Raw genomic sequence first — 115343 nt, forward strand, 5'->3', positions numbered from 1 at the left:
GATGCAGCTGCGATGGCGGCGATCAGGACAAGGGTGCTGAACAGCTGAATGCGGCTGGCTTCTGCCCAGAAGCCGACTGCCAAAATGAGGGCCAAAAGGATCAGTCCGAGGATAGTCAGGGCCGGGAACCCTTTCATCCGCAAGGGAAGTTCTGTTCCCTCCCGGTCCGCCCTCCTGCGGAGGATCAGCTGGGACACCAAAGCCGAACCCCACACCACCAGGCAAGTCGAACCCACCAGCTGGAAGAGGGCCGGGAGGATCTGCTCAGGGAAGAGCAGTTCCAGCACCGTGGCGGCGAAGCCGAAGGCCACCGAGACCAGAACCGCAGGCACCGGAACCCCCGCTGGCGTCAGTTTCGATAGAAAGTAGGGGGCCTCGCCGCGCTGCGACAGCGAGTAGGCCATGCGTGATGCCCCATACAAGTTGGCGTTGAGAGCGGAGAGAAGCGCAACTGCTGCCACCAGCGTGATGGCTGCACCGGCACCAGGGATGCGGGCGGCGTCGAGCACTCCCGCAAACGGCGACTGCAGGCCGGGGGAGCCAACGGGCAGGACTGCGGCGATCACCAAAACCGATCCAATGTAGAAGACCAGGATGCGCCACACCACTGTCCGGATCGCTACGCCAACGCTGTCCGCAGGGTCCTCGGTCTCGGCCGCAGCAACGCTGACGATTTCTGTTCCACCAAACGCGAAAATGACCACAAAGAGGGCGGCCGCGATGCCGCCGAGGCCCGCGGGGGCGAAGTCTGCACCGATGACGGACAAGCCGGGCGAGGGTACGTCGGGCAACAGGCCCAGAAGCAGGGCTGCGCCTATGGCCAGGAACAGGACGATTGCCGTGACTTTGAGAATGGCGAACCAGAACTCGAACTCGCCGAAATTCTTCACTCCGGCGAGATTGATGGCGGTAAAAAGCACCATGAACGCCAATGCAAGGGCCCATACGGGGATAACGGGCCACACCGAGAACAACAGTGCCGCCGCTCCAAGGGCTTCCGCGGCTATGACCACTACCAGCTGGAGCCACCAGAGCCACCCGACGGTCGCTCCCGCTGTTTTGCCCATGGCACGTTCGGTATAGACGGAGAAGGCTCCGCTGTTGGGATGTGCTGCGGCCATTTCTCCGAGAGCCCACATCACCACAATGATCAGGGTGCCGGCCACGAGGTAGGAGATCAGGACGGCAGGTCCAGCCAGCTGTATGCCCGCGCCGGAACCGAGGAACAGGCCGGCGCCGATGGCACTTCCTAGTCCCATCATGGTCAGCTGGCGCGGACGGAGGGAATGACCAAGGTGAGCGGCAGGGCGTTCATTGGCCGGGTGTTTCGAGGGAGGGCGTTCCGCGGTGGACTTCGTTGTCATGGGCGAACCTTCTTGGGGGTCGGTGGGTTTCGGGTCCTTATGGGACCTACCGAATTTACCCCCTTTCCTTCTCCGCGCGCGTGTTGCTTGAAGCTGCCGCCGAGCAGGCTATGGGCACGCCTCAGGTCTGAGGCGGGCGAACGTGTCCGGCAAAATTCGAAACATTTTGTTTTGAAGCCTTCACCCCTTACGATGAGTTCTAGTCAATGTGACTATAACTGTTCCAGTGAAGCCCGGTTCGGCCGGGAACTAATCCGGCCAGCACAGGGTGCCGTAGGGGGTGGGAATCATGTACACGAATGCAGCCAATGTCTCAGAACGCCAGGCGGCCCCACCCTCACTTGCCATTTCCACGGTGATCTTCGCCCTTCGTCCCAGTGAGCAGTCGGGCCGCCCGACTCTGTGGCTTCCGCTGGTGCGGCGCATCCGTGAGCCTTTCAAAGGACTCTGGGCCCTGCCAGGCGGCCCCCTCTCCCATGCCGAATCCCTCCAGGACGCTGCTTCGCGCAACCTTCAGGAAACCACCGGACTGGCCCCAAGATACTTAGAGCAGCTGTACGCCTTCGGAGGCCTCCACCGCTCGCCCAGTCAAAGGGTGGTGTCGATCGTCTACTGGGCGCTCGTCCAGCCCACAGAGGCCGCCCTTGCTGATGAGTCTGAAAACGTGAAGTGGTTCCGTGCCGACCGGCTGGGGGAGCTGGCCTTTGACCACAACGCCATCGTGGACTACGCGCTGTGGCGGCTGAGGAACAAGATGGCTTACGGCTCCATTGCCTATCACCTGCTTGGTGAATACTTCACGCTGGCAGAAGTGCGGGAGGTCTATGAGGCCGTCCTGGACAGGCAACTCGATCCGGCCAACTTCCGTCGGCAACTCAAATCCACCCCTGAGATTCAGGAAACCGGTGAATACCTCCAGGGCGGAAAACACCGTCCCCCACGCCTTTACCGCTTTATCGGCCACCCAGGCCTAGACCCAGATAACAGGAGCAATCATGAGCAGCGTTAACACAACCATCCAGCTCATCACCCGTGAACAGGCCGAAAAAGGAACGTTCGCGGCGGCGAAAGCCTCCACTTGCAGCCCTGCCCTGGCCAAGGGCCCCTGGGACTACGACCTCGCGGAGGCCCTGGCCGATACGCCCGCCTATGGTCCCGGTGCTTCAAGCGCCGACGTCGCACCTCGTGCCACCCCGAGGCAGGGGCAGTTGCCGGAGGAGTACAAACTGGCCAGTGACGCTGAGCTGGACGCCAGGATCCGGGCCGCCAAAGCGACTTTGGGGGAGCGGGCTGTGATCCTGGGCCACTTCTACCAGCGGGACGAAGTTATCGAATACGCCGACTTTGTGGGTGACTCCTTCCAGCTGGCCAATGCCGCCCTGACCAAGCCTGAAGCCGAAGCCATCATTTTCTGCGGCGTGCATTTCATGGCTGAGACGGCCGACATCCTCTCCAAGCCGGATCAGGCTGTGATCCTGCCCAATCTCGCCGCCGGTTGTTCAATGGCAGACATGGCTGATATCGATTCCGTGACAGAGTGCTGGGAGCAGCTGGAGGAAATCTTCGGCAGCGAGCCCGACGCCGACGGCCGTGTTCCCGTCATCCCCGTGACCTACATGAATTCTTCCGCTGCCCTCAAGGGCTTCTGTGGGGACCACGGCGGAATCGTCTGCACATCCTCTAACGCAGCCACCGTGCTGGACTGGGCATTCCAGCGCGCCCAGCGGGTTTTGTTCTTCCCGGACCAGCACCTGGGCCGCAACACTGCCAAGGCCATGGGCGTGCCCTTGGACCGGATGCCCATGTGGAACCCCCGCAAGGACCTCGGTGGTAACGACGAAACCGCCCTGCAGGACTCCCAGGTGATCCTTTGGCACGGCTTCTGCTCAGTTCACAAGCGCTTCAACGTCGGTCAGATCGAAAAAGCACGGATCGACTTTCCCGGAGTGCAGGTGATTGTGCACCCCGAATGCCCCATGGAGGTAGTCGACGCCGCCGATTCGGCCGGGTCCACGGACTTCATCCGGAAGGCCATCGCGGCCGCCACTGAGCCGACGGTCTTCGCCATCGGTACCGAAATCAACATGGTGAACAGGCTTGCCGCCGAGTACCCGCAGCACACCATCTTTTGCCTGGACCCGGTTATCTGCCCGTGTTCCACGATGTACCGGATCCACCCGGGTTACCTCGCCTGGGTCCTTGAGGGACTGGTGAACGGCGAAGTACTCAACCGGATCACAGTCGACGACGCCGTTGCAGGCCCGGCACGCTTGGCGTTGGAACGGATGCTGGCGGCCCGTCCATGAATGGGCAGGAGCCAACGCGGAACTCCGGACGGGAGCGCACGCTCGTCGTCGTTGGAAGCGGTATAGCCGGACTCTACGCTGCCCTGCTGGCCGCCGACGCGCCCCGGACCCATGGCCGCGGGACTGACGTGGTGCTCCTGACGAAAGGAACCCTTGAACAGAGCAACACCTTCTACGCGCAAGGTGGAGTTTCAGCAGTCTTGGAGCCCGGAGAAGCGGCGCCTGGTGACTCTGTTGCCGCGCACATCGCGGATACTCTCGCCGGCGGCGCGGGCCTGAACAACCCCGAAGCCGTCCGCGTGCTCTGCACTGAAGCCGTCCGTGATATCGCCGGGCTGAAGCGCTTCGGGGTGGACTTCGACTGCGATGACGCCGGACATCCTGCCCTGGGGCTGGAAGCGGCCCACTCCGCACCCCGGATCCTGCATGCCGGTGGGGACGCGACCGGCGCGGGCATCGCCAGGGGACTTATCGCCGCCGTCCTCGAGCGGGCAGTCAGCGGAAGGCTGCGGTTGGTGACGGACGCCTTCGTGACCGAACTGACGACGTCGAACGGACGCGTATCGGGGGTGAAGTACCTCCACAACGGACTGTTCACCAGCATCGAGGCCGACGCCGTGCTGCTGGCTACCGGCGGCGCCGGCCGGCTTTTTGCCCGCACGAGCAACCCGGATGTGGCCACTGCCGACGGTTTGGCCTCGGCCTGGCGTGCGGGCGCAACTGTCCGGCACCTGGAGTTCTTCCAGTTCCATCCCACCACGCTTGCAGCAACGGAGCGGCCCGGCGGTCCACCCGCGCTGCTCATCTCTGAAGCGGTGCGTGGTGAAGGCGCGGTCCTCACGGACGCGGCCGGCCACCGATTCATGCCTGATTACCACCCCGACGCCGAACTGGCCCCCCGCGATGTTGTTTCCCGCAGCATTGCCCTCCACCTGGCAAGGACCGGGGCGCCGGCGGACAGCCCGGTCTTCCTGGATGTCCGCGGCGTCGAAGCCTCCAAGGGGCGCGGATTCCTGGCGCGGCGTTTCCCGACGTTGACAGCTGCCACCCGTGCTGCCGGTTACGACTGGACGGCGGAAGTGCTGCCCGTATCCCCGGCCGCCCATTACTGGATGGGAGGCGTCGCCACAGACCTCTGGGGCCGTACCTCAATCCCGGGGCTTTACGCTGCGGGTGAGGTTGCATGCACGGGTGCCCAGGGCGCCAACCGGCTCGCCAGCAATTCCCTGCTTGAAGGCCTCGTTTTTGGCAGGCGCGCAGTCGAGGCTTATCTTGACGCTGCCGAACCGGCCCGCTTTGACACCACTGATGCCGGCTTTGCCGCGAGCGACGCCAGCGTAGACATCGAGGCTGCATCGGTGGGTTTCACTGGCTTCGAATCCGATGGCTTCAGCCGCGGTGCCTTGTCCCGTCTGATGACCCGGGCAGCCGGCGTCCTGCGTACCGGTGCTGAGCTGGATGAGGCAGCACGGCAGTTGGCGGTCTGGGCCGCAGGCTTGGTCCGGACTGATGCGCTGGCCGTACGTGATTTCGAAGACCGGAACCTGCTGCTGGCAGCACAGCTGCTCGTTGCCGGAGCGAGGTCACGCAAAGAGTCTGTTGGTGCGCACTACCGCGCCGACTCCCCACAGAACTTGCGTGGTCAGGGAGCCACCACTCTTCCGATGCAAAGGATCAGCTCATGACCTCCACTGCCCACGCCTTCACTCCGATCGATGCCGTTTCCGGTACTGGCAGCTCCGTCCAGGGGAGCCTTCCGGATGCCGCCGTCCTGAAAGTCCTTCGCTCCGCCCTGGAAGAGGACGCTCCCTATGGCGACATCACGTCCCAGACCCTCATCCCGGAGGAAGCCCGGGCAACCGCTGTGCTCAATGCCAGGGTTCCCGGCGTTCTCAGTGGAGGAAACGTGTTCGCCGGCGCGATGAGGCTCACTGATCCGGACGCCGTCGTCGAACTCCTGGTGGCTGACGGGGAGCGTTTTACCGCCGGCACTTGCCTTGCCCGGGTGACAGGCAACGCCCGGGCGGTATTGCTCGCCGAACGCGTTGCGTTGAACCTGATCCAGCGGATGAGCGCGATTGCCACCAAAACAGCAGGGTTTGTGGACCTGGTGGCCGGAACGAAGGCACGGATCACCGATACGAGGAAAACCACCCCCGGGCTTCGCGTCCTGGAGCGTTATGCGGTCCGCTGCGGCGGTGGGGCCAACCACCGCTTCAGCCTGTCCGATGCAGTGCTGGCAAAAGACAACCACCTGGCCGTAATTACCGGCGGTGATTCCCGGAAGCTGACGGATCTCCTGTGCCAAGCCAAGGCACAGCTGGGGCACACCACCCACTTTGAGGTGGAGGTGGACACCATGGAGCAGATCGAACCTGTGCTCGCGGCCGGAGTGGACACCATCATGCTGGACAACTTCAGCCCGGCCGACCTCGCCGCTGGAGTCGCTCTGGTGAACGGGCGCGCCCGGATCGAGGCGAGCGGCAACGTAACCCTGGAAACGGTGGCCGGCATCGCCGCAACAGGGGTGGACGTCATCTCCATCGGAGGGCTCACCCACACCGTAGCCGCCTTGGATCTCGGGTTGGACGTTGAGCTGGACCTCAGTCCCGGCCTCACCCCCACCTCTGGTTCCGGGGACCGCTGAACCGTCATGATTTTCCTCGACGCGGCAGCCACAACACCGGTCCGGCGGGAAGTGCTCGAAGCCATGTGGCCCTACCTGACAGGTGAATTCGGCAACCCCTCCAGCCACCATACGCTCGGTGAAGCTGCCGCCAACGCGCTCGCTGACGCAAGGGCAACCGTGGCGCGTTCCCTCGCCTGCCGTCCCGGCGAAGTAACCTTCACCTCAGGAGGTACGGAGGCCGACAACCTGGCCGTGAAAGGGATCTCCCTGGCCCGCCAGGCCGCCGACCCCCTCCACAACAGGGTAGCCATCAGCGCCATAGAGCATCCGGCAGTGGAGGAATCTGCCAGGTACCTGGAAGGGTTCCACGGGTTCGTCGTTGATGTGGTGCCTGTGAACCGGTACGGGCAGGTGACACCCGAGGCGCTCGCAGAAGTGGTGCGGCCTGAAACCGCACTGGTCAGCGTCATGTATGCGAATAACGAGATCGGCACCATTCAGCCGGTGGCTGCTTTGGCTGCCGAGGCACACAGGCATGGCGTACCGTTCCACACAGATGCGGTGCAGGCTGCAGGCTGGCTTTCCCTGGACACCAAGGCGTTGGGCGTGGATGCCCTCAGTATTTCCGGCCACAAGCTCGGTGCACCCAAGGGCAACGGGGCACTCTATCTCCGGAGCCGGACCAGGATTGAACCACTGGTCCACGGTGGAGGCCAGGAGCGTGGACGCCGCTCGGGTACCGAGAACGTTGCGGGAGCGGTGGCCCTGGCAAAAGCACTCACACTCGTTGGCACGGCTGAGCAGGGAACTGCCGAAGAGCCTGTGGCGGCCAAGGCGGCAGGGCTCCGCGATCAATTCATCAAGACCGTCCTGGAGCTCGTCCCGGGTGCCATCCTGACTGGTCATCCCCGGGAGCGGCTGCCCTCCATCGCATCGTTCTGCTTCCCGGGCACCAGCGGAGAGTCAGTCCTGCTGGAATTGGAGCGTCAAGGCGTGGTGTGCTCAAGCGGATCTGCCTGTGCCGCTGGGTCGGATGCGGCGTCCCCGGTGCTGCTCGCACTGGGGATAGAGGCAGAAGTTGCCCAAACTGCAGTGCGGTTCAGCTTCGACTCAACGGTGGGCGCCGCTGAACTGGCGGAAGCGGCGGCGGCGGTGGGCGCCGCCGTCGGGAATGTCCGTTCCCTCAGCGGCCGCTAACGTTCCCGGACACCTACTGGATTGGTGAGTTCGCCGATCCCCTCCACATGACACGTGACGGTGTCGCCGGGCTGGAGTGGTACAGATTCGGCCGGGAACCCGGTGAGGACGAGGTCGCCCGGATGCAGGGTCATAAAAGAAGTCAGGTACACCAAAATCTCGTCCACCTTCCACCCGAGGTCAGCTGAGCTCCCGGCCCCAAGCGTCCGACCGTTGTGCGTGATCCCCATGGATACCGCAGAGTCATCCAGGGAGGTGACCAGCCATGGTCCAACGGGGGTGAAGGTGTCCTGGCTCTTGGCGCTGATCCACAGCTGATCCGTTTTCTGATGGTCCCGGCTGGTCACGTCGTTGCCGATCGTGTATCCGAGTACAGCAGCGCGGGCGTTTTTGAGGGTCAGTCCGCGCGCTTTACGCCCGACGACGACTGTCAGTTCGGCTTCCGGGTCAACCTGCTCTCCTCCCTCCGGTAGTTCAATGGTGTCGCCCGGTCCTATGACGCTCGTGGCTGCCTTGTGGAACGCCTGGGGTGGAAGGGCCCGGCCCGACGGGCCCGTATTGTGGGCCATCCCCAGAACATTGGCGGGAACGCTGGGAGCCAGGAAGCGGAAGGTGTCCTCGCTGACCTCCTGGCCTGCAGTCCAACCGGTACGCGCCGGGCTTACCGCATTAGCCAATGACTCCGGAAAGGGCGAGGCAATGACGGTCCAGCGCCGCCCTTCCGCAGAGCTGAAGTCGGGACAGTCGTTGGCCACGAAGTACTGTTCGGCTGGTGGCGTTGGTGATTCCCGGACCAAGGGGCGAACGCGGGCGATGCGGCGGGATGAACCTGGAATCATCCCCACATCCTATGCTCGGCCGGCACTAGGCCAGGGCAGCGGATCCGAAGGCGACGCTGAACCTGTCGCACCAGAGCACCACCGTGTCCAATCCACTCAGGTCTGCGCCGGCAGGAATGACGTAGTTGTGGGTGCCATGGGTTGCTTTGATATGGCCGAGGTCCAGGTATTTGCCTCCCCGGTACTTGAACCAGTCACCGCCGGCGTCTAGTTCACTGAGCCAGATCTTGACATCTGGCCCATCGCTGCTGGCCAGATTCTCCAGCCGCACCAGCTGCGTCCCGTCTGCCAGCGTCAGGAGGCTGGCCGTACCGCTGGTTGGGTGCTCCTGGGATTGGAAATCGCCCCGGGCCACCACAACAGGTGCAGCTTCCGAGGCTGGGGCCCCTGCGGTCGCGGCGGACGGAGTGGGCTGCATGCTTTCCGTGGGGCCCGACGGCGAAACTGTGGTTGTGTTCGAGGGGGAGGAGGCAGCGGGTACGGCCTCAGGCAGGGCCTCATTAAGCGTGCTGCTTGTGAAGAGCCGCCAGGGTTGGAAGAGGTAGGCGCCGATCAACAGCACAGCCACCGTGCAGGGAATGAGCACAGCCAGGACTTTGCGGCGTTTGAGGAATTCCATATCTCTACGGTAGGTGCGGAGGGAATGCTCTGTCCCCGGGAAAGTCTTACCGTTTGCTGACAACCCCCGGAGAGTTTGCCTGCCGGAGAGAGTGGGGGAGAGTCCGCCGGCCTAGGAGAGCTCGCCCACGGGGATTTCCACCGCGAGGCGGTTGGACGGCCCCGCAAGCGGAGAGGCCCAGGCCTCGTTGTAAGCGCATGACGGGTTGTAGGCGAAGTTGAAGTCCAGGATGAATTCTGCCGAGGGACCAGAGCCGCGGATGCCTTGGTAGGCGCCCTTGATGGTGTCGAGGAGGTATCGCCCGGAACCGTAACTGCCGCCGCTCTGCCCGGCGGTGGCGTCGCGGAAGGGTACGAAGATGCCTCCGCCGTAGCCCTGGATCTTCCAGACTGCCAGTTGGCCCATCTCGGGAAAGTCAAAGGTCCCGAGCCGGACAAAATGCACCGGACCATCGGTGCCATTATCGACGCTCATCTCCCGGCCCGCGCCCTCTTTCGTCAGGGGGACGTTGAAGCGGTAGATGGGATCGTAATCCGCTGTCCGGAGGCCGCCAAAAACGGCCTTATCGGCGGCCGTCAGAGGTGAGGCGGGGTGCGTCCCGAACATACGGTCACGCTCTTGCCGCCAATAGGAATGCGCTTCCGCCGGGTTGTCAGCGGCAATCCGCCTGACATTGTCATAAAGGGCGAACGTCCGTAGCCGCCAGTCTGCGACGTCGACGGCGGAGATTTCTGTGATCTTGCCGCCGCCCCGATTTTCTTGCAAATTCGCCATTCCCCCAGCCTAGTCGCCTTTGGCATCCCCTCCGCGAAACGCTGCGCCGCCGACCGTCGCGGGTCCCCCCTGACCGCTACGCTGGGATGCATGACAGGGACGGGAATCTCCGCATCGCTCCGGCTAACCTCAGTGCTGCTCGTGGCGGCAGCGGCGATGGCTGGCTGCAGCAACGACGGAAAAGGCACTCCGGCGTGGACGGCCGGCGCGAGTCCCTCAGGTTCCGTATCCCAGGCCCCCACTGCAAATCCAACGGAAACCGCCGTATCCGGAACCTCAACTGCGGAGGCCACCCCGTCGGGAGGCGAGACTCCGGTGGTCGGCGCAACTGCTTCCGCCTGGAAGGTCTTCAACGATCCCGGGAAAACGGTGAGCTTTGAGCTGCCGCAGGAGTGGATTACGCAGTCCCTGCCACCCGCGGATGGTTCTCTGCCCGGTGCACTGAAAATCGAGGTGAAGGATTCCAAAGGTGCTTATCTTGCCACCCTGCAGACAGGGTTGCCCGCGGCGGCTCCGGTGGATTGCGCCGCTCCAACGGCCAAGCCCTACGTGGTTGTCAGCAGCGTTCCGGTGGAATTGCCACATGCTGACGGGGAGGGCACTATTCCGCCGCGAGTGGTATTCCGCGTCATCCAGGGGTACAAGTTCTTCGGTTCATTTGGCATCACCAACATGGTCGGCGGCGCGGACGGAAAGGCCTGCACCCTGCAGAACGTCGTCCGGGGTCCGGCAGGCAAGGGCAACTATTCCTTCGGGGATCTCACTGCGCTGAAGGCCTTCGCCACGGATGAAAAGGTGGCACCGGCGAAATCCTTTGACACCTTGGATCAGGCGGCCAAGTACGTGAACGAGGGATCTGAATTCGCCAACGTCCAGCGGATGCTAATGTCTCTGAAGATCAATAACTAGTCCCACCGTTTGCCTCTGCTTCTGGCTGGCGGTTTGAGGGCTGCTCTGCTTCCACTTCATACTCCGGAGATACATGCAACGCTCGGTCGCCGCCCGGCTCGTCTTCAAGACCACCGCCGAGACGAAAGTTGCTCTGGCTGTTGCCGTGGCCAGCAATCCAGGCTATTCCTCGGTGACAGAAACGCTGTCCGTGACAGCGGGCGGCCAGAACGTTCCGGTCACGGAACTGGCCGATGATCACGGCGGAAGGTTCCACTACTTTGAGCTTGCTGATCCCTCCGAAGTAACCGTCGACTATGCCGCCACCGTGTCCGGGCAGGCGATCCCGCAGGAGCCCACCCTTATGGATCTCATCCGCTACGTCCGGCCCAGCCGCTATGCGGAATCTGATCGCCTCCTGCCCACCGCCTACGCAGAATTCGGCGGGCTCCAGGGGGAAGAACTCCTGCACACTGTCCGGAACTGGGTATCCACCGAGCTGCGCTATATCAGTGGATCCTCGCGGGGAACCGACGGGGCAGTGGAGACCCTGCTGCACCGTAGGGGTGTCTGCAGGGACTTCGCTCATCTGGCCATTGCATTGTTGCGGTCCAAAAACGTGCCGTGCCGCCTCGCTGCCGTCTACGCTCCCGGACTGAGCCCCATGGATTTCCATGCCGTGGTGGAGGCCCATCTCAACGGGGCCTGGCACATCATTGACCCCACAGGGTTGGCACCGCGCGAGAGCATGCTCCGCATCACGGCAGGCCGGGACTCCTCCGACACAGCCTTCCTCTCTACAATCGGAGGAAGCCTCACCCTCAGGGAGCTGGGCGTCACCGCTGTGGTGGACGGAATATTGCCGGAGGAAGACCCGTCAAAGCTTGTAGTACTTCGGTAGTGCCCGTCCTGGGCGGCTAGTGCCGGGCGACGGCACCTCGGAGCTTCTCAGTAAGCCGAAGCAGCTCGCGCTGTTCAGCCGCAGTCAGCGACGGCGTCATCAGCGCCTCAATATCGCGTACATGCATCCTGCCGATCTGCTTCTGCAGATCACTTCCCGCTTCGGTGAGCTTCAGCAGGACTCCCCTGCCGTCGTCGGGAGCGGGCATACGCTCCACCAGGCCGCGCTTCTCCAGCCGCTCCACCAGCCGGCTCAGGCTGGACTGGCTCAACAGGATATGGTCGTTCAGCTCATTGAGCCGGAGCCAGCCCGAGGGACAGCGCGACAACGTGAACAGGACGTCGTATTCATTGAGGGCTATTGACTTGAAAGCAGGTCCGGACTGCAGTCGCCGCATCACGGCAACCTGGGCGCGGAAGAGAGACTCCCAGGTTTCCGCTGCAAGGCGGACCGGCGATTCGGCTGGACGGTCGGCCATCACGCCTCCTTTGCTGAGGCTGCTGCCGTCCCCGCCGTTTGAGGCAGAGCCGCGGCAGAGACGGATGATTTCTTGTCCTGTGCCGCCGGCAGGGCAGCGACCCGGGCAGCATGGGTTGGAGGCTCGGGAACGTGGGCAGGCTTAAGGGACGCATATTCCTTGCGAAGGACGGGAAGGACTTCTTCCCCGAACAGATCAAGCTGCTCCAGCACGGTTTTCAGCGGCAGGCCCGCGTGGTCAATGAGGAACAGTTGCCGCTGGTAGTCGCCAAAGAATTCCCGGAAGGTGAGGGTCTTCTCGATGACTTCCTGGGGGCTTCCAACCGTCAGCGGGGTCTGTGATGTGAAGTCTTCCAGCGACGGTCCGTGGCCGTATACCGGTGCATTGTCGAAGTATGGCCGGAATTCTTTGACGGCATCCTGGGAATTCCTGCGCATGAAGAACTGTCCGCCCAGTCCAACGATGGCCTGGTCAGCCTTCCCGTGTCCGTAGTGCTCATAACGCTCACGGTAAAGACCGATCAGCTGCTGGTAATGCTCTTTAGGCCAGAAAATGTTGTTCGCAAAGAAGCCGTCGCCATAGTAAGCCGCCACTTCCGCAATTTGCGGGCTGCGGATCGATCCGTGCCAGACGAAGGGTGCAACGCCGTCGAGAGGCCGGGGAGTGGACGTGAAGTTCTGCAGGGGCGTGCGGTGTTTACCGGACCAGTTGACAGTGTCCTCGTCCCAGAGCCGGCGCAGCAGGCTGTAGTTCTCTATCGCCAGTTCTATGCCGTCCTGGATGTTCTTGCCGAACCACGGGTACACCGGTGCCGTATTGCCTCGTCCCATCACCAGATCCACCCGGCCGTCGGCAAGGTGCTGGAGCATCGCGTAGTCTTCGGCAATCTTCACGGGATCATTGGTGGTGATCAGGGTTGTGGCCGTGGAGAGGATGATCCGCTCCGTCTGGGCTGCGATGTACGCCAGTGTGGTGGTGGGCGAGGAGGAGAAGAAGGGCCGGTTGTGGTGCTCCCCGATCGCAAAGACATCCATGCCGATCTCTTCGACCTTCTTGGCGATGGCCACTTCCGCCTTGATGCGCTCGTTCTCAGTGGGAGTACGGCCCGTGGTGGGGTCGGTAGTGATGTCGCTGACGCTGAATACGCCGATCTGCATGATGTCCCTTTCAGTTTCATGAAGTTCCGGAAAACTGATCCCAGTATACCGGATATACATGCATTTGCATCTATCGCCGGGTACAACGCAGGGAGGAAGGAATTATTCCCGGGTGGGGGCCGGGACCAGGAGTGTTAGCTCGGCTCGCCCGGAGCAGCCCGCCGTCCACTGACTTTGGCGATCTTGCCTGTCGTCCAGTCGGCGAATTCAGCATCGACATCTGCTGCCGGGGTGAAGGCGGGCCGTTGCTTCATGGCCAACAGGAGGGACTTCTTTTCGCGCCGGCCCTCCACCAGCCGGTAGAGAACCGGCACCAGGACGAGAGTCAGGGCTGTGGAAGACAGGAGCCCGCCGATGACGACGATCGCCAAGGGCTGTGAGATGAATCCGCCGCCGCCGGTAAAGCCCAATGCCATGGGCGTCAGCGCGAAGACCGTGGCCAGGGCTGTCATCAGGATCGGCCGGAGGCGTTGGCGGGCGCCATGGGTGATGGCGTCTGGCACGTTCATGCCCGGCCGGCCGTCCCGTGGTTGCCGGTACTGGTTTATGAGGTCTATCAGCACAATGGCGTTGGTGACCACAATGCCCACCAGCATCAGCATCCCGATGAGTGAAGGCAAGCCAAGGGGAATTCCGGTCAGAAGCAGGAGCGCGATAGCGCCCGTTGCTGCAAAAGGAATGGAAACGAGCAGTATCAGGGGCTGCACCAGTGATTTGAAGGTCGCGACCATGATCACGTACACAATCGCGATGGCAGCCAGCAGCGCAAGCCCCAACTGCTGGAAGGACTCGGCTTGCTGCGTCGTGGCGCCGCCGATCTCGGCAGTGACCCCTGACGGCAACTGAACGGTCTTAAGCCTGTTCTGGACCTCGCCGCTGACGGCACCAAGATTGGACCCCGACGGCGTGATGGAGACAGTCGCCGTCCGCTGCCCGCCGCTGGCGGTAATGGAGACGGGGGAGTCCACCTGCTGGACTGAAGCGATACTGCCGAGCGTCAGCCCCTTGCCGCCGGGAAGTGGGATGTTCCTGACCCCGTCAATGCTCTTGAACTGTGTGCCGAGGCCTATCTGGACAGGAAAGTCATTCGTATTGATCCGGACAGTTCCTGCCGGAATGGGACTGATGGTCGAGGCCAGGACACCGGCGACGCGTTCTTCGTTGAGTCCTGCGGCGACGGCCCTCGCCCGGTCCACCTTGACCTGTACTACGGGCTGGGTTGTGGCCAGATTGGTCACCGTCTCTGTGCTTCCCGGGACGCCTTCCATGGCCTGCACCATGGCATCGCTCGCAGTCCGCAGGTCTCCGGAGTTCGACGCCTTGAGGGTGATGTCCACGGTCGATGACGTGCCGAGGCCCCCCTGCTGGGTTGCTACGGAGATTTTTCCTGAGACGCCGGCTTCTTTCAGGCGCTCACGAACTGTTTCCTGGAGAAGGGACTGCTTAGCCTTCTCGTCGGTGACCACAGTGAACGTTGAGTTTGAGGCACCTGTGGAGAGGAGTGCAGCGAAGCCCGCCTGGGCATTGCCCGTGGTGACCTGGACATCTTTGATTCCGTCGATGTCATCCAGGACATCTTCAACCTTTGCGGCCTCGGTGCTTGCATCGGCAAGGCTTGTGCCCCCGGGAAGTTGCTGACGGATGCTCATACTGTTCTGGCCGGAGCTGCCCAGGAGGTCGGTCGCCAACAGGGGAGTCATGGCCGCCGTTGCACCCAAGACCAGCACCGCTGCGACCAGCGTTACCACTGGATGTTTCTGCGTCTTCCGGAGGACGGGCAGATAGCCCCGCTGCAGGATTGTGCGTTGCTCTGCTTCGTGGGCCTTGGCCGCAGTTTCGGCAGCGGTTCCCGGATCCGCCGCAGAGGGAGGGCCCTTGAGGAACCAGTAGGCCAGGACGGGCACGATTGTCAGGGATACGAGCAGGGAGGACAACAGGGCAATGGTGACGGTGAGGGCAAACGGGCGGAAGAGCTCGCCGGCTAATTCCCCCACAAAGGCGATGGGAAGGAAGACTGCCACAGTGGTGAGGGTCGAGGCAGTAATGGCCCCCGCGACTTCCCGGATGGCGGTGAGGATGGCAGTGACCTTCGGCTCGCCGTAGCTCAAATGACGCTTGATGTTCTCTATCACCACGATCGAGTCGTCCACCACGCGGCCGATCGCGATGGTCAAGGCCCCCAGGGTCAGGATATTCAGTGAGTATCCAGTGCCGGAGAGGCCGATGAACGTGATCAGGAGGGAGAGGGGAATAGAGACAGCTGTCACCAGCGTGGAGCGCACTGAGAGCAGGAACACCAGGATGACGGCGACGGCGAATCCGAGGCCGAGCAGCCCCTCAGTGGTCAGGTCCTTGATGGATTTTTCAATGAACGGTGCCTGATCAAAAACGGGGGTGAAGGTGGCGTTGGCACCGAGCTCCGCCTCAAGCTGGGGGAGCGCATCATTGACTGCGTGCGAGATTGCTACAGTGTCGCCGTCGGGCTTCTTGGTAACTGACAGCGCAAGGGTTTCCTTGCCGTTGGTCCGGGTGATCGAGGTCCGCGTGTCGTCTTTAATGCTGACGCCCGCCACGCTGCCGATGGTCGCAGCGTCCCTGGCACCACCAAGGGGAAGGGCCTTGATGGCATCGAGGGAATCAACAGGACTGCCGATCTGCAGGGAGAGCGACTTGCCTTGTTCCTCAATGGTTCCCGCGGGCACGAGGGCGCCGTTGTTCTTCAGAGCATCACTGATCGACTGAAGCGTGGCACCCTTGGCGGCCATGGCATCGGGCCTGGGGAGGATCTGGATGTGCTGGGTTGCTCCGCCGGTCACCTCGGCGCCCCTGACGCCGTCGATCTTCTGCAGGGCAGGAACGCTCAGCCGCAGGAGGTCGGCGTTCAGTTCGCTCAGCGACTTGTCAGAGGACACCGCCAGAAAGACAATCGGGAAATCACTGATGCTCCCCGCAATGGCCTGCGGCTCGACGTCTTCCGGCAAAGCCCGTTTGGCGTTGGAGATGGCCCGGTCAATCTGGTTCCGGGCACGGTCCAGGTTCGATCCATAGGTGAAGACAAGATTGATCTGCGATACACCACTGCGGGACGTAGCAGACGTTGATTCCAGCCCTTCGACCCCATTCAACGCCGTCTCCAAGGGGCCGCTGACCTGCTTGTCCACTACCTCCGGTGAGGCGCCGGGCATGGAGGAAATGACGGTGATCCGCGGGAACTCGATGGACGGGATGAGCTCCTGCTTCAAGGAGGACATCGTGATCACTCCGAATACCGACGCGAAGACAGTGATCAGCGCGATCAGGGCCCGGTTTGCCAGCGAGAGCTTTGCCAGCCGGAACATCTCATAATCTCCTGGTGGATTGACGGACAAAGATCGAACGCACGGCCCGCCGCATCCCCTGCCGGATCAGCTCTTCGTCGCGTTTACCGTTTCCAGTTGGAGCGCCTTGGCGGTCTCTTCTTCAAGCTGAACAGCGAGCTCGGGATTGTCGTTTAGCTTCACCCCGTACCCGGGCATCATGTCCTTGAGCTTTGACTGCCAACCCTTGAAATTCTTCGGGAAGGACTTCTGCAGGAGCTCGATCATGATGGGTACAGCAGTGGAGGCACCAGGCGATGCGCCGAGCAAGGCACCGATGGAACCGTCGCGGCCGGCGATCACTTCAGTGCCGAATTGGAGCACACCGCCCTTTTTCGGATCTTTCTTGATGATCTGAACACGCTGGCCGGCGGTGATGAGTTCCCAATCGCCGTCTTTTGCTTCCGGATAGTACTCGCGAAGGGCCTCAACCTTTTCGCCGTGGCGCTTCGCGACTTCCTTGATCAGGTAGGCGGTCAGGTCCATGTTGTCCTTGCCTACGGCAAGCATCGGGATGATGTTGTGGGGCCGGATGGAGCGGGGGAGGTCCAGGTAGGAGCCGTGTTTCAGGAAGTTGGTGGAGAAGCCCGCATAAGGGCCAAAGAGCAGGGACCGTTTGCCCTGGACGAACCGGGTGTCCAGGTGGGGCACGGACATGGGCGGTGCTCCTACCGACGCTTGTCCATAGACCTTCGCGCTGTGCCGGGCGGCCAGTTTCTCATCGGTGCAGCGGAAGAACTGCCCTGATACCGGGAACCCGCCAAACCCTTTGCTTTCCGGTATCCCCGAGGCCTGCAGCAGGTGCAGCGCACCGCCTCCGGCTCCCACAAAGACATACTTCGCGTGGATTTTTCCGTGCTCGCCGGACTTCGGGTACTTCAGGGAGAGGTCCCAGCCGCCGCCGGACGCGCGACGGATCCCGGTGACATCGTGGCCGTAGTTGATCTCCACGCCGTTGTTGCCCAGATAGGTGATCAGGTCGCGGGTCAGGGCCCCGAAGTCGACGTCGGTACCCTCCGCTGCGCGGGTGGCGGCCACACGCTGCTTGGAGTCACGGCCCTTGACGATGAGGGGAGCCCATTTGGCGATCCGGGCCTGGTCTTCGGAGTACTCCATGTTGCGGAAGAGCACATTCGGCTTCAAGGCGTTGTAACGGTTCTTCAGGAAGCCGGCATTGGCCTCGCCAATGACGAAGCTCATGTGGGGAACGGTGTTGATGAAGTTCTTCGGCGAACCGATCAGCGAGTTGGTTACCAAGTGCGACCAGAACTGGCGCGACAACTGGAACTGCTCATTGATGTGAAGGGCCTTTGAGGGGTCCACGGAGCCGTCTTTGGCTGCGGGGGTGTAGTTGAGCTCACACAGTGCGGCGTGGCCGGTGCCCGCATTGTTCCAGGGGCCGGAGCTCTCAAGCCCGGCTTCGTCCAGGCGTTCGAAAAGGGAAACTGTCCAATTCGGTTCGAGCTGCTTGATGAAGGCGCCAAGAGTGGCACTCATGATGCCGCCGCCAATCAGGACGACGTCGGCTTTTTTTGTCTTGGAAATGAAAGTCACAATCAGTCTCCGATAGCAGCGGCTCTGGCTGTCACAGAATATCCCCGGGCAGGCTACTTACTGAAATTGCCGGCGCCCGTCAAGGCTTTAGCTCGACCTTTGTGAAAACCTCATTTAAGACGGGGGAGGCGGGGTATTTGAGCACCCGGTCGGAGAGCGCCAGGGCCGAAATGGGGAACGCGATCGGCACAGCGGGGACCGACGCAGCGATCTGGTCATTGATGGTGTGATACAGATCGGTGCGCTCCGGCCCCTCGGGGAGCCCCCGTGCCCGCTCAATCTTCGAGAAGACCTGGGCGTCCTGGTAACCGAACTCACCGTTCTTTTCACCAAAGAGCGGCCCCACGAAGTTGTCAGGATCAGAGTACGAACCGTTCCAGCCGAGAAGATGCAGTGCATGGTCGCCGGGGGACTGTACTTTTTGCAGGTACCCGTCGGACCATTCGACCGGTACGGGTTTGATGTTGAACCCGACGGCTGTCAGTTCCCTGCTGATCTCCGCGTAGATCTTTTCAGGGGTTGGAAGGTAAGGCCGGGTTACGTTCAGTGGATAGTAGAACTTGAGTTGCTCGCCCTTGTAGCCGGACTTGGCCAGCAGTTCCTTGGCCTTCTCCGGATTGTATCCGAGAGTAGGCGCATCGTTGTTGAATCCGTTCAGCTTGGGTGGAACAAACTGTGCAGCTTCTGCCGTGTTATCGATGTAGAACTTCCGGATCAGCGTGTCCTTGTCCAGCGCCATTTCAATCGCCTGGCGTACCTCGAGGTTCTGGAGGATCGGTATTTCCTGGTTCATGCCGAGGTACATCACTGAGAAGGGATCGCGCTGGATGATCTGCTTGCCTTGCTTAACCAGCTGATCAAAGTTGCCCACAGTGACGGCGTCGTAGCCATCAATCTTTCCGTCCAGCAGAGCTTGCAGCCTCGCCTGCGGGTGATCGTAGGTGACAAAGTTGATGGTGCCGATCTGGCCCTTGTCCCCCCAATAATCTTTGTTGCTGACGAGAGTGACCTTGGTGTTATCCCAGCCGGCAAAACTGTAGGGGCCGGTGCCCACGGGGTGGGCGGCATACTTGGAGATTGCTGTGCCCTCGCGGGTTTGATCCAGGACGTCGGCGGTTCCTTCGGCCATCGCTTTGGGGGAGGAGATGCCGAAGGCCGGGAGGGTCAGCGCCTGGAGGAATCCAGTGAAGCGCTGGGTGAGGTCGATTCGGACGTTGTCCGGGGCAATTGCTGAGCAGCCTTTATAAATTGACAGCGAAGCCTGGTCCGAATGAGCTTCAAAGACGCCGTTGAAGGAACTCCCGGGGGCCTGCTTGCGCAAGGACGCGGGAAAGTTGAACCAGCGGTCGAAGTTGGTGCAGACCGACTTCGCATCGAAGGGGCTGCCGTCCTGGAACTTCACGCCGTTCCGGAGCTTGAAGGTGTAGCTCCTGCCGTTGTCCGTTTCGTTCCATTCGGTGGCAAGCAGGGGAGTGGGGAGCCCGGTTGTCTGGTCAACCCCGACGAGGCCCTCCAGGACTTGGCGGGTTACCCGGAAGGCTTCCACGTCTGAGACAAGTGCGGGGTCCAGCCCGAGGGGCTGGGCGGCTGTGCCGAAGGTAAAAGTGGCCGTGGGTCCGCTGGTGGCCAGCGCCGGGCTGGAGGACTGCGAAGGCGAGGGTGTGGGCACCGGTGCCCCGGTGCAGGAGACGAGCAGCAACGCCAAAAGCGCGGCGCCAATGCTTCCTCCGACGCTGCGCGGTTTACTTCTGGGCACTCGGTGATCACCTCGGGACGGCTGGGCGCTCCGCGGACTGCAGAACAGTCATTAGTCTAATTGACCGGCAGCGGCTGCCGCGGTTTCCGTCGTCGTCGCCCGTCACAAGGTGCGGTGCCTAAACGCCGTCCGATAAGCGGCACACAGCCAACAGGGTCCACACCTGGGTGCGGACCCTGTTGGCTCCTGGATGGGCCCGGGGAGTCAGCCCGGTGCCGTGGCAGGAGGCTGGTTGACTGCCGGGGATGCCGGTTACTTGGGCATCAGGACAGAGTCCACCATGTAAACGGTGGCGTTGGCGGTTTGGACTCCGCCGCAGATGACACCGGCGTCATCAACCTTCAAGGCGTCCTTGGATCCAGCCACTGTTACCGTGCCGCCCTGGACCGTGGTGTGGGTTCCCACGATTTCATCAGGCGAGATCTGACCGGGCACCACGTGATAGGTCAGGATCTTGCTTAGCAGGGCGTCGTCGGTCTTGAGGGTCTCGATGGTGGCAGCATCGATTTTCGCGAAGGCATCATCAACGGGAGCGAAAACAGTGAACTCGCTGCCGTTGAGGGTGTCCACGAGATTGACCTTTGGATTCAGCTTGCCCGAAACGGCCGCGGTGAGGGTGGTCAGGATCGGGTTGTTGGAAGCCGCGACAGCCACGGGATCAAGGGCCATCCCTGCAACCGAACCGGCGCCGTCCGGCACCTGGGCGGCGTAGCCTGCACAGCCGGCACCGACGAGGTTTGCCGCGGGATCCATCATCTTTGATTCGGTGGCTGTCGCGCTGGGTGAAGGCGCCATGCTGGAGGCGGAAGCTTCAGGAGCCGCTGAGCCGGGAGCTGTGCTGGCGGTTCCGCCGCAGGCAGTGAGGCTGAACAGGGCTGCGGCAGCAACACCTGCAACGGTGAAAGACGTGCGCTTGATGGACTGCATTTCGATTCTCCTTGATAGGGGCGATCTGTACTTGAGCCAGACCGTCTTCTGTCTGTTCTTGCCGTGAATCCGACTGGCGGACACCGTCTCTTGCTTGGTGCCTCATTGGGTATTCGGCTTTTTAAGGCCGGCGGATGGGTACAGAGGAGAATCTTTTTTTCCGTGTCCTTTTCGTTCGGGCCTGAGCCCTTAAATTGCGGGAGCCCCGGCCATAAGACCGGGGCTCCAAACATGTAACTCGCAGTGCGCAAGGGGGGACTTGAACCCCCACGCCCGAAGGCACAGGAACCTAAATCCTGCGTGTCTGCCAATTTCACCACTCGCGCTTGGCGTCGCCGTCGAGGTCTTAGCGTGAACGCTTGAAGCCCGACGGCGGATGCCAGCCTTTATTGTATCGTCCGGATCAGCTGTCCAGCTTCAAGTCACGGCGCAGCTTTGCGACATGACCCGTTGCCCTCACGTTGTATTGGGCAATTGCAACGTTGCCCTCGGGGTCGACGACGACGGTAGAACGGATGAGGCCGTCATAGGTGCGGCCATAGTTCTTTTTCTCGCCCCAGGCTGCGTAGGCCTCGGCCACCGCATGGTCCTCGTCGGACAGCAGGGGAAACTCGAGCCCCTCCTGGTCTGCGAACCGTGCGAGTTTGTTGACCGGATCCGGGGAGATGCCAAGGACCTCGTAACCGGCCGCCTGCAGGGAAGCCAGGTTGTCACGGAAATCGCAGGCCTGCTTGGTGCAGCCGGGTGTCGACGCCGCTGGATAGAAGTAGACCACGGTGCTGCGGCCGCGGTATTCGGAGAGGCTGACGTCCTTGCCCGTACTGTCTTTCAAGGTAAATTCGGGTGCTTTGGCTCCCGGTATGAGACGTTCAACCACTTTTTTCTCCTTCGAAACTTTTAGGACACTCAAGCCTAATGACCTTGGGAGTCAAGGACCGAATCGGACGCTCGCTATACTAAGTTGTATGCCTGATATGGATCGCTGGCCCACTGGGCGCCTATTGTCCACGGCGGCGCGTCTGGTCGAACACTCATGGAATGAAAAACTGGGTGCCATCGGATTGACGCACGCCGGGGTCATCGCCATGGAAGTGCTGTCCCTTAACGGCCCCATGACGCAGGCGCAACTTGCCCAACTGGTCCGGGTCCAGGCGCAAACCATGGGCAAGACACTCAGCCGGCTCGAGGCACACGGGCACATCCGCAGGGAACGCAGCACCTCTGACCGGCGCAGCCACGTAGTCACGTTGACGGATCGTGGGAGCGAGGCTGTTTCAGCGGCCGCGGACATGGAGCGTTCAGTGCTGGCATCGGCATCCATCGACCCCGATGTCCTCCGACAGGAGTTGCGCGCAGTCGTGGTGGAGCTCGCCAAACGCTTCTCGTCCCCGGAAACCAAGGCGATTGTTGCCAGTGCCGAATCCGCCATTCCTGTGGATGTTAACCAAGTTGTCTAAGCCGCCTGTCTGAGTCACGGCACGGGAAGAAGTTCCCGCGGCCGTCGATCGACGACTATGGGGGCAATCGAGGTAGAGGAGCATGAGTCAGTCTTCTGTTCCGGCTGATCCCACCGAGTTTTTTCATGGGTCGCCCCTTGGATTGGCTATCTACGAGGCTGTTGCTTCAAGCACCAACCGCCTCGGCGCTGTCCAGGTGCAGGTTTCAAAAAGTCAGATCGCTTTCCGCAGAGGGCGTGGATTCGCCTATCTTTGGCGACCGGGACATTATGTCTCCTCAACCGTTCCGGCCGTTCTGTCGCTCGTGCTTCCGCGGGAACTGGAATCACCGAGGATCAAGGAAATCGCGCATCCGTCCCCGGGGGTATGGATGCACCACTTTGAGCTGCAGGATCCGGCCGAGCTCGACGCTGAATTGAACGAGTGGCTGCGCGAGGCCTACGAGGCGGCGGAAAATGCCTGAGGACACGCAAACGGTCTGGTGACACCCAAATATGGGTGTCACCAGACCGTTTGCGCGTCCCGAGGCCGTTTGCGCGTCGGATTTTGGGGCAAAACAAAACCCCGCCTCGCTGGCCAGATGGCCTGCAGGACGGGGTTTCGGCTTGGTGCACCCCCCGGGACTCGAACCCGGAACCCATTGATTAAGAGTCAATTGCTCTGCCAGTTGAGCTAGAGGTGCAGCTGTTGTTTCGCATTTCGGGAGGCGGTTTATTTCCTCCGTTGTTCTTCGCAACGACATGAAACTCTACACGAGAATTGGCGCCGTGTGAAATCGGCGGGGACCGGTCGTGGGGGGCTACCCGGGGACGTCCAGAACCAGTATGGAATCAGGGTTCTGGTTGTTTGTGAGGGCCCACAAGGTTCCGTCCGGTGCGAGTGAAACATCCCTGATCCGCCCGTACTCCCGTGTGAAATAGCTCACCGGATCTCCGGCTTTATCGCCCATCAGCGGCACCGCCCAAACCCGCTGACCCCTCAGCGCTCCAAGGTAGGCCGTGGAGCCGATAATTTCCAGGCCGCTGGGTGATGATTCAGCAGTTGACGGCCACACCACGGCGGCATCGATAAAGCCGCTGCGGCCCGGATTTCCTGTGACGTTTGGCCAACCGTAGTTGCCCCCGGGGACCACGAGATTCAGTTCGTCGTCGACGTCGGGCCCAAATTCGCTGGCCCAGAACCGTCCCTCGCTGTCCCAGGCAAGACCTTGGACGTTACGGTGTCCGATGCTGTACACCGGGTTGTCTCCGAAGGGATTCCCTGGCGCCGGGCGGCCCTCGGGCGTCAAACGGAGGATCTTCCCGCCCAAGGCGTTGGGATTCTGCGGCTGATCGCGGCGCTGGGAGTCTCCGGTGCCAACGTAGAGGAACCCGTCTGGGCCGAACCGGATGCGCCCGCCATTGTGGGTGGAAGCCTTGGAGATTCCGGAAAAGATGATTTCCGGCGTTCCGGCCTCCAGGCCCCGCTCACCGGCTTCGTCGAGGCGAAGCCGGGCAATCCGGTTATCATCCTGGGCGGTGAAGTACACGTAGAGGTATCGATCCGAACTGAAATCGGGCGACAACGCAAGGCCCAGCAAGCCACCTTCACCACCCGGGACCACGTCCGGGACCTGCCCGATTTCCCGGCTCTGTCCATCCCGGACGCTCTTGAGGAGGGCACTGTCCCGTTCGGATATCACTGCAGTGCCGTCGGGAAGGAAAACTGTCGACCATGGCAGGTGAAGCCCGACGTCGATCTTCCGCGCCACCCGCGGTGGCTGTGCGGGAGTGGTGGCCGCTGACTCAACGGGAGTGGCCGCTGACTCTCCGGGAGTGGCGGTTGAGGCTGGCGAAGTGGCGTTGCCCGTCGGAGAGCCACCATTTCCTTCGGCGGTACAAGCGGAAACGGTGAGCGAGAGCGTCAGCAAAGCTGCTGCCATGCTGGCCACCCTCGACCTTCTGCCGGCACGGGTCACCGCTCCCTCTCTCGTGGACGGGAAGAATGCGCCCCCCGAAGGCATGTCCTTTACTCCGGGATCAGGTGGAGAAGCCGAAGGGCATCGTCAGAGCCGGGTTCGGCGTGGCGGGCGGAATCCAGCTGCCTCGGCGTGGGCTACGGATTCAAACCAGACGCCGGCTTTGGCCTCTTCGTAGGCCGGATTGGTCTCCTCAAAGTACGTCATGGTCTCTGCATCACCTTTGACGGTGTACCCCTCGGGGCCTGAACCGTCGGCAGCAGCGGCGGCTGAACCCTCACCGTATGGCTGGTCCACCGCCAAATGGCTGCTGGGTTCTGCTGTGTGGCTCAGCGAGGACTCCGTCACGGCTGAAGATTCAGCTCGCTGCCAGGTTTCCTCATCAGGATCAAAGGTGGTGTCAGGGGCTGGGGTGGCTTGGGCCGCCGATGCCTCGGTTGCGGCTGGTTCTCCCGGTGCGGCCTCTTTCTGCGCTGATTCTTCGTCTGCTGATTCTGCAGCAGCAGATTCAGCACCAGGGAGCGTGGGTGCATGCGTCCCCGTGTATTCGTGGTGGTGTTCGTCGTGGCGGTGCTCGCGGTGTTCATCCGCAGCCGGGACGGGCTGGCCAGGTGCTGACGTGCTGCCCTCTGACCACTGGGCTTCCCATTCAGCCTTGTCTGCGTCTTCTGCCTTGTCCTTTTCCATGCGGGCAGCGGACGCAGAGTGAGTTCTTGTTGGTTCGACGCCGGCGTCCCAGTCGTCTACATCTCCGCCATCGGGCGCCGCAGCTTCTGCCCAGTCAGCCTCGCTGTGGCCTGGATCGGTTGCGGGCGCTGGTTCTGCAGCCTTGGGCGCAGCAGAGGCGGCTGTGGCAGTTGGTTCTGACGGCGCAGGGTAGGCGGAGCTTCCGGAACTTTCAGTTTCTCTGGCAGGCGTTGAGGCGGAGACGGGGGCGGGCGCTGCGGCGGCTGGTTCTGGTGAGACGGGGGCTGGCGCTGCGGCAGGGGACTGGGCAGCCAACGACTCCGCTCGCTGTTCTGAAGCAGCAGTCCGGTCTGAAGCCATGGCGGAGCGTCCGCTGTTGCGGTTGAGCAGCCACCACACAACGGCCACGATGAGAATGATGACAATGACCCAGATAAGCCAATCCATAGCAAAGCCTTTCCCTCAATAACCAACGTGCCGATGCTCGACGTTACGTCCGCGTCAAGGTGACTGTCTAGGTTTGTCAACGGTGTCAACAAAGCTTCATCTCGGAAAGCCCAGGGGAAGTCATGAAGGAACCAACTGTTCCTGGAGAACTAAGACGCCTAACGTGACCAAAGCAATATTTGGGCAGCTCTCCGGCCCTCGCGTCTCAGAATGCGAGACGTTGGTCCAGAATGCGGTGGAAATATTCCCGTTTTTGGCCTTAACTCCGGGCGGCAGGTCGATAGCGCCCTCTCAGGAGCCATAGACTTTGACCCATGAGTGAGACCACCCAAACCGCGACAGAAATCAAGCCGGACATCAAGCCCCGCAGCCGGGTCGTCACCGATGGAATCCATGCCGCCCCTGCGCGCGGCATGTTCCGTGCGGTGGGTATGGGGGATGACGACTTCGCCAAACCCCAGATCGGCGTCGCGAGTTCGTGGAACGAGATCACTCCCTGCAATCTCTCCCTGAACAGGCTCGCCCAGGGCGCTAAGGAAGGCGTTCACGCTGGTGGGGGCTTCCCCATGCAGTTCGGTACCATCTCCGTTTCCGACGGAATTTCGATGGGCCACGAAGGCATGCACTTCTCCCTGGTGTCCCGCGAAGTCATCGCTGACTCCGTGGAGACCGTTATGCAGGCAGAGCGGATCGATGGCTCGGTCCTGCTGGCCGGTTGCGATAAGTCGCTGCCCGGCATGTTGATGGCCGCAGCGCGCCTGGACCTGGCCAGTGTGTTCCTTTACGCCGGTTCCATCATGCCCGGCTGGGTGAAACTTGAAGATGGCTCCGAGAAGGAAGTCACGCTCATTGATGCCTTCGAGGCCGTTGGTGCCTGCGCGGCCGGGAAGATGAGCCTCGGAGACCTCGAGCGCATTGAAAAGGCCATCTGCCCGGGCGAAGGTGCCTGCGGCGGTATGTACACGGCAAACACCATGGCCTGCATTGGCGAGGCCTTGGGAATGTCCCTGCCGGGATCCGCCGCTCCGCCGTCGGCCGACCGCCGTCGTGATGAATTTGCCCGTAAGTCTGGCGAGGCTGTGGTGAACCTGCTCCGGCTTGGCATCACTGCCCGAGACATCATGACCAAGAAGGCGTTCGAAAACGCCATCGCCGTCACCATGGCCTTCGGCGGCTCCACCAACGCCGTACTCCACTTGCTCGCGATCGCCCGGGAAGCCGAAGTAGAGCTGTCGCTCGAAGACTTCAACCGCATCGGTGACAAGATCCCGCACCTGGGAGACCTGAAGCCGTTCGGCCGCTATGTCATGACCGACGTCGATAAGATCGGCGGGGTTCCCGTCATCATGCGCGCACTGCTCGACGCCGGCCTGCTGCACGGTGACTGCCTCACCGTGACTGGGAAGACCGTTGCCGAAAACCTCGAAGCCATCAACCCGCCGGACCTGGACGGCAAGATCCTCCGCGCTCTGGACAACCCGATCCACAAGACCGGCGGCATCACCATCCTGCACGGCACCATGGCCCCCGAGGGCGCCGTTGTGAAGAGTGCCGGTTTCGATGCCGACGTTTTCGAGGGAACGGCCCGCGTCTTCGAGCGCGAGCAGGGAGCACTCGACGCACTGGACAAGGGCCAGATCCACAAGGGCGACGTCGTGGTGATCCGCTACGAAGGTCCCAAGGGCGGTCCGGGCATGCGGGAAATGCTCGCGATCACCGGGGCCATCAAGGGTGCTGGCCTGGGCAAGGATGTTTTGCTCCTGACTGACGGCCGTTTCTCGGGCGGCACCACCGGGCTCTGCATCGGGCACGTTGCACCGGAAGCAGTCGACGGCGGCCCCATCGCCTTTGTTGAGGACGGTGACCGGATCCGCGTGGACATCGCAGCCCGCAGCTTCGACCTCCTGGTTGATCCTGCCGAGCTTGAAGCACGCAAAGAGGGCTGGGCTCCGCTGCCTGCGAAGTTCACCAAGGGAGTGCTGGCCAAGTACGCAAAGCTGGTGCACAGCGCCTCTACCGGCGCATACTGCGGGTGATGCCTTCCCCTTACGGGAGGCGCTGAGCGCCTTCCGCAAGGGGCCCCTCGGCATCACCCTTATTAAGCCCTGCCGCCTACAGCGGGCCGGTGCGGTTTGATCCCTTAGGGAAGGATCAATAAGTGGACAATGATGTCCACATGGTGAGATCGTGGGAAGTCGCGTTGACACGCTTCTCACCAGAGGGAACACTGAACGCATGATCGCATTCGTTACCGACGTCGTCGTACTTACCAAGCGCGTGGCTAAATAGCCCGACTGGTAACGAACTGTCACGCGCAACCCCTCGAAGAGCCCACCAGGCTGAGGGGTTTTTTTATTGCCGCGAAGCATCATCCCGAAGTTCCACACGCTGTAACCGATAATTCAAGATCCACTAAGGAAGAGTCCGATGAGCAAAGGATCGCCGATCAGCCCCTCGCTGATGGCTACAAAGTCCGCTGGAGCCCCCAAGGCCCCAGAACGCGTCGACCGCCCCACTGAAGCGGGCGTCGACACTGCTGCAGCCGCCTCTCCTGTCCTTGGGCCGAACAACGTTGTACCCCCAACGGTGATGACCGGCTCAGAAGCTATTGTGCGTTCGCTCGAAGAACTCGGCGTCGACGATATTTTTGGTTTGCCCGGTGGCGCGATCCTGCCTACCTATGACCCTTTGATGGCTTCCGGAATGAACCACGTTCTGGTCCGTCACGAACAGGGAGCCGGCCACGCCGCGCAAGGCTATGCCATGGTTACGGGACGGGTGGGCGTCTGTATCGCCACCTCCGGCCCGGGAGCCACCAACCTCGTCACTGCCATCATGGATGCCCATATGGACTCCGTGCCTATGGTTGCCATCACCGGCCAGGTATCCAGCGGAGTCATCGGCACTGATGCCTTCCAGGAAGCCGACATCGTGGGGATCACGATGCCCATCACCAAGCATTCGTTCCTCGTAACGGATCCGAACGAGATCCCACATGTTATGGCCGCCGCTTTCCACCTGGCTTCGAGCGGTCGCCCCGGTCCGGTCCTGGTGGATGTTGCCAAGGACGCCCAGCAAGGCAAGATGACCTTTTCCTGGCCGCCCAAAATCGATCTGCCGGGTTACCGTCCCGTGGTCCGCGGACACAACAAGCAGGTCCGGGAGGCCGCAAGGCTTATTGCTGCCGCCAGCAAACCTGTCCTGTATGTGGGCGGTGGCGTCGTCAAGGCCCATGCCTCAGCGGAGCTGCTCGAACTCGCGGAACTGACCGGCGCCCCGGTGGTCACCACCCTCATGGCGCGCGGCGTTTTCCCGGATTCGCACCCCCAGCATGTTGGCATGCCCGGCATGCACGGCACGGTTTCCGCCGTGACGGCGCTCCAGCAGTCCGATCTGCTGATCACCCTCGGCGCCCGCTTTGATGACCGGGTGACCGGGATCCTGAAGACCTTCGCGCCCAACGCCAAGGTGATCCATGCCGACATCGATCCCGCTGAAATCTCCAAGAACCGGACGGCCGATGTTCCCATAGTCGGTTCAGTCAAGGAGATCATTCCGGAGCTGACAGAAGCCGTCCGCACCCAGTTCGAGGCGTCCGGAACCCCGGACCTGCAGAGCTGGTGGGCCTTCCTGAACAACCTCCGCGAAACCTATCCGCTGGGTTGGACCGAACCCGAAGACGGCCTCAGCGCACCGCAGCGCGTTATTGAGCGCATCGGCGCGTTGACCGGTCCTGAGGGCATCTACGTGGCCGGCGTCGGGCAGCACCAGATGTGGGCAGCGCAGTTCATCAAGTATGAGCGGCCCCACCAGTGGCTGAACTCCGGTGGTGCCGGCACCATGGGTTACGCAGTGCCTGCTGCAATGGGCGCCAAGGTTGGCGAACCCGACCGTGTGGTGTGGGCCATCGACGGAGACGGCTGTTTCCAGATGACCAACCAGGAACTTGCGACGTGCGCGATCAACAAGATCCCCATCAAGGTGGCCGTCATCAACAACTCCTCCCTGGGCATGGTGCGGCAGTGGCAGACACTCTTCTATGAGGGCCGCTACTCCAACACAGACCTCAACACCGGCCACGACACGGTCCGCATCCCGGACTTCGTCAAGCTGGGGGAGGCCTATGGCTGTGCTTCCTTCCGTTGCGAACGCGACGAGGATATAGACGCCACAATCCAAAAAGCGTTGGAAATCAATGACAGGCCCGTCGTCATCGACTTCGTGGTCAGCCCCAACTCCATGGTGTGGCCGATGGTCCCTGCCGGAGTAAGCAACGACCAGATCCAGGTTGCCCGCAACCTGACCCCGGAATGGGAAGAGGAGGACTGATCATGAGCCGCCACACACTGTCCGTTCTGGTCGAAGACAAGCCCGGTGTGCTGACCCGCGTGGCCAGCCTTTTTGCCCGCCGCGCCTTCAACATCAATTCCTTGGCCGTTGGCCCCACCGAAGTGCCGGGTATGTCCCGCATGACCGTTGTGGTCGACGCCGACGGTGACCTCATCGAACAGGTCACCAAACAGTTGAACAAGCTGGTCAACGTGATCAAGATTGTTGAGCTGACTTCCGAATCCTCCGTGCAGCGCGACCACATCCTGGTCAAGGTACGGGCGGATGCCGCAACCCGTTTGCAGGTGACCCACGCTGCAGATTTGTTCCGTGCTTCAGTAGTCGACGTCTCCACAGATTCAGTGGTCATTGAAGCAACCGGCCATCCCGAAAAACTGACGGCACTGCTTTCCGTGCTGGAACCTTTCGGAATCCGCGAAATTGTGCAGTCCGGCACCTTGGCCGTTGGACGGGGATCCCGCTCCATGAGTGACAGGGCCTTGCGCAGCGCTTAGGCACTGCGGAAGGCGCTCCACCACCACTGACAAGCTCCACCTACAAGCAACACCAAAGAATCCACTCAAAAGGAGACACCCAAGTGACTGAAATGTTTTACGACGACGACGCCGACCTGTCGATCATCCAGGGACGCACCGTTGCCGTTATCGGTTACGGCTCCCAGGGCCACGCCCACGCCCTCAGCCTCCGCGATTCAGGCGTTGACGTCCGCGTCGGCCTGAAGGAAGGCTCCAAGTCCCGCGCCAAGGCCGAGGCCGAGGGACTGCGCGTCCTGAACGTTGCCGACGCCGTTGCCGAAGCCGACCTGATCATGGTCCTCACCCCGGACCAGGTCCAGCGCCACGTCTACGCCGAAGACATCGCCCCGAACCTGCAGGCCGGCGACGCCCTGTTCTTCGGCCACGGCTTCAACATCCGCTACGGCTACATCAAGCCCCCGGCCGACGTCGACGTCGCCCTGGTTGCCCCCAAGGGGCCGGGCCACATCGTGCGCCGCGAATTCGAAGCCGGGCGCGGCGTTCCCGACCTGATCGCCGTGGAGCAGAATGCTTCCGGCAAGGCCAAGGAACTGGCCCTGTCCTACGCCAAGGCCATTGGCGGCACCCGTGCAGGCGTCATCGAGACCACCTTCACTGAAGAGACCGAGACGGACCTCTTCGGCGAGCAGGCTGTTCTCTGTGGCGGCGCATCACAGCTCATCCAGTACGGCTTCGAAACCCTGACTGAAGCCGGCTACAAGCCCGAGGTTGCCTACTTCGAGGTTCTGCACGAGCTCAAGCTCATCGTTGACCTCATGGTGGAAGGCGGCATCGCCAAGCAGCGTTGGAGCGTCTCCGACACCGCCGAATACGGAGACTACGTCTCCGGGCCGCGCGTCATCACCCCCGAGGTGAAGGAAAACATGAAGGCTGTCCTTGCGGATATCCAGAACGGTGCCTTCGCCAAGCGCTTCATCGACGACCAGGACGCCGGCGCTCCGGAGTTCGCAGAGCTGCGCAAGAAGGGTGAAGACCACCCGATCGAGTCCACTGGCCGTGAACTGCGGAAGCTCTTCTCCTGGATCAAGACCAGCGATGACTACACAGAGGGCTCCGTAGCCCGCTAGGCCATGCTTTTCGCATAGCCGAGGCACCGGAAAATGGCCGGGCTCACACTTCACAATGTGGGCCCGGCCTTTCTGTCGGCCTAGACTTGTTATACCCCCCGGACTGCAACGCAGAGGATCAGCCGTGTCAAAACCCGTAGTACTGCTCGCCGAAGAACTTTCGCCCGCCACAGTCGAGGCCCTGGGCCCGGACTTCGAAATCCGCCAGACCGACGGCGCCGACCGTTCCCAGCTGCTGTCTGCGATCGTCGACGTCGACGCCATCCTCGTGCGCTCAGCCACCCAGGTGGACGCCGAGGCAATCGCCGCGGCCAAGAACCTGAAGGTGATTGCCCGTGCCGGCGTCGGGCTCGATAACGTCGACATCAAAGCTGCCACCCAGGCCGGCGTAATGGTGGTCAACGCCCCGACGTCGAACATCGTTTCCGCCGCGGAACTCACCGTTGGCCACATCCTCAGCCTGGCCCGCCACATCCCGCAGGCCAGCGCCGCCCTCAAGGACGGCGAATGGAAGCGCTCCAAGTACTCGGGAATCGAACTTTTTGAGAAGAAGGTCGGCATCATCGGCCTCGGCCGGATCGGAGCGCTCGTCGCTGCCCGCCTCCAAGGCTTCGAAACCGAAATCCTCGCCTACGATCCGTACATCACCTCGGCCCGGGCAGCGCAGCTCGGCGTCAAGCTGGTCACCCTGGATGAATTGCTGGCCCACTCCGACTTCATCACCATCCACATGCCCAAGACACCCGAAACGGTCGGCATGCTGGGCGCTGACGCCTTCAAGAAGATGAAGTCAACCGCCTACGTCATCAACGTGGCACGTGGTGGCCTGATCGACGAGGAAGCACTGTACACAGCCCTGCAGGACGGCGACATCGCAGGCGCCGGCGTCGACGTCTTCGTCAAGGAGCCCAGCACCGACCTGCCGTTCTTCAAACTGGACAACGTCGTGGTCACCCCGCACCTCGGCGCATCCACTGACGAAGCACAGGAAAAAGCAGGCGTTTCCGTGGCGAAGTCGGTCAGGCTTGCCCTTGCCGGTGAGCTGGTCCCGGATGCCGTCAACGTTGCAGGTGGCATCATCGCCCCCGACGTCCGTCCCGGCATCCCCCTCATCGAAAAGCTGGGCAGGATCTTCACCGCTCTCACGCACGACTCCCTGACCCAGATCGATGTTGAGGTCGCCGGCGAAATCGCGGCGCTCGACGTCAAGGTCCTGGAGCTTGCAGCTCTCAAGGGCATTTTCGCCGACGTCGTGACCGAGCAGGTCTCCTACGTCAACGCGCCCGTTATCGCCGAACAGCGCGGCATCAACACCCGCCTGATCACCACTCCCGAAGCGGAGGACTATCGCAACGTCCTGACCCTGCGCGGCGCCCTGAGCGACGGGAGCCAGATCTCGGTGGCGGGAACGCTGACAGGACCCAAGCAGGTTGAGAAACTGGTGGGAGTCAACGGCTACGACGTCGAAATCCCCATCAGCGAGCACCTCGTAGTGGTTTCCTACGCTGACCGTCCCGGCGTGATCGGCACCATCGGGCACATCCTGGGCATGAACAACATCAACATCGGCGGCATGCAGGTCGCCCGGCAGACTGAAGGCGGCCAGGTGCTTGCGCTCCTGACCATCGACAGCTCCGTTCCGCAGCAGGTTCTTGACGCGATCAAGGCCGGCATCGGCGCCGAAATGGTGCGCGAGGTTGACCTCGAAAACTGAGGCCGCGCCTCAGGTGAACCAATAGTGACAGAGTTGTAACTTCTGGCACGTATGATTGGCCGGTCTGCTTTCTCCGATTGAGGCCCTCTTGGGATCCCAGCCGGCGGGCCGGCTAATCTTGTTCTGCACATCCGGCAGGGGACACCTTCACATCCGTTTGGAGTGAACAGTGGTGTGCGCGCACGCAATCCAGCTTTCAGGAGCCAAATGAACGCCGTCCAGAGGTTCATCAGAAGCAGAGTGCTGATGTTGACCGCGGCCATTTTGATCGTCGCCATGTGCCTGTCCGTCCTCGTCCAGGGACAGTCACAAGCGGCGCTCAACCGAACAGTCGACGAGAATTCGCGAGGACTTTACGACATCCTCGTCCAACCCAAGGCGGGTGCCGGCGGTTCACTGATGCAGCCGGATATCGCCAACGGCCAGGGCGGAATCAGTTTTGATCAACTGGACGCCCTCCGGAAGCTCTCCGGAACTTCCGTGGCCGCCCCCATCAGCCTCGTTTCCAGGGTGAGCCAAAACCTTGAGGCGCCGCGGCTGGACGCCATGGACTACCTTGGCTTCAATGCCGGACTGGTAGGCACAGCGACAGCGGCAGAGCCCGGAGGCACCGACCCCAGCAAATGGCCGGCAGCAGAGTCTGTGCTGACCGATGAGGCCAAGACCTACCGGCTGACGGCGAGTGCTGTGAGCTCGGACGGCCACTCAGAGCAGACGCTGTTCAAGTCCATGGCCGAAGGGTCACTGGGCAAGGCCAAGCTCGTTGAGGAAGAGACGCCCGGCGGAAAGAACATCCGCATTGCCGGTCCGGAGGACGAGACAGGCATCAAGTTCCCCGCCCCTGCCGGGGGCTCAGAGCACAATCTTTTCAACCTCTCGGTGTCCCTGCCCCTGGCACCCCAGGTGACCGAATCCGTCGTCGCGGTTGACCCGATCTCTGAGCGCGCACTCCTGGGAAGTGCCGGCGACTTCCTGGCGCCCCTTGAGAAGGCACCCCCGGCCGATGCCCGCAACGCGGGAGCGATTGGCCGCCACTTCGAAAGCCTCTTCACCACCGGAATCAGCATGCAGGAGCTTGAAGAAGGCCCTGATTTCCTGGGTGTAAAGCTCAAGTACTGGGCCCCGTTGATGACCCAGTACCAGCAGGCCAAGCGGAACGGCCAACTGACGGATGACTCCCAGGCCATCCCGCTGATCGTACGTTCCGGGACTTCCCTTGACCTGAAGTACTCGGTCAAGATCGAGGAAATCGACGGATCCGGCAACGTGGTGAAGGACGTCGGCACTGTCACCAGGTCACTGGACAAGGACTACCTGCCGTTCGTCTCCAAGTCTCCCTTCGCGTTGTCATGGCCTGGCTCCAAGGACTACTCGCAGCTCCTGGGCAACTCCGGCAACTTCAGCCAGGGCCTTTACAACCCGGCGCAGTGGACCACCGACTTTGCGTCGGCTCCCAAGTACACCGACGGTGACACCGCAGGCAACGGCGCGCAGGAAAAGACAGCCGTCCCCGGCGAATGGGTCACCGTAAACCGCCTCCCGGAAAAGGACGCCGCGGGCGCACCCGTCGATCAGACCCAGCGCAAACCAGTGGATGAACGTGCCTACCGGGAAAGCCTGGAGACGGGCAAGAAGCTCGCCCCTCCGCTTGCCATGGTGTACGGAACGTTCGACGCCGCCAAGGTTCAGGAAGCGGCCGGCGACGTCAACAGGCTGCCCCTGGGTGGTTACGATCCCTCACCCATGACGCTCGTAAAAGACGCCGAGGGCAAGGATGTTCCGGCAGCGCAGCTCAAGCCGTCCCTGAGCGCCACCGGTCTGGTCAGCCAGTCCGCCGGCGCTATCACCGACTACTATGGCCTTGCCGCGGCACGGGGGTACGACCAGAACGCCTCCGTCATCGATGCCGTCCGTGTCCGTGCCAAGGCGCCGGGCAGCTGGAAGCAGGCGCAGCCCGACGTCGACAAGCTTGCCGCAGAAATCCGGGACATGGGACTTGACGCGACCATTGTGGCCGGCTCCGCCCGTGAAGACGCCAACATTTTTGTTCCCGGCTACTCCAAGGATGACGCGGGCAAGGAATCCGATCTGGGCACAGTTAAGCAATCCTGGGTCCGGCAGGATGCGGCGGATGCCGTTTCCGGCTCCCTCACGGGGACCAACCTCACACTGCTGTTCCTGACGTTGTGCGGTGCCGCGTTGCTGACCGGAGCGTCCACCGTCAGCTACATCCGGCAACGCCGAACGGAAGCCGGAACGCTTCGTGCCATGGGCTGGACCCAACGCAGGATCCGTTCCTGGGTACTGGCTGAATTCGGCGTAGGAGCTGCATTGCTTGCCATCGCCGGAACTATCCTCTCGCTGGTGACCTGGAACCCTGCCACGGCCATCGTCTCGGCGTCTGTCCTGACGCTGTATCTGGCTGCCGCCTACTTCGCGGCCCGCCAGCTTCGGCACCGCGAGGAGGTGGACCAGGAGCCCCAGCACGACGAGCGGCTCATCCCTGTTGACTCGCCGCTCACTTTCGCCAACCGCCAGCTGACCACCAACAGGTTCAATACGTTGTCTTTGGCTGTGGCAGTCGGAGTGTTCGGTGCAGCGGTAGGCGGCCTGATTGCCCTGCTGATCGATATTCCCCGGGCAGCAGGTGCCAGCGCACTCAGCGGGATCGCGGCGGCAAGCATCGCGCTTCCGAGCATCATCCTTGCCCTGTCGGGTGTGGCGGTCGGGCTGTTGCTGACACTGGTGACCGGCCGATTCGAACTTCAGGCAAAACGAGAATACTTGGGGACTTTGAAGGCCATGGGGTGGAACCCGGACATGCTCGGCCAGGTCCGGTTCTTCGAAAATGCCCTGGTGGGCTCAGTGGCCCTTCCACTGGGCGTTCTTGGCGCCTTGGGGATCGGTATCCTGCTGGCCCCCTACGCTGCTTTGTGGGCCGGCCTCGCCGGACTGCTGGCTGTACTTTGCTGGATTCCAATTGCAACGAAAGTGGTCCGATGACTAACGACCTGAACTTTGACGACGATTATTCCGGAACCGACATCGGTGACGGTTCGCTCCAGACCCGCGCCAACACCATCCTGAAGGCCGAGGACCACGGCACACCCCTCGAGCTGAGCAACATCACCATCCGCTATGGCGGGCAGAAGGGCGGCGCGGAAGCCGTCAACGTCGTCGAGGGCTTCAACCTGGTCCTGCACGCCGGTGAGATGCACTGCGTTGCCGGGCGAAGCGGCTCCGGCAAGACCAGCATCCTGACCGTCGGCGCCGGCCTCACCCTGCCGACGTCGGGACGGGTCTACTGGGAAGGCCAGTCCCTGGAAAGCATGGGGGACGACGAAATCGCCGACCGCCGTCGCGCTCTGATCGGTTACGTGGATCAGGGCGGGGCACTGATTGATGGCATGAGCGCCCTGGAGAACGTGCTTCTCCCTGCCGTTCCGGACGGAGAGGTGGACCAGCGGAGGGACATGGCAAAGGACCTCCTGGACCTCGTCGGCCTCGGCAGGCGAATGCGCCACCGCCCTGCCCAGCTGTCAGGTGGCGAGCGTCAGCGTGTTGCTATCGCCCGTGCACTGATCCTCGGAACGCGTGTCCTGGTGGTGGATGAGCCGACGGCCAGCCTGGACCGTACTTCAGCCAACCGCATCATCAGCATCCTCAAGGACACAACATCGGACGGAATCGCTGTGCTGGTCGCTTCACATGACCACGAACTGGTCCGGCAGAGCGATACCCTGACCGAACTGATCTAGATTTGCAGTAGGCGCGCACACCAGCGGCCCATTGTCCCTTCGCACTAAAAGGTATTTTCCGCCAGTGACTTCCTCAGACAAGCCTCCGTACTACCTCACTACGGCCATCACGTACCCCAACGGGGTGCCGCACATCGGCCACGCCTACGAGTACATTGCCACTGACGCAATGGCCCGCTTCAAGCGGCTCGACGGCTATGACGTGATGTTCCTGACCGGCACGGATGAGCACGGCATGAAGATCGCCCAGACTGCGGAGAAGGAAGGCATCACTCCCAAGGAGCTGGTGGACAGGAACTCCGAGGTCTACAAAGGCGCGCACGCTGCACTGGGAATCTCCTACGACCGGTTCATCCGCACTACTGATGCAGACCACTACGCAGCCTCCCAGGCCATCTGGAAAAAGATGGAAGCCAACGGCGACATCTACCTCTCGAAGTACGAGGGCTGGTACTCCGTCCGCGATGAAGCGTTTTACGTCGAGGACGACACCCTGGTGAAGGACGACGGCATCCGCTATTCCCGCGAAACGGATACTGAAGTGACCTGGACGGCAGAGGAAAGCTACTTCTTCCGCCTGTCGGCCTACCAGGACAGGCTGCTGGCGCTGTACGAGGCGCAGCCGGAGTTCGGCGCACCGCAGTACCGCTTCAACGAGGTCATCAGCTTCGTCAAACGCGGCCTGGAGGATCTCTCGATCAGCCGCACCACGTTTGACTGGGGTGTCCCGGTCCCGGGGAACGACAAGCACGTGATGTACGTGTGGGTGGATGCGCTGACCAACTACCTCACCGGGGTGGGCTACCCGGATGTTGATTCGGAGTCCTTCCGCAAGTTCTGGCCTGCGGATCTGCATATGATCGGCAAGGACATCAGCCGCTTCCACGCAATTTACTGGCCCGCTTTCCTGATGAGCGCGGGGCTGGAACTGCCCAAGCGGGTCATGATCCACGGCTTCCTGAACAACAACGGTGTGAAGATGTCCAAGTCCTTGGGCAACGTCGTGGCGCCGTCCGACTTCGTGGAGCAGTACGGACTTGATCAGGTAAGGTTCTTCTTCCTCCGGGAAGTTCCCTTTGGTGCCGATGGCAGCTACAGCCACGACGCCATCGTGGGGCGCGCCAACGCTGATCTGGCCAACAACTTCGGCAACCTCGCCCAACGCTCACTCTCCATGGTGGCGAAAAACTGTGGCGGCCAGGTACCTGTTCCCGGTGAATTCACGGCCGAGGACAGGGCTTTGCTTGGCCAGACCAACGGCTTGCTCGAAGCAGCCAGGACTGCCTTTGAGAAGCAGGAATTCAGCCGTGCACTGGAGGCTATCTGGGCCGTCCTCGGGGATACCAATGCCTACTTCGCGGAGCAGGCACCGTGGGTGCTGCGGAAGACCGACGTCGAACGCATGAACACGGTCCTTTATGTCACGCTGGAGGTCCTTCGCATTGTCTCCGTTCTGGTGCAGCCGGTAATGCCGACGGCGTCCGCTGCTTTGCTGGATACCCTCGGCCAGCCGGAAGGGGAAGCGCGGCAGTTTTCCGCCATCACGACGCCGATCGTGCCCGGTACCGACCTCCCGGCCCCGGCGCCGGTGTTTCCGAAGTACGAAGAGCCCGTCGAGGGTTAGGACGCTCCTTCACCTCTCGCGGGTTTTTGACGGACGCTCCCTCACGTTTCGCGCCTTAAGGTAAACGCTCCTTCACCTCTCGCGGGTTTTTGGCGGACGCTCCCTCACGTTTCGCGCCTTTAAGGTAAACGCTCCGTCAGTTAGTGACGGAGCGTTTACCGTTTTACCGCAAGATGTGACGGAGGGTTTGCTTTTTTGCCGCGGGATGTCACGGAGCGTCCTGGGGGTCAGGTGGTGGCCAGTCCTTCCACGGGTGAGAGCCGGGCGCCCCACCGTGCCGGCGCGACCGAGGCCAGCAACCCCGCGACGATCGCAACGCCGAAGACGGCCAACAGCGGTAGCCAAGGGACTCCCAGGACACATCTGCCACACTGCCGAGGGCGGACTTGGCACCGAGCCAGCTATAGACAATCCCGAGGACTGTGCCCCCCGCTGCCACGCCGGCCACCAGCACTGCCTCGATGGCCAGCATTCCCCGAAGCTGTCCAAGCGTCAGTCCAAGGGCAGGCAGGAGTGAGTTTTCCCTGATGCGTTCCAGGACGGACAGGGACAGAGTGCTTGCGACGCCCATCAGGGCGATGACCACTGCCACGCCCAGCAGACCGGTAACCACCAACAGCAGGGCATCCATGATCTCGTTGAAGGTCACCCGTTCCGTCACCGCGCCGCTGACAGACGCTGCCGGTACCCCAGGGCTGTTGCCACGGACTGCTGGACGTCACGAACTGCATCACCCGAGTTCTCCTTATCCAACAGCAGCCACAGGGCCGCGCCCGCATCCAAAGTGCCAACAATCCTCCGATGAGGCGAAGACGGCCTTTGGGGTTTCCCCAACTGTCCGACCACCGGTTCCAGAGCGAAAGCCCACTACACCAGACATACGACGGCGATCGCTCCGGCTGCCGCTACAGGCCGGGTGCGTCGCCATGCCAAGGGGACCAGGTGGCAGCAGGACAACAAAACAGAAGCGGCCGGTCCGCGACCAGCTAAACAGGACCGAAGGCCAGAAACAGGAGCCCGGTGGCAATGAGGTCCACTTTGAACGGATTGTTCCGGACCCAGCTAGAAAGTAGGTGACGTTTATCCACTGTGAAACTCTATTTCCTTGGCTACGTCCGGGCCTCATACCGTGGTCCGAGATTTCCCCATTCCGCCCAGAGGAACGCTCCTCACGTCTCGCAGGTTTTTGGGTGACGCCCATTCACGTTTCGCGGGTTTTTGGGTGACGCCCATTCACGTTTCGCGGGTTTTTGGGTGACGCCCCTCCACTTGCGTGACAACGGTGAGGGAGGGTTTGTGTTTTGGCTGCGGAAGGTGAGGGAGGGTTTGTGTTTTGGTTGCGGACGGTGAGGGAGGGTTTGTGCTGGGTCTCCAAGTAGAAGCACGTACTGGAATTGAGTGACATGCCCCCGAACCAAGTATTCGAGGCTCCGGAGACGTCGAATTAACGCGTACCCATTACTCGGGATTATTTGGAAGCACAAATTTAGCCTGAAAAGGCAAGCGAACTGATGGCACTTTCTGGGGAGTAACTGTCACTTTTCATTTCGCTGTTTGAGGTCTCAAATAGTTTATTCATTCCTGGTCTCGAAGACGGTTACTCCGCAAAGTCTGGTCGGTTCGAATCGGATTTGGTATGGAGGGACCGAAATGAAACGAACTATTGCCACCCTGGGGGTACTGGGCCTCGGGCTGATGGGCGCCACGGTTGCCGCGAACGCTGCTCCGCCGGATAACACGAAGGATGAGAAAAAGATCAGCATCTGCCACGCCACGGGCTCAGCAGATAATCCGTATCTCTTTGAGACCATCAATCTAAACGCGCTTAGCGCCCACGTTGGTGATACCAACGATATTGTGCCGGCAAACTCCGGGGACATTATGCCAAACGGCCAGAATCTGACAGCGGCAAACATCGCGCTGCTGGCCAACAAATGCGTGAAGACAACTGCAGAACCAACCGTTGAGCCGACGGTTGAGCCGACGGTTGAGCCGACGGTTGAGCCGACGGTTGAGCCGACGGTTGAGCCGACGGTTGAGCCGACGGTTGAGCCGACAGTTGAGCCGACGGTCGAACCGACAGTTGAGCCGACAGTTGAGCCGACGGTTGAGCCGACGGTTGAACCCACAGTCGAACCGACGGTTGAGCCGACGGTTGAGCCGACGGTTGAGCCAACAGTTGAACCAACAGTGGAGGCGACGGTAACGACTACTCCAGCCGGGGCGGGCACGGGTACGACAGCGGTCGCTGATTCAGTGAAAAAGCGGGGCTACAACGTGCAGACAGCTGCCGGCGATGGCAAGACTGTCGCGGGCATCCCCACCTGGCTCACCGGACTGACCGGCCTCTTTACCACTGTGGCAGCGCTGGTGCTCTGGAGGGGCGGAGCCAGGGCCAGGGGAGCTCACAGCTAGCCAGAACGCAGCAGACAGCGACGGCGGGTGTCACGGAAAGTATTCGTGGCGCCCGCCGCTCCACTTCCGGATCACAGGAGTGACCCATGGCAAGTCAATGCAGGATTCGGCACAGTCGGAGGGCTCTTAGACGCGGACTGCTTCTGAGGGGCAGGGATATGCTCATCCTTGCCATCTGCGCCGCTGGCCTCCTGACCGCGTGGCTTGCCCATGGAACTGCCGGTGCCTATGGCCGTGACAATGGCAACGACGTTACTAGCGGCGTCCCTTCTCCAACCACCAGCGGAGCGGTAAGCACCGAGGCGAAAGAACACCCTGCCGCAATGGGAACCCCGGAAACGCCTGCATCGGCTCTCGCCCCTCCGACTTCGGACACGCCATCACCAGCGGGACCTGAGGTTGCGCCGTCGCCCGAGCAGGGCGTGGCGTCGCTTCCTGTTTCGTCTGCTCCCTTGCGCGTCAGGTATCCCAAAGCAGAGATGGACGTGGTGATCCACCCCCTGGAGCCCCATGCTGACAGCCAGAGCATCGAACCGCCTGTAACGACGGAAGGCTACTGGCTCACTCCCTTCGGTTTGCCTGGTGCAGGGTCGACCGACACTACGTATATCGTCGGTCACAGTTGGCTGGACCGGGACGCCCCCTTCAACCACTTGAGTTCGGCGGCACATGAAGGTGATGAACTAACGGTGACCACCGCAACTGGTGTTATTGCTTATCGGGTGGAGTCGGTCATTACCTATTCGAAGTCCGCGCTCAAAGACAGCCCGATCTGGGCTGTGGTGCCCAACCGCCTTGTCCTGGTCAGTTGTTATTCACAAGATCCCTGGGGCAGGAATGTTGTGGTGGTTGCTTCGCCTGCTCCTGCCATCTAGCTCCAAAAGGCACGCTTGTTCGCATTTTGAGACAACTTGACCATTATGTGGATGGCTTGGCTACCCTGAAGACATGAGCGCATCCACCATTGATCTTGCTGTCATTCCCGGCGATGGCATCGGCCCTGAGGTCATTGCCGAAGCCCTGAAGGTCCTGGAGAAAGTGGCGGCCACCGAAGGTGTCGCCATTGAGCAGACCCACTACAAACTGGGCGCGCAGCACTGGCTGGAGAGCGGCGAAACTCTTCCGGATGAGGTTCTCGAGGACCTGCGAACCCGGGACGCCATCCTTTTTGGCGCAGTGGGAGCGGCGCCCGGGGACACCCGGATCCCGTCCGGTCTTATAGAACGCGAGATGTTGCTCAAGCTGAGGTTCAGCCTCGATCACTTCGTCAACCTGCGGCCGTCCAAGCTGTATGGGGGAGTGGGGAGCCCGCTCGCCAACCCGGGAGTTGTCGATTTCGTCGTGGTCCGGGAGGGTACCGAGGGCCCTTATGTAGGAAACGGTGGCACCCTCCGTGGTGGAACGCCCCACGAGGTGGCTACTGAGGTTTCGCTGAATACAGCCCACGGAGTGGAACGGGTCGTCCGCGATGCCTTCCGCCGGGCCAGCGAGCGTCCGCGCAAGAAGGTCACCCTGGTCCACAAGCACAACGTCCTGGTGTACGCCGGTCACTTGTGGAAGCGCACCGTCGAGGCTGTCGCCCAGGAGTTCCCCGAGGTCAGCCACGATTACCTGCATGTGGATGCCGCCACGATTTTCATGGTCACCGACCCCGCCCGTTTTGATGTCATTGTGACGGATAACCTCTTTGGCGACATCCTCACCGACCTCGCGGCGGCCGTGACGGGCGGCATTGGTCTGGCAGCTTCGGGCAACCTCAATATGGAACGCACAGCGCCTTCCATGTTCGAACCCGTTCACGGCTCTGCCCCGGATATCGCTGGACAGCAAAAGGCGGACCCGACGGCGGCCATTCTGTCTGCGGCGCTGTTGCTGGACCACCTCGGCTACTCCGAGGCGGCACGGAAGGTCGAAGCGGCAGTAATTGCCGACGTCGAAAGCCGCGACGGCGGAGCCCGCAGTACCTCCGCAATCGGCGACGCGATTGCGGCCGCCCTGTAGGTCCGGCCCGTCCGGCCAGCAGGCGTAAGCTAGTTTCGAATCACCAAACCGCTGCCGTGGTCCGAGGCTGAACCACGGTCACCATCAGGCAGCCAACCGTGGAGGAAACATGACTCAGACTGCCCATGGCGTCGAATTCACCCAGCAACTTTCGGCAACCCCGAAGTCAGCTGAAGAGCGTGCAGCCATCCTGGCGAACCCAGGATTTGGCAACTTCTTTACCGACCACACCGCCGTCGTCGACTACAGCGTCGACGCCGAGGGGAAGGGCGGCTGGCACAGCCCCCGCGTGGAGGCTTACGGGCCGATTACCTTGGACCCCTCCGCCGCCGTCTTCCACTACGGCCAGGAAATCTTCGAAGGCCTTAAGGCCTATCGCCACGCAGACGGCTCCATCTGGACCTTCCGGCCTGAGGCGAATGCAGCACGCCTGAACAAGTCCGCCCGACGCCTGGCGCTCCCGGAACTTCCGGAGGAGTACTTCCTGGGAGCAATCCGCGAGCTCGTCGCAGCGGACAAGGAATGGGTACCTTCCGGCGACGGCGAAGCCCTCTACCTTCGCCCGTTCATGATCGCCACCGAAGCCTTCCTCGGAGTGCGGGCTGCCCGCGAAGTGTCGTTCAGGGTCATAGCCTCCCCGGCCGGAAACTACTTTGGCGGAGAACTCAAACCCGTCTCTATCTGGATCTCGCGTGAGTACGCACGCGCAGGCCGTGGCGGCACCGGTGACGCCAAATGCGGTGGCAACTACGCGGCGTCCCTGATCGCCCAACAGGAAGCCGAAGCCCACGGCTGCAAGCAGGTCCTCTTCCTTGACCAGTTCAATGACAATGCAGTTGAGGAACTGGGCGGCATGAACGTCTTCTTCGTTCTGAAGGACGGTTCCCTGGTGACACCGGCACTCACCGGCACCATCCTGGAAGGCATCACCCGGATGTCCGTTATCCAGGTGGCCAAGGACATGGGCCGCCAGGTCAGCGAACGCAAGATCACCCTCGACGAATGGCGTGACGGCGTGGCCTCAGGCGAGATCACCGAAGTCTTTGCCTGCGGCACAGCCGCCGTCATTACTCCGATCGGCGTTCTGAAGGACGCTACCGAATTCATCGGGTCTGAAGACGCGACGGCGGGGGAGACCACCATGGCGATCCGCGAAAAGCTGCTGGGCATCCAGACCGGGACGGTCGAGGACACGCACGGCTGGCTGACCCGGCTGGCCTAGCCGCGGCTCTCACCGCCGGGATGTAAGGGATGTAGGTACGACGGCGGGTGGCCGGCACTGCGGTAACAAAAACACAGTGCCGGGCAGCCGCCGTCGACCTTTAACCCCTGCCTGACCCGAGACTGGCCTTGGACCTCAGCGCCGGGCGGCCTTCCGGGCTGCGTTCTTCAATGCCTTACGCGAGACCGGCTTCAGAGCCTTCCGGGCCGCTTCATCCGCCAGGGCTTGGTTGCGGCGGGCGTCGATGACGTCGTTCCAGAGCGTGGTCGCAAAGACGCCGCCGTCCTGCGCGTAAACATCATAGGGGTAGTCGGCAAAGATGGACGGCGTGGTGCTGCCATTGGGCAGATCCGTCTTGTTCGCCTTGGCCACGGCATCCGCCACAGCCCAGGTCCGGGTCAGGTGCTGGGCGAGGTTCTCCTGGACGAAAATATGAACGTCGCTGGAGGCCGCGGCGCGTTCCAGGAGTTTGGCGAGATCGTCCGCGAGGTATTTGGCCGCCCATTCTTCCCGGGACTCTGAGCCTGGCGGCAGATCCTCGGCGACACCTTCCACCGCCTCGCTCCAATCGGCGGTCTCGCGGAACTTCTTCCATGTGGGGAACCAGACAATGCTGCCCGTAGCGTGGTTGTGGATGTGTTGGAGTCCGCTGTTCTTCTCTGTTGCGGCATGATCGTGGCCGGCAGCATCAGCTTCGGCGAGGAGTTCTGCAAGCGTGGTTGTGCTCATATTGGCTGGTTCCGGCTTCCTGGTGGAGATGGTCTTCACTGGAGATCAACCCGGGCCGCCGGGTGTCTATTCCGGCGCAGCGGACGGTGGCTATACCGGGGTCGATGCAAAGATGGGATGGTGACTTCAGCTTCCGGCCCCATCGTGCACCGCAGCTCTGCCCTGACGCAGTTCATCCTGGCCCCCAACCCCGGGCCAATGAGCCTGGAGGGCACCAACTCTTACATACTGCGCGCTGCCGGCAGCCCGGCCGCTATTGTGGTGGACCCCGGCCCACTGGACGAAGCCCACCTCCAGGCTCTTGCCGGGACCGGCGGCGTGGAACTCATCCTTGTCACCCACCGTCACGCTGACCACACGGCCGGCTCGGCCCGGCTGCATGAGTTGACGGGTGCCCCCGTGCGTGCTGCCGGCCCCGCCCACTGCCATGGCGGCGGCCTCCCGCTGCAGGATGGCGATACGGTGACGGCAGCCGGGCTGACAGTCCGGGTCCTGGCGACCCCCGGCCACACTTCGGACTCTGTCTGCTTCCACCTCCCCGACGACGGCCCGCACGGCTCTGTCCTGACCGGCGACACCATCCTGGGCCGTGGCACCACCATGCTGGACTATCCCGACGGGAGACTTGGGGATTATCTGAAGTCGCTGGACCGGCTTGAGGCGTTTGGGGGCGCCACCGTCCTGCCTGCGCACGGTCCCGTACTGCCTTCCATGGATGCGATCGTCCGCGCCTATCGCGACCACCGTCAGGAACGGTTGGATCAGATCCGGGACGCACTGGACCGGCTTGGCCTCGATGCCTCGGTGGGCGAGGTTGCGGATTTGGTGTATTCCGACGTCGGACCTTCAGTGCGGAGGGCGGCTGAAATGTCGGTTGCGGCGCAGCTGGACTACCTCCGTGGATCCGCCGGACACAGCTGAGCGCCGGACGCGGTGGCCGGAGACGGTAGGCTGGAAACCATGCGTATCGCCCGGTTTGTTGTTGATTCTGATCCCGTCTACGGCGTTGTTGAAGGCCAGCCTGGAAGCGAGGAGATCACTGTCATCAACGGCGATCCCTTCTTCCATGGAGTGGAGCGCACGGCCGTCAGGCACAAGCTGGAGGATGTCCGTCTCCTCGCCCCCATCATTCCGCGGAGCAAGGTAATTGGCGTGGGCCGCAATTTTGTGGAGCATGTCCGCGAGCTAGGCAACGAGATCCCGGCTCATCCGCTGCTCTTCTTGAAGCCGAACACGTCGGTCATCGGGCCCAATGACCCCGTAGTGCTGCCCGAGTTCTCCGATGAAGTATCTTTCGAGGCTGAACTCTGCGTCGTTATCGGACGGATCTGCAAGGACGTTCCGGAGGAGCGGGTGGACGACGTCATCTTTGGATACACCTGCGGGAACGACCTCACGGCGCGGGATGTCCAGAAGACGGACCTGCAATGGGCCAGGGCCAAGGGCTTTGACACCTCTGCTCCCCTGGGTCCCTGGATCGAAACCGAACTGGACACCGAGGACATTTCCATCCAGGGCCGGCTCAATGGTGAACTGCGTCAGGACGGCAGCACCAGCCAGATGATCCGCGGGGTCCGCGAGCTCGTTTCGATCGTGTCGCAGGCCTTTACTCTCCTGCCGGGTGACGTCATTATGACCGGCACTCCTGCCGGCGTCGGCCTGGTCCAGGCGGGCGACCGCTACGAAGTCGAGATCGAGGGCATTGGCCGCCTCTCCAACCCGATAGTCCGCCGCTGACTGATGCGGCGAGGCCCCTCACTGATGCGGCGAGGCCGCTGACTGATGCGGCGGAGCCGCTGAGAGAGTGAAGCGACGGCACACTCTGGGGTCCGCGGACGACGTCCCCGGCAGGGGCGGTAAAGTTGGACGCACTATGACTACTCCTTCCGTGCCCAACGACGCCCTCGACGCTGCTGCCGCCCCCACCGATTCCGCTTCGAAGGTCCGCGTCCGCTTCTGCCCTTCGCCCACCGGTACGCCCCACGTCGGGCTCATCCGTACAGCCCTGTTCAACTGGGCCTACGCCAAGCACACCAAGGGCACCTTCGTCTTCAGGATTGAGGACACGGATGCAGCGCGCGATTCCGAGGAGAGCTACCAGCAGCTGCTTGAAGCGCTGAAGTGGCTTGGCATCACCTGGGAAGAAGGCGTTGAGGTCGGAGGGCCGCACGAGCCCTACCGCCAGTCCCAGCGGCTAGATCTTTACAAGGACGTCGTCTCCCGGCTCATTGAGGGCGGCCACGCCTACGAGTGCTACTCCTCCCCGGAGGAGGTCGAAGCACGCCACCGGGCAGCCGGCCGCGACCCCAAGCTGGGTTATGACAACTTTGACCGTGAGCTCACGCAGGAGCAGATTGCGGCGTTTAAGTCCGAGGGCCGCCAGCCTGTGCTGCGCATGCGCATGCCGGATGAGGACGTGACGTTCACGGACCTGGTTCGAGGCGAGATCACCTTTAAGGCAGGGAGCATCCCGGACTATGTGATCGTGCGGGCAGACGGCTCACCGCTCTACACGCTGGTTAACCCCGTGGACGATGCCCTCATGGGGATCACCCACGTGCTGCGCGGAGAGGACCTGCTGTCCTCAACGCCCCGCCAGGTGGTAATGATCAACGCACTCATGAAGCTCGGTGTTGCCCAGTACCTTCCCGAGTTCGGCCACCTGCCCTACGTCATGGGTGAGGGCAACAAGAAGCTCTCCAAGCGCGATCCGCAGTCCAACCTCTTCCTGCTCCGGGACCGCGGCTTCATCCCCGAGGGACTCCTGAACTACCTTTCCCTCCTAGGCTGGAGCCTGTCAGCGGATGAAGACATTTTCACTGTCGACCAGCTCATTGAATACTTTGATGTGCACGACGTTCTGGCAAACCCGGCGCGGTTCGACATCAAGAAGGCCGAGGCCATCAACGGCACCCACGTGCGCATGTTGGAAGCCGAGGACTTCCGGAACCGCCTGGTTCCGTACCTCCGCTCAGCGGGTCTTGTGGGCGAATCCCTCACTGAACGTGAGGAGGAGGTTCTCAGCGAGGCGGCACCGCTGATCCAGGAGCGGATTGCCCTGCTCGGGGAAGCGCCAGAGATGCTGGCCTTCCTTTTCAAGAACGACGACGCGATCGACGTCGCGGACGACGCCCGCAAGGGACTGCCGCAGAACCTCACCGAGGTGCTGGATGCCGCCATTGCAGCGCTCGAACCCGTCACGGGCTGGACTGCTGAAAATATCCAGATTGCCTTGAAGGAGGCCTTGGTCGAAGGGATGGGGATTAAACCCCGGCTCGCTTTCGGTCCCGTTCGAACCGCGGTATCCGGCAGGCGCATTTCGCCGCCCCTGTTCGAATCCATGGTCATACTGGGCAAGGAGTCTTCACTGAAGCGCCTGCAGGCCTTCCGCGGCTGATGAATCAGCCAGCAGGAGGGGCAATGCACACGGAATTCGGAGCAGTTAAGGGCGTCCTGTTTGATATTGATGACACCCTGGTCGATCTCGAGTTTTCCATGACGACCGCCCTGCGTGATGTCAGTGAGCACCTCCTGCCCGGGCTGGACCAGGCCGGGTGGGAGAAGTTCGGCAGGATCTTCACCCATGAGACCACCCATTTTTTCGACCGATATCTGGCTGGGGAACTGACGTTCAACGAGCAAAGGCTTCTTCGAGGGCGGGCTGCCTTGGGGCATTTCGGGGTGAATCTGGGAGAGGGGGAGGAAGCCCGCAACTGGCTCACCTCCTATGCCCGGATCCAGCCCGGCTACGTCCGCGCCTTTGCCGACGTCGAACCCGTCCTGGACGCACTCGATGCCGCCGGGATTCCCTATGGCGCCGTCAGCAACAATGTCCATGATTATCAAAGGGCAAAGCTGGACAACGCCGGGCTGCAACGTATCCGATTGCTGGTCGGCACGGACACCGTCGGAGTCCCGAAGCCCGATCCTGCGATCTACCTTGAGGGCGTCCGGCTTCTGGGAATCCCCGCTGCCGAAACCCTCTTCGTCGGCGACAATCCTTTGCTTGATGCAGAAGGAGCCACCGCGGCCGGCCTGCTCGGAGTGTGGCTCAACAGAACCGGCCAGCCGGCCACGGAATTCACCGGCAGGGAAGTCAGCACCCTCGCCGAACTGCTGCCTTAATCCGCTCCCGGCGGCACGACTCTGCGGCGCGGTGTTGCCGATTTGTGCGAGCCAAAACTCTCGGGTAAAGTAATTACTCGTGCTGAGGCGCTGGGAGCGCGGGTTTTGACCCGCAGATCCAGCCCGAAAGTTCCATTGGGATATGGTGTAATTGGCAACACTACGGTTTCTGGTACCGTCATTCTAGGTTCGAGTCCTGGTATCCCAGCTCTGAAATATCACTGGAAATAGCGGTATTTCAGAACTTCAACCGGTTTTACCGATTTGAAACGCTCGCGGAAAGTATGAAACAATCTTTCGGTGCGCGAGGCAGAAATGCCACGGAAGTACACGGCCCCATCGTATAGCGGCCTAGTACGCTGCCCTCTCACGGCGGTAACGCGGGTTCGAATCCCGCTGGGGTCACCACAAAGGGCCGGAAACTCAAGGGTTTCCGGCCCTTAGTCTTTGTATCCAGGTCCCCAAGTCAGCGCTTACGCCTGTTCGCTCCATCACGCGCCAAAGCGCGAATCTCCCCTTTCATCAGGCTCATCGGAAATCGTTTCCAAGGCTGGCATGATGTTGATGTGACCTCCAATGAAATCACCGGTGCTGGCGGGAGCCCTACGCCGGTTCAACGGACGGCCGCGGCGATTGAACTCCTTGAAGGCGTTCACGAAGAGCTGTCGGCCGTAGCGCTGCCCCTCGCCCTCGCTGGCGCGGACGAGGCGCGGATGGCGGTCCTGCATTCCCTGGCGCAGCTTGAGGATTACATCCTGCCCCGGTATCGCAGCCTGGATGCGCCACTGCTTGCCGTAGTGGGCGGCTCCACCGGTGCCGGGAAATCAACCCTGGTCAACGCGCTGGTGGGACACCCAGTTACCCGCGCGGGCGCCATTCGTCCCACGACGCGCCAGCCCATTCTGCTCCACCATCCCGCTGATGCCGAGTGGTTTGAAGGCCAACGCGTCCTGCCGAACTTGAGCCGGATCCGAGGCACAGTCCTCCCCACCCCCCTCCGGGCAAGCCAGGCGGGCCACGCAGGCCAGACCCCGGAGCCGGGGCCGGTTTCGTCCCTCGTCCTGGTGGGTGATCCCTCGGTGCCGACGGGAATAGCAGTACTTGACGCTCCCGACGTCGACTCCATCTCAGATGCGAACCGCCAGCTCGCAGGTCAACTGCTGGCTGCAGCGGACCTCTGGATCTTTGTTACCACCGCCAACCGCTACGCCGACGCGGTCCCATGGAAACTCCTCCTTGATGCCGCCTCACGGGACATACTGGTGGCTGTCGTCCTGGACAGGGTCCCGGCTTCGGCCGAGACGGAGGTCAGCACCGACCTCCGTGCCATGCTCCAGCGCGAAGGATTGGGCCAAGCCAGGCTCTTCATTGTTCCGGAAGTGGAATTGGACGGTCTCGGGATGCTGCCGCAAGCCACCGTAGAGCCCATCAGGAATTGGCTGCAGGACCTCGCCGCAGACGCTGCAGGGCGGGCCGATATTGCACGCAGGACTCTCAACGGAACTGTCAAAGGACTGGCTGTGCGCGTTGCTGGTGCAGGCAAGGCCGTGGAAGATCAACAGCGGGCGGCGGAGGCTCTGGCGGACGACGTACGAGACGCCTACACTGACGCCGTTGCCAGGATTCTGGAAGCCACCCGGGACGGAGCCCTGCTCAGGGGCGAGGTGCTGGCACGATGGCAGGACTTTGTTGGCACGGGGGAGTTCTTCCGGACGCTTGAACAGAACATTGGCCGCGCCCGCGACAGGATCGGTGCCTACTTTCGCGGTGAGCCGGCTCCGGCAGTCAAGGTGGAGACCGCAATCGAAACAGGTCTTCAAGCCGTGATCATGGACGAAGCGGCTAATGCTGCCGAAGATTCAGATCGGCGCTGGCGCTCTGACCCGGCCGGCCGCCAATTGTTGGGAACCGATGACCTGAGCGGCACGAGTCCGGGTTTCGGGGACAAGGTGGCGGCTGAGATCCGGGACTGGCAGGGCGCGCTGATGGAACTGATCAGGACCGAGGGCCAGGGAAGGCGCACCCAGGCCCGGTGGCTTTCCTTTGGCGTGAATGGACTCGGGGCGGCGCTTATGATTGTTGTGTTTTCCATGACTGCCGGCCTGACAGGCCTGGAGATCGGTGTTGCCGGCGGTACCGCAGTCGTAGGGCAAAAACTGCTGGAGGCTGTTTTCGGTGAGGACGCCGTGCGGCGCCTCGCACGGACGGCGCGGGAGGACCTGCACGTACGCTGCGAAAAGCTGCTTCGGGCCGAGCAGCAGAGGTTCCTGGTAAGGCTCGAGAGCGACGGCGGCGTTTCTCCCCAGACATTGCAGGCCCGTGCGGAAGCACTTGAGACGCTTGCGGCTGCCGGATGAGCCGTCACGGTGCAGCGCGGGAAGCTTCAGAACTTCACCGCAGGCTGGAGGCCCTGAATGACGCCCGCGCGCTGGCGGAGGGCGTCTTATCCGACGAATCGCTGGATGCCGTGTTCGAGGTGCTGGAACGGGCAAGTTCGCGTCGTTCGCTCTCGACCGACCACACGGTGGTGGGATTTTTCGGAGCAACCGGCAGCGGAAAATCTTCGCTCTTCAACGCTGTCGGGGGAGCGGAGATTGCGACGGCGGCTGCCCGGCGGCCAACGACGTCAGAACCCCTGGCGAGCGTTTGGGGCGTCCCGGGAAGTGAACCCCTCCTTGACTGGCTGGAGGTCAGCCAACGTCACCATGCGTCGGCTGTACCGGGGTTTGCCGATGAAACAACCGGGCTGATCCTGCTTGACCTTCCGGACTTTGACTCCACCCGGACTGCCAACCGTGAAATTGTGCAGCGGATGGTTGGTCTGGTGGATGTCCTGGTCTGGGTACTTGATCCGCAAAAATACGCCGACGCAGCTGTCCACAACGATTTTCTGACTCCTCTGGCCTCGCATGCAGCCGTCACCCTGGTGGTCCTGAACCAGATCGACAGGCTGCCAAAATCCGAGGTTAGTCCGGTACTGGAGTCCCTGCGGGAAATTCTTGCCCGTGACGGGCTGGGGCGGGTACAGGTACTTGGCACTTCGGCGGTAACAGGGGAAGGCATTGATGAGGTCAGGGCTGCGGTCCGGCGCGTGGTGTTGCAGCGCGAGGCATCGTCCAAGCGGCTGGCTGCAGACGTGGCGCGTGAGTCTTCCCGGCTGGCTGCGGAATCGGGTGATGGGGAAGCCGCCGGAGTGTCTTCAGCCGCACGGGCACGCCTCGCTGATGAGCTGGCCTCCGCCGCAAATGTTCCGCTCGTGGTGGAAGCCGTCGCTAAGTCGTACACCATTGAATCCACACGACGGACGGGCTGGCCGGTAACGCGCTGGCTGGTGCGTCTCCGCCCGGATCCGTTGCGCAGGCTCAATCTGCGCAGGAACGAACCGTCGGCCGTCAACAGGACCTCGCTGCCCCCGGCCGGAGCTCCGGAACGTGCAAGGACGGATGCCGCCGTCCGCGAATTTGCCGACGCTGCAAGCGAAGGTGCTCCCGGTCCCTGGCGCGCGGTGATCCGCAGCGCCGCCCGGGACGCCCGGGACCAATTGCCCGATGCCCTCGACCAGGCAGTTGCAGGGACTGAGTTATCGGCCGGAAAAAAGTCCTGGTGGTGGCCTGTCTTCAACCTTGTCCAGTGGCTGGCGCTGCTGACGGTCCTTGGCGGACTCGGTTGGCTGGCTGGCCTCGCGGTCCTCGGCTACTTGCAGTTGCCGGTTCCGCAGGCGCCCAGGGTGGAAGGGTGGCCGTTGCCCACGCTGATGATCCTCGGTGGAGTGGTGCTGGGGATATTCCTTGCGATCACCGGGAGGGTCATAGCGGCTGCTGCGGCCAGGGTGCGCGCTGCTTCGGCAAGGAGGAGGCTGAAAAGTGCCGTAACTGCAGTAGCTGAGCGGAGGGTGGTGGAGCCAGTGGAGGCGCAGATCAGCCGATTGCGATCATTCAGTGCCGCGCTCAAGGCCGCCCGCGCCAAGTGACGCCGGCTGGCGTCACACCTCTCAAAGAGCCTTTGCAGCATCCCGCACCTTGATCAACGTGCGAAGGTTGCGTGTGGTGGTGGTCGATTTGTAGCGCGGCTTGGCAGACACCTTGCTGACCGGGCTTTCGAGGGTTCCCCCTGCGGGAGCCAGCCAGGCCACGGCCTCCGGGCCCAGCCGCTGGACGCCGTTTGCTTCGGGCTCCCCGCCTTCAAGAGAGACGGCGGCTGCGACCATGTCGTCAAGCATTGCCGGATCCGATGACAGTGTGACGTAGCTGTGGGTGCTTTTATCGTCTGCCGGATACGGGCAGGCTTCCACAAGATCCGCCACCCGTTCGCAAGTCAAAACCACCACCCAGGCGTCATAACCGAAGGACTCACGCAGGCAGGTCTCAAATTGCTTCTTTACTGCAGCCGGGTCCAGATCGCTGGTCAGCACAACGTTTCCGCTGGCCAGGAGAGTCTTCACGTTATTGAACGAACACTGCTTAAGGGCCTTTTGGAGATCGGCCATTCTGATATTGATGCCGCCCACATTGACGCCGCGGAGAAACACTGCGTAGCTGGTCATGTTGCCAGCCTACTGCCGGCGCCGGCGGTACCTCAGCTGCGCCGGAATACACCAGGCAGCCGGTTTGCCGTCAGTCGTTGGTCTTGCGGAGGGCATCAGTCAGGAGGCGGGCAGCATTGCAGACCACTTCGGCATGGAGCCTTCCTGGCTGGCGCGTTAGACGCTCGATCGGGCCGGAGATGGAAACCGCGGCAATCACTCGTCCGGACGGTCCGCGGACGGGAGCCGAAACTGAGGCGACACCAGGCTCACGTTCACCCAGGCTCTGACCCCAGCCCCGCCGTCGTACTCCGGCGAGGACCGTGGGGGTGAAGCGGGCTGACTGGAGACCTTCAAGAAGGCGGTCATGGTCCTCCCAAGCCAACAGCACCTGGGCAGCAGATCCGGCTTTCATGGACAGTTGCGTGCCAACCGGGATTGTGTCGCGGAGCCCGATGGGGCGTTCGGCGGAGGCGACACAGACGCGCCAGTCGCCCTGTCGGCGGAAGATCTGGGCACTTTCGCCGGTCGCATCGCGCAATTGCATGAGTACCGGGCCGGCGGAAGCTATCAGGCGGTCCTCGCCTGCAGCGGATGCGAGCTCAACCAGGCGGCTGCCCAGGACAAACCTTCCCTGGATATCCCGGCTCACGAGCCTGTGATGGACAAGGGCAAGAGCGAGCCGATGCACCGTTGGCCGCGCCAGCCCCGTAGCCGCCACAAGCTGCGCCAGGGTAGTGGGTCCGGCCTCCAGTGCGTCAAGCACATGGGCCGCTTTATCGATGACACCGACTCCGCTAGAATTGTCCATGTACTGATATTGCCGTCTCATTATCTGAGATGCAAATCTTTGGACTGGCTTATTACAGAGGTCTGCTGATTCAGTGGATGTTAACAGCCAACAGCAGTGAAGGGAGATGGCCATGGCAAAGACATTGGCCGAGAAAGTCTGGGACGCGCACGTGGTGCGCAAAGGCGACGGCGACGGCGCCAACGCTCAGCCGGACCTTCTTTACATCGACCTTCACCTGGTCCACGAAGTGACGTCACCGCAGGCCTTCGAAGGCCTCCGGCTGGCCGGCCGCAAGCTGCGCCGCCCCGACCTCACTATTGCCACCGAAGACCACAACACGCCGACACTGGACATCGACAAGCCCATTGCCGACCTCACCAGCCGGACCCAGATCCAGACCTTGCGGAACAACTGCCAGGAATTCGGCGTCAGGCTGCATTCCCTCGGTGACGCTGAACAGGGAATCGTGCACGTCGTTGGCCCGCAGCTCGGCCTGACCCAGCCCGGGATGACAGTTGTCTGCGGTGACTCGCACACCTCCACCCACGGGGCATTCGGCGCACTCGCAATGGGTATCGGCACGTCCGAGGTGGAGCACGTTATGGCTACCCAGACCCTGTCCCTGAAGCCGTTCAAGACCATGGCTATCAACGTCGAAGGCACCCTGAAGCCAGGCGTTTCCGCCAAGGACATAATCCTGGCGGTAATCGCGAAAATCGGTACGGGCGGCGGCCAGGGCTATGTCCTGGAGTACCGCGGATCCGCCATCCGGGCGCTCTCGATGGAAGCCCGGATGACCATCTGCAACATGTCTATCGAAGCCGGCGCCCGCGCCGGCCTGGTGGCTCCGGACGAAACCACGTACGCCTACATGAAGGGCCGCCCGCACGCGCCCCAGGGCGCCGAGTGGGATGCCGCCGTCGAGTACTGGAACACTCTGCTGACGGAAGACGACGCGACGTTCGACGCGGAAGTGGACCTCGACGCCGATACTCTTGAGCCGTTTGTCACCTGGGGCACCAACCCGGGCCAAGGTGTGTCCTTGTCCTCCAAGGTCCCCTCGCCCGAGGATTTCGGTGACGAAAACGCCAAAGCGGCGGCCGAACGTGCCCTGCAGTACATGGGACTGAAAGCCGGAACACCGATGAAGGAAATCCGGGTGGACACCGTGTTCCTCGGTTCCTGTACCAATTCACGCATGGAGGATCTCCGGGCCGCTGCGGACATCGTCCGCGGGCGCCAGAAGGACCCCAACATCCGCATGCTCGTCGTGCCGGGATCCGCCCGGGTGCGGCTTGAAGCCGAGGCTGAGGGCCTGGACAAGATCTTCAAGGACTTCGGTGCAGAGTGGCGCTTCGCCGGATGCTCCATGTGCCTGGGCATGAACCCCGACCAACTGGAAGTGGGGGAGCGCTGCGCTTCGACCTCCAACCGGAACTTTGAGGGCCGGCAGGGCAAGGGCGGCAGGACACACCTCGTTTCGCCCGTTGTGGCCGCCGCTACCGCTGTCCGCGGAACCCTCAGTTCCCCGTCGGATCTGGACCCCGCTCCGGACACCGCAGCCACCCGCACCGACGCCGCCTAGGAGCATCCATGGAAAAGTTCACCACCCACACCGGAATTGGCGTCCCGCTGCGACAGAGCAATGTGGACACCGACCAGATCATCCCCGCGGTCTACCTCAAGCGCATCACCAGGACCGGTTTCGAGGACGCCTTGTTCTCAGCCTGGCGCAAGGACCCGTCGTTCATCCTGAACCAGGCTCCGTTCAATGCGGGATCTGTCCTTGTTGCCGGCCCGGACTTCGGGACGGGTTCCTCGCGCGAGCATGCAGTGTGGGCCCTGAAGGATTACGGCTTTAAGACAGTTCTCTCGTCACGCTTCGCTGACATCTTCCGTGGCAACTCCGGCAAGCAGGGTCTGCTCGCGGCCGAACTGGCCCAGGATGACATCGAACTCATCTGGAAGATCCTCGAGAACGCCCCGGGCACGGAGGTAACTGTTGACCTCGTTTCCAAGACAGTCACCTGCGGTAACGTCGTTGCCCCCTTCGAGATTGATGACTACACCCGCTGGCGGCTCCTGGAGGGCCTCGATGACATCGGACTGACCCTCAAATACGAGGAAGACATCACCGCCTACGAAGCCACCCGGCCCTCGTTCAAACCCAAGACCCTGCCTGCACGGCTGTCCTGAGACGTCCGCCGGACTGCGCCTGCATTTCGGTTCGGAACAGCCAACTCATATGCTTAGCGGGAGCCTTTGGAAGTATTGGGGGGCGAGTAATCGTGAGGAAACCGGTATATGAGTAGTGTTCTGACAATCCGCGGAGGCGTCCCGCTTACAGGTCGCGTCACCGTCCGTGGGGCCAAGAACCTCGTCCCCAAGGCGATGGTTGCGGCCTTGCTGGGCAACGAGCCGTCCCTGCTGCGGAACGTTCCTGAAATTAAGGACGTCGAGGTAGTTACCAGCCTCCTGCAGCTGCATGGCGTCACCGTGGAGAAGGATCCCATCACCGGCGATCTCACCCTGGACCCCAAGGATGCCAAGACGGCCTCCAGCACGGCAATCGATGCCCACGCGGGAGACTCCCGCATTCCCATCCTTCTCTGCGGACCGCTGATCCACGCGATTGGCGAGGCGTTCATCCCCGACCTCGGGGGCTGCAAGATTGGCGACCGGCCCATCGACTACCACCTCGATGTGCTGCGGCAGTTCGGCGCTGTGGTGGAGAAGCGGCCTGGTGGCATCCACATCTCCGCCCCCCGGGGCTTGCAGGGAGCAAAGATTTCCCTGCCTTATCCCTCGGTAGGCGCCACAGAGCAGGTTCTGCTCAGCGCCACACGTGCGGAAGGCATCACCGAACTCTCGGGTGCGGCTACCGAACCGGAGATTGTGGACCTCATCGCCGTGCTCCAAAAAATGGGCGCCATCATCAGCGTTCAGACGGACCGGACCATCCGCATCGAGGGCGTCCGTGACCTCGGCGGTTACAACCACCGCGCTCTCTCAGACCGCAACGAGTCGGCGTCGTGGGCCTCGGCCGCACTGGTGACACGAGGCGATATCTTCGTCGAAGGTGCCACCCAGCGGGACATGATGACGTTCCTCAACACCTACCGCAAGGTGGGCGGAGGAATGGATATCGGCGAGGACGGCATCCGTTTCTATCACCACGGTGGCAAGCTGAGTCCCCTGGTGCTGGAGACCGACGTGCATCCCGGCTTCATGACTGACTGGCAGCAGCCGCTGGTTGTGGCCCTTACCCAGGCCGAGGGCGTGTCCATCGTCCACGAGACCGTGTACGAAAACCGCTTCGGCTTCACGGATGCACTCCTCCGCATGGGGGCCAACATCCAGGTGCACCGGGAGTGCCTGGGCAGCGTCCCCTGCCGCTTCGGGCAACGCAACTTCCTGCACTCGGCCGTTATTTCCGGTTCCACGCAACTCAAGGGAACCGACATTGATGTTCCCGATCTTCGCGGCGGCTTCAGCCACCTCATCGCAGCCCTGGCGGCGACCGGAACGTCGCGCGTCACCGGCATCGACATCATTAACCGGGGCTACGAACGGTTCACCGAGAAGCTCGCGGGCCTGGGCGCCGATTTCGACATCACTGCAGTTAAGTAGCGGGGGCTCCCTTTGAAGGAAACGGCCAAGAGCCATGTCACGTTCGTGATTATCGCCGGCATCGCACGGAGCCTGCTGAACGTCATGATGGCCAAGAAATGGGAGGGCACGGAGAAGCTTCCCGCGGGGGGCTTCATCGCGGCGCCCAACCACTGCACCGAAATCGACCCCCTCATCGTGGGGCACATGCTCTACAACCAGAAGCGGGCCCCGCACTTCCTTGCCAAGGCGAGCCTTTTTAAGGTCCCCGTCCTGGGCTGGATCCTGCGGGCAACGAAGCAGATCCCGGTGGAACGCTCGACGGCGGGGGCGAACCGTTCGCTGCAGCTCGCCCAGGAGATTGTGGCCGAAGGCGGAGCTATTGTCATCTACCCCGAAGGAACCCTGACCCGGGACCCGTCGTTCTGGCCCATGAAAGGCCACACCGGTGCCGCCCGCCTGGCTCTGGAGGGCGGGATCCCCGTTGTTCCCATAGCCCACTGGGGCGCCCATGAGGTTTTTCCGCGCTACGCCAAAAGCTTCCACCTTTTTCCGCGGAAGCGTTCGCGGCTTGTGGTGGGGCCGCCGGTTGACCTCAGCGCCTTCGAAGGCCGCCCCCTGGACAAGGCAACATTGACCGCGGCTACCGAAGCGATCATGCAGGACATCACAGTCTTGCTGGCGGGGCTACGCGGCGAGGAGCCGCCGGCCGAGCGCTGGGACCCCTCGGCCCATAACCAGTCCAAGCATGGCCGGAAGATGCAAAAGAGCTCCCCGGAAACGATCGCCGACGGCAGCACCGCTCCCCAGGGCAGCCCGACAGAGAGCAACCTGACGGATCCTTCCCGGGGTGTGGAATGACCGAGCAGGACACCAAACCCGGTTCGGCACTCACCGTGGCCGTCCTGGGCGCAGGCTCCTGGGGCACCACCTTCGCGAAGATCCTGGCTGATGCCGCCACTGCTTCCGGCGTCGCCCGCAGCATCCGTATCTGGGGCCGCCGCCGTGAGGTCGTGGAGCAGATCAACGCAAGCCACCGCAATCCGCAGTACCTCAGGGACATCGAATTACCGGCAAGCATCACCGCTTCCATGGACGTGGATGAGGTTCTGGCCGGCGCTGACCTGGTGGTGCTGGCTGTGCCTGCGCAGACACTGCGGCCACAGCTGAGGAGCTGGAAACACCTTGTCAGTGCTGATGCGATGGTGGTCTCCCTCATGAAGGGCCTTGAGTTGAGTACCGACGCCCGCATGAGTGAAGTCATTTGCGAGGAACTGGGCATTCCGGCCAATCGGATAGCAGTGGTTTCAGGTCCCAACCTTGCGATGGAGATCGCCCGGGAAGAGCCCACCGCCTCGGTTGTGGCTTGTTCCAACGCTGCGGCTGCCGGGTGGATTGCGCGCACTTGCACTGCCCCGTATTTCCGTCCCTACACCACCGGGGATGTCGTCGGCGTCGAAATCGGCGGCATTGTGAAGAACGTGATCGCCCTGGCCGTAGGCATCTGCGAAGGCAAACAGATGGGTGACAACACCAAAGCTTCGGTTATCACCCGGGGACTGGCCGAGACTTCCCGTCTGGCGCTTGCCCTTGGCGGCGAGGCCAAGACAATGGCCGGCCTGGCAGGTTTGGGTGACCTCGTGGCAACATGTTCCTCGCCGCTGTCAAGAAACCATACCGCCGGACGGCTGCTGGGGGAGGGTCTTTCCCTCGGCCAGGTAACTGAGAAAATGACGCAGACGGCCGAAGGGATCAAATCCGGCCAGGCTGTCCATGAGCTGGCAGGAAAGCTTGGCGTTGATATGCCCATTACCGCGGCCGTGGTGGCCGTCCTTGCCGGAAAGATGTCCGTTGACGAACTGGGCCCGCGACTGCTGGCCCGGGAACTGAAACCCGAAGGCGATTACTGACTGTGTCGGATGAGAATGTAGAAGTCGCGGGCAAGCCGCGCCCCCGGGTTGTTGTGCTGTTCGGTGGACGCTCCAGCGAGCATGCCGTCAGCTGCGTCACTGCCGCAGGCGTGCTGGGGGCCATTGACAAGGACAAATACGACGTCATTCCCATCGGGATCGCGAAGTCAGGGCAATGGGTGCTGACGTCTGCAGATACAAGGCAATGGTCGCTGTCCTCGACATTGTTGCCCGAGGTCGAGCCGTCATCCAGTACCGTTACGCTGGCGGAGATCGGCGGGGAGCACCAGCTCATTGTCGCCGCACCCAACCAGATCCCCCAGGAACTCGGGACTGTCGACGTCGTGTTCCCCGTCCTGCATGGGCCGTTCGGCGAGGACGGGACCATCCAGGGGCTGTTGGAGCTTTCTGATACCCGCTACGTCGGAGCCGGGGTGCTGGCTTCCGCCGTAGGCATGGACAAGCACTTCATGAAGGTAGTTTTTGAGGCCGCCGGGCTTCATGTGGGACCGTACGTGGCCGTGACAGACCGCCAGTGGCTCACTGATCCGGAATCAGTGCGTAAACGCGTCGACCTGCTCGGATTCCCCGTCTTTGTGAAGCCGGCCCGGGCAGGCTCCTCCATGGGCATTTCCAAAGTGGACTCTCTCGAGGGCCTGGATGCCGCCATCGAGGAGGCACGTCTCCACGATCTCAAGCTTGTTATTGAAGCAGGAATCGCCGGGCGGGAGATCGAGTGCGCCGTGCTTGAGGGCCGTGGAACCCAGTCGCCGCGCACCTCCATGCCTGGCGAAATCTCGGTTGCCGGGGGCAGTCACGAATTCTACGACTTCAATGCCAAGTACGTTGAGGATGATGCTGCAAAGCTGAGTTGCCCGGCAGACATCCCGGAAGAAGCAATCGCCCGTGTCCGTGAACTCGCCGCCGCAGCGTTTGATGCCGTAGGTGCCGAAGGGCTGAGCCGCGTGGACTTCTTCTACACTCCTGACGGCGACATCATCATCAATGAGATCAACACGATGCCCGGCTTCACCCCCAAGAGCATGTACCCGCAAATGTGGGCCGCGTCAGGGTTGAGCTATCCGGCCCTCATTGACGAACTGATCTACTTGGCCCTCCACCGGAAAACAGGGCTCCGCTAATCCCCACCGGCACCCTAACCTCGCTCCGCTTCGGCCAGGGAACCCTGCCGGCGTGGGCCCAGGCAGCACCCTAACCTCGCTCCGCTTCGGCCAGGGAACCCTGCCGGCGTGGGCCCAGGCAGCACCCTAACCTCGCTCCGCTTCGGCCAGGGAACCCTGCCGGCGTGGGCCCAGGCAGCGCTCTAACTGGTTGGTGGCAGGTTCTGCAAATCTTCCTTGCCCACGCAGTTGCGGCTTGCCGGGATCTTTCCTGCAGCGCTGGCAAGATCAGCCAACACCGTTGCCGAGGAGATTTTTTCGGGATCCATCAGGATCTCTGTCGCGGGTTCCCGGCCGAACGTGGTGAGCGTATAGACCGGGTCCCCTTCCTTGATGACCCAGTCGATGCCGTTGACGCTGACACATCTGTCAGTGGTGGGTCCCGGCGGGTTGACACCGCACCGGAGGATGACACGCGAGGGGTCTCCCCATGCTGCTGTCGCCTGGCTGTTCGTCTTGCGCAACGGGGCGTCCCCGATTGCCTCGGGAAGGGCCACCATCATGGGTGCACAGGCTGGATTTGCGGCATCCTTCGCCGGGGCAACATCGACGACCGGAGAGCAGGCTGTGAGCGAAAGCGCGCCTGCGGCCAGAATGGCGAGGAGGCGGATTCCGGGGGAAGTGACCGGTGGGTTGGGCCGAAGCATCAAACAAGCCTATCCTGCGGCGCCCGCCCAGTGATGTCGGCTGACCATGATGTCCTCCCCCCGCGATAGCGTAGTGCCGTGCTTGAAACTCCGTTGACCGTTGCTGACCTAACCGAATCCGGGCTGCTTGCCAGGATCTTCCCCCGCCTCAAAAGCGCTCCCGAAGCCCGCGCCCTGCTGCTGCTCGGTCCAGGCGACGACGCCGCAATCGTCGGCGCCCCGGACGGGCGGACAGTCCTGAGCATCGACACCCAGGTCCAGGATCAGGACTTTCGCCTCCAGTGGCCCAACGGGCATGCGAGCACAGGGTACGACGTCGGCTGGAAGGCTGCTGCCCAGAACCTCAGTGACATCAACGCGATGGGAGCCCAGGCAACCTCCATGGTGGTGAGCCTGACCCTGCCCAGCGGAACCCCCGTGTCCTGGGTCGAGGATTTTGCGGATGGATTGTCTGCCAGCATCCGTGAACTGGGAGCACTCCGCTGCTCGGTTGCGGGCGGGGACCTAGGCCGCGGGCGTGAACTTGCCGTGACCGTGGCCATTCTTGGGACCCTGGATGGCAGGGAACCTGTGCTGCGGTCCGGTGCCACCCCGGGCGATGTACTGGCTCTGGCAGGCACTGTCGGGCGGGCAGCGGCAGGCCTTGCCATTCTGGAGTCAGGACACAGCGTGGCGTCACTGACTCCCGGGCTGCGTCAGCTGGTGGACGCCCAGTGCCGCCCCTTCCCGCCTCTGGCTTCGGGGCCGTTGGCACTGGAGGCAGGAGCCTCGGCCATGCTTGACATCTCTGACGGGCTGGTCAGGGATGCAGGCCGGATGGCGGAAGCCAGCAAGGTGGTCGTGGAGCTTGATCCGGAGTCTTTGAAGCTCCTGGCCGCCCCGTTGGCGCCTGCAGGAAGGCTGCTCGGAACGGAGCCGCTTGAGTGGATCCTGGGCGGTGGCGAGGACCATGGCCTGCTTGCAACCTTCCCCGTTGGAGTTCAGTTGCCCAGAGGCTTTGCTGCGATAGGCTCAGTGCAGGCCCTTGCAGGAAACAACAGTACGGGTGTCAATATCGCGGGCAGGCCCGCTGACCTTGTGGGATGGGATCACTTTGCAGACTAAGATTGCCGCGAACGCGCAAGCGATGAAGCGGTGGTTGAGCAAGGCAGAAACGGCCCTTGGAAACCACAGCGACCGACTCAACGCGATCAACATCTTTCCGGTCGCAGACGGGGACACCGGCACCAACCTGTATCTCACCGTCCGTGCCGCGACTGAAGCTCTGGGCGGACGAGGCAACCCAGCCGAAGCTGGTCCATCCCAGGCTGTCTCGGACGACTCACGAGCTCCAGTCCACAGAACTGCGATCCACGGAACAGCCGTTCACGGAGCTGCCGGACAAAATGATGTGGGTGCCGTGCTCGCAGTGGCAGGCCAGGCGGCTATGGAGAAAGCACGCGGCAACTCCGGAACCCTTTTTTCGGTGTTCCTTTGCGCCGCCGCCGAACCACTGGCCGGGCACACACGGCTCAGTTCCCCTCTGCTTGCAGCTGCCTTGAACAGGGCACAGATCAGGGCGTGGACGGCGCTCAGTGATCCCGTGCCCGGCACCATGCTGTCGGTGATCGAAGCCGCTTCCCGTGCAGTCTCCGCCGTCGACTCGGCATTGGACGGGGACGACAGCAATCATGCCCTTGGCCTCGCCCTCGACGCCGCCGTGCAGGCTGCACTGGAAGCCGTGATCCGTACTGAATCACAACTGGACGCCCTGCAAGCAGCCAAGGTCGTAGATGCCGGAGGAGTCGGCATGCTCCTGATCCTGGACTGCCTGCGCTCGGCTGTCCTCGGGGAAGAGCTGCAAAGTGAACTTCTGGATGGCTTGCACGGCTACGACGTGCAGGACCCCCATATCCACGCGGCCATGCCTGATGACGACGGCGTGGAAGTCATGTGTACCATCAACCTTTCGCCGCTGGATGCCGCCACTCTGCGGCAGCGCCTGGACCAGATGGGGGACTCCGTCATCATGAGCCAACTGGGCAATTCTGCAGACCCGGACGGCAAGTACCGCTGGCGTGTCCACGTTCATGTGAAAGAAGAGGCGCCCGCCGTGGCCCTAATCCGCGCACTGGGTGAGCCCGCTGAAATCTCCGTCAGCGAGCTGGCACAGGCGCGGAATGTTGAGGTCGGAGACTATAACGGGCATGAGCGCTGAGCTGGACCTTGCCCTGGAGCGCCGCATAGGAAAGCGCTCCGCGGCTGTCATCGAGAAGCACCTCGGCATTACCACTGTTGGTGAACTCCTCAACTACTTCCCCCGCCGCTATCTGAGCAGGGGAGAGCTGACACCTATCAGTGAAGTGCCGCTGGATGAGGACGTCACGCTGATTGCGCGCGTCGTCTCCAGCAGCACGCGGGCCATGAGGGCCCGCCGTGGTTCCTTGACCGACGTCGTCATTACCGATGACGCCGGGGCCACCACCGGGACAGGCGGAGGTTCCGCCGCCAAGGCGGGAACGCTCAAGATCAGCTTCTTTAACGGGTACAGAGCCAAGGCTGAGCTCCTTCCGGGCCGGCGGGCCATGTTCTCCGGCAAAGTCACCATGTTCGGCGGCACGCTGGGGCTCACCAATCCAGACTTCCTCCTGCTGGACGAGGACCCCGAAGCTCCAGGCATGGACCCGGAGAAGCTCGCGGCTATGCCCATTCCCGTCTATCCGGCCACTGCCAAACTGACCAGTTGGTCCATCCAGAAAGTAATCTCCACGCTGCTCGATACTGTTGAGCTGGGCGATCTTAAGGACCCGCTACCCGCCGAGATCGCGGCCAGGGAACATTTCCTTCCGATCGGCGAGGCCTACCGTCTGATCCATGCCCCGGAGACGCAGCCGGACTGGCAACGAGCCAGAGACCGCTTCCGGTTCCAAGAAGCACTGGTCCTTCAATCGGCGCTCGCCCGGCGCCGCGCTCAGCTCGCCGCCGAGGAAGCTACGGCACGAAGGCCGGTACCAAATGGACTGCTGGCCGCCTTCGACCGGCAGCTGCCCTTTACCCTCACCGCAGGCCAGGCCGCCGTCGGAAAAACCCTGTCCGGTGAGCTTTCACAGGACAGTCCGATGAACCGACTCCTGCAGGGAGAAGTCGGCTCGGGAAAGACCATCGTGGCCTTACGCGCCATGCTGCAGGTGGTTGACTCCGGGGGACAGGCGGCTTTGCTCGCACCTACTGAAGTTCTCGCCGCCCAGCACTTCGAGTCCATCCGCCGTACCCTCGGGCCGTTGGTCCGCGACGGTCTTCTTGGCGGTGCGGAGGCGTCCACCGGCATCGACGGGGTCCAGGTCACCCTGCTGACGGGATCAATGCCCACTGCGGCGCGAAAGCAGGCAATGCTCGATGCGGCCTCCGGAACAGCGGGCATCGTCATCGGCACCCACGCACTGCTTAGCGAGAACGTCTCCTTTTACGACCTGGGCCTGATTGTGGTGGACGAGCAGCACCGCTTCGGAGTCGAGCAGCGCGATGCCCTCCGGGCCAAAGCCCGCAAGCCGCCACACCTACTGGTCATGACCGCCACCCCCATTCCGCGGACCGTGGCGATGACCGTTTTCGGAGACTTGGAAACGTCCGTCCTCGACGAGCTGCCAGCCGGGCGTGCCCCGATCTCCACGCACATCGTCGGCCTCGCCGAAAACCCCGCCTGGGCAGCAAGAATCTGGTCCCGCTCCCGCGAAGAGATCGACGCCGGCTATCAGGTATATGTGGTGTGCCCCAAGATCGGCACTGACGACGACGGCGACTTCAGTCCTGGTGAGGCGGAGCCGTCCGGGGCGGAACCGGAAGGTGACTCGACCGGGCGCGAACTGGCCTCGGTGACCGCCGTCGTCGAACATCTCAAGGAGGAACCCGCTCTCGCAGGGGTGCCTCTGGCGCCCCTTCATGGCAGGCAGGATCCCGCTGTGAAGTCCGAAACGATGGCGTCTTTCACCGCGAACCAGGTCAAGCTCCTCGTATCCACCACGGTCATCGAGGTAGGAGTGGATGTCCATAACGCAACACTGATGGTGATCCTTGATGCCGACAGGTTCGGTATTTCCCAGCTCCACCAGCTCCGCGGGCGCGTTGGCCGCGGCGGACTGCCTGGTACCTGTCTGCTGGTGACTGCCCTGGAACCCGGGCATCCGAGCCGCCGCAGGCTGGACGCCGTCGCAGCGACCACCGATGGCTTTGAGCTGTCGCAGGAGGATCTCAAACTCCGCCGCGAAGGCGACATCCTAGGAGCCTCGCAGTCTGGTGGCCGCTCCACGTTGAGGCTGTTGAGGGTGTTGGAACATGAGGATGTCATTGCACGCGCCCGGCAGGATGCCCAGCGCATCGTTGGCCGGGATCCGCAGCTGTTGGCCCATCCTGTCCTGGCCGCCGCCATCGACGAATACCTGAACCCCGAAAAGGAGGCCTTCCTTGAGCGAGGCTAAACCAAATGCCGCCATGGAATGCGGCGTGCGCTCCGGGGGACCGGCTTGAGCCGGGTCATTGCCGGCGTGGCCGGCGGGACACCTCTGGTCAGCGTCCCTGGTTCGTTGACACGGCCCACCACGGACCGGGTGAAGGAGGCATTGTTTTCCCGGCTGGAGGCCTTCGACGTCATTGCCGGGGCCAGGGTTCTGGATCTCTATGCGGGTTCCGGATCGTTGGGCGTAGAAAGCGCCAGCCGTGGTGCCGAAGCGGTGGACCTCGTGGAATCCGATGCGAAGGCAAGCGCCGTCTGCCAGCGGAATGCGGACATGATCAACACAGCGCTGGGCGGCAAGAACGTCTCGGTTCACAGGTCAAAGGTGGAGCCGTTTCTTGAACGGGCAGAGGCGGGAATCCTGTGGGATCTGGTGTTCCTGGATCCGCCCTATCCGCTGGATGAGCCTGCCCTCGCGGCTGTGCTGGAGAAACTGTCGGGACATCTCGCCGACGCTGCCGTGGTGGTGGTCGAACGATCGTCACGGACCCCCGAACCGCAATGGCCTGCCTCCATGGAACGATTTGCGGAACGAAAATACGGCGAAACCAAGCTGTGGTTTGCTGAACCCTCGGCCCGGGAATAGAACGGGCTTATCCGCTTAGTTGAGCGCGTCCAGCTCCACCCCGGCCAGTACGTTCGCCGGATGAGGACCACGGGAGTTGAGGGACGCCGTCCACTCCTCCGGCCACGGGTGCTGCGTTCCCACCAGGACAATGTTTCCGGGGTAGCGCCCTGCGAACATCCCTGTCTCAGCCGTTGCTACGACCGCCTGGAATACCCTCCGCATGGCTGCAACCTGGCTCCGGACGAGGGTGAGCCCGGGTTCGTCACCCACGTTGACGATCAGGGCTCCTCCCTGGGCCAGCCGATCAGCAGCCTCTTCGTAGAACTCGCTGCAGGCAATATGGGCGGGGGCTTCCGGGCCGGAGAATATGTCCAGGATGATCACGTCGAAACTGAGTCCGGCCGGAAGGTCGGCAAGGGACTCGCGGGCGTCCCCAATGACGGCAGTGAGCTCAGTCCCCTCGGGCAAAGGCAGTTGCTGGAGCACAAAGTCCAGCAGCTCCCGTTCCAGCTCCACTGCATACTGGCGGGAACCGGGCCGGGTGGCCTGGATGTAGCGGGCCAGGGTGAGGGCACCTGCGCCAAGGTGCAGCGCGTGGATGGGCTGGCCGGGAGGGGCGGCGAGATCCATGACGTTGGCGATCCTCCGCAGGTACTCATAAAAGACCTCATGAGGGTCGGCGAGGTTAACGTGGGACTGCTCCGCACCCCCGATGCTGAGGACGTAGCCGCCCTGAGTATAGGCATCGGGCTCTATGCTTGCGTGTTTTCCGATGCCTTGGAGGAAGCGCGCGGCTGGCGGGCCGCTGCGGCTGATCATCAAAGCCTGTCCCGCAGCGTTGCCAGGCGAGCGGCAGCTTCTTCGAGCACTGCCGTTTTTTTGCAGAAGGCGAAGCGCAGGAGGCTCCGGGTGCGCTCTGCACCGTCCGGATGGCAGAACACCGGAACGGGTATGGCAGCAACGCCTACCAGCGCCGGAAGCCTCCGGGCGAGATCCACGGCGTCGGAGATTCCCAGCGGTGAGGTGTCGACATTCACGAAGTATGTGCCCCGCGGTGTAAACACGTCCAGGCCTGCGGCCCGCAATCCCTGGCTCAGGATGTCACGCTTGCGCTCCAGGCTTTTGGCGATCCCCGTGTAGAAGTCATCGGGAAGGCCCAGCCCTACAGCAATGGCGCCCTGGAACGGAGTGCCGGAGCTGTAGCTGAGGAACTGCTTTACGGTCCGGATGGCGGCCACCAGGTGTTCGGGGCCGCTGAGCCAGCCGATCTTCCAACCGGTGAACGAAAAAGTCTTGCCGGCAGAGGAGATGGTGATGGTGCGCTCCGCGGCACCGGGAAGGGTGGCGAAGGGAATATGGGGGACACCGAAGGTCAGGTGCTCGTACACCTCATCCGTGACGATGACGGCATTGTGCCGGGCTGACAGTTCGACGACGCGCTGAAGTACTTCACGGGGAAACACAGCGCCAGTAGGGTTGTGGGGATTGTTGATCAGCACCACCTTGGTCCGCTCGGTGAAGGCTTCCTCAATCAGCGCAGCATCGGGCATGAAGTCCGGCGCGAGGAGGGGCACGGTCGTATGCGTGGCTCCGGAGAGGCCGATTATTGCGCCGTAGGAGTCATAGAACGGCTCGAACGTGAGGACCTCGTCCCCCGGTTCCACCAGCGCAAGCAGGGTGGCGGCTATACCCTCCGTGGCTCCGGTGGTGACGATTATCTCAGTTTGGGGATCAGGCCGAAGCCCATAAAACCGCTCCTGGTGGACGGCAACGGCTTCCCGCAACTCCACTGTTCCCTTACCCGGGGCATATTGGTTGGCACCTGCGGCGATGGCAGCCTGCGCCGCGGCCTTGATCTCGGCAGGCCCATCCTCGTCCGGAAACCCTTGGCCGAGATTGATGGCGCCGGTCTTCACCGCGAGGGTGGTCATCTCTTCGAAGATCGTGACGCCAAGGGAACCGTCGGCGGCCAGCAGATTGGCTCCCGACGCGGCCCGCTGCCAAGGGGAAGGAGTTGTTCGGGTCACGTGCTTCCTGTCTGTGCTTGTCCCGGCTATCCCGGGCTTATCCCCGGCTGAATCGCGCGTCCGTGCGGTGCTGTCATGGTATCCCGCTCCGCCCATGGGGTAGGTTCGGAATATGCGACGTGCAGTATGCCCAGGTTCCTTTGATCCCATCCATAACGGTCACCTGGAGGTCATCGCCAGGGCGGCCGGGCTCTTTGACGAAGTCATCGTGGCCGTGTCCACGAACTATGCGAAAAAGTACCGTTTCACGCTCGAAGAACGCATCGATATGGCACGGGAGACACTCGCGTCACTGCGCGGGATCGTGGTTGAGCCGGTAGGGGACGGCCTGTTGGCTGAGTACTGCCGCAAGCGCGGTGTGTCCGCCATCGTCAAGGGCCTGAGGTCCTCCTCGGACTTTGACTACGAGCTGCCCATGGCCACGATGAACCGGCAGCTAAGCGGTGTGGAAACTGTCTTCCTTCCCGCTGAGGGACACTACCTCCACCTGTCCTCGACCCTGATCAAGGAAGTCGCCTCCCTGGGAGGGAACATCTCGGAATTTGTCCCCAGATCGGTCCTGAAACGGATGCTTGCTGGCGAGTCTTCAGCAGAAGGACCGCCCAGAGGGTAAGCTCTATCGGTACACATCGCCGGACGACTGTGGCATTCATCCGAACGGCAACCGCTGCATGCAGCGGTTCAGCCCTCAGTTTGAGTCCGCACCGCCCATCAGGCTAAGATGGTACGTCGGTCATATGTTCAACAGGAGTTCTCATTAAACGAGATGCTAGTTCGCCCTTGGTGTTTGACGTCAAGGACCTCGGACGCAGTCCGGGAAGCATGCGGACACTGACGGAGCATGTACCTGCACCAAGTGATCTTGGTGTAGCACTCATTGGCGTTCAGCAAGGTTCGGATATCGAACTGGACCTGAGGCTTGAGGCCGTACACGAAGGAATTCTGGTATCAGGAAATGTAATCGCCGAAGTTTCCGGTGAATGCGGCCGATGCCTGGATCCCCTTGCGTATGACCTTGAGGTCAATGTGCAGGAACTTTTCTTCTACGAGGACGTTCAGTTCTCTGACGGAGAAGACGATGAAGAGCAACGTCGAGTCGAGCACGATCTGATCGATCTTGAACCGGTGTTGCGGGACGCAGTGATTACCATGCTGCCGTTCCAGCCGGTGTGCCGGGAAGACTGCCAGGGCCTTTGTTCCGAATGCGGAGCGCGCCTGGAAGACGAGCCGGGGCACCACCACGAGGTCGTAGATCCTCGCTGGGCTGCCCTAGCTGATCTGGCTAAGCCTGACCGGCAAAATTGATTTGTAAGTGTTGGACTAAGAGAGAAATGAGTTAGCCGTGGCTGTTCCCAAGCGGAAAATGTCTCGCTCGAATACCCGCGCCCGCCGTTCCCAGTGGAAGGCGACCGCCCCCCACCTGGTGAAGACCATTGAGAACGGCCAGGTTACCTACAGCCTGCCGCACCAGGCAAAGGTCGTTACCGACTCGGCTGGCACTGCGCTGTTCCTTGAGTACAAGGGCCGCAGGGTCGCGGACGTCTAATCGGCCATACAAGGCTGAACAAGATGTCTTCAACTGAAGAGCTTCTGAAGCGTCTCGGTGTCTCTATTGACGCCGGGACGCTTCGTCTTGCGCTCACACACCGCTCCTATGCCTACGAAAACGGGGGCATACCCACCAACGAGCGTCTTGAGTTTCTGGGTGATTCCATCCTGGGCTTCTCCGTCACTGACGCCCTGTACCGGGACAACCCTTCCCTTCCGGAGGGTGACCTTGCCAAGCGGCGCTCCGCCGTCGTCAGTACAAGGGCGCTGGCAGGAATAGGGCGAAGCCTCGGCATCGGGGAGTACATCTATCTTGGACAGGGTGAAAAACTCACCGAGGGCAAGAACAAGGCCTCCATCCTCGCGGACACCATGGAGGCCCTGATCGGGGCCACCTATGTCTCAAACGACATCGAGACAGCCCGTCAGCTGGTGATGCGCCTCATCGGTCCGCTGCTGAAGGACGCCGCCGCCCTTGGCGCCGGAACCGACTGGAAGACCAGCATCCAGGAGCTAGCCGCCAGTCGGCAACTGGGCAGTATCTACTATGCTGTTGAGGGCTCAGGCCCCGACCATGCCCGTACTTTCCAGGCCGTGCTTCGCATCGGCGGGATCGACTATGGCAAGGGCGCAGGGCACTCCAAGAAGGAAGCGGAGCAGGAAGCTGCCGCGGACGCGTGGCGCAAGCTCTCCTCACCCCAGGACGCCAGCGCAGCATCCGGTACACAGGCGGGCGTTTAGGCGGTTCCTTGCCCGAGCTGCCTGAAGTAGAAGTCGTACGCCGCGGCCTGGTGAACTGGGTCCGCGGACGCACCATCATCTCGGTGGACGTTCTCGATCCCCGTTCCGTCCGCAGGCATCTGCTGGGTCCTGAGGACTTTGCGGGGAACCTCGAGGGCGCCACAGTCCTCGACGTCGTCCGCCGCGGCAAATTCCTCTGGATGCCGTTGGCGGAAGCACAAGCTGCCCCGGCAGATCCGGCCCCGGCTTCAGCCACGGGTCAGAATACGCAGCCGACCGTAGCGGTGATGGCCCACCTGGGCATGAGCGGCCAACTCCTGGTTGAGGATGCGGCGGAACCCGATGAAAAACACCTGAAGGTGCGGCTGCGGCTCAGCCCGAGCAACGGCATGCCCAACGAGTTGCGTTTTGTGGACCAGCGGATTTTCGGCGGGCTTTTCGTCACATCGCTCGTTCCAACAGACGACGGCGGCCCCGGCGGGCTCGCAGAGGACCCTCTGCCGATGATCGCCGAAGAGGCCTCCCACATTGCCCGTGACCCCTTGGATCCCCATTTCTCCTTCGATGCTTTCTATCGCCGGCTGCGCCTTCGCAAGACAGGTCTTAAGCGCGCACTCCTGGATCAGGGCCTTGTTTCGGGCATCGGCAACATCTATGCGGATGAGGCGCTATGGAAAGCCCGGCTGCATTACGCCCGTCCCACAGACACGCTTCGAAAGCCGGAAGCCCTGCGCGTGATCGAGGCCGTCCGCGAAGTGATGCTGGACGCCCTGGCCGCAGGCGGCACCAGTTTCGACTCCCTCTACGTCAACGTCAATGGAGCCTCCGGCTACTTCGACCGCTCCCTGAACGCCTATGGCAGGGAAGGGCTGGAGTGCAAGCGGTGCGCCGACGTCGGCCTGGTCAGTCTGATGAAGCGGGAGCAGTTCATGAACCGCTCCACCTACACGTGTCCCGTGTGCCAGCCCAGACCACGAAACGGACGCTGGTAACCGTTCCTGCCGCCCCGGTTCAGGCCCGTGGCCGATAGCAAAACTGAGGGTCAAAGCGCCGGAAATCCGCTGAATGTCGCTGCCACGCAGTAGATTTGGGCAGGAAAGCTACCGCTGCTTCGTCACCTTGCATGTGAACCTTGTCCGCGTCAACCAGCACTGCAGCTATTCAGGAGATCCGAACCACCTTGCACCTTAAAAGCCTGACTGTCCGGGGATTCAAGTCGTTTGCGTCGGCCACGACCTTCGATTTTGAGCCGGGCGTCACTGCTGTGGTGGGTCCCAATGGCTCGGGTAAGTCCAATGTGGTGGACGCCCTGGCCTGGGTCATGGGTGAACAGGGAGCCAAAACCCTGCGCGGCGGCAAGATGGAGGACGTCATTTTTGCCGGAACCTCTGGCCGCCCGCCCCTTGGCCGGGCCCACGTGTCGCTGACCATCGATAACACAGACGGCGCACTGCCGATCGAATACAGCGAAGTCACCATCTCCCGGACCCTGTTCCGGACCGGCGGCTCCGAGTACGCCATCAACGGTGCCGGTTGCCGGTTGTTGGATATCCAGGAGTTGCTCTCCGATTCGGGACTCGGCCGTGAAATGCATGTGATCGTCGGCCAGGGGCAGCTGGACAAGGTGCTGCACGCCACACCCGAGGACCGCCGGGGCTTTATTGAAGAGGCCGCCGGAATTCTCAAGCACCGCCGCCGCAAGGAAAAGACAGTCCGCAAGCTCGAGGCCATGCAGGCCAACCTCCAGCGGCTGAGTGACCTGACATCGGAAATCCGCCGCCAGCTGACGCCCTTGGGTAAGCAGGCTGAAATCGCCCGGCGTGCCCAGACCGTCCAGTTCGAGGTCCGTGACGCGCGTGCGAGGCTCCTTGCCGACGACCTTGTCCAGCTGCAGTCGGCCTTCGAACAGGATGTTGCCGACGAGTCTGCCCTCAAAGAGCGCCGTGGTGTGGTGGAGCTGGAGCTTGAAGGCGGTCGACGGCGGCAGGCAGCTTTGGAGCAGCTGGCAGCCGAAGCCACGCCGAGGCTCAGCGCGGCCCGCGATACGTGGTACCAGCTGACCGCCCACAGGGAGCGTCTCCGCTCGCTGGGCTCCTTGGCCACGGAGAGGCGCCGGCTGCTTGGCGCCTCCGACCCCCTTCCTGACTCAGGGCGGGATCCTGAACAGCTGGAACAGCAGGCAGCCAGGGTTCGGGCCGAACAGGCTGAGCTGGAGCACCTCATTGGGGTCAAGAGCATTGAGTTGGAAGCTGCGACAGCAGGAAAGAAAGAGGCCGAAGAGGCAGCCGTCGCCGAGGACAGGCGACTCGCCGCCGTACTCCGGGCAGCGGCAGACCGGCGGGAAGGGCTGGCACGTTTGGCAGGGCAGGTCGCCGCGGCGAGATCCCGCGTGGAGTCAGCGGAAGCTGAACTGGGCCGCCTCCGGGAATCAAAAGCCGCCGGTGACGAACGGCGCCGTCTGGCGCAGTCCGAGTTCACCGCCCTGGAATCCCAGGTGGCAGGGGTTGAAGATGGCGAGGAAAGCCTCGACGCCGACTACGAAAACGCCAGCGCCGCGCTCGAGGAAATCCTCGCCGGGATAGAGAAGCTGAGAGCCGCAGAGCGCGAGGCCGAACGCGAGCGGGACGCTTTGGTGGCCCGGCGGGATGCCCTGCAAATGGGCCTGAACCGGAAGGACGGCACCAGCCACATCGTTGATGCCAGGCTTCCGGGAGCAATGGGCACACTGGCCTCAACCCTGAAGGTCGAGGCCGGTTACGAAGCGGCCATCGCCGCGGCCCTGGGCTCGTGCTCAGACGCCGTGGTGGTAAGGGATGCGGGCACCGCCCTTGAAGCAGTCCAGCTGTTGAAGGACGACGACGCCGGACGTGTGTCGCTGCTGCTGGCAGGCGCCGGGGAGGGCACCCGGGCATCAGCCACGCCTGGACAGCGGGTTCCGGCAGTTAAGCCAGAGCTCCCGGCGGGTGCCCGGTGGGCCTTGACCCTTGTTCAGTCCTCGGAGCTTATCGAATCCTCGAACCAGGGCGAAACGTTCCGCCCAGGCGACGCAGCGTTGGCGGAGCTGCTTGCCGGCGTTGTCGTTGTTGAAGACCTGGAGTCCGCAGCGGGAGTCGTCGCCGGCAGTCCCGGGCTGACCGCCGTGACGCGTGCCGGGGACGTCTTTACGGCTCTGACCGTCAGCGGTGGTTCCGCCTCGGTTCCGTCCCTGCTTGAGGTGCAAGCCGCGGTCGACGACGCCGATGCCCGGATAAAAGGCATTGTGGCGGACCTGGAGCGCACGCGGTTTGCGTTGGCCTCTGCAGAGTCAAAAAGGGCGGAAGCCGAGGACAGGACGGAAGCTGCGCTCGAAAAACTGCACGATTCCGATGCCAGGCTCGCCGCTGTCGCCGAACGCCTTGGCCATCTGAATTCGGTGCTGCGCAGCGCTGTGGGGGAGAGCGAACGGCTGGCTGCCTCGTTGACGGCGGCGGAAGCAAACATCCTCACCGAGCGGGAAGCTCTGCAGCAGGTAGCCGCCCGCCTCGCCGCCGCTGAGGAGGTGCCCGTAGACCAGGAACCGTCCTCAGAGCACCGCGACGCCCTGGCGTTGGCGGCGTCGCTGGCGAGGGCTGCCGAAATGGATGCCCGGCTCGCGCTGAGGAGTGCCGAAGAACAACTGACAGCCACCCGGAACCGGGCCTCCTCCCTTGAAAGGGCGGCCGCCACCGAGCGCCGCGCACGGGAGGAAGCGGCGCACCGGGCGGCCAGGCGCCGGCTCCAGGCTGCCCGGGCCGCCGCTGTCGCCGCAGCTGTGGAGCAGGCCGCCGCTTTCGTCGACGTATCGGTTGAACTTGCCCGCCAGGAACGGGATGAGGCCGAGGAACAGAAGGAAGCAAGGGACCGCGAACTCGTGGAAGTCAGGTCAGGCAACGATGCCCTTGCCCGGGAACTGGCTGACCTTACCGATTCTGTGCACCGGGATGAGTTGGCCCGCGCCCAGCAGCAACTTCGGATCGAGGCGCTCGAGCTCCGGTCCGTGGAAGAACTTGGGCTTACCCCTGAGCAGCTCATAGCTGACTATGGTCCCCATTTGCCCGTTCCGGTGCCTGCAGGGGAGACAACCGATAAATGGGCGTCCCTGCGCGCCCCTGTCGATGAGGACGGAAACCCTGTACTCGACGGCAAGCCCTATGTCAGGGAGGAACAGGAAAAACGCCTGAAAAGGGCTGAGCGGGACCTCTCCTCTCTGGGCCGCGTCAACCCGCTTGCCTTGGAAGAATTCGCAGCCCTCGAAGAACGGCACCAGTTCCTCAGCACGCAATTGGAAGATCTCAAGTCCAGCCGAAAGGACCTCCTGGACATCATCAAGGAAGTTGACGAACGCGTGCAGAAGGTGTTTGCGGAGGCTTTCGCCGACACTTCAGCCCAGTTCGTGCGGGTCTTTGCCCGACTGTTTCCGGGCGGCGAAGGCAGGCTGGTGCTAACTGATCCCGCGGACATGCTGACCACCGGCATCGAGGTGGAAGCCCGTCCGGCCGGAAAGAAGATAAAGCGTCTGTCACTTTTGTCAGGCGGGGAGAGATCCCTCACGGCAGTGGCTCTCCTTGTTGCCATTTTCAAAGCCCGGCCGTCGCCGTTTTACGTCATGGATGAAGTGGAGGCAGCACTTGATGACACCAACCTGGGCCGCCTCATCACCATCTTCGAGGAACTGCGCGAATCCAGCCAGCTCATCGTCATCACCCACCAAAAGCGGACCATGGAAGTGGCGGACGCTCTTTACGGAGTGACAATGCGGGGAGATGGCGTTTCCACTGTCATCAGCCAACGCCTCGCTGAAGTTTGAGGGCCTTCAAAAAACACCATTCCCGATTGTGAGAAGCTAGGGGAGTGAACGACATCCTCCCTATTCTTCTGCCCATTCTTGCTGCCCTGGTGGTTATCGGCGGCCTGATTCCGGTTTTCATGAAGACCCGGAAGAACATCAACCGCTACCCCGGAACACGTGACCTGAACGATCCCGAGGAGCCACAGCAAGGATCCCGCGGCACCCTGGTTGAGGACAGGCCTGTGGCTGGTAAGGAGCGCAACGCTCCTGCCGGCGTCGACCTCGAAGACCTTGAAATCACAGAGGTGCCGGACAACGTTGCCGGGCTGGAGACCATTGCGGTTGAAACACCACTCCCGGTGGCCGGCCGCCTGAACAGACTTCGGGAACGGCTCGTCAAGTCCAACAACATCCTGGGCAAGGGGCTATTGGTCCTGCTGTCCAGCGACAAAATCGATGAGGACGTCTGGGATCAGGTCGAAGAGACCCTCCTGCTGGCCGATCTTGGCACCGGGCCCACCATGCAGTTGATGGACGCCCTCCGCGAACGTGTCAAGGTACTTGGCACGCGCTCGCCTGAACAGGTCAAGGCACTCCTGCGCGAAGAGCTGATCAAGCTGGTGGATCCTTCAATGGACCGGAGCCTGCGCGTCGAACGGCACGCTGATACTCCTGCCGTGATGCTGGTAGTTGGCGTCAACGGCGTCGGCAAGACCACCACTGTGGGCAAGCTCGCCCGGGTACTGGTGGCCGAGGACAAGGACGTGCTGCTCGGCGCTGCCGATACTTTCCGCGCAGCCGCCGCTGAGCAGTTGGCCACCTGGGGTCAGCGTGTGGGCGTACCCACCGTTAAGTCCGACGTCGAGGGTGCGGATCCTGCCTCTGTCGCCTACGAGGCGGTCAAGGCCGGGATCGACCAGGAAGTCGACGTGGTGATGATCGACACCGCCGGAAGGCTTCAGAACAAGACCGGGCTGATGGACGAACTCGGCAAGGTCAAGCGGGTCATCGAGAAGCTTGCAGAGGTGGACGAGGTCCTCCTGGTCCTGGACGCAACCACCGGCCAGAACGGGCTGAACCAGGCCCGCGTCTTTGCCGAGGTAGTGAACATCACCGGCATCGTCCTCACCAAACTGGACGGCACCGCGAAGGGCGGGATCGTCGTCGCCATCCAGAAATCCCTTGGAGTGCCCGTCAAGCTCATCGGCCTCGGTGAAGGCGCTGACGATCTGGCACCGTTCGAAGTTGAAGGCTTCGTGGACGCCCTACTGAACTAGCGCCACTAACTAGGCTGGCTGGCCGGACGGGCGCTGCAGGGACTCCCGGGCCAGCAGCCAGCCGACGGCGGCGACCACCAGCACACCGCCAGTGACGCCGAACGCCCAGCTGTACCCAAGCTGGTCCGCCAGGACGCCGGCGAGCACGGGCCCGGCGATCGCCCCGGTATCGGCCGTCATCTGGAACACCGCCAAAACACGCCCTCCGGACCGTTCATTGCCGATCACATCGGCAATGGCTGCCTGCTGCGCGGGCCCCAGAATCCCTGAGCCGATGCCGGCTGCGGCTGATGCCACCAGGAACCAGACCATGTCGGTCGTAAATCCAATCGCACCCGTAGCCACTCCGGTCAGCACCAGGCCGGTAATCATCATTGGCCGGCGGCCCAAAGAATCTGCCAGCCGTCCCGAGAAGGAGAGCGAAGCGGCGTTTCCGGCGGCGAACACCGCCAACGCCCATCCCGCGGCTTCAGTACCGGCACCTATGGCAGCCACCGCGAACAGGGGCACGGTGGCCATCCTTACGCCAAAAGTTGCCCAGCCGTTGGCGAAGCTGGAGACGAGGCCTGCGCGGTAGGCGCTGTCTGCCAGCGCCTGGCGGAGCTCCATGGGCGGGTTGGCTTTACCCGCTTCGCGCGACCCCGTCACATGGGTGAGCTGTGTCTGGATCACCAAGGCAGCCAAGACCAGGGCCCCGGCGTACGCCAGGAAGGGAACGCGGAGCCCAAAACCTGCCAGCAGGCCTCCCACAATTGGTCCGCAGACGTTGCCGATCAGGAACGCGGAAGCATACGCTCCGGAAACCCGGCCGCGGCTTTCAGGGGGAGCAAGCCTGACCACCAGTGCCATTGAGGCAACCGTGAACATCACTGAACCTGCTCCGCCGAGCCCCCGGAAAATGAGCAACTGCCAATAGTCCTGGGCAAAAGCGCAGGCTGCCGTAGAAGCAGCAACGATCAGCAGCCCGCCTACATAGATGGGCCGCTCACCGAACCTGACAATCAGGGCGCCACCGGCCGGAGCGAAGACCAGCCTCATCAAGGCGAAAATACTAACGATCACGGCAGCAGCAGTCGCGCCGACGTCGAAAGTGGTGGCGAACTGAGGGAGCACCGGTGCTACAAGGCCGAATCCCAAGGCAATAAGGAATGCTGCAACCAACATCACCTTGATATCGCGGGGGAGCCCCCTGTCCGGCGATGCGGTAGCCGCGGAAATTCCCTTGGTCCCGTTACCGGAAGGGGATCGTTCGGTCATGGCGCTTGGATCCTAGCGATTGAAGAGAGGGATGGGGTTTTGGACTCGTGAAACATATCCGTAACAAGCAGGATATGCACCATTTACTTCCGGGAGATTCTTGTAACAACCCGGCAATCTAAATCCTCCGCGAGTGAAACACAGCCCAGCCAAAATCTTCTAAGAACGCAAACAAGGCAACGCAAACAAGGCGTTGGCAAGCGGATCACTTCGCAGCATCAATAGGCATCTATCAAGCATTAGGCAAGGGAGGACGTGCACCATGGAACTTACCGCAGGTCACGTATGGCTCATGGTTGCGGCGGCACTCGTGCTGTTCATGACACCAGGGCTGGCATTTTTTTACGGCGGCATGACGCGCGCCAAGGCGGCGCTGAACATGATGATGATGAGTTTCATCTCCATCGGCATCGTGGGCGTTGTCTGGGTCCTCTGGGGCTACTCCATGACGGGCGGTGAAGGCTTCCTGCAGATTGTCGGAAACCCGTTCACCAGCTTCGGTCTTGAGGGCGTCAACTCGGCGGAGTCGCCAAACGGCCTCATCCTCGCCGGCTACGGAGCTACCTTCGCCATCATCACCGTGGCCCTGATCAGCGGAGCCATTGCAGACCGCGCCAAGTTCGGCGCCTGGACTGTCTTCGTGCCAGTATGGGTAACGCTCGTTTACTGCCCGCTGGCCTACATGGTCTGGGGTGGCGGCCTCTTCGGTGCGGACGGCGCAATCGGCCAGGCCCTCGGCACGGCTATCGACTTCGCCGGAGGTACCGTTGTCCACATCAACGCCGGTGTGGCGGCTCTGATCCTCGTTCTGATCATCGGCAACCGCAAGGGCTTCGGCAAGGATCCCAACCACCGCCCGCACAACATCCCCTTCGTCATGCTCGGCGCTGCGATCCTGTGGTTCGGTTGGTTTGGCTTCAACGGCGGCCTCGCCTCTTCCGCTGAGCAGGGTGGCCTGATCTGGGTAAACACTCTCGCAGCACCTGCCGCAGCCATGATCGGCTGGCTCATCATTGAGCGCATCCGCGACGGACACCCCACCTCCCTGGGCGCAGCATCCGGTGTTGTTGCAGGCCTCGTGGCCATCACCCCGGCCTGTGCAAACGTCAGCCCGGTCGGTGCACTGGGTCTCGGCCTCATCGCTGGTATCGCATCTGCCCTGGCTGTTGGCCTGAAGTTCCGCTGGGGCTTCGATGACTCCCTGGACGTTGTGGGTGTCCACCTTGTCTCCGGCATCATCGGCACCGTGGCCCTTGGCTTCATCGCCCTTCCGGAAGAGGGCGTCGGCGGCGGGCTCTTCTACGGCGGCGGCTTCACCCAGCTCTGGGCGCAGCTTGCAGTAGCCGGTATCGCCATAGCCTACTCCGCGATCCTCACCGCTGTGATCGGCCTGGCAATCCACAAGACCATGGGCTTCCGGGTCTCCCAGGAACAGGAAACTGTGGGCGTAGACCTCAGCCTGCACGCAGAGACCGCTTACGAGTTCGGCGTCGGCGGCCACGGCGGAAGCTTCCAGCCGCTGCACGAACTGATCACCGGCAAGCCCCAGGGCGAAGCCACCGCAGCACCCGCAGACAGCACAAAGACTGATGCAGCAGCAGGTAAGGAAAGCGTGGGCGCATGAAACTGATTACAGCAATCGTTAGGCCGGAAAAGCTTGAGTCCATCCGAGAAGGGCTTGAAGCATACGGAGTACAGGGCCTGACGGTCAGCGCAGCCAGCGGCTACGGCCGGCAGCGCGGCTACACCGAGGTTTACCGCGGTGCTGAGTACAACGTGGACCTTCTGCCGAAGATCCGCGTGGAGGTTCTGGCCACGGACGAGCAGGCGGACGACATCCTCGATGTCATTATCGCCAGCTCCAACACGGGGCGAGCCGGTGACGGCAAGGTATGGACAGTGGACGTTTTTGAAGCGGTCCGGGTCCGCACCGGCGAACGCGGTTCCGCAGCAATCTAGTTCAAGGATTAGAGGCTTCCAAGCTGAAACACAAAGCGGGCCGGGCACCTGAAAAGGTATCCGGCCCGCTTTTGCTTGTTATGGCGAGCCTGGCCAGGAAGCCGGCCCTGTAGTTCCGGCGTCGTATTCCTCCAGAGGTACCTCACCGTTTGACCAGGCGCGCAGGACAGGGTCCACGATGCGCCAGCAGTCTTCCGCGGCATCGCCGCGCACGGACAGCAAAGGATCTCCGGTGAGCACCCCTTCCAGGACTTCGCCATAGGGCAGGAGGTCGGAGGCACTTAACACGGCATTCAGCGTTGCCCGGTCAAGGCTCAGGATGTTGCCCGGGCCATTGACATCGACGTCGAACTGTAGCGTGTCAGGCCCGAATCCGATCCGGAGCTGGTTGGGGGAGTCCACCCCTGTGAAGCCCGCCGGAAGGTGCGGTACAGGGCGGAAGGTGATGACCGCCTCCTTGCGCTTATTTCCCATGGCTTTTCCGGAGCGGAGGATGAACGGGACTCCTTGCCAGCGCCAGTTGTCGACTTCAACCCGGACCTCTGCAAGGGTCTCCGTGTTCCTGGACGCATCAACACCCTGTTCCTGGACGTAGTCAGGGATGCTCCTGCCCGCAATGGAACCGGCTGTGTATCGGGCCCGGCGCGAGGTGTTGCTGAAGGGCGGTTTGATGCTGCTGGCACGGAGGACGGTACTGATGGCATCTCTGAGATCGCGTTCGCCAACCGTTGCGGGCGGTTCGATGGCCATGAGTGCCATGATTTGGAGCAGGTGGCTCTGGATCATGTCCCGTAACGCGCCAGCTCCGTCGTAATACCGCGCTCGCCCTTCCAAGGCGAGGTCCTCTTCGAAGATGACCTCGACCTTCTCAATGTAGTTCCGGTTCCAGACTGGTTCCAGGAAGGTGTTAGCGAAACGAAGTCCAAGGATGTTCAGCACCGTCGCTTTTCCCAGGAAGTGGTCCACACGATGGATGTGGTCCTCCGGAACAAGGCCCACCAGAGTGTTGTTCAGCTCGCGGGCCGTGGCCTCGCTGGATCCGAACGGCTTTTCCATCACCAGCCGCGTCCCCCGCGGAACTTCCTCCGGGGTAAGGACTTCACAGGCTTTCTGGCTGACCTGCGGTGGGAGCGCAAAGTAGACGGCCACCGGGCCCTCCAGCTCTTTCAGCAGGGCTCCCAGCTCCCCGCCAGCCGTCACGTCCAGCTGATGGTAGCCCGTGGACCCCGCGATCCTCTCCAGTTCCGGCTTTCCGGCAGGATCCGCCTCGCCAAGCGCATCCGCGAAGGAGGTCTCCACCCGCTCAAGCCACTGTTCCGGCGTCCACGGGTCCGAGCCTGCGCCAACGAGCCTGAGGCTGCCTGCACGGCCCTTTGCGGCCAATCTGGCGAGCCCGGGCAGCAGGAGCCGCCCGGTGAGATCACCGGAAGCGCCCAGAATGAGGAGGGTTTTTACACTTGATTGGCTGGTCACCCTGCCAGCATGCCATCTTGAAGGTTGCTCTTGGTACCCTAGATAGTCGAGTCCCGTTGTCGAGGCAGTCCGTCCGGACGAGCAGTCCGGACGAACACCAGTCCACGACGTTGGCGCGCCTGATTGGCCGTCATCCGAGAACAACTGAAAGAAGTGCACGGCGCGTGTTCAATTCACTCTCTGACCGGTTGGCAGCAACCTTCAAGAATCTCCGCGGCAAGGGCCGCCTCACCGAGGCGGATGTTGATGCCACGGTCCGTGAAATACGTCGTGCACTCCTGGATGCCGACGTCGCCGTACCTGTGGTGCGTGAATTCACCGCACGGGTGCGCGAGCGCGCGCTGGGGGCTGAGGTTTCAGGGGCCCTGAACCCGAGTCAGCAGATCGTGAAGATCGTCAATGAGGAACTCGTCGAGATCCTTGGCGGTGAAACCCGACGTATCCGCCTCGCCAAGACCGGCCCCACCATCATCATGTTGGCGGGTCTGCAGGGTGCAGGAAAGACGACGCTCGCCGGCAAGCTCTCCAAATGGATGAAGTCCCAGGGCCACAGTCCCATCCTCGTTGCCTGCGACCTCCAGCGGCCCAATGCCGTGACCCAGCTGCAGGTGGTGGGCAAGCGGGCGGGTGTTCCCGTCTTCGCACCGCACCCCGGCGCCACCTCCGAGCTTGAGCACCCGGCCGGCGATCCTGTTGCCGTTGCCAAGGCAGGAGTGGAGGAAGCGCGGCAGAAACTGCATGACGTCGTCATCGTCGATACCGCCGGACGTCTCGGTGTGGACACCGACATGATGGATCAGGCACGGAACATCCGCCGGGCCATCGTCCCCAACGAAGTGCTGTTCGTCGTCGACGCCATGATCGGCCAGGACGCTGTCAACACGGCGCTGGCCTTCGATGAAGGTGTGAACTTCACGGGCATTGTGCTCTCCAAGCTCGACGGCGACGCCCGCGGTGGTGCTGCGCTCTCGATTGCCTCCGTCACGGGGAAGCCCGTCATGTTCGCGTCCACCGGTGAAAGCCTGGATGACTTCGAACTCTTCCACCCCGACCGCATGGCCTCCCGCATCCTCGATATGGGTGACGTCCTCACCCTTATTGAGCAGGCCGAGAAGTCCTGGGACAAGGACGAAGCTGCCCGGATGGCGAAGAAATTCGCCGACCAGGAAGACTTCACCCTTGACGATTTCCTGGCCCAGATGCAGCAGATCCGCAACATGGGTTCCATGAAGAAAATGCTCATGATGATGCCGGGCGCCCAAAACATCCGCCAGCAGCTGGAGCAGTTCGACGAGCGGGAGATCGACCGGGTTGAAGCCATTGTCCGGTCCATGACGCCCCACGAACGCGTTGCGCCGAAAATCATCAACGGCTCACGCCGGGCGCGTATTGCCCGTGGTTCCGGTGTGCACGTCTCTGAGGTGAATGGACTGCTTGAACGCTTCGCCCAGGCCCAGAAGATGATGAAGAAGATGGCCCAGGGCGGCGGCATGCCCGGCATGCCCGGCATGCCCGGAGCAGGAAACGGTGGGGGAGCCCGCAAGGGTGCGAAGAACGCCCCGAAGAAGAAGGCAAGGTCGGGTAACCCTGCCAAGGCGGCCCAGGAACTGCGCGACGCAGAGACCCGGCGCTCGCAGGCTGCCAAAGCTCTTCCCACCGGTGCCGCCTTCGGCCAACAGAGCGGCGACTTCGATCCCGCCCAGCTGAACCTGCCCAAGGGCTTCGATAAGTTCCTCGGCGGAAACAAGTAAGTAACCAAGGCATCGATGTCGCCCGGGCACATTGCCCTGGCCTTGCCTTAGGGTTGGGTCATGTTCAAGCAGCGGGTAGTGTTCGTCCACGGCTCAGGCAGCTTTGGATCGGCTGCCTGGCCCAAACAGCACGGCATGGCACTGGCCTATGATGCCCTCTTCCTGCGGCGGTACGGATTCGACCCCCAGTCGGAGCCACTTGAGACCGACTTCGCCGCTGATACTGCTATCATTCTGGGGGCGTTGAGCGATGAGGGGCGCGGAGCCGCCGGTGGTCATGTGGTGGCGCATTCCCAGGGCGCCATCTCGGCAATGATGGCAGCAGTGGAACGCCCGGATCTGGTGTACTCCCTGACACTGGTGGAGCCCGCCTGCCTCTCCTTGACGGCTGAACTTCCCGCGACCGCGGCCCACAGGTCCCTCATGGAGCCGCTCTTCGACATCAGGCACCAGCTTGGGGACGAAGACTTCCAGCGGGAATTCGTCCGCCGTGCTTTTTCGGCCGAAGCGCCCGGGCCAACCACCCCCGAGGCTCGCAAGGCCGCCAGGCGGCTCCGGCTCCAGGCTCCGCCGTGGGAAGCGCCGCTCCACATTGTGCCGGGGGTACCAACCCTGGTCCTCACTGGCGGGTGGGAGCCGCTCTATGAGGAGATCGCTGCTTATCTGCGCGAAACCGGTGCCCTTCACCGGACTGCGGCGGGAGGGCACCGGCCTCACGATTCCGTAGAGGGAGACCGCATCATCCGGTCATTCCTGGCTGACGTCAGCCGGCGTCAGCAGTCCCGGGCTTCCTGATCCTGGTGCCGTCATTTGCCGGCACCAGCAATTCGGGCAGATACACCTTTCCGCCGGCGGCGAGGAATTCCTCGCTTTTCTCCCGCATGCCAGCCGTCAACGCAGCAATTTCTGCAACCTGCGCCTGGGCCTCCGCAGACCCGAACTCGTTCCGAATGTCCTGGCTGATCCGCATGGAGCAGAACTTGGGACCGCACATGGAGCAGAAATGGGCAGTCTTGGCTGGTTCGGCCGGGAGTGTTTCGTCATGGAAAGCCTCGGCGGTTACCGGATCGAGTGAGAGTGCGAACTGGTCCCGCCAGCGGAATTCGAACCGTGCCTTGGAAAGTGCATCGTCCCGCTCGTGCGCTCCGGGATGCCCTTTCGCAAGGTCTGCGGCGTGGGCGGCGATCTTGTAGGTGATCACACCAGTCTTCACGTCGTCTTTGTTCGGCAGGCCCAGGTGTTCCTTGGGGGTGACGTAGCAGAGCATGGCGGTGCCATAGCGGGCAATCTCGGTGGCCCCAATAGCCGACGTAATGTGGTCATACCCCGGGGCGACATCGGTGACGAGCGGGCCCAGGGTGTAGAACGGCGCGCCCTTGCAGAGCTCCTGCTGGCGCTCCACGTTCTCCCGCACCAGGTGGAACGGGATGTGGCCGGGACCCTCCACCATCACCTGGACATCAAAATCCCAGGCCCGCTGGGTGAGCTCGGCAAGCGTGTCGAGCTCGGCGAACTGTGCGGCGTCGTTGGCGTCTGCGGTGGCACCGGGCCGTAACCCGTCACCCAGCGAAAACGCGACGTCGTACATCGCGAAAATATCGCACAGCTCGTCGAAGTGGGTGTAAAGGAAGTTCTCCTCGTGGTGGGCGAGGCACCAGCCGGCCATGATGGAGCCGCCCCGTGACACGATGCCTGTGACGCGGTTGGCTGTGAGCGGCACGTAGCGGAGCAGGACGCCGGCGTGGATGGTCATGTAGTCCACGCCCTGCTCGCACTGTTCAATGACGGTGTCGCGGAAGATCTCCCAGGTCAGGGCGTTGGCTTCTCCATTGACCTTCTCCAGTGCCTGGTAGATGGGGACGGTGCCGATGGGCACGGGAGAGTTGCGGATGATCCACTCGCGGGTGGTGTGGATGTCATCGCCGGTAGAGAGGTCCATCACTGTGTCGGCTCCCCACTGGGTAGCCCACTGCAGCTTGTCCACCTCTTCGGCGATAGAGCTTGTCACGGCCGAGTTTCCGATGTTCGCGTTGATCTTTACCAAGAAGGCCTTGCCGATGATCATGGGCTCGGACTCGGGGTGGTTAATATTGTTCGGGATGATGGCCCGGCCTGCCGCCAGCTCGCTGCGGACCAACTCAACATCGCAATTTTCGCGGAGAGCCACAAACCGCATTTCCGGGGTGATCATTCCCTGACGCGCGTAGTGCATCTGGGTGACCGTCCTGCCGCCGACGGCACGGCGGGGCACCGGCTGCGCTCCTTTCCACTCCTCTGAGGCTGCTCCCCGACGGACAGCCGAGCGGCCGTCGTCGAGCAGGGTGCGCTCCCGTCCGCTGTACGGCTCTGTGTCCCCGCGGGCTTCTATCCATTCGGAACGGAACGGCCTGAGACCGACCACCGGGTCGCTGCCGGGACCGGCCGTGCGGTAGACGTGGAAAGGACCGTTTCTATCGCCGTTGGGGGAGTCCTCCAAGGCGATTGCAGTCACCGGCACCTTGATTCCGTTTCCTTCGCCGGAGACGTAGGTGAGGGAGTGTGACTTCAGGGACTGCGTTTCGCCGGAGGGAATTTGGACAGGGCTGTGCTGTGATTCTGGGGTACTCAAGGGAATACTCACTTCCTTCGCCGGCATTACCCGGACAGGTTCAACGGTCGCAGGCTGCGTCAGCCCGATCTCAGCCCCTGCAAGGGCACCCGTGTGGTCGTAAATGAAGCTATCACACCGATGCCTCCTGCAACCCGAGGCGTCCCACAAACCGGGGCGCCGCAGCATCGCCATGCCAGGGAACATCCTGCGGTGGTCCGCCGTTAGGCTTTTGTCCGTGCCGAAAATAATTGAATTCAGCGGAACGGTGCTCACATCACCTGACTCGGAGCGACACGGAATGTGGGCAGTAGACGGGAAGCTGACCTTTCGTCGTCCCGCAGGAAACCCCGGCGTCGTCCTCGATGGCTGGGTGATGCCAGGGCTCGCCGATGCCCATTGCCACATCGGCCTGGGCCCGGAGGGTGAAGTGCCTGACCATGTGGCCGAGGCGCAGGCCCTGCAAGACAGGAATGCCGGCACCCTGCTGGTCCGCGATGCCGGCTCCCCCAGCGATACCAGATGGCTTCAGCACCGCAGGGACATGCCACGGATCATCAGGTCCGGCAGGCATGTTGCCAGGACGCGCCGCTACCTGAAGAACCTCGCCCTGGAGGTGGAGCCCCGGGATCTGGCGGAAACCGTGAGGAAGCAGGCCCGTGCGGGTGATGGGTGGATCAAACTTGTGGGGGACTGGATAGACCGCGACGCCGGGGATCTCGCCCCTTGTTTTCCGTCCTGGGCGGTGAAGGATGCCGTTCTCGCGGCGCACGAGGAGGGTGCCCGGGTCACCGCCCACTGTTTTGCCGAGGACACGCTGGATGACATGCTCGACGCCGGGATTGACTGCATCGAACACGGAACCGGCCTCCTTCCGCGCCACATCCCCCGCTTCATCGAGCAGGGTGTTGCCTTGGTTCCCACCCTGGTCAACATCGGAACCTTTCCAGATATCGCCAAACGGGCAGATGCGAAGTTCCCGGTCTACGCCGCCCATATGCGGTCCTTGTGGGCACGGCGCAATGAGCGCGTCCTGGAGGCATTCGAAGCGGGAGTGCGAATCCTTGCCGGCACAGATGCGGGAACAGTCATAGCCCACGGACGGATCGTGGACGAAGTCCTCGCCCTGAATGCCGCAGGGCTCCCTGCCGCTGCGGCACTGGACTCTGCGGCCTGGGCTGCACGCTCCTGGCTGGACGCCGAAGGCGTGACCGAAGGTGCCAGCGCCGATGTGCTGGTGTGCGCCGAAGACCCCCGCGAATCCCTGACTACCCTGAAGACGCTCCGCCATATCGTGCTCAGAGGGGAAGTGCTTCGTTAGGGGAAGTGCTAACAAGGGGAAATGCTCAATGAGGGAATAAATTGAACCTTCAAGTAATTTAACTCTATGAGTGCAGGTCGCCGATCCGGGCGGCCCCCGAACCAGGAGTGAATTATGACCACGGAAACGAGCAGCCAGGATCTGCTTCCCGCCGACCTCACCATGGGCACAGTGATGCTCAAGGTACGGGACCTGACGCTGATGACCGATTACTACCAGCGCGCCCTCGGACTGGAGATCGTGGCGGAGCAGGATGGCGGGCTCTACCTGGGCCGGCGCCGCCAGCCCCTGGTCCACCTTGCTGCAGCTCCCCGACTGGCTGTTCCTTCCCGTGGCGAAGCAGGGCTCTTCCATACAGCCTTGTTGTTCGAAGACCAGCCGGCCCTTGCGGCCACCGTGGCTACGGCAGCCCACTACGAGCCCCGGTTGTTCACGGGAAGCGCCGATCACCTGGTGAGCGAAGCCTTCTACTTCAACGATCCCGAAGGTAACGGCATCGAACTCTACTGGGACCGCCCCCGTGAGGTGTGGTCATGGGATGGCAAGAACGTTGTAATGGACAGCTTGCCTCTTCCCCCTCAGCACTACCTGCAGCGCCACCTGACCGAAGAGAGAGTCTCCGAACAGCGGGAGTCGGGTGCCGGCGTCGGGCACGTCCACCTCCAGGTAGGCGACGTCCAGACGGCCCAGGACTTCTACGTGGATACGCTGGGCTTTGAAAAGACCGCCGGCTGGCACGGTCAGGCCCTTTTTGTCTCCGCCGGTGGCTATCACCACCACATGGCCATGAATGTCTGGAACAGCCGCGGCGCCGGACCACGCAAGGACACGCTGGGGCTGGGGGAAGTTCTCATTGAAGTTCCCGCAGGGGACGACGTCGGGGCGCTCGCCGACCGCCTGAAAGTCGCCGGGGTCTCTTCCCATCACACCGGCCTGGAACTGCGCTTTGAGGATCCGTGGCGCAACAGGATCCGCGTGGCGGTGCGCTGACGATCCCCGCCTTCCGGGTTGGGCCGCCTTCTGCGTTAGGCTGATTCGGACGGCCACGGTGGGGCTCAAAATCCGCATCGTAGGACCTTCCTCGCAGCGACGGAATGAGGATGATTTCCATGGGGTTCACTGAGATCTTTGTTTCCACCCACGACGGCGCGCTGAAGCGGGCCACAGCGCTCGACGATGGCGGACCCGCCACCGGTGATGCCGTGCGCATCCCCGGAATCAGCGACTTCGAAATCGAGCAGTTGGGCGACCTCGCAGGCGCGGCCGTGCACGCTGCAGGCGCGGACTACGAGCTGGCCATGGTGGACGTGGCAAGCGACTCCCTTCTCGGTGTTCCTCCGGCCATGGTCCGTGCCCTGGCCGAATTGCTCAGCTACGAATCTGAAGGCGAAGGCGATGTGCTTGAACATGTCGCCGAGCAGTGGGCTGCGGAAGACGACATGCCTTTCGGGCCCGATGAAGCCAAGGGCTACGTCCAGCGGATTGCAGAGCTGGCAAGCGGCGTTGATGACAACGATCGGACCGGGCTGTACGTCTGGGCGTCGTAGGCGTTAGCGCGTCGAAGAAGACCGGCTGGGGGTCAAGTCGAAATCCCGCCGTCGATCTGGCACAATAAGTAGGTACTTGATCTGCGTGGCCCCTCTCTCCGCGTCTGGATCCTGTCCTTTAGAACCCCCTAGTATGGCCCGCCCCACGGGTGCAGAACGCGGGTTCGACCCCGTTTCAGAAACAGGAGTGACCACAAAAGTGGCCGTAAAGATTCGCCTTAAGCGCTTCGGTAAGATGCGCGCACCGTACTACCGCATTGTCGTTGCAGACTCACGCACCAAGCGTGATGGTCGTGCCATCGAAGAAATCGGCAAGTACCACCCCACCGAGGAGCCCTCATACATCGAGGTTGACTCCGAGCGTGCCCAGTACTGGCTGTCCGTCGGCGCCCAGCCGTCAGAGCAGGTTGCCGCGATCCTCAAGATCACCGGTGACTGGCAGAAGTTCAAGGGTCTTCCCGGCCAGGAAGGTACCTTGAAGACGAAAGCCCCCAAGGTTGCCTTCGTTGCTCCGGAAAAGCGCTCCGTGATCATCCCGGAAGCCATCACCAAGAAGGCCAAGGCGGAAGCTCCGGCTGAAGCAGACGCCGAAGCAGAGACCACCGAGGCTGAGTAAATTGCTGGCAGAAGCGCTCGAACACCTTGTCCGCGGGATTGTTGACAGCCCCGAGGACGTCAAGGTCAGTGCCAAGAACAACCGCCGCGGGGATACCCTCGAGGTTCGCGTTCATCAGGACGATCTTGGCAGGGTGATCGGCCGTCAGGGCCGTACAGCACGTGCATTGCGCACAGTGGTGGCGGCATTGGCGAATGGCGAGCAGGTCAGGGTCGACGTCGTCGACACCGACCGCCGCCGGTAATCGCGCCAGCAACACTTGTCTTGGGTCCGGCCCCTTCACCAGATGGTGGAGGGGCCGGACTTTTTAGAGATCCCATACCCTTCCCAGAGCGGCAGCTCGAAACTATTCATCCCGAATCCGGAACAGAGGAACAGAGGAACAGATGCAGCTTCAGGTGGCACGAATCGGAAAACCCCACGGCATCCGCGGTGAGGTGACCGTACAGGTGTTGACGGATGCGCCGGGGGATCGCTTTGTCCCTGGTACCGAGTTCGTGGTGGAACCCGCTTCCGCAGGGCCGCTGACGATTCTGAGCGCCCGCTGGAACAAGGACATCCTGCTGCTCGGATTCGAGGAGATCGAGACCCGCAATGAGGCGGAGACACTCCGTGGAGCCAAGCTATTCATTGAAACCGAGGAGCTGGACGAGGATGACGACGAAGGCTGGTATGAGCACGAGCTTGTGGGACTTGAGGCACGGGTGGGGTCAGAGGTCGTAGGCACCATCGCGGCACTCACCACCCTGCCGGTTCAGGACCTCCTGACTGTAAAGACACCTGACGGCAAGGAAATCCTGGTCCCCTTTGTGGAACAGATTGTCCCTGAGGTCAACATTGCTGAAGGTTTTGTGCTGATCACGCCCCCGCCGGGGCTCTTTGGGATCAATGAAGAAGGCGGCGCCGGGGACAGCGACGAAACCGCACCCGCCGAAGCCGGGGACGACGACTAAATGCAGATCGACGTCGTCAGTATCTTTCCGGAATATCTGGCGCCTTTGGAGCTGTCCCTCATCGGGAAAGCCCGCCAGGACGGGTTGCTTGACCTGAAGGTGCACGACCTCCGCGAATTCACCACGGACCGGCACAGGACTGTCGATGACACTCCGTACGGTGGCGGGGCCGGCATGGTCATGAAGGCCGAGCCGTGGGCGCAGGCACTCTCCTCCATCGCGGAGGGAGGACACGCGGGCAAGAAGCCGGTGCTGATCGTTCCGTCGCCCGCGGGCGAGCGCTTCAACCAGTCGCTGGCCCACGAACTGGCTGAAGAAGAGCAGCTCGTTTTTGCCTGTGGCCGGTATGAAGGCATAGATGAGAGGGTCATCGAGTGGGCTTCGGAGCACTTTACTGTCCGCCCGATGAGCCTTGGCGACTACGTCCTTAACGGAGGCGAAGTTGCCGTACTGGCCATGGTTGAAGCGATTGTCCGGCTTTTGCCAGGCGTTGTTGGCAATCCGGAATCCCTTGTGGAGGAATCTCACGCGGACGGACTGCTGGAGTACCCCGTCTATACGAAGCCTTCCATCTGGCGCGACCGTGAGGTGCCGGCCATCCTTTTGAGCGGCAATCACGGGAAAATCGCCCAGTGGCGGCGCCACGAACAGTACCGCCGCACCGCAGCCCGTCGCCCGGATCTGCTGGAGGGTTTCGACACCACAAAGCTGACCCGCGCGGACCGTACGGAATTTGCGGACCTTGGGTACGACGTCGTCGACGGACGCCTGCGTCGCCGGCCGGACGAGCCGGGAAACGATCAGGGCTGAGGGATTCGCCTCAAGGCTCCGCATGTGGCAAAATTAGTCCTTGTGCCTACTGGGTGCGAACCTGCCACAGGGGGAGCGTAACCAACAGCCTGGCGCCCCGGACCCGTCAATCAGTGACGGAACCGGAACAGCAACTTTCGGCGGGAATTTCCGGGCCTTTCAAAACCCGGGCTTGGCCGCCGTGACCCAAAGTAAATGACCTGTGGCGTTTACCAGGAGTGGATCAATGCATATCCTCGATTCCGTAGATGCAGCCTCGCTGCGCACCGATGTTCCTGAGTTCCGCGCGGGTGACACCCTCAAGGTTCACGTCAACATCATCGAAGGCAAAAACTCCCGTATCCAGGTGTTCCAGGGCTTTGTCCTCGGCCGCCAGGGCGACGGTATCCGCGAAACCTTCACCGTCCGCAAGGTTTCCTTCGGTGTCGGCGTAGAGCGTACCTTCCCGGTACACTCCCCGATCATCGACAAGATCGAGCTCGTTACCAAGGGTGACGTGCGCCGGGCCAAGCTTTACTACATGCGCGCACTGCGCGGTAAAGCCGCCAAGATCAAGGAAAAGCGCGACTTCCAGACCGCCAAGTAAGTCTCCGGACTTTCGAAGCGGGTCCGCAACCCGTATCCGGCCGCGCCGGAGCCATCCGCAACAGCGCCACAGGATACGGATCATGGACAACAACACAAAACGCCAGTACGGGAGACCGGGCTGGCGTTTTGTTTTGCTTGCGCTCGTTGTGGCAGTGGTCATCAGCGGGTTGTTCCGGTCGCTGTTGCTTGATATTTACTACATCCCCTCGGCGTCCATGGAGCCTCTGTTCGAAACGGGAGACCGGATCCTAGTGTCCCGGACGGACTTGCAGACACAGCCCATCGGGCGTGGGGACGTCGTGCTCTTCGACGGACGGGGTACCTTTGCTCCCCTGAACAGTGGCCAGGGGCCGTTGCTGGATGCCGCCTCGGGCCTAGGACACTGGATTGGGCTCACAGGAAGTGACACCACGTACGTAAAGCGGGTCATCGGGCTCCCCGGCGATCATGTGGTGTGCTGCGGAACCGACGGCAGGCTCACAGTGAATGGCCAGTCTCTTGAGGAACCCTATGTGTATGACGGCGATGCGCCGAGCAAGCAGAAGTTCAGTGTGATCGTGCCCCCCGGACGGTTATGGTTACTCGGTGATCATCGGGCCATGTCAGCCGATTCACGGAGTCTGCTGGGCGCCCCGGGCGGCGGGATGGTTCCCCTTGACCGGGTTATCGGCCGACCGGTACAGATCATCTGGCCGCTTGATAGATTTGGCTCAGTGGAACGGCCTTCCAAGGCCGAGACAACAACGAAGGATGGACAGTAGATGCCCGAGACCGACCCCCGGGATTCCGGGTCGCACGAGCGGGACGAGTCCGGACACCTTCCGTTCACAGGAGCGGCTCCCGCAGCGGCGGCTTCAGGTGTGCCTGCAACAGGTGTGCCCGCTGCCGAACGGGCAGGCAGCGGAGCTTCCGTTCTTGGGCGTGCAGCACAAAGGCGTGCGGAAACAGGCAAGGAGAAGAAAGACGACCGGGGCCCCAGCCAGCTTCTCCTTTGGCTGAAGGAAGTAGCCACGGTGGTGGCCATCGCCATTGTCCTGTCCTTCCTCATCAAGACTTTCCTGTTCCGCGCCTTCTATATTCCGTCCGAATCCATGGTCAATACCCTGGACATCAGCGACAGGATTTTCGTCAATCTGCTGGTTCCGGAGCCCTTTGCCCTGCAGCGCGGCGACGTCGTGGTATTCAGGGACACCAAGGGCTGGCTGCCGCAGACGCCCCAGCAGGAGGACGGTCCCTTCACCTGGTTCGAAGATGCCGTGATCTTTGTGGGGCTGTTGCCTGACGATACGGAACAGCACCTGGTCAAGCGCGTCATCGGGCTCCCTGGAGACCACGTGGTCTGTTGCGGTGCCGGCGGCCGGCTGACGGTCAACGGCGATCCTTTGGACGAGAGCTACGTGAACAAGGCAGAAGTACCCGAGATCAGGAATTTCGACGTCGTGGTCCCCGCCGGCAAGGTGTGGGTCATGGGGGATAACCGGAACCATTCTGCCGATTCCCGCGCACACCAGGACACCAACGGCGGGTTTATCGACCTGGCTGATGTTGAGGGGAAGGCAGCGGTCATTGCATGGCCCCTCAATAGGATTGGCATACTCGACAATTATCCGGACGTCTTCAAAGACGTCCCTGCTCCCGCGGCAAAGTAATGGCTACTGAAGCACCCACCCTTGACTACGAGCGCCGCTTCCTAAGCCGCGGTGTGCAGCTGCTTGCCGGCGTCGACGAGGTGGGCCGCGGCGCCTTGGCCGGGCCCGTCACGGTGGGAATTACGGTGGTGGACCTTGGCCGGCAGGAACTCCTTGAGGACGTCCGGGACAGCAAACTGCTCAAGGCGGAAGACCGGGAGCGGTTGGAGCCCCTGGTGCGGGGCTGGAGTGTGGCATCGGCGGTAGGGCATGCTTCGGCAAACGAAATTGATTCCCTCGGCATCATCGCCGCGCTGAGGACTGCCGGCAACCGCGCCTGGAACCAGATCCTTGCCCTCGGAATCACACCTCAGGCGGTGCTGCTCGACGGCAGCCACAACTGGCTGACGCCGGATCCCCAGCCATCGCTTTTCGACGAGCCGGGCCTTTTCGACGATCCTCCCCTGTCCAGTGAGCCCTCGCTAATGGCTGGAATGCCTGAGCATGGTTGTGACGCTCCCGTTTACACCCTGGTGAAGGCCGACATGCAGTGCCTTAGCGTAGCCGCGGCCAGCGTCCTCGCGAAGGTGGAACGTGACCGCCTCATGCTTTCGCTGCATAGCGAGTACCCGGCTTTCGGCTGGAACGAGAACAAGGGTTATGGGACCGCTTCCCACCGCGAAGCTCTCCGCCTGTCCGGGCCCACCCCCTATCACCGGGTCAGTTGGCAGTTGCTCGGACCTGACGTTTGACCCTGGGACCTGCCGTCTCCCGTGGCGCACAGCGCCTGCTGCATGGTGCAAGATGGAAGCATGAGTGCCGAGGATCTTGAGAACTACGAAACAGACATGGAGCTTCAGCTCTACCGTGAGTACCGGGACGTCGTCGGCCTGTTCAGCTACGTTGTCGAAACTGAGCGGCGGTTCTACCTTGCCAACCATGTCGACCTTCAGGCCCGGAGTGCCGACGGCGAGGTCTACTTCGATCTGACCCTGCAGGATGCTTGGGTGTGGGACGTTTACCGCTCAGCCAGGTTTGTGAGAAGCGTACGGGTCATCACGTTCAAGGATGTCAACGTAGAAGAGCTTCCCCGCAGCGAAGAGCTCGCGCTTCCCAAGGACGTCGATCTGGGCAACTAGCCTCCCACTTTTCCTCCACATAGAAACTTGGGCTGACTTACCCACATAGCGCAACGTCTCCCTGCCTGGCCTTCCGTCGCTCCGCGAGGGTTGGTGGCGGAGGTAGAGATGAAAGCCAAAGACATACTTGGTCGGCGTGGGGAAGATCTTGCTGCGGGCTATCTGGAATTGCAGGGTATGCGGATTGTGGACCGCAACTGGCGCTGCACTGAAGGCGAAATAGACATCGTCGCGCTCGACGGCGACTCACTGGTCGTTGCCGAGGTCAAGACACGGACCTCACTGTCCTACGGGCATCCCTTTGAGGCCGTCGGCGTCAGCAAACTGGCCCGGCTGCACCGCCTGGCGGCCGCCTGGTGCCGCGACCACGAGCTGAGGATGCCGTTGCGCCGGGTGGACGTTATCGCCGTGGTGGACGACGGCGTCGGCGATCCCGTGGTGGAGCACCTCAAGGGCGTGGGCTAGGTGGGGCTGGGTAGGGCCTATTCAGTGGCCCTGGTGGGGCTGAACGGCTACATCGTGGAAGTTGAAGCAGATATCGGCCAGACCCTTCCGGCGTTTGTGATCCTGGGCTTGCCGGACGCGAGCCTTAACGAGGCTAAGGAGCGGATCCGCTCGGCCGCGCAGAATTCCGGTATTCCGCTCAGCAGGCGGAAGATCACGGCCAATCTGATCCCCGCCTCGTTGCCCAAGCGCGGCTCGGGCTTCGACCTTGCAATCACAATGTCTGTCCTCAGGGCAGCCAATGACATCAAGAGCACTGAGCGGACCGTGTTCATTTCCGAGTTGGGTCTCGATGGCCGGCTGCGGCCTGTTCGCGGAATCCTGCCTGCCGTGATGGCCGCTGTCCAGGCGGGCTATCCGGATATCGTGGTGGCGCAGTCAAATGCGGCCGAGGCCGAGCTCGTGCCCGGCGCACGTGTCAGAGGGTACAGAACTCTTGCACGTCTTGCCTTCGATTACGGGGCTGATCCCCAGGAACTTGCCTTGGACTTCGAACCGGCGGACGAGGAGCCGTGCGACCCCGAGGATGCTGCCCGGCCGGTGCCTGACATGAGTGACGTATCCGGACAAGGGGATGCGCGGCGTGCGCTGGAGGTCGCCGCGGCAGGCGCTCACCATTTACTCCTGACAGGCCCGCCGGGCGCAGGCAAAACCATGCTTGCAGAGCGGCTTCCCGGGCTTCTTCCCGATCTCGGGGACACGGAGGCGATGGAGGTGACCGCGATCCACTCGCTGTGCTCTCTGCCCTCAGCTTCAGTGCAGCTTGTCCGCAGGCCGCCGTTCGAGAATCCACATCACAGTGCCACGTCGGCTGCAATCATAGGCGGAGGGTCCGGCCTGCCCCGGCCCGGGGCGGCCTCACGGGCGCATCGCGGAGTGCTTTTCCTTGACGAAGCGCCGGAGTACGAGCGCCGCGTCCTGGATGCGCTGCGGCAGCCGCTCGAGAGCGGTGAACTCGTCATCCACCGTTCCGCAGGAACCGCCGCCTACCCCGCCCGTTTCCAGTTGGTGCTGGCTTCGAATCCCTGCCCCTGCGGTAAGGCCTCGGGGAAAGGGCTGGACTGTACGTGCACGCCGATGATGAGGCGCCGCTATGTGGCGAGGATGTCAGGTCCGCTCCTTGACCGCGTGGACATCCAACTGGAGGTCGAACGGGTCTCCTTGGCAGACTTCGGGCAGTCCGGAGGAGAAGAAGACACCAGGACCATTGCCGCGCGCGTTGGGGCTGCCCGGAACAGGCAGTCGGAGCGGCTCCTGCCTTTTGGGATGGAGACAAATTCGCAGGTGCCGGGCCGCGTTCTGCGGGGAATCCTGCGGTTGCCTGCGCCCACAACGCGGATTCTGGACCATTCGCTGGAACGCGGTGTCTTGACTGCAAGGGGTTACGACAGGGTTCTCCGTTTGGCGTGGACTCTTGCCGATCTCGGAGAACGCGGCAGTCCCGATTCCAATGACATCGGACAGGCACTCGCTTTGCGGCAGGCAGCCACGCCGGCTGCGGCGTGAGAGGAAATCATGACAGACAATGAGCGATCAGCCAGGGCGGCACTGTCCAGGCTGATGGAGCCTCAGGATGCGGCTGGTATGGCACTGGTAAGCCTAGTTGGGGCAACAGATGCCCTGCTGATTGCCACTGGCCAGATAGGAGCAGGGCCGGAACTTGAGCGCGATATCACAACGGTACTGGCGGACAGCGGCGGCGGAAGCCAATGGCCAGGGCTGGGAGCGGCCCTGAAACGCTGGGCCCCTCGGATACCGGATCTGGCACCGGAACGGGACATTGCTACCATGCAACGTCTGGGAGGACGCTTGATCATTCCCGGTGATGATCTCTGGCCGGGGCAATTGGAGGATCTGGGTATTCATCAGCCGTTGTGTCTTTGGTGGCGGGGTCTGGAACAACCGCTGCCTCCTACTGCAAAGTCCGTCGCCCTGGTGGGTTCCCGTGACAGCACCAGCTATGGAGCATCCGTGACCGGCGACCTCGCCTATTCTTTGGCCCAACGGGGTTTCACCATCGTGTCAGGCGGGGCATACGGTATCGACGCCCATGCTCATCGGGCCGCACTTAGCGGAGGAACAGCAGCCATTCCCACCATTGCGGTGATGGCCGGAGGCGTTGACCGGTTCTATCCATCGGGCAACGAGGACCTGCTGAGGGCCGTAGCCAATCAAGGTGCTGTGCTTGCCGAGGTTCCGCCCGGCTCCGCCCCCACCAGGTACCGTTTTCTCCAACGGAACCGGCTGATCGCCGCTTTGACCGCCGTCACTGTGGTGGTTGAAGCGAGGTGGCGCTCCGGAGCGCTTAATACAGCCCACCATGCCGAGAGCCTGGGGAGGGTCGTCGGAGCCGTTCCCGGCTCTGTGCACAGTGCAAACTCTGCTGGCTGCCATCGCCTCCTGAGGGAGGGTGGTGCTGTGTGCGTCACGGACGCCGGTGAAGTGGCAGAACTGGCAGGCCCCAGCGGAAGCTCTCTGCCGGAAGACAAGCGTGGCGCATCGGCGGACCATGACGGCCTGACGCTTGAAGACCTGATCCTTCTGGATGCGCTTCCGTTGCGCTCCACCAGTTCGGTGGAGAAACTTACCGCCGTCGCCGGTCTGGGCATCGAATCGGTCCGTGCCGGCTTGGGGCGGCTTGGTCTCCTTGGACTCGCCGTTTCTGAAGGTGGAGGCTGGAAGCGGTCAAAGAAATCGTGCTGATCCGGTTGATTGTTCCGGTCCGCAGCCGAGGGGAGGAGACATCCGTTTGCACGCCGCCATGTATCAGCAATTTTTGAAGTGATTTTGAGGCATACCCTTGTGCCCCCGGGACTCGCCGCCTGCGTCCTTGATCCGGGAGCAAATGGTGGGAAAGTGAAGACGTGAAGATCCAGAACCTGCCCTCCGCCCTGGCCGGTGCTGCCGACAGCTTCGGCAAGTACCTCGTGGGGGAGCGGGCACGGTCACCGCATACGGTCCGGGCTTATCTTTCGGACCTGGATAGCCTTCTTGTCCACGTTGTATCGGAAGGCATCAGCAGTCCGCAGGAAATAGAGCTTGGGACGCTGCGCCGTTGGCTGGGCGCCCAAAGCGAAGCCGGGATATCCCGGTCAACTCTCGCGCGGCGGGCCGCTACCGCGCGGGCTTTTACTGCCTGGGCACTGCGCGAGGAGTTGATCGCCGTCGATCCAGCTCTCAGACTCAAAGCGCCAAAGCGGGAAGGATCCCTCCCGGGCGTCCTCAACCAGCAACAGATCACCCGGATTCTCACGGATCTGGAAACCGCCGCAGCGGCCGGCGCCCCAGTCCCCTTGAGGAACCGCGCAATAGTGGAACTGCTTTATGCAACGGGGGTGCGGGTGGGAGAACTTGCCGGCATGGACATCGACGATCTCGATCCGGACAGGAGGACACTGCGCGTCCTGGGCAAAGGCAATAAAGAGCGCACGGTTCCCTACGGACTGCCGGCGGCTGTCGCAGTGGATGATTGGCTCCGTCGCGGGAGGCCAAGGCTGGCTACCGAAGTCAGCGGCCCGGCGCTCTTCCTGGGCCTGCGGGGAAAACGGGTTGATCAGCGCCAGGTGCGGTCGGTCGTTGAGGGCCTGTTGGAGACGCTGGGCGATACTTCGGCAACCGGGCCCCATGCCTTGCGTCACTCTGCCGCCACCCATTTACTCGACGGCGGCGCTGACCTGCGGGCCGTCCAGGAAATCCTCGGCCACAGCAGCCTTGCCACCACCCAGATCTATACCCACGTCTCAGTGGACCGCTTGCGGAAGAGCTACCTTCAGGCCCATCCCCGCGCCTGATTCCTTCGAATTGCACTGGCGTAATTAGGCGTGGTACGGCACAATAAGACTCACGTCGGCAACTCTCAACTGATGCTTGAAGCTAACAATCGGGCATCTATTGAAGCCGGCGTTGTCCTGAAAATTTCATAAGTCTGGCAAGGATCACCCGCACTACGCGGTAACCGGGCAGCGGACACACATCCAGGCAGAGGTCGTTGGGGAAGACGTACCTACAGCTATGGAGGATGGAATGTCTGTTGCAATAACCCGCGGTGTGTTGTTCATTCACTCGGCCCCGACTGCCCTGTGCCCACACGTTGAGTGGGCTATCGGGTCAGTAGTGGACAAGCGAACGGACCTGGAGTGGACTGCTCAGCCTGCTGCGCCCGGAATGTTCCGGGCGGAGTTGTCGTGGACGGGCAACCAGGGAACTGGGGCCCAGCTGGCTTCTGCCCTGCGCGGATGGGCCCATCTGCGCTATGAAGTCACGGAAGAGCCCAGCCCCGGTGTCGACGGCGGTCGCTGGTCGCACACACCGGAGCTCGGCATCTTCCACGCTATGACGGACGTTCACGGAAACATCATGGTGTCTGAAGACCGCATCCGTTACGCCTACGAATCAGGCGCCGGCGATCCTTCCGCCGTCTACCACGAGCTGTCATTGGCACTTGGCGAGGCCTGGGATGAGGAACTGGAACCCTTCAGGCATGCCGCGGAAGGTGCACCCGTCCGCTGGCTGCATCAGGTCGGCTAAAACGCTGTCTGGTCTGTCCACCGGGACGGACGTGCCGAAAGCCGACCGAAGTCAGCATCAATCCACACGCCTCCACTGATTGACCTTCCATAGCAAAGAAGTGGCCCCCGCCGGAGTGAACTTGCTCCGCGGGGGCCACTTCTGCGTTGGCCGTGGATCGGTACTGGACGGTCCGGTACTAGACGCTGCGGACTGCGATGACCGCGTTGTGGCCGCCGAAACCGAACGAGTTACTCAATGCGACGATGTTCCCGGAAGGGAGATCGCGGGCGGTGGTTACGACGTCGAGCGGGATTTCAGGATCCTGGTTTTCAAGGTTGATCGTCACCGGCGCCTTCCGGTCATAGACAGCGAGTACTGTCAGCACTGCTTCAACCGCTCCTGAGGCGCCCAGGAGGTGCCCCATCTGGGACTTGGTGGCGGAGACCGCCACGTTCTCCACCTGGGCACCCAGGGCGGCCTTGAGAGCGGTGTACTCGGGCTTGTCGCCTACCGGAGTGGAGGTGGCGTGCGCATTCACGTGGACAACGTCCTCCGCCTGCACCCGGCCGTCAAACATCGCGGCTTTCAAGGCGCGGGTTGCGCCAAGGCCTTCCGGGTCCGGGGCAGTGATGTGGTACGCGTCAGCCGTTACCGACGTGCCAGCGAGCTCCGCATAAATGCGTGCGCCGCGGGCAAGCGCGTGTTCTTCGGCTTCGAGGACAATGGCGCCGGCGCCCTCACCCATCACAAAGCCGTCCCGGTCCTTGTCGTATGGCCGGGAAGCACCCTCAGGGTTTTCATTGCGCCGGGACAGTGCCTGCATGGAGGAGAAGGCTGCGATCGGCATCGGGTGGATGGCAGCTTCCGCACCGCCGCAGACGACGACGTCTGCCTTGCCGGAACGGATCAGTTCAAGGCCAAGGTGCAAGGCTTCCGTTCCGGAAGCGCATGCTGAGACAGGAGTGTGGGCGCCTGCACGGGCACCGAGGTCAAGGCTGACTGCTGCGGCCACTCCGTTGGGCATCAGCATCGGAACTGTCATGGGAAGAACGCGGCGGGGACCTTTTTCGCGCAGCGTGTCCCAGGCGTCGAGCAGGGTCCAGACTCCGCCAATACCGGTAGCAAAGGCAACGGCGAGCCGGTCATGGTCAACTTCGGTGATCCCGGAGTCGCCCCATGCCTCGCGGGCAGCGATAACGCCGAACTGCGTGGACGGGTCCATCCGCTTGGCTTCAACCCGGGCGAGAACGTCCAGGGCCGGGGTGGAGGCCCGGGCGGCAAAGTGAACGGGGAGCTCAAACTTGGCCACCCAGTCATCTTCGAGGGTGCGGGCTCCGGAGACGCCCTTCAGCGCATTCGTCCACATCGTGGGTACGTCGCCGCCGATGGGCGTGGTGGCACCCAGACCGGTAATGACTACTTTGCGTGTCATGGGATCACTCTCTGTCGGTGCTTGCCGCGCCCTCCGCTGGCGGCCAGGGAGGCTGCGCGGGGGCGTGCGTAAGGATCTATCGAAAACTTGGAACTTCTTTGGGCTGCCGGTCCCGGTGGCGGAAATCGCCGGACCGGGACCAGCGGCCCCTCAGGCTTGGAGCCCGAAACCCGGACTAGGCCTGGGCGTTGGAGATGAAGCTGACGGCGTCGCCAACGGTCTTGAGGTTCTTGACCTCTTCGTCCGGGATGCGCACGCCGAACTTCTCTTCGGCGTTGACCACGATGGTCATCATGGAGATGGAGTCGATGTCCAGGTCCTCGGTGAAGGACTTGTCCAGCTCTACTGCCTCAGTAGCCAGGCCGGTTTCTTCGTTGACGATTTCAGCCAGGCCGGCCAGGATCTCTTCGTTGCTAGCCATTGATGGCTCCTTTTCTTGTGTTGCCGGCAGTTACCGGAAATGGTGCAAACCGCGGATACGGCTTGGTGTGGAAAAATGCGTGCTTCTCAGAACGTATTCAGTTATCGGATCGCTGACCGGAGGACCGGTGCTTAGGGGAGCACGACCACCTGGGCGCCAAAGACAAGGCCTGCGCCGAAGCCGATCTGCAGGGCAAGCCCGCCGCTCAGGGCAGGGTTTTCCTTGAGCAGCCTGTGGGTGGCCAGGGGGATGGATGCGGCGGAGGTGTTTCCTGCATCGGCGATGTCCCGGGCGACGGTGACCGACTCCGGGAGTTTGAGCTTCTTCACCATCTCATCGATGATCCGCATGTTCGCCTGATGGGGTACGAAGGCCACAAGGTCATCTGCCGTGACGCCTGCGGCGTCGAGTGCTTGCTGGGCTACCTTGGCCATCTCCCATACAGCCCACCGGAAGACTGTCTGGCCGTCCTGACGGAGAGTGGGCCAGATGGCTGCTTCCGTTACAGCTGCCTCGGCGGTGCTCACGGCCGTGAGCGTGGCGTTTCCATGGGTGGCGTTCCCTTGGGAGCTGACCGCTGCAGACAGTCCCTGCGGGTCGAGTGCCTGGTCCCGGGCTTCATTGAGGGAATGCGTCATACCGATGGCGTCCCACTTGCTGCCGTCCGAACCCCAGACCGACGGGCCGATGCCGGGGGTGTCCGAAGGGCCGATGACAACGGCGCCGGCGCCGTCACCGAGCAGGAACGAAATGGTGCGCTCCGTGTTGTCGATGACGTCCGAGAGTTTCTCCGCACCGACCACCAGCACGTAGTCTGCGGCTCCGGACCTGACAAGGGCATCACCTTGGGCAATGCCGTAGCAGTAGCCGGCACAGGCTGCGGAGATGTCGAATGCCGGAGCGGGCGTCGCTCCGATCCGATCCGCAAGGCTCGCTGCCGCGGAAGGCGTCGCGTAGGGGTGGGTCACTGTGGAGACGATCACAGCGCCCAACTGGGAGGCATCAATGCCGGCCTTCTGGAGAGCCTCGCGGGCCGCGCCCTCCGCCATGTCAATTACGCTGACGTCAGCGGCCGCACGGTGCCGGGTGACGATGCCCGTGCGCTGCCGGATCCATTCGTCTGACGAGTCGATCCACTGGCAGACGTCGTCGTTAGTGACAATGACATCCGGGCGGTAGGCCCCGAGGCCAAGGATCCTGGTGTTCGGGTTTACGGGTGCCTGTTTGAGAACGGGAACGCTCATGACTGGCCATCCAGTTCTGCGAAGAGGGCAAGGGCTGCGGAAAGGTCTTCGGGGGTCTTGACGGCGACTGTCTTGACGCCCGGCATTCCTCGCTTGGCGAGACCGGCAAGGGTCCCGGCGGGGGCAAGTTCGATGACTCCGGTGACGCCCCTCTGGACGAGGGATTCCATGCACAGGTCCCAGCGCACCGGTCGGGATACCTGGGCGATGAGGCTCTCCACTGCCGCGGAGCCTTCCGTTACTGCCTGGCCGTCAAAGTTGGAGAGGAGCGGCACTTGGGGGTTCTGCGGGGACAGAGTGGGCTTCAAGGCCTCCAGCGCGCTCACAGCGGGTGACATGTGCGAGGTGTGGAAGGCTCCGGCCACCTTCAACGGGATGACCCGCGCCTTCGCCGGTGGGTTGTCAGCGAGAAACTTCAGCTGATCGAAGGTGCCCGCTGCGACAGTCTGGCCGGCTCCGTTGACGTTGGCAGGCGTTGCCCCCGAGGCTTCGATGGCAGCGAGGACCTCCGCGGGATCGCCGCCCACAACAGCACTCATTCCGGTGGGGGTCACGGCCGCAGCCGAAGCCATGCTGTTGGCACGCTCGCGGACGAAGGTCATAGCCTCAGCCTCAGTGACGACACCGGCAAGGGCGGAAGCGGTGATCTCTCCCACGGAGTGGCCGGCCAGGACCACCGGAAGGGTGCTGAGTTCGACGTCGAACAGCGACTTTGCTGCCACCAGGCCGGCGGCCACAATCAAAGGCTGCGCGACAGCAGTATCTTTGATTGTCTCTTCGTCAGAAGTGGTTCCATGCGCGGTGAGGTCTAGGCCTGCGATTTCACTCAGGGCGGCCAGATGGCCTGCTACGGAAGGCAGCTCTAGCCAAGGGGCCAGAAAACCAGGGGTCTGGGAGCCCTGTCCAGGGCAGACGATTGCAAGCACGTATCCAGCTTTCCAAATTACCGAGCGATTCAGCGGTGCATTGATGCACCAAGCTCCATGGGTCAGTTTGTAGGAAGTCTACAACGGTTCAGTTGTTGTTTCGGGACGGCTGGCGTTCCGTGGCAGCCTTTGGAGGGGCGGACAAACGGCCTACAACCAGCGCGGCCTGGAGAACAAAAGCCTCCCGGGGGAGGAGCGGATCCCATCCCGTGACGTCACATACCCGCTTCAGGCGGTAACGCACGGTGTTGGCATGAACGAAGAGTTCCCGGGCTGTTGCCTCCAACGAATGCCCTAGTTCAAGGTACGTTCCCAGCGTCTCCACCAGGCCGTTGGAAGCGGCCACAAGGGGTCTGTAGATGTTTTTCACGAGGCACCTGCGCGCCGCATCGTCGCCGGAAATGACCCGTTCGGGCAGCAAATCATCGGCGGCGACGGGCCGGGGGGCTGACGGCCAGGCTCGCGCAGCGGTCAATCCGGCAAAGGCGGACTGGGCAGAGCCGCTCGCTTCCAGCAGCGAACCGGCTTCCGGCCCGTAGACCACCGGACCCGGCGCGAACAGCTCGCTGAGCTTCTGGTAAGCGGACTCCCTGTCCTGCAAACCGCCCAGGATCAGGATCAGGCGGTCTCCCTGGATCCCTACGAGGGCGTCTTCGGCAAAGCGGCCGGCGGTCCGGCGCAATTCACTCACATAGCTTGCGCTGGGCTCTGACGGCGAGTTTCCGACCATTACCGTGAACCGTTCCTGGGCTTTCCAGCCCAAGGCGGCGATCCTGGACCTCAATGCGTCCGTGTTTTCCCCGCGAAGGATGGCATCAACAATCAGTGCTTCGAGCCGCGTGTCCCAGGAACCCCGGGATTCCGCGGCGCGGGCGTAGACGTCGGCGGCTGCAAAGGCCACCTCACGGGAATAACGCAGCACAGCTTCGCGCAATGAAGGCTGATCCGCCTCCGGGGCGATCACCGGCACCTGGTCCTCGACTACCTCCACCACGATACGAATCAGCTGGAGGGCTTTTTGCAGGCTGATGGAGCGGGTGAGTTCGGTGGGCGCCGTCCCGAAGACATCAGAAAGAATCCACGACGGCGAACTCGGCCTTTCATACCAGGTCACGAACGCTGCGATACCGTTCTGGGCGACCATGCCGAGGGCAGACCGCTCATCCGAGCTGAGCCTGCTATACCAAGGAAGCGATTTTTCCAGTTGGCGCAAAGTGGTGGTGGACAGCTGGCCCACGCTTGCCCGCAGCTTCTTAAGCGTTTCGGTCTTTTCGGGGCTAAGGGCCCGTGACGCAGGTTTGCGCTTTGGGGGAGTTGGGTTTGGCTCTGCCATGCAATGAGCATACGGTGCGCGCCGGACAAGCTCCATTTGTGCAAAGGCTACAAACCGCCTTTGGGTGCAAGAACGACGACGGCGGTCCCCACCGAAAGGTGGGAACCGCCGCGTCATGGCAGTGCTCAATGCAGGTGCTGTCCGGGGCTAGGAGTCTCCTCCAGCGTTCCCGGTGCTGCCGGCATTGACGTTGTGCAGGCGGTACTTCTCGATTGCCTGAGCGGGCGCTCCGGCATCCACTTCTCCGCGGCGCGCCAGCATCTCAAGCGAGCGGACAACCACTGAGTGGGTGTCGTTCTTGAAGAAGCGGCGTGCAGCGGCACGGGTGTCCGAGAAACCGAACCCGTCAGCGCCCAGCGAGGCGAACTCGTTCGGCAGGAACTGGCGGATCTGGTCCGGCACGGCCTTCATGTAGTCGGTAACGGCAACAATCGGTCCGGTGGCCCCGGCCAGCTGCTGGGCCACGAAAGGTGTCCTCGCGGGCTGGCCCGGGTTCAGGAACGCCTCTTCTTCGGCAGCCAGGCCGTCGCGGCGGAGTTCGTTCCAGGACGTTACAGACCAGACGTCGGCGGAAACGCCCCAGTCCTCGGCAAGGATCCGCTGGGCGTCCAAGGCCCAGGGAACCGACACGCCCGATGCCAGGATCTGGGTCCGGGGACCGTCGATCTTGGCTGGTGCCAGCAGGTAGATGCCCTTGAGGAGTCCTTCGACGTCCAGTTCTTCGGGTTCAGCAGGCTGCAGGATGGGCTCGTTGTAGACCGTGAGGTAGTACATGAGGTTCCGGTCGCCGCTGTTCTCGCCGTACATCCGCTCGAGGCCGTCACGGACGATGTGGCCCATTTCGTAACCGTAAGCGGGGTCGTAGGTGACCACGGCGGGGTTCGTGGAGGCAAGAAGCGGGGAGTGTCCGTCAGCGTGCTGGAGGCCTTCACCGGTAAGGGTGGTGCGGCCAGCCGTGGCGCCGATGATGAAACCACGCGTCATCTGGTCAGCTGCTGCCCAGAAAGCATCGCCTGTCCGTTGGAAACCGAACATTGAGTAGAACACATATACCGGTATCAGCGGCTGGCCGTGAGTGGCGTACGCGGTTCCGGCTGCCGTGAACGCCGCCACTGCTCCGGCTTCGTTAATGCCCGGGTGGATCAGCTGCCCGGCGGGAGACTCCTTGTAAGCCAGGACGAGGTCCCGGTCCACGGAAAGGTAGTTCTGGCCCTTGGGGTTGTAGATCTTAGCCGTCGGGAAGAAGGCGTCCATGCCGAACGTACGCGCCTCATCGGGGATGATCGGCACGATCCTCTGGCCGAATTCCTTATCCCTCATGAGGTCCTTGAGCAGCCGGACGAACGCCATGGTGGTGGCCGCCATTTGCTTGCCCGAACCGCGTTTGGCCACTTCGTAGGCCTTGGTGTCCGGAAGTGTGACGTCCACGTGCTCGGACCGCCGCTCGGGAACAGATCCGCCCAAGGCAGCCCGTCGCTCCATCATGTATTTGATTTCGGGGGCTTCAGTTCCGGGGTGGAAATACGGCGGCTGGTACGGGTCGCCTTCAAGCTGGTCATCCGAGATGGGGATCCGCAGGTGGTCGCGGAAGGCCTTGAGGTCATCCAGGGTGAGTTTCTTCATCTGGTGAGTCGCGTTGCGGCCTTCGAAGTGCGGTCCAAGACCATACCCCTTAACCGTCTTGGCCAGGATGACGGTTGGCTTGCCCTTGAATTCAGTGGCGGCCTTGTACGCGGCGTAGACCTTGCGGTAGTCGTGCCCGCCGCGCTTGAGGTTCCAGATGTCGTCGTCGCTCAGGTCCGCGACCAAATCCTTGGTCTGCGGAGTCTTGCCGAAGAAGTGCTCGCGCACGAATCCGCCGGATTCGGCCTTGTACGTCTGATAGTCGCCGTCCGCGGTTTCGTTCATGATCTTCACGAGCGACCCGTCCGAGTCGCGCGTCAGCAGGTCATCCCACTCGCGGCCCCAGACCACCTTGATGACGTTCCAGCCCGCGCCACGGAAGAACGCTTCGAGTTCCTGCATGATCTTGCCGTTGCCGCGGACCGGCCCGTCAAGGCGCTGCAGGTTGCAGTTAATGACGAAGTTCAGGTTGTCCAGGTTCTCGTTCGCTGCGAGCTGGAGCAGGCCGCGGGACTCGGGCTCGTCCATTTCGCCGTCGCCCAGGAATGCCCAGACCTGCTGGTCTGAGGTGTCCTTGAAGCCGCGGTTGTGCAGGTACCGGTTGGACTGGGCCTGGTAAATCGCATTCATGGGGCCAATGCCCATGGACACAGTGGGGAATTCCCAGAAGTCCGGCATGAGCCGGGGGTGGGGATAGGAGGAGAGGGCATGTCCCTCACGGGACTTTTCCTGCCTGAACCCATCGAGATCCTTCTCGCTGAGCCGGCCCTCCATAAAGGCGCGTGCGTACATTCCGGGGGACGCGTGTCCCTGGAAAAACACCTGGTCCCCGCCGCCGGGATGGTCCTTGCCGCGGAAGAAGTGGTTGAACCCCACCTCATACAGGGTCGCAGCGCCCGCGTAGGTGGAGATGTGCCCGCCAACACCGATATTGGGGCGCTGGGAACGGTGCACCATCACTGCTGCATTCCAGCGCATGTACGCCCGGTAGCGGCGCTCATACTCCTCGTTCCCCGGGAATTCTGCTTCCTGGTCCACCGGGATGGTGTTCACATAGTCCGTGGTGGTAACCATCGGCACCCCGACGCTCTGAGCGCCGGCACGCTGCAACAGACTGCGCATGATGTACTGGGCACGCTCGGTGCCCTGTTCCCTGATCAGTGAGTCGAGGGACTCCATCCATTCGGCGGTCTCATCCGGATCACGATCAGGCAGCTGGTTAGTCAACCCGCTGAGGATATGGGAGGTATCTTCTCCTGCAGCCACGTCCAACCTCTCTTTGCGCGCATTCAGCGGCGCCCTCAGGTCCGGCAGGGTAACTGCCTGGCGTGAACGCGACGTGTGCGACGTATCGGTAACATCAGCCCGGTCATGTGCGCCGGGCAGGGGTCCTATCACGTCTATGACCACACATAAAGCCAGAGCGGTTGCCCCGCAGGCATAGACGTCATCAGCAACTCTAACTCCGACCGCGATGCGATGCGTAGCCGCGTGCTTTACACCCCTGTCGTATTTCGCCGTCATACTGGTTGTGTGACAATCCGTCGGGTAGCCTCAGCGGATCCGGCGTGCCCTTTGACGCAGAAATTGCGGGGCCACGGGGTCAACAGCTTGATGCACAGGCACAAAGGGTGTTGGCTTGTACCAATGGAGGTCATCTGACTTTTATGCAATCAAGAGTATTGGAGGAACACGTGAGCGAGGCCGACGCCGCCACTTCGGTAAATGTGGCGGAAAAATTGGGTTTCAAAAACGGGGATCTGATTCAGGAGTTCGGCTACGACGACGACGTCGACTTCGACTTGCGTGACGATATTGAAGACCTCACGGGCTCGGAACTCCTCGATGAAGATGACCATGACGTCGTTGATGCCGCCATTCTTTGGTGGAGGGCCGACGATGGCGACCTCGTGGACACTCTCGTCGAACCCCTCACCACCCTCTCCGAGGGCGGTGCCATCTGGGTTCTGACACCGAAATCCGGCCGGCCCGGCTACGTGTCTCCTGCAGACATCCAGGATGCTGCCCCCACCGCCGGCCTTCACGTCACTACGTCAGCCGGCGTGTCCAAGGACTGGAGCGCCACCCGGTTGGTGACCAGGAAGAATAAGTGACCCTGCCCGTTCAGGCCACAGCGGAACATACGCTTGTTCCAACCGTCGGCCAACCGGCTCCCGATTTCGAACTGGTCAATCAGTTCGGTGAGCCTGTCCGGCTCTCTGCATTGCGTGGCCAAAACGTGGTTGTGCTTTTTTACCCGTTTGCGTTTTCCGGGATCTGTACGCAAGAGCTGTGTGAGATCCGGGACAACCTCGCTGAGTTTGACGAGGCGAACGCAACCGTGCTGGCAGTATCCGTTGACAGTAAGTTCACGCTTCGCGCCTACGCAGAGGCGGAAGCCTATGGCTTCAGCCTCCTGGCGGACTTCTGGCCCCACGGAGCGGTGGCACAGCAGTACGGCGTGTTTGACGCCGTCACGGGGATGGCCTTGCGGGGCACTTTCATCATCGACGCGCACGGCGTGATCCAATACGTCGTCGTCAATCCCCGGGGACAAGCCCGGGACCTGGCCGACTATCGTGAGGCCTTGGCTGGACTGGCCAGGTAGCTGGATTCGATGAGGCAGCGGCGGCCGGGGATCGGGATGACTGGATTTGCAATCCTGCCCTCGGTTCCTGCCGCAGGCCCCGCCCCCGATCAGCTGGAAATACTCCAGGCCATAGCTGATCTCCTTGCCGGCACCAGGTTTGCAATGCTCACCGGAGCCGGATTGAGTACAGATTCGGGAATTCCCGATTACCGCGGCCCTGGTTCGCCTCCCCGTGAACCCATGACTTACCAGGAGTTCGTGGGGGAGCACCACAACCGTCAGCGCTATTGGGCACGCAACCACATCGGCTGGTCCCACCTCAAGCGTGCGGATCCCAACCCTGGACACCTGGCCGTCACCGTTCTTGAACAGCGTGGGCTCTTGACCGGCCTCATTACACAGAACGTGGACCGCCTGCATGAAGACGCCGGGAGCGTCAACGTGGTTGACCTGCACGGCCGCTTTGACCAGGTCGTCTGCCTGTCGTGCTCCCGCCGCTACAGCCGGAAACTTGTGGCGGGCGTGCTTGAAGAACTCAATCCACGATTCCTTGAGGAAGCCCTTGCAGCTGGAGTGGTCGAAATAGCGCCTGACGCTGACGCTGAAGTGGACGACCTCCGGCTGATCGAGAGTTTTGTGATCGCCAATTGCCCTGCCTGCGGTGGACTGCTGAAGCCCGATTTCGTCTATTTTGGCGAGAATGTTCCGAAGGAAAGAGTGGAACAGGCTTATGCCATGGTGGACGAAGGCGAAGCGCTTGTGGTGGCAGGATCCTCGCTGACCGTTATGAGCGGCTTGCGGTTCGTGCGCCATGCAGCGAAGCAGGGAAAACCGGTAGTCATCATCAACCGGGGTGAAACCCGCGGGGACAACCTGGCGACCATAAAACTCGAAGCCGGCGTAAGTGAGTCACTGACGTGGCTGGCGGCCAATCTTTCTCCGCTGTAGGGACCGGAGGCTACAGGACGACGAAGGCGATTGGCTTTCTCCGCCCAGGTTCGGGTAGAGTCTATGTTCGTTGGTTGGAAGCACCGCAGTGTTCAAACCATACGATGGGTCTTTAGCTCAGCTGGTAGAGCGCCACGTTTACACCGTGGATGTCATCGGTTCGATCCCGGTAGGACCCACCACAGGAAACCCCGTCATTCTGGTTTATTTGGCCAGAGCGGCGGGGTTTTTCGCGTATCGGTGATTGTCGTACCCTCGCTATAGCTTGGGCCGATGGAACACGTAGTAGTACGCCTGACCCCCGATGGTCATCCCGCGGCTGTAGTCAGAAGCGGCCGCGAGTGGACCGTCGCCGCAGGCTGCGTCCGGTGGTTTGAGCGGACAAACTGGTGGGAAGCCGAGCGGAGAATGCCAAAGGGGCTGAGCCGGGTGGATGTCGAGGTGTGGCAGATCCAGGCGAGGCTGGGCCGGAATTGCTCGACTCCGTTGACCACCATGGAGCTGATCCGCGACGGATTAGGCGGAGGCTGGCGGGTTCGCTCGGCGGTGGCCGCCTAGGGAGGCAATCATCGCCAGGAGGGCAGCCATCGCAAGAATTAGCGCTAACCCCAGGAATTGGATAAGCCTTCCACCGCGGCTATTGGGGGATGCCGCGGTGGAAGGCTTGAATTGAATATACCGTGAAGCGTGGGAAAAGCGAAACAGCTCGTAACTTTTACGGAAACTTCAGGGCAACATCTGTCTCGTACGCCCATCCGGGTGAGTGGTCGCCGAAGTGGGCCACCCATTGAGCCCTCCCATAAGCCCCACGTCAGGGTTGCCCAACTCGCTTTACCACTACGATGTTTAGTGTTCAGCATAATGAACAGAGAGCTGACACTGCGGCATCGAGCTAAGGAGAATCATGGTGGATTCCCGAACGTCCCGTTCGTCTGAGGGAGCAGGAAGCGCGTCTCCCGCGCCGGCTGTAACGCGGGCGTCGGCCGTCCTGGACGCCCTGGCGGCGTCGGCCACCGGGCGCCTGACGTTAAGTGATCTAGCCCGCGAGCTGGGCATCCCGAAATCATCAACTTCTAATCTCCTGCTTGCTCTGGAGGAGGCACGCCTCGTCAACAGGCAGGGTCAGGATTTTGCCTTAGGGCGCAAGCTCGTGGAGCTGGGCGCAGCCTACCTGAGCCGGCTGGATGAAGTGCAGGAGTTCTACCGCTACTGCGAACAGGCTCCCACCCTGTCCGGTGAGACTGTTCGGATCGCAATGCTTGAGGGAATGAACGTCATTTACCTTGCACGCTACGAAGGCCACCCTGCCGTTCGCTTGACGTCGAACATCGGCGACAAGATGCCGGTATCCCTCTGTGCGGTGGGGAAAGTCCTTATTGCCCGCCTCCACGATCACGACCTGGCAGAGAAGTTCCCGGACGACTTGCAGTTGCCTGTAATGACCCCCAAGTCGCTCCGCACCGGAGCGGAGCTGAAGTCCCAGATCCGGCAAATCCGTGAGCAGGGCTATGCCTTCGAGGACGAGGAGTCAACAACCGGGGTGGTCTGCCTTGCTGTGGCTGTGCCCACGCGGGGAGCCCATGGGCCCAGTCTTGGACTTTCAGTAACGGCACTCAAAGCCACCTATTCGCCGGAACAGGGCGCCCAAATGGTAAAGGAGTTGCAGGAGCTGGCCCATTCCCTGGGTAATCCCATGGGGTAGGGGCGAATTGGATGGGCCCTCGCAGCTGATTCAGCCTGCGAGAGGCATATGCATCCCTTCCTATGACACATCGAAAATACTCCTTGGCCAAGCGTTCACTATGTTGTACTGTGTTCATCATAGTGATCAGCACCACGGTGCTGGACTATCCCGCCGGACCAACGGGGGTCTGGAGTGTTCTTAAGGGAGTGCTTGTGACAGCTCGTACTGAATTACCGCTGGCTGATGCGGACGGCGCCGTCGTCGAACCGGAACAGCTGCGAAGGGCAACTCTTGCCAGCTCCGTGGGCTCCGCGCTTGAGTACTACGACTTCTATATCTATGGCTTGGCCTCTGCCCTGATTTTTGGGCCCTTGTTCTTCAAGCCTCTTGGAGCTGAGGGTGCGCTGATTGCATCCTTCGCTACCTACGGTGTTGGCTTTGCGGCCCGCCCCTTCGGTGGGGTCATCTTCGGCTACATCGGGGACCGCTTCGGCCGAAAGATGGTGCTGATCCTGACCATCGGCCTTATGGGAGCCGCCAGCTTCGCGATCGGGCTCCTGCCTACCTTTGAACAGGCGGGCATGCTGGGTGCGGTTCTCCTTGTAACCCTGCGGATCCTCCAGGGACTTGGTGCGGGCGCAGAACAAGCCGGAGCCACAACGCTCATCTCGGAATTTGCCCCGAGGCGGCGGCGTGGTTTCTTCGCCTCCCTTCCCTTCGTCGGCATTCAGCTCGGGACACTGCTGGGCGCCGGTACGTTTGCCCTCATCGCAATGGCAGACAAGGCCGTTCTTGAAGGCTGGCTATGGCGCGTTCCGTTCCTGGCCAGCATCCTGTTGATTGCTGTTGCTATCTTCATCCGGTTGCGGCTGAAGGAAACACCGGTCTTCCAGGAGCTGGAGAAGCACAAGAATGTTGTCAAAAACCCGGTGGGAGAGCTCTGGAAGCACTCAAAAAAGAATGTGCTGATCGGCATCGGGCTGCGGATGGGTGAGAACGGAAACTCCTCGATCTACTCCGCGCTGCTGGTTGCCTTCCTCGCTGCTCCGGCCGGAGTGTTCCCGGGAGACAAGTTCATTGGTCCAGTCGGCCTCCTCATTGCCGCAGGGTTCGCCGCCGTTATGGTGGTTACGTTCGGTGCCCTGTCCGACCGGTTCGGACGAGTCCCGGTCTACCGCTACGGTGCCCTTTTCCAGGCTCTCATTGCCTTCCCGGCCTTCTACCTGGTCACCCTTGGCAACGTAACGCTCGTCTGGGTCGTCATGGTGGTGGGCATCGCACTGGGAGTGCAGTCTATGCTTGGCCCGCAGTGCCCGCTCCTGCCGGAACTGTTCGGATCCCAGTACCGTTTCACGGGCGTTGCCATGAGCCGTGAGCTTTCCGCAGTGCTGGCCGGCGGTCTAGTTCCCCTGGTGGGCGCCGCCCTGCTTGCGGCGACCGGATACTCGTGGCTCGTTCTGGCTGTCTACTCGGGAGTGCTGGCGCTGATCTCCTTTGCCACTACCTTCTTCACTCCGGAAACCAGAGGCCGGGACCTCCTGCTCGTCGAGGACGCCAGCTAGTCCTCGTACTGCACGATTCCTCGTTGTCTGGAGCAAAGGACGGCCCTCCTCAGAGGGCCGTCTTTTGCATGTTCTCTTCCTGCACGTCGACTCTAACCTCAAAAGTACGAACGAGAGATTCAGCCTTTCCGGTACACGGAGACGTGGCTGCGGGCTTCCGCAGTGAATTCGCTGCGGTCCCAGTCCGCCCATCTTGATTCGAGCTCAAATCCGGCCAGCCGCCCCATAAGATCGAGCTCGCTGGGCCAGACGTACCGGTGTGGTGTCCGTCCGATCTTTGCATCGCGCCCTTCCGACAGTTCGGGGCCGAATTGCACGTGGTGGGAGACGACGTGCTGGTGTAACACGTCATAGGTATCGACCAGCAGGTATCCGGGCTGACTTACCTCGACTGTCGCGCCGTGTCCGGGCGGCAGCGAACGCAGTTGCGGCACCCAGAGCTCAATAACGAAGCGTCCGCCTGGTGCCAGATGACGGGCGGCGTTCTGGAAACACCGGACCTGTTCGTCCTGTGTGAGGAGGTTGGAGATGGTGTTGAACACCAGAAAAGCCAGCGAAAAGTCCTCGCCCGCCGATGCCTCAGTCATGTCGCCCTGAACGACGGGAATGCGGTCTTCGCCGACCTTTTCACGTAGTCGGGAGATCATCGCATGAGACAGTTCGATGCCGCTGACCTGGACTCCAGCTTCTGCCAAGGGAATGGCGACACGCCCCGTACCGATGGCGAACTCGACGGCCGGACCCGGACCTGCGAACTTCGACAGGACTTCTATCGTGGGCCCAAGAACTTCGGGGGAGAACATTCCCTCCCCCGGGGTGTCGTACTCTTTCGCGACATGATGGTCCCAAAGCTGTTGCTGATTAACCATCCCGCCACTATTGCACACAGCCGAGCCGGAACCGGGCCGGCAAACCATCTGGAAACGGGCAACTTGCGATTCCTGGTTACACATTCCCGGTTGCCGGACATTAACCGGGCATGAGCTTACAAACGCATCTGGGGGATCGCGTGGACCTGGAAAGACAAAAGCGGTTTACGGCGGCTCACGCAGCCTGCCACGACCGCATCTACCGATACTTCCGCCGGCGAACTGAAAACCCTTCTACTGCCGAGGACCTTTGCGCGGAAGTATTTCGGATCGTGTGGGAGAAATCCAGGCACGTGGACGAACTGTCCGTCATGGTCCTCTTCGGGGTGGCACACAACGTTCTGCGGAATTGAACGCGAGGTCTTATTGCTGACCTACTGGGATGGCTTCAGTTCCGGCGAGGTATCAAATCTCCTGAATACCAGCGTTACAGCCATAAGGATGCGGCTTCACTGTGCCCGCAAGGCGCTCGGTCAGCTGCTTCAGACCGAACGAGATTCAGAGGAGTTCCAACGATGAAGGACCTTTCCGCCGACGACATGGCCGGAGGGTTCCTGGCAGTTGCCGCCGTAGCGGCAGCAGTCTTTACTGCAAGCTACGTCCAGCCCCCCCGCCCGTCGCGGCACCAGCGGCCACGATGGAGGCTCCTCCGAATCCCGCTCCATCTGCTGCCGCCCCTGATCCCGGTCAAAACCCTCCCGCCGGACCATTCCACGACTTATTCGCCGAAGCAGGCGAAGTGCTCGTCCTGGAGGCATTGCCCACCTCCCGGAACTTAGGTGACCGGATCGGGGTCGAACCGGTGGATGTACGGCAGGTGTTAAAAGGTTCGCGTAGCCTGGGGACCACCTCCGTGGATATTGCCGCAGTGGAAGACAGGACCGCCAGCGGTACCCTGCTTTGGCAGCACAGCCAGAAAGAAGCGCCCATGACGTATCTCGGGTTCTTTGCCCTTGGCGCCGACGGTGAGATGCATTTGATGGAGAGAGCACACGCGCTTCTGCAGATTCGGAACATCAGGACGTTCACCACGACGGCCCCCTTCACTGACGAACCGGTGGACATCGGTGATGACCTCCGATCGCGCATAGACGTGGCGCCGAAGGGGGACGTGCC

The 115343-nt window shown here is 62.3% G+C and carries 106 protein-coding genes, 5 tRNA genes and 1 riboswitch (2 of these 112 cut by a window edge); of the genes, 78 read left to right on the forward strand and 33 right to left on the reverse strand.

Features of this window, described 5'->3' with window-relative positions; all coding sequences use genetic code 11:
- Positions 1-1364 carry the 5' portion of an amino acid permease gene (locus M1E05_RS08600; RefSeq protein WP_461165008.1) on the reverse strand. 43 nt of this gene lie to the left of the window's left edge, so the window shows 1364 of its 1407 coding nt (coding positions 1-1364); the start codon lies at positions 1362-1364; its stop codon lies beyond the left edge, outside the window.
- Positions 1365-1653: 289 nt separating this feature from the next.
- On the opposite strand from M1E05_RS08600, the gene M1E05_RS08605 reads away from it, so the two are divergent.
- From M1E05_RS08605 to M1E05_RS08625, 5 genes are read left to right on the forward strand one after another with little or no spacing between them, the layout of a single operon-like run.
- Entirely contained in the window at positions 1654-2373 is a 720-nt protein-coding gene (locus tag M1E05_RS08605) for an NUDIX hydrolase (protein ID WP_461165009.1), read from the forward strand.
- A complete protein-coding gene (nadA, locus tag M1E05_RS08610; protein WP_461165010.1) occupies positions 2360-3670 on the forward strand; it encodes a quinolinate synthase NadA in 1311 nt (436 codons plus the stop codon). The genes M1E05_RS08605 and nadA overlap by 14 nt, the downstream gene beginning before the upstream one ends.
- Positions 3667-5355 (forward strand): L-aspartate oxidase, encoded by a 1689-nt coding sequence (gene nadB, locus M1E05_RS08615; protein WP_461165011.1) that lies wholly within the window; start codon positions 3667-3669, stop codon positions 5353-5355. The genes nadA and nadB overlap by 4 nt, the downstream gene beginning before the upstream one ends.
- Positions 5352-6317 carry a carboxylating nicotinate-nucleotide diphosphorylase gene (gene nadC / locus M1E05_RS08620; RefSeq protein WP_461165012.1) on the forward strand — a complete coding sequence of 322 codons (966 nt, stop codon included), beginning with the start codon at positions 5352-5354 and terminating at the stop codon, positions 6315-6317. Before nadB ends, nadC begins: the two co-directional genes overlap by 4 nt.
- Before the next feature lie 6 nt (positions 6318-6323).
- Entirely contained in the window at positions 6324-7496 is a 1173-nt protein-coding gene (locus M1E05_RS08625; RefSeq protein ID WP_461165013.1) for a cysteine desulfurase family protein, read from the forward strand.
- Here the strand turns inward: M1E05_RS08625 and M1E05_RS08630 are convergent.
- The 3 genes from M1E05_RS08630 to M1E05_RS08640 all read right to left on the reverse strand — a co-directional run bounded on the left by M1E05_RS08630 (position 7493) and on the right by M1E05_RS08640 (position 9728).
- Positions 7493-8335: a fumarylacetoacetate hydrolase family protein gene (locus tag M1E05_RS08630; RefSeq protein WP_458111268.1), complete on the reverse strand. Its 843-nt coding sequence runs from the start codon at positions 8333-8335 to the stop codon at positions 7493-7495. The two genes, M1E05_RS08625 and M1E05_RS08630, sit on opposite strands and share 4 nt — an antisense overlap.
- Before the next feature lie 25 nt (positions 8336-8360).
- Positions 8361-8954: a DM13 domain-containing protein gene (locus M1E05_RS08635; protein WP_458111267.1), complete on the reverse strand. Its 594-nt coding sequence runs from the start codon at positions 8952-8954 to the stop codon at positions 8361-8363.
- Positions 8955-9065: 111 nt separating this feature from the next.
- Positions 9066-9728: a DUF1684 domain-containing protein gene (locus tag M1E05_RS08640; RefSeq protein WP_461165014.1), complete on the reverse strand. Its 663-nt coding sequence runs from the start codon at positions 9726-9728 to the stop codon at positions 9066-9068.
- Between the two features lie 90 nt (positions 9729-9818).
- On the opposite strand from M1E05_RS08640, the gene M1E05_RS08645 reads away from it, so the two are divergent.
- Positions 9819-10637 carry a hypothetical protein gene (locus tag M1E05_RS08645; protein WP_458111265.1) on the forward strand — a complete coding sequence of 273 codons (819 nt, stop codon included), beginning with the start codon at positions 9819-9821 and terminating at the stop codon, positions 10635-10637.
- A gap of 73 nt (positions 10638-10710) precedes the next feature.
- Positions 10711-11517, forward strand: a complete 807-nt coding sequence (locus tag M1E05_RS08650) for a transglutaminase-like domain-containing protein (RefSeq protein WP_458111264.1) — start codon at positions 10711-10713, stop codon at positions 11515-11517.
- Positions 11518-11533: 16 nt separating this feature from the next.
- Here the strand turns inward: M1E05_RS08650 and M1E05_RS08655 are convergent, their stop codons facing one another.
- The 8 genes from M1E05_RS08655 to bcp all read right to left on the reverse strand — a co-directional run bounded on the left by M1E05_RS08655 (position 11534) and on the right by bcp (position 21622).
- A complete protein-coding gene (locus M1E05_RS08655; protein ID WP_458111263.1) occupies positions 11534-11995 on the reverse strand; it encodes a MarR family winged helix-turn-helix transcriptional regulator in 462 nt (153 codons plus the stop codon).
- Positions 11995-13152 carry an LLM class flavin-dependent oxidoreductase gene (locus tag M1E05_RS08660; RefSeq protein ID WP_461165015.1) on the reverse strand — a complete coding sequence of 386 codons (1158 nt, stop codon included), beginning with the start codon at positions 13150-13152 and terminating at the stop codon, positions 11995-11997. The genes M1E05_RS08655 and M1E05_RS08660 overlap by 1 nt, the downstream gene beginning before the upstream one ends.
- Before the next feature lie 134 nt (positions 13153-13286).
- A complete protein-coding gene (locus M1E05_RS08665) occupies positions 13287-16490 on the reverse strand; it encodes an efflux RND transporter permease subunit (protein WP_461165016.1) in 3204 nt (1067 codons plus the stop codon).
- Between the two features lie 66 nt (positions 16491-16556).
- Positions 16557-18062: a malate:quinone oxidoreductase gene (locus tag M1E05_RS08670; protein WP_458111260.1), complete on the reverse strand. Its 1506-nt coding sequence runs from the start codon at positions 18060-18062 to the stop codon at positions 16557-16559.
- Between the two features lie 79 nt (positions 18063-18141).
- On the reverse strand, positions 18142-19818 hold the full coding sequence (locus tag M1E05_RS08675; RefSeq protein ID WP_461165017.1) for an ABC transporter substrate-binding protein: 1677 nt from the start codon (positions 19816-19818) through the stop codon (positions 18142-18144).
- A gap of 252 nt (positions 19819-20070) precedes the next feature.
- The gene (locus M1E05_RS08680; RefSeq protein ID WP_461165018.1) at positions 20071-20745 is read right to left on the reverse strand and encodes a fasciclin domain-containing protein; all 675 of its coding nucleotides are present in this window, start codon (positions 20743-20745) and stop codon (positions 20071-20073) included.
- A gap of 244 nt (positions 20746-20989) precedes the next feature.
- A tRNA-Leu gene (locus tag M1E05_RS08685) sits at positions 20990-21071 on the reverse strand.
- 77 nt (positions 21072-21148) lie between these two features.
- A complete protein-coding gene (gene bcp, locus M1E05_RS08690) occupies positions 21149-21622 on the reverse strand; it encodes a thioredoxin-dependent thiol peroxidase (protein WP_458111257.1) in 474 nt (157 codons plus the stop codon).
- Between the two features lie 97 nt (positions 21623-21719).
- On the opposite strand from bcp, the gene M1E05_RS08695 reads away from it, so the two are divergent.
- Entirely contained in the window at positions 21720-22202 is a 483-nt protein-coding gene (locus M1E05_RS08695; RefSeq protein ID WP_458114522.1) for a MarR family winged helix-turn-helix transcriptional regulator, read from the forward strand.
- 82 nt (positions 22203-22284) lie between these two features.
- Positions 22285-22665 (forward strand): DUF5655 domain-containing protein, encoded by a 381-nt coding sequence (locus tag M1E05_RS08700; RefSeq protein WP_458111256.1) that lies wholly within the window; start codon positions 22285-22287, stop codon positions 22663-22665.
- Positions 22666-22808: 143 nt separating this feature from the next.
- Here the strand turns inward: M1E05_RS08700 and M1E05_RS08705 are convergent.
- The 3 genes from M1E05_RS08705 to M1E05_RS08715 all read right to left on the reverse strand — a co-directional run bounded on the left by M1E05_RS08705 (position 22809) and on the right by M1E05_RS08715 (position 25293).
- Positions 22809-22884 (reverse strand) — tRNA-Lys (locus M1E05_RS08705).
- A gap of 117 nt (positions 22885-23001) precedes the next feature.
- On the reverse strand, positions 23002-24123 hold the full coding sequence (locus M1E05_RS08710; RefSeq protein ID WP_461165019.1) for a PQQ-dependent sugar dehydrogenase: 1122 nt from the start codon (positions 24121-24123) through the stop codon (positions 23002-23004).
- Positions 24124-24246: 123 nt separating this feature from the next.
- Positions 24247-25293, reverse strand: a complete 1047-nt coding sequence (locus M1E05_RS08715) for a sunset domain-containing protein (RefSeq protein ID WP_461165020.1) — start codon at positions 25291-25293, stop codon at positions 24247-24249.
- Positions 25294-25607: 314 nt separating this feature from the next.
- Between M1E05_RS08715 and ilvD the strand changes: the two genes are divergently transcribed.
- The 8 genes from ilvD to metG all read left to right on the forward strand — a co-directional run bounded on the left by ilvD (position 25608) and on the right by metG (position 38342).
- The gene (gene ilvD, locus M1E05_RS08720; RefSeq protein ID WP_461165021.1) at positions 25608-27329 is read left to right on the forward strand and encodes a dihydroxy-acid dehydratase; all 1722 of its coding nucleotides are present in this window, start codon (positions 25608-25610) and stop codon (positions 27327-27329) included.
- 391 nt (positions 27330-27720) lie between these two features.
- On the forward strand, positions 27721-29622 hold the full coding sequence (locus M1E05_RS08725) for an acetolactate synthase large subunit (protein WP_458111253.1): 1902 nt from the start codon (positions 27721-27723) through the stop codon (positions 29620-29622).
- Between the two features lie 2 nt (positions 29623-29624).
- Positions 29625-30137 (forward strand): acetolactate synthase small subunit, encoded by a 513-nt coding sequence (gene ilvN, locus M1E05_RS08730; protein ID WP_247043049.1) that lies wholly within the window; start codon positions 29625-29627, stop codon positions 30135-30137.
- Between the two features lie 83 nt (positions 30138-30220).
- Complete coding sequence (gene ilvC / locus M1E05_RS08735) at positions 30221-31246, forward strand: ketol-acid reductoisomerase (RefSeq protein ID WP_458111252.1); 1026 nt, start codon at positions 30221-30223, stop codon at positions 31244-31246.
- A 124-nt stretch (positions 31247-31370) separates the two neighbouring features.
- Positions 31371-32960, forward strand: a complete 1590-nt coding sequence (gene serA, locus M1E05_RS08740) for a phosphoglycerate dehydrogenase (RefSeq protein ID WP_458111251.1) — start codon at positions 31371-31373, stop codon at positions 32958-32960.
- Positions 32961-33167: 207 nt separating this feature from the next.
- Positions 33168-35963, forward strand: coding sequence for an ABC transporter permease (locus M1E05_RS08745; RefSeq protein ID WP_461165022.1), 2796 nt, complete (start codon positions 33168-33170; stop codon positions 35961-35963).
- Entirely contained in the window at positions 35960-36718 is a 759-nt protein-coding gene (locus M1E05_RS08750; protein ID WP_458111249.1) for an ABC transporter ATP-binding protein, read from the forward strand. Before M1E05_RS08745 ends, M1E05_RS08750 begins: the two co-directional genes overlap by 4 nt.
- Before the next feature lie 64 nt (positions 36719-36782).
- On the forward strand, positions 36783-38342 hold the full coding sequence (gene metG, locus M1E05_RS08755) for a methionine--tRNA ligase (protein WP_461165023.1): 1560 nt from the start codon (positions 36783-36785) through the stop codon (positions 38340-38342).
- 208 nt (positions 38343-38550) lie between these two features.
- Here the strand turns inward: metG and M1E05_RS08760 are convergent, their stop codons facing one another.
- Both M1E05_RS08760 and M1E05_RS08765 read right to left on the reverse strand, forming a co-directional pair.
- On the reverse strand, positions 38551-38991 hold the full coding sequence (locus tag M1E05_RS08760) for an FtsX-like permease family protein (RefSeq protein WP_461165024.1): 441 nt from the start codon (positions 38989-38991) through the stop codon (positions 38551-38553).
- Positions 38992-39209: 218 nt separating this feature from the next.
- The gene (locus M1E05_RS08765; protein ID WP_461165025.1) at positions 39210-39302 is read right to left on the reverse strand and encodes a hypothetical protein; all 93 of its coding nucleotides are present in this window, start codon (positions 39300-39302) and stop codon (positions 39210-39212) included.
- A 690-nt stretch (positions 39303-39992) separates the two neighbouring features.
- On the opposite strand from M1E05_RS08765, the gene M1E05_RS08770 reads away from it, so the two are divergent.
- From M1E05_RS08770 to M1E05_RS08785, 4 genes are all read left to right on the forward strand, one after another.
- Entirely contained in the window at positions 39993-40757 is a 765-nt protein-coding gene (locus M1E05_RS08770; RefSeq protein ID WP_461165026.1) for a hypothetical protein, read from the forward strand.
- Between the two features lie 158 nt (positions 40758-40915).
- A complete protein-coding gene (locus M1E05_RS08775; RefSeq protein WP_458111245.1) occupies positions 40916-41632 on the forward strand; it encodes a class F sortase in 717 nt (238 codons plus the stop codon).
- A 73-nt stretch (positions 41633-41705) separates the two neighbouring features.
- Entirely contained in the window at positions 41706-42758 is a 1053-nt protein-coding gene (locus M1E05_RS08780) for a 3-isopropylmalate dehydrogenase (RefSeq protein WP_458111244.1), read from the forward strand.
- Between the two features lie 109 nt (positions 42759-42867).
- Positions 42868-43980 carry a branched-chain amino acid aminotransferase gene (locus tag M1E05_RS08785; protein ID WP_458111243.1) on the forward strand — a complete coding sequence of 371 codons (1113 nt, stop codon included), beginning with the start codon at positions 42868-42870 and terminating at the stop codon, positions 43978-43980.
- 135 nt (positions 43981-44115) lie between these two features.
- Here M1E05_RS08785 and M1E05_RS08790 read toward each other — a convergent pair whose 3' ends face one another.
- Entirely contained in the window at positions 44116-44709 is a 594-nt protein-coding gene (locus M1E05_RS08790; protein ID WP_461165027.1) for a hypothetical protein, read from the reverse strand.
- Between M1E05_RS08790 and M1E05_RS08795 the strand changes: the two genes are divergently transcribed.
- From M1E05_RS08795 to M1E05_RS08835, 9 genes are all read left to right on the forward strand, one after another.
- Positions 44696-44833, forward strand: coding sequence for a hypothetical protein (locus tag M1E05_RS08795; protein WP_458111241.1), 138 nt, complete (start codon positions 44696-44698; stop codon positions 44831-44833). The two genes, M1E05_RS08790 and M1E05_RS08795, sit on opposite strands and share 14 nt — an antisense overlap.
- A complete protein-coding gene (locus tag M1E05_RS08800) occupies positions 44827-45630 on the forward strand; it encodes an MBL fold metallo-hydrolase (RefSeq protein ID WP_461165028.1) in 804 nt (267 codons plus the stop codon). Before M1E05_RS08795 ends, M1E05_RS08800 begins: the two co-directional genes overlap by 7 nt.
- Positions 45631-45669: 39 nt before the next feature.
- Positions 45670-46446: a fumarylacetoacetate hydrolase family protein gene (locus tag M1E05_RS08805; RefSeq protein ID WP_458111239.1), complete on the forward strand. Its 777-nt coding sequence runs from the start codon at positions 45670-45672 to the stop codon at positions 46444-46446.
- 136 nt (positions 46447-46582) lie between these two features.
- Complete coding sequence (gene gltX / locus M1E05_RS08810; protein WP_461165029.1) at positions 46583-48106, forward strand: glutamate--tRNA ligase; 1524 nt, start codon at positions 46583-46585, stop codon at positions 48104-48106.
- Positions 48107-48129: 23 nt separating this feature from the next.
- A complete protein-coding gene (locus M1E05_RS08815) occupies positions 48130-48834 on the forward strand; it encodes an HAD family hydrolase (protein ID WP_461165030.1) in 705 nt (234 codons plus the stop codon).
- Positions 48835-48970: 136 nt separating this feature from the next.
- Positions 48971-49042: transfer RNA gene (locus tag M1E05_RS08820), tRNA-Gln, on the forward strand.
- A 124-nt stretch (positions 49043-49166) separates the two neighbouring features.
- Positions 49167-49242, forward strand: a tRNA-Glu gene (locus tag M1E05_RS08825).
- 158 nt (positions 49243-49400) lie between these two features.
- Entirely contained in the window at positions 49401-51191 is a 1791-nt protein-coding gene (locus M1E05_RS08830; protein WP_458111236.1) for a dynamin family protein, read from the forward strand.
- Positions 51188-52804, forward strand: coding sequence for a GTPase (locus M1E05_RS08835; protein WP_461165031.1), 1617 nt, complete (start codon positions 51188-51190; stop codon positions 52802-52804). The genes M1E05_RS08830 and M1E05_RS08835 overlap by 4 nt, the downstream gene beginning before the upstream one ends.
- Positions 52805-52825: 21 nt before the next feature.
- Here M1E05_RS08835 and M1E05_RS08840 read toward each other — a convergent pair whose 3' ends face one another.
- Together M1E05_RS08840 and M1E05_RS08845 are read right to left on the reverse strand one after the other, a co-directional pair.
- On the reverse strand, positions 52826-53377 hold the full coding sequence (locus M1E05_RS08840) for a DUF1697 domain-containing protein (protein WP_458111234.1): 552 nt from the start codon (positions 53375-53377) through the stop codon (positions 52826-52828).
- Between the two features lie 70 nt (positions 53378-53447).
- On the reverse strand, positions 53448-54167 hold the full coding sequence (locus tag M1E05_RS08845; RefSeq protein WP_309105467.1) for an IclR family transcriptional regulator: 720 nt from the start codon (positions 54165-54167) through the stop codon (positions 53448-53450).
- A gap of 112 nt (positions 54168-54279) precedes the next feature.
- Between M1E05_RS08845 and leuC the strand changes: the two genes are divergently transcribed.
- From leuC to M1E05_RS08875, 6 genes are all read left to right on the forward strand, one after another.
- The gene (gene leuC, locus M1E05_RS08850; protein ID WP_461165032.1) at positions 54280-55734 is read left to right on the forward strand and encodes a 3-isopropylmalate dehydratase large subunit; all 1455 of its coding nucleotides are present in this window, start codon (positions 54280-54282) and stop codon (positions 55732-55734) included.
- A gap of 8 nt (positions 55735-55742) precedes the next feature.
- Positions 55743-56345: a 3-isopropylmalate dehydratase small subunit gene (leuD, locus tag M1E05_RS08855; RefSeq protein WP_458111232.1), complete on the forward strand. Its 603-nt coding sequence runs from the start codon at positions 55743-55745 to the stop codon at positions 56343-56345.
- A gap of 108 nt (positions 56346-56453) precedes the next feature.
- Positions 56454-57779, forward strand: a complete 1326-nt coding sequence (murA, locus tag M1E05_RS08860) for a UDP-N-acetylglucosamine 1-carboxyvinyltransferase (RefSeq protein WP_458111231.1) — start codon at positions 56454-56456, stop codon at positions 57777-57779.
- A gap of 12 nt (positions 57780-57791) precedes the next feature.
- Complete coding sequence (locus M1E05_RS08865; protein ID WP_458111230.1) at positions 57792-58619, forward strand: lysophospholipid acyltransferase family protein; 828 nt, start codon at positions 57792-57794, stop codon at positions 58617-58619.
- Positions 58616-59668 carry an NAD(P)H-dependent glycerol-3-phosphate dehydrogenase gene (locus M1E05_RS08870; protein WP_461165033.1) on the forward strand — a complete coding sequence of 351 codons (1053 nt, stop codon included), beginning with the start codon at positions 58616-58618 and terminating at the stop codon, positions 59666-59668. Before M1E05_RS08865 ends, M1E05_RS08870 begins: the two co-directional genes overlap by 4 nt.
- Entirely contained in the window at positions 59665-60810 is a 1146-nt protein-coding gene (locus M1E05_RS08875; RefSeq protein WP_461165215.1) for a D-alanine--D-alanine ligase family protein, read from the forward strand. Before M1E05_RS08870 ends, M1E05_RS08875 begins: the two co-directional genes overlap by 4 nt.
- A 182-nt stretch (positions 60811-60992) precedes the next feature.
- Here the strand turns inward: M1E05_RS08875 and M1E05_RS08880 are convergent, their stop codons facing one another.
- Positions 60993-61496, reverse strand: a complete 504-nt coding sequence (locus M1E05_RS08880; RefSeq protein ID WP_458111228.1) for a DUF3515 domain-containing protein — start codon at positions 61494-61496, stop codon at positions 60993-60995.
- A gap of 78 nt (positions 61497-61574) precedes the next feature.
- Between M1E05_RS08880 and thiL the strand changes: the two genes are divergently transcribed.
- The 4 genes from thiL to rsmD are packed head-to-tail and all read left to right on the forward strand — an operon-like array spanning position 61575 to position 66571.
- Entirely contained in the window at positions 61575-62600 is a 1026-nt protein-coding gene (thiL, locus tag M1E05_RS08885; RefSeq protein ID WP_461165034.1) for a thiamine-phosphate kinase, read from the forward strand.
- A gap of 22 nt (positions 62601-62622) precedes the next feature.
- Complete coding sequence (locus M1E05_RS08890; RefSeq protein WP_461165216.1) at positions 62623-63693, forward strand: DAK2 domain-containing protein; 1071 nt, start codon at positions 62623-62625, stop codon at positions 63691-63693.
- Positions 63683-65950, forward strand: a complete 2268-nt coding sequence (locus M1E05_RS08895; RefSeq protein ID WP_461165035.1) for an ATP-dependent DNA helicase RecG — start codon at positions 63683-63685, stop codon at positions 65948-65950. Before M1E05_RS08890 ends, M1E05_RS08895 begins: the two co-directional genes overlap by 11 nt.
- 45 nt (positions 65951-65995) lie before the next feature.
- Complete coding sequence (gene rsmD / locus M1E05_RS08900) at positions 65996-66571, forward strand: 16S rRNA (guanine(966)-N(2))-methyltransferase RsmD (protein WP_458111225.1); 576 nt, start codon at positions 65996-65998, stop codon at positions 66569-66571.
- 15 nt (positions 66572-66586) lie between these two features.
- Here the strand turns inward: rsmD and M1E05_RS08905 are convergent, their stop codons facing one another.
- A complete protein-coding gene (locus M1E05_RS08905) occupies positions 66587-67372 on the reverse strand; it encodes a spermidine synthase (RefSeq protein WP_461165036.1) in 786 nt (261 codons plus the stop codon).
- Positions 67372-68580, reverse strand: a complete 1209-nt coding sequence (locus M1E05_RS08910; protein ID WP_461165037.1) for an aminotransferase class I/II-fold pyridoxal phosphate-dependent enzyme — start codon at positions 68578-68580, stop codon at positions 67372-67374. The genes M1E05_RS08905 and M1E05_RS08910 overlap by 1 nt, the downstream gene beginning before the upstream one ends.
- A gap of 112 nt (positions 68581-68692) precedes the next feature.
- Here M1E05_RS08910 and coaD point away from each other — a divergent pair, with 112 nt between their 5' ends.
- The 7 genes from coaD to ftsY all read left to right on the forward strand — a co-directional run bounded on the left by coaD (position 68693) and on the right by ftsY (position 76953).
- A complete protein-coding gene (gene coaD / locus M1E05_RS08915) occupies positions 68693-69193 on the forward strand; it encodes a pantetheine-phosphate adenylyltransferase (RefSeq protein WP_458111222.1) in 501 nt (166 codons plus the stop codon).
- Positions 69194-69360: 167 nt separating this feature from the next.
- Positions 69361-69885, forward strand: a complete 525-nt coding sequence (locus M1E05_RS08920; protein ID WP_458111221.1) for a YceD family protein — start codon at positions 69361-69363, stop codon at positions 69883-69885.
- A gap of 37 nt (positions 69886-69922) precedes the next feature.
- A complete protein-coding gene (rpmF, locus tag M1E05_RS08925; RefSeq protein ID WP_247045637.1) occupies positions 69923-70126 on the forward strand; it encodes a 50S ribosomal protein L32 in 204 nt (67 codons plus the stop codon).
- Between the two features lie 23 nt (positions 70127-70149).
- A complete protein-coding gene (rnc, locus tag M1E05_RS08930; RefSeq protein WP_458111220.1) occupies positions 70150-70869 on the forward strand; it encodes a ribonuclease III in 720 nt (239 codons plus the stop codon).
- A gap of 8 nt (positions 70870-70877) precedes the next feature.
- Positions 70878-71861, forward strand: a complete 984-nt coding sequence (gene mutM, locus M1E05_RS08935; protein ID WP_461165038.1) for a bifunctional DNA-formamidopyrimidine glycosylase/DNA-(apurinic or apyrimidinic site) lyase — start codon at positions 70878-70880, stop codon at positions 71859-71861.
- A 188-nt stretch (positions 71862-72049) separates the two neighbouring features.
- Positions 72050-75694: a chromosome segregation protein SMC gene (smc, locus tag M1E05_RS08940; RefSeq protein WP_461165217.1), complete on the forward strand. Its 3645-nt coding sequence runs from the start codon at positions 72050-72052 to the stop codon at positions 75692-75694.
- Positions 75695-75738: 44 nt separating this feature from the next.
- On the forward strand, positions 75739-76953 hold the full coding sequence (gene ftsY / locus M1E05_RS08945) for a signal recognition particle-docking protein FtsY (protein ID WP_461165039.1): 1215 nt from the start codon (positions 75739-75741) through the stop codon (positions 76951-76953).
- Positions 76954-76962: 9 nt separating this feature from the next.
- Here the strand turns inward: ftsY and M1E05_RS08950 are convergent, their stop codons facing one another.
- Complete coding sequence (locus M1E05_RS08950) at positions 76963-78210, reverse strand: MFS transporter (RefSeq protein ID WP_461165040.1); 1248 nt, start codon at positions 78208-78210, stop codon at positions 76963-76965.
- Positions 78211-78472: 262 nt separating this feature from the next.
- Between M1E05_RS08950 and M1E05_RS08955 the strand changes: the two genes are divergently transcribed.
- The gene (locus tag M1E05_RS08955; protein WP_461165041.1) at positions 78473-79834 is read left to right on the forward strand and encodes an ammonium transporter; all 1362 of its coding nucleotides are present in this window, start codon (positions 78473-78475) and stop codon (positions 79832-79834) included.
- Positions 79831-80169 carry a P-II family nitrogen regulator gene (locus M1E05_RS08960; RefSeq protein ID WP_247045651.1) on the forward strand — a complete coding sequence of 113 codons (339 nt, stop codon included), beginning with the start codon at positions 79831-79833 and terminating at the stop codon, positions 80167-80169. The genes M1E05_RS08955 and M1E05_RS08960 overlap by 4 nt, the downstream gene beginning before the upstream one ends.
- A 78-nt stretch (positions 80170-80247) precedes the next feature.
- Here M1E05_RS08960 and M1E05_RS08965 read toward each other — a convergent pair whose 3' ends face one another.
- Positions 80248-81642 carry a glucose-6-phosphate dehydrogenase gene (locus M1E05_RS08965; protein ID WP_458111215.1) on the reverse strand — a complete coding sequence of 465 codons (1395 nt, stop codon included), beginning with the start codon at positions 81640-81642 and terminating at the stop codon, positions 80248-80250.
- A 164-nt stretch (positions 81643-81806) separates the two neighbouring features.
- Between M1E05_RS08965 and ffh the strand changes: the two genes are divergently transcribed.
- Both ffh and M1E05_RS08975 read left to right on the forward strand, forming a co-directional pair.
- A complete protein-coding gene (ffh, locus tag M1E05_RS08970; protein ID WP_458111214.1) occupies positions 81807-83393 on the forward strand; it encodes a signal recognition particle protein in 1587 nt (528 codons plus the stop codon).
- Positions 83394-83453: 60 nt separating this feature from the next.
- A complete protein-coding gene (locus M1E05_RS08975; RefSeq protein WP_458111213.1) occupies positions 83454-84188 on the forward strand; it encodes an alpha/beta fold hydrolase in 735 nt (244 codons plus the stop codon).
- Here the strand turns inward: M1E05_RS08975 and thiC are convergent.
- Positions 84157-86001, reverse strand: coding sequence for a phosphomethylpyrimidine synthase ThiC (thiC, locus tag M1E05_RS08980; protein WP_458111212.1), 1845 nt, complete (start codon positions 85999-86001; stop codon positions 84157-84159). The two genes, M1E05_RS08975 and thiC, sit on opposite strands and share 32 nt — an antisense overlap.
- A riboswitch (TPP riboswitch) is annotated at positions 85997-86104 on the reverse strand. It overlaps the preceding gene by 5 nt.
- A gap of 114 nt (positions 86105-86218) precedes the next feature.
- On the opposite strand from thiC, the gene M1E05_RS08985 reads away from it, so the two are divergent.
- The 17 genes from M1E05_RS08985 to M1E05_RS09065 all read left to right on the forward strand — a co-directional run bounded on the left by M1E05_RS08985 (position 86219) and on the right by M1E05_RS09065 (position 99613).
- The gene (locus M1E05_RS08985; RefSeq protein WP_461165042.1) at positions 86219-87301 is read left to right on the forward strand and encodes an amidohydrolase family protein; all 1083 of its coding nucleotides are present in this window, start codon (positions 86219-86221) and stop codon (positions 87299-87301) included.
- 114 nt (positions 87302-87415) lie between these two features.
- Positions 87416-88291 (forward strand): VOC family protein, encoded by an 876-nt coding sequence (locus tag M1E05_RS08990; RefSeq protein WP_461165043.1) that lies wholly within the window; start codon positions 87416-87418, stop codon positions 88289-88291.
- Positions 88292-88410: 119 nt separating this feature from the next.
- Entirely contained in the window at positions 88411-88848 is a 438-nt protein-coding gene (locus M1E05_RS08995; protein WP_461165044.1) for a hypothetical protein, read from the forward strand.
- A gap of 199 nt (positions 88849-89047) precedes the next feature.
- A complete protein-coding gene (rpsP, locus tag M1E05_RS09000) occupies positions 89048-89464 on the forward strand; it encodes a 30S ribosomal protein S16 (protein ID WP_458114518.1) in 417 nt (138 codons plus the stop codon).
- A 1-nt stretch (position 89465) separates the two neighbouring features.
- On the forward strand, positions 89466-89708 hold the full coding sequence (locus M1E05_RS09005) for an RNA-binding protein (RefSeq protein ID WP_247045668.1): 243 nt from the start codon (positions 89466-89468) through the stop codon (positions 89706-89708).
- 142 nt (positions 89709-89850) lie between these two features.
- Complete coding sequence (gene rimM, locus M1E05_RS09010) at positions 89851-90417, forward strand: ribosome maturation factor RimM (RefSeq protein WP_458111208.1); 567 nt, start codon at positions 89851-89853, stop codon at positions 90415-90417.
- Positions 90418-91227: a tRNA (guanosine(37)-N1)-methyltransferase TrmD gene (gene trmD, locus M1E05_RS09015; protein WP_458111207.1), complete on the forward strand. Its 810-nt coding sequence runs from the start codon at positions 90418-90420 to the stop codon at positions 91225-91227.
- Positions 91228-91453: 226 nt separating this feature from the next.
- Positions 91454-91813 (forward strand): 50S ribosomal protein L19, encoded by a 360-nt coding sequence (rplS, locus tag M1E05_RS09020; RefSeq protein WP_458111206.1) that lies wholly within the window; start codon positions 91454-91456, stop codon positions 91811-91813.
- A gap of 82 nt (positions 91814-91895) precedes the next feature.
- Positions 91896-92576, forward strand: a complete 681-nt coding sequence (gene lepB, locus M1E05_RS09025; RefSeq protein ID WP_461165045.1) for a signal peptidase I — start codon at positions 91896-91898, stop codon at positions 92574-92576.
- A complete protein-coding gene (gene lepB, locus M1E05_RS09030; RefSeq protein ID WP_461165046.1) occupies positions 92577-93464 on the forward strand; it encodes a signal peptidase I in 888 nt (295 codons plus the stop codon).
- On the forward strand, positions 93464-94195 hold the full coding sequence (locus M1E05_RS09035) for a ribonuclease HII (RefSeq protein WP_461165047.1): 732 nt from the start codon (positions 93464-93466) through the stop codon (positions 94193-94195). The genes lepB (M1E05_RS09030) and M1E05_RS09035 overlap by 1 nt, the downstream gene beginning before the upstream one ends.
- Positions 94196-94255: 60 nt before the next feature.
- Positions 94256-94582, forward strand: coding sequence for a DUF2469 domain-containing protein (locus tag M1E05_RS09040; protein ID WP_458111202.1), 327 nt, complete (start codon positions 94256-94258; stop codon positions 94580-94582).
- A gap of 108 nt (positions 94583-94690) precedes the next feature.
- A complete protein-coding gene (locus tag M1E05_RS09045; RefSeq protein WP_458111201.1) occupies positions 94691-95047 on the forward strand; it encodes a YraN family protein in 357 nt (118 codons plus the stop codon).
- Positions 95048-96592 carry a YifB family Mg chelatase-like AAA ATPase gene (locus M1E05_RS09050; RefSeq protein WP_461165048.1) on the forward strand — a complete coding sequence of 515 codons (1545 nt, stop codon included), beginning with the start codon at positions 95048-95050 and terminating at the stop codon, positions 96590-96592.
- A 9-nt stretch (positions 96593-96601) separates the two neighbouring features.
- Positions 96602-97789, forward strand: a complete 1188-nt coding sequence (gene dprA / locus M1E05_RS09055; RefSeq protein WP_461165049.1) for a DNA-processing protein DprA — start codon at positions 96602-96604, stop codon at positions 97787-97789.
- A 161-nt stretch (positions 97790-97950) separates the two neighbouring features.
- Entirely contained in the window at positions 97951-98877 is a 927-nt protein-coding gene (locus M1E05_RS09060; protein ID WP_461165050.1) for a tyrosine recombinase XerC, read from the forward strand.
- Positions 98878-99109: 232 nt separating this feature from the next.
- The gene (locus tag M1E05_RS09065) at positions 99110-99613 is read left to right on the forward strand and encodes a DUF3145 domain-containing protein (RefSeq protein ID WP_458111186.1); all 504 of its coding nucleotides are present in this window, start codon (positions 99110-99112) and stop codon (positions 99611-99613) included.
- Positions 99614-99791: 178 nt separating this feature from the next.
- Here the strand turns inward: M1E05_RS09065 and M1E05_RS09070 are convergent, their stop codons facing one another.
- The 6 genes from M1E05_RS09070 to aceE all read right to left on the reverse strand — a co-directional run bounded on the left by M1E05_RS09070 (position 99792) and on the right by aceE (position 107840).
- Positions 99792-101027 carry a beta-ketoacyl-[acyl-carrier-protein] synthase family protein gene (locus M1E05_RS09070; protein WP_458111185.1) on the reverse strand — a complete coding sequence of 412 codons (1236 nt, stop codon included), beginning with the start codon at positions 101025-101027 and terminating at the stop codon, positions 99792-99794.
- Between the two features lie 175 nt (positions 101028-101202).
- A complete protein-coding gene (locus M1E05_RS09075; RefSeq protein ID WP_214840220.1) occupies positions 101203-101448 on the reverse strand; it encodes an acyl carrier protein in 246 nt (81 codons plus the stop codon).
- A 131-nt stretch (positions 101449-101579) separates the two neighbouring features.
- Positions 101580-102692, reverse strand: a complete 1113-nt coding sequence (locus M1E05_RS09080; protein WP_458111184.1) for a beta-ketoacyl-ACP synthase III — start codon at positions 102690-102692, stop codon at positions 101580-101582.
- The gene (locus tag M1E05_RS09085; RefSeq protein WP_458111183.1) at positions 102689-103618 is read right to left on the reverse strand and encodes an ACP S-malonyltransferase; all 930 of its coding nucleotides are present in this window, start codon (positions 103616-103618) and stop codon (positions 102689-102691) included. The genes M1E05_RS09080 and M1E05_RS09085 overlap by 4 nt, the downstream gene beginning before the upstream one ends.
- Positions 103619-103706: 88 nt before the next feature.
- Positions 103707-104951, reverse strand: a complete 1245-nt coding sequence (locus M1E05_RS09090; RefSeq protein ID WP_458111182.1) for a PucR family transcriptional regulator — start codon at positions 104949-104951, stop codon at positions 103707-103709.
- Positions 104952-105098: 147 nt separating this feature from the next.
- The gene (gene aceE / locus M1E05_RS09095) at positions 105099-107840 is read right to left on the reverse strand and encodes a pyruvate dehydrogenase (acetyl-transferring), homodimeric type (RefSeq protein ID WP_458114517.1); all 2742 of its coding nucleotides are present in this window, start codon (positions 107838-107840) and stop codon (positions 105099-105101) included.
- A 428-nt stretch (positions 107841-108268) separates the two neighbouring features.
- On the opposite strand from aceE, the gene M1E05_RS09100 reads away from it, so the two are divergent.
- The 7 genes from M1E05_RS09100 (at position 108269) to M1E05_RS09130 (ending at position 113358) form a co-directional block, all read left to right on the forward strand.
- Positions 108269-108688, forward strand: a complete 420-nt coding sequence (locus M1E05_RS09100) for a DUF3052 domain-containing protein (RefSeq protein ID WP_309105427.1) — start codon at positions 108269-108271, stop codon at positions 108686-108688.
- Positions 108689-108690: 2 nt separating this feature from the next.
- Positions 108691-109182, forward strand: a complete 492-nt coding sequence (locus tag M1E05_RS09105; protein ID WP_461165218.1) for a peroxiredoxin — start codon at positions 108691-108693, stop codon at positions 109180-109182.
- A gap of 9 nt (positions 109183-109191) precedes the next feature.
- Positions 109192-110112 (forward strand): NAD-dependent protein deacetylase, encoded by a 921-nt coding sequence (locus M1E05_RS09110; protein WP_461165051.1) that lies wholly within the window; start codon positions 109192-109194, stop codon positions 110110-110112.
- A 106-nt stretch (positions 110113-110218) separates the two neighbouring features.
- A tRNA-Val gene (locus tag M1E05_RS09115) sits at positions 110219-110294 on the forward strand.
- A gap of 91 nt (positions 110295-110385) precedes the next feature.
- Entirely contained in the window at positions 110386-110670 is a 285-nt protein-coding gene (locus M1E05_RS09120) for a hypothetical protein (RefSeq protein ID WP_461165052.1), read from the forward strand.
- Between the two features lie 346 nt (positions 110671-111016).
- Complete coding sequence (locus tag M1E05_RS09125) at positions 111017-111814, forward strand: IclR family transcriptional regulator (RefSeq protein WP_461165053.1); 798 nt, start codon at positions 111017-111019, stop codon at positions 111812-111814.
- A 194-nt stretch (positions 111815-112008) separates the two neighbouring features.
- Positions 112009-113358: an MFS transporter gene (locus tag M1E05_RS09130; RefSeq protein WP_461165054.1), complete on the forward strand. Its 1350-nt coding sequence runs from the start codon at positions 112009-112011 to the stop codon at positions 113356-113358.
- A 119-nt stretch (positions 113359-113477) separates the two neighbouring features.
- On the opposite strand, the gene M1E05_RS09135 is transcribed toward M1E05_RS09130, so the two are convergent.
- Positions 113478-114227: a class I SAM-dependent DNA methyltransferase gene (locus M1E05_RS09135; protein WP_458111178.1), complete on the reverse strand. Its 750-nt coding sequence runs from the start codon at positions 114225-114227 to the stop codon at positions 113478-113480.
- 110 nt (positions 114228-114337) lie between these two features.
- Between M1E05_RS09135 and M1E05_RS09140 the strand changes: the two genes are divergently transcribed.
- From M1E05_RS09140 to M1E05_RS09150, 3 genes are all read left to right on the forward strand, one after another.
- Positions 114338-114580, forward strand: a complete 243-nt coding sequence (locus M1E05_RS09140; protein WP_458111177.1) for an RNA polymerase sigma factor — start codon at positions 114338-114340, stop codon at positions 114578-114580.
- A gap of 13 nt (positions 114581-114593) precedes the next feature.
- Positions 114594-114746: a sigma factor-like helix-turn-helix DNA-binding protein gene (locus M1E05_RS09145; RefSeq protein WP_461165055.1), complete on the forward strand. Its 153-nt coding sequence runs from the start codon at positions 114594-114596 to the stop codon at positions 114744-114746.
- A 118-nt stretch (positions 114747-114864) separates the two neighbouring features.
- Positions 114865-115343 carry the 5' portion of a hypothetical protein gene (locus M1E05_RS09150; protein ID WP_461165056.1) on the forward strand. The gene runs 445 nt beyond the window's last position, so the window shows 479 of its 924 coding nt (coding positions 1-479); its start codon is at positions 114865-114867; its stop codon lies beyond the right edge, outside the window.

This window comes from Arthrobacter sp. R4-81 (genome assembly GCF_054792365.1).

What these genes read in the sequence shown, in the direction of transcription:
- M1E05_RS08880 (WP_458111228.1), bottom strand. Translation starts at nt 61,496, where the DNA reads ATGCTTCGGCCCAACCCACCGGTCACTTCCCCCGGAATCCGCCTCCTC.
- M1E05_RS08960 (WP_247045651.1), top strand. Translation starts at nt 79,831, where the DNA reads ATGAAACTGATTACAGCAATCGTTAGGCCGGAAAAGCTTGAGTCCATC.
- rimM (WP_458111208.1), top strand. Translation starts at nt 89,851, where the DNA reads ATGCAGCTTCAGGTGGCACGAATCGGAAAACCCCACGGCATCCGCGGT.
- M1E05_RS08895 (WP_461165035.1), top strand. Translation starts at nt 63,683, where the DNA reads ATGAGCGCTGAGCTGGACCTTGCCCTGGAGCGCCGCATAGGAAAGCGC.
- rnc (WP_458111220.1), top strand. Translation starts at nt 70,150, where the DNA reads ATGTCTTCAACTGAAGAGCTTCTGAAGCGTCTCGGTGTCTCTATTGAC.
- M1E05_RS08790 (WP_461165027.1), bottom strand. Translation starts at nt 44,709, where the DNA reads ATGAGCACAACCACGCTTGCAGAACTCCTCGCCGAAGCTGATGCTGCC.
- M1E05_RS08710 (WP_461165019.1), bottom strand. Translation starts at nt 24,123, where the DNA reads ATGGCAGCAGCTTTGCTGACGCTCTCGCTCACCGTTTCCGCTTGTACC.
- gltX (WP_461165029.1), top strand. Translation starts at nt 46,583, where the DNA reads ATGACTACTCCTTCCGTGCCCAACGACGCCCTCGACGCTGCTGCCGCC.
- M1E05_RS08605 (WP_461165009.1), top strand. Translation starts at nt 1,654, where the DNA reads ATGTACACGAATGCAGCCAATGTCTCAGAACGCCAGGCGGCCCCACCC.
- M1E05_RS08990 (WP_461165043.1), top strand. Translation starts at nt 87,416, where the DNA reads ATGACCACGGAAACGAGCAGCCAGGATCTGCTTCCCGCCGACCTCACC.
- M1E05_RS08750 (WP_458111249.1), top strand. Translation starts at nt 35,960, where the DNA reads ATGACTAACGACCTGAACTTTGACGACGATTATTCCGGAACCGACATC.
- lepB (WP_461165045.1), top strand. Translation starts at nt 91,896, where the DNA reads ATGGACAACAACACAAAACGCCAGTACGGGAGACCGGGCTGGCGTTTT.
- M1E05_RS08845 (WP_309105467.1), bottom strand. Translation starts at nt 54,167, where the DNA reads ATGGACAATTCTAGCGGAGTCGGTGTCATCGATAAAGCGGCCCATGTG.
- M1E05_RS08745 (WP_461165022.1), top strand. Translation starts at nt 33,168, where the DNA reads ATGAACGCCGTCCAGAGGTTCATCAGAAGCAGAGTGCTGATGTTGACC.
- M1E05_RS08650 (WP_458111264.1), top strand. Translation starts at nt 10,711, where the DNA reads ATGCAACGCTCGGTCGCCGCCCGGCTCGTCTTCAAGACCACCGCCGAG.
- lepB (WP_461165046.1), top strand. Translation starts at nt 92,577, where the DNA reads ATGCCCGAGACCGACCCCCGGGATTCCGGGTCGCACGAGCGGGACGAG.
- M1E05_RS08890 (WP_461165216.1), top strand. Translation starts at nt 62,623, where the DNA reads ATGAAGCGGTGGTTGAGCAAGGCAGAAACGGCCCTTGGAAACCACAGC.
- M1E05_RS08800 (WP_461165028.1), top strand. Translation starts at nt 44,827, where the DNA reads ATGGTGACTTCAGCTTCCGGCCCCATCGTGCACCGCAGCTCTGCCCTG.
- M1E05_RS09125 (WP_461165053.1), top strand. Translation starts at nt 111,017, where the DNA reads ATGGTGGATTCCCGAACGTCCCGTTCGTCTGAGGGAGCAGGAAGCGCG.
- M1E05_RS09135 (WP_458111178.1), bottom strand. Translation starts at nt 114,227, where the DNA reads ATGGTTAATCAGCAACAGCTTTGGGACCATCATGTCGCGAAAGAGTAC.
- M1E05_RS09070 (WP_458111185.1), bottom strand. Translation starts at nt 101,027, where the DNA reads ATGACACGCAAAGTAGTCATTACCGGTCTGGGTGCCACCACGCCCATC.
- M1E05_RS08770 (WP_461165026.1), top strand. Translation starts at nt 39,993, where the DNA reads ATGAAACGAACTATTGCCACCCTGGGGGTACTGGGCCTCGGGCTGATG.
- rplS (WP_458111206.1), top strand. Translation starts at nt 91,454, where the DNA reads ATGCATATCCTCGATTCCGTAGATGCAGCCTCGCTGCGCACCGATGTT.
- M1E05_RS08955 (WP_461165041.1), top strand. Translation starts at nt 78,473, where the DNA reads ATGGAACTTACCGCAGGTCACGTATGGCTCATGGTTGCGGCGGCACTC.
- M1E05_RS08625 (WP_461165013.1), top strand. Translation starts at nt 6,324, where the DNA reads ATGATTTTCCTCGACGCGGCAGCCACAACACCGGTCCGGCGGGAAGTG.
- dprA (WP_461165049.1), top strand. Translation starts at nt 96,602, where the DNA reads ATGACAGACAATGAGCGATCAGCCAGGGCGGCACTGTCCAGGCTGATG.
- M1E05_RS08655 (WP_458111263.1), bottom strand. Translation starts at nt 11,995, where the DNA reads ATGGCCGACCGTCCAGCCGAATCGCCGGTCCGCCTTGCAGCGGAAACC.
- M1E05_RS09045 (WP_458111201.1), top strand. Translation starts at nt 94,691, where the DNA reads ATGAAAGCCAAAGACATACTTGGTCGGCGTGGGGAAGATCTTGCTGCG.
- M1E05_RS08635 (WP_458111267.1), bottom strand. Translation starts at nt 8,954, where the DNA reads ATGGAATTCCTCAAACGCCGCAAAGTCCTGGCTGTGCTCATTCCCTGC.
- M1E05_RS08870 (WP_461165033.1), top strand. Translation starts at nt 58,616, where the DNA reads ATGACCGAGCAGGACACCAAACCCGGTTCGGCACTCACCGTGGCCGTC.
- M1E05_RS08815 (WP_461165030.1), top strand. Translation starts at nt 48,130, where the DNA reads ATGCACACGGAATTCGGAGCAGTTAAGGGCGTCCTGTTTGATATTGAT.
- M1E05_RS09035 (WP_461165047.1), top strand. Translation starts at nt 93,464, where the DNA reads ATGGCTACTGAAGCACCCACCCTTGACTACGAGCGCCGCTTCCTAAGC.
- M1E05_RS08680 (WP_461165018.1), bottom strand. Translation starts at nt 20,745, where the DNA reads ATGCAGTCCATCAAGCGCACGTCTTTCACCGTTGCAGGTGTTGCTGCC.
- M1E05_RS08665 (WP_461165016.1), bottom strand. Translation starts at nt 16,490, where the DNA reads ATGTTCCGGCTGGCAAAGCTCTCGCTGGCAAACCGGGCCCTGATCGCG.
- M1E05_RS09140 (WP_458111177.1), top strand. Translation starts at nt 114,338, where the DNA reads ATGAGCTTACAAACGCATCTGGGGGATCGCGTGGACCTGGAAAGACAA.
- nadA (WP_461165010.1), top strand. Translation starts at nt 2,360, where the DNA reads ATGAGCAGCGTTAACACAACCATCCAGCTCATCACCCGTGAACAGGCC.
- nadC (WP_461165012.1), top strand. Translation starts at nt 5,352, where the DNA reads ATGACCTCCACTGCCCACGCCTTCACTCCGATCGATGCCGTTTCCGGT.
- M1E05_RS09120 (WP_461165052.1), top strand. Translation starts at nt 110,386, where the DNA reads ATGGAACACGTAGTAGTACGCCTGACCCCCGATGGTCATCCCGCGGCT.
- M1E05_RS08775 (WP_458111245.1), top strand. Translation starts at nt 40,916, where the DNA reads ATGCTCATCCTTGCCATCTGCGCCGCTGGCCTCCTGACCGCGTGGCTT.
- M1E05_RS08905 (WP_461165036.1), bottom strand. Translation starts at nt 67,372, where the DNA reads ATGATCAGCCGCAGCGGCCCGCCAGCCGCGCGCTTCCTCCAAGGCATC.
- M1E05_RS08715 (WP_461165020.1), bottom strand. Translation starts at nt 25,293, where the DNA reads ATGGATTGGCTTATCTGGGTCATTGTCATCATTCTCATCGTGGCCGTT.
- M1E05_RS08725 (WP_458111253.1), top strand. Translation starts at nt 27,721, where the DNA reads ATGAGCAAAGGATCGCCGATCAGCCCCTCGCTGATGGCTACAAAGTCC.
- M1E05_RS09080 (WP_458111184.1), bottom strand. Translation starts at nt 102,692, where the DNA reads ATGAGCGTTCCCGTTCTCAAACAGGCACCCGTAAACCCGAACACCAGG.
- M1E05_RS08785 (WP_458111243.1), top strand. Translation starts at nt 42,868, where the DNA reads ATGACTCAGACTGCCCATGGCGTCGAATTCACCCAGCAACTTTCGGCA.
- murA (WP_458111231.1), top strand. Translation starts at nt 56,454, where the DNA reads ATGAGTAGTGTTCTGACAATCCGCGGAGGCGTCCCGCTTACAGGTCGC.
- M1E05_RS08840 (WP_458111234.1), bottom strand. Translation starts at nt 53,377, where the DNA reads ATGACCAGCTACGCAGTGTTTCTCCGCGGCGTCAATGTGGGCGGCATC.
- coaD (WP_458111222.1), top strand. Translation starts at nt 68,693, where the DNA reads ATGCGACGTGCAGTATGCCCAGGTTCCTTTGATCCCATCCATAACGGT.
- M1E05_RS09110 (WP_461165051.1), top strand. Translation starts at nt 109,192, where the DNA reads ATGAGGCAGCGGCGGCCGGGGATCGGGATGACTGGATTTGCAATCCTG.
- M1E05_RS08780 (WP_458111244.1), top strand. Translation starts at nt 41,706, where the DNA reads ATGAGCGCATCCACCATTGATCTTGCTGTCATTCCCGGCGATGGCATC.
- leuC (WP_461165032.1), top strand. Translation starts at nt 54,280, where the DNA reads ATGGCAAAGACATTGGCCGAGAAAGTCTGGGACGCGCACGTGGTGCGC.
- M1E05_RS08640 (WP_461165014.1), bottom strand. Translation starts at nt 9,728, where the DNA reads ATGGCGAATTTGCAAGAAAATCGGGGCGGCGGCAAGATCACAGAAATC.
- M1E05_RS08700 (WP_458111256.1), top strand. Translation starts at nt 22,285, where the DNA reads ATGAGTCAGTCTTCTGTTCCGGCTGATCCCACCGAGTTTTTTCATGGG.
- M1E05_RS08660 (WP_461165015.1), bottom strand. Translation starts at nt 13,152, where the DNA reads ATGCAGATCGGCGTATTCAGCGTCAGCGACATCACTACCGACCCCACC.
- M1E05_RS08975 (WP_458111213.1), top strand. Translation starts at nt 83,454, where the DNA reads ATGTTCAAGCAGCGGGTAGTGTTCGTCCACGGCTCAGGCAGCTTTGGA.
- M1E05_RS09065 (WP_458111186.1), top strand. Translation starts at nt 99,110, where the DNA reads ATGTCTGTTGCAATAACCCGCGGTGTGTTGTTCATTCACTCGGCCCCG.
- leuD (WP_458111232.1), top strand. Translation starts at nt 55,743, where the DNA reads ATGGAAAAGTTCACCACCCACACCGGAATTGGCGTCCCGCTGCGACAG.
- M1E05_RS09090 (WP_458111182.1), bottom strand. Translation starts at nt 104,951, where the DNA reads ATGGCAGAGCCAAACCCAACTCCCCCAAAGCGCAAACCTGCGTCACGG.
- M1E05_RS08805 (WP_458111239.1), top strand. Translation starts at nt 45,670, where the DNA reads ATGCGTATCGCCCGGTTTGTTGTTGATTCTGATCCCGTCTACGGCGTT.
- ilvD (WP_461165021.1), top strand. Translation starts at nt 25,608, where the DNA reads ATGAGTGAGACCACCCAAACCGCGACAGAAATCAAGCCGGACATCAAG.
- M1E05_RS08950 (WP_461165040.1), bottom strand. Translation starts at nt 78,210, where the DNA reads ATGACCGAACGATCCCCTTCCGGTAACGGGACCAAGGGAATTTCCGCG.
- M1E05_RS08645 (WP_458111265.1), top strand. Translation starts at nt 9,819, where the DNA reads ATGACAGGGACGGGAATCTCCGCATCGCTCCGGCTAACCTCAGTGCTG.
- nadB (WP_461165011.1), top strand. Translation starts at nt 3,667, where the DNA reads ATGAATGGGCAGGAGCCAACGCGGAACTCCGGACGGGAGCGCACGCTC.
- trmD (WP_458111207.1), top strand. Translation starts at nt 90,418, where the DNA reads ATGCAGATCGACGTCGTCAGTATCTTTCCGGAATATCTGGCGCCTTTG.
- M1E05_RS08995 (WP_461165044.1), top strand. Translation starts at nt 88,411, where the DNA reads ATGGGGTTCACTGAGATCTTTGTTTCCACCCACGACGGCGCGCTGAAG.
- ilvN (WP_247043049.1), top strand. Translation starts at nt 29,625, where the DNA reads ATGAGCCGCCACACACTGTCCGTTCTGGTCGAAGACAAGCCCGGTGTG.
- M1E05_RS08630 (WP_458111268.1), bottom strand. Translation starts at nt 8,335, where the DNA reads ATGATTCCAGGTTCATCCCGCCGCATCGCCCGCGTTCGCCCCTTGGTC.
- M1E05_RS08695 (WP_458114522.1), top strand. Translation starts at nt 21,720, where the DNA reads ATGGATCGCTGGCCCACTGGGCGCCTATTGTCCACGGCGGCGCGTCTG.
- M1E05_RS09075 (WP_214840220.1), bottom strand. Translation starts at nt 101,448, where the DNA reads ATGGCTAGCAACGAAGAGATCCTGGCCGGCCTGGCTGAAATCGTCAAC.
- M1E05_RS08835 (WP_461165031.1), top strand. Translation starts at nt 51,188, where the DNA reads ATGAGCCGTCACGGTGCAGCGCGGGAAGCTTCAGAACTTCACCGCAGG.
- M1E05_RS09040 (WP_458111202.1), top strand. Translation starts at nt 94,256, where the DNA reads ATGAGTGCCGAGGATCTTGAGAACTACGAAACAGACATGGAGCTTCAG.